General features: G+C 64.5%; 89 protein-coding genes, 2 tRNA genes, 3 rRNA genes and 3 pseudogenes (2 of these 97 cut by a window edge). 35 read left to right on the plus strand and 62 right to left on the minus strand.

What is annotated here, in order from left to right; translation table 11 throughout:
* Both LV28_RS42665 and LV28_RS42670 read left to right on the plus strand, forming a co-directional pair.
* Nucleotides 1-350 carry the final stretch of a carbohydrate kinase family protein gene (locus tag LV28_RS42665; RefSeq protein ID WP_023873308.1) on the plus strand. Its footprint begins 589 nt before the window's first position, so 350 of the gene's 939 nt are visible here — the last part of the coding sequence; the start codon falls outside the window, past its left edge; its stop codon occupies nt 348-350.
* Nucleotides 351-429: 79 nt separating this feature from the next.
* Entirely contained in the window at nt 430-1338 is a 909-nt protein-coding gene (locus LV28_RS42670; protein ID WP_038620203.1) for a LysR family transcriptional regulator, read from the plus strand.
* Nucleotides 1339-1423: 85 nt separating this feature from the next.
* Here the strand turns inward: LV28_RS42670 and LV28_RS42675 are convergent, their stop codons facing one another.
* Together LV28_RS42675 and LV28_RS42680 are read right to left on the minus strand one after the other, a co-directional pair.
* Nucleotides 1424-2530 (minus strand): SDR family oxidoreductase, encoded by a 1107-nt coding sequence (locus LV28_RS42675; protein WP_038620201.1) that lies wholly within the window; start codon nt 2528-2530, stop codon nt 1424-1426.
* A 46-nt stretch (nt 2531-2576) separates the two neighbouring features.
* Entirely contained in the window at nt 2577-3455 is an 879-nt protein-coding gene (locus LV28_RS42680) for a MipA/OmpV family protein (protein ID WP_048806541.1), read from the minus strand.
* A gap of 246 nt (nt 3456-3701) precedes the next feature.
* On the opposite strand from LV28_RS42680, the gene LV28_RS42685 reads away from it, so the two are divergent.
* The 6 genes from LV28_RS42685 to LV28_RS42710 all read left to right on the plus strand — a co-directional run bounded on the left by LV28_RS42685 (nt 3702) and on the right by LV28_RS42710 (nt 10468).
* Entirely contained in the window at nt 3702-4406 is a 705-nt protein-coding gene (locus tag LV28_RS42685) for a response regulator (RefSeq protein WP_023597280.1), read from the plus strand.
* A 3-nt stretch (nt 4407-4409) separates the two neighbouring features.
* Nucleotides 4410-5717, plus strand: coding sequence for an ATP-binding protein (locus LV28_RS42690; RefSeq protein WP_038620199.1), 1308 nt, complete (start codon nt 4410-4412; stop codon nt 5715-5717).
* A gap of 271 nt (nt 5718-5988) precedes the next feature.
* Nucleotides 5989-7125 carry a porin gene (locus LV28_RS42695; RefSeq protein WP_038622173.1) on the plus strand — a complete coding sequence of 379 codons (1137 nt, stop codon included), beginning with the start codon at nt 5989-5991 and terminating at the stop codon, nt 7123-7125.
* A complete protein-coding gene (locus LV28_RS42700; RefSeq protein WP_024788746.1) occupies nt 7125-7826 on the plus strand; it encodes an ABC transporter ATP-binding protein in 702 nt (233 codons plus the stop codon). The genes LV28_RS42695 and LV28_RS42700 overlap by 1 nt, the downstream gene beginning before the upstream one ends.
* A gap of 39 nt (nt 7827-7865) precedes the next feature.
* The gene (locus LV28_RS42705) at nt 7866-8804 is read left to right on the plus strand and encodes an ABC transporter substrate-binding protein (RefSeq protein WP_224785309.1); all 939 of its coding nucleotides are present in this window, start codon (nt 7866-7868) and stop codon (nt 8802-8804) included.
* Between the two features lie 2 nt (nt 8805-8806).
* Nucleotides 8807-10468: an ABC transporter permease gene (locus LV28_RS42710; RefSeq protein ID WP_038620197.1), complete on the plus strand. Its 1662-nt coding sequence runs from the start codon at nt 8807-8809 to the stop codon at nt 10466-10468.
* Here LV28_RS42710 and LV28_RS42715 read toward each other — a convergent pair.
* The 3 genes from LV28_RS42715 to sauS form a co-directional block, all read right to left on the minus strand.
* The gene (locus LV28_RS42715; RefSeq protein ID WP_023597286.1) at nt 10465-11868 is read right to left on the minus strand and encodes an MFS transporter; all 1404 of its coding nucleotides are present in this window, start codon (nt 11866-11868) and stop codon (nt 10465-10467) included. The two genes, LV28_RS42710 and LV28_RS42715, sit on opposite strands and share 4 nt — an antisense overlap.
* A gap of 98 nt (nt 11869-11966) precedes the next feature.
* The gene (locus LV28_RS42720; protein WP_025249697.1) at nt 11967-13670 is read right to left on the minus strand and encodes an AMP-binding protein; all 1704 of its coding nucleotides are present in this window, start codon (nt 13668-13670) and stop codon (nt 11967-11969) included.
* Complete coding sequence (gene sauS, locus LV28_RS42725) at nt 13667-15139, minus strand: acylating sulfoacetaldehyde dehydrogenase (RefSeq protein WP_038620195.1); 1473 nt, start codon at nt 15137-15139, stop codon at nt 13667-13669. The genes LV28_RS42720 and sauS overlap by 4 nt, the downstream gene beginning before the upstream one ends.
* Nucleotides 15140-15376: 237 nt before the next feature.
* Between sauS and LV28_RS42730 the strand changes: the two genes are divergently transcribed.
* Complete coding sequence (locus LV28_RS42730; protein WP_023597289.1) at nt 15377-16141, plus strand: IclR family transcriptional regulator; 765 nt, start codon at nt 15377-15379, stop codon at nt 16139-16141.
* A 43-nt stretch (nt 16142-16184) separates the two neighbouring features.
* On the opposite strand, the gene LV28_RS42735 is transcribed toward LV28_RS42730, so the two are convergent.
* The 6 genes from LV28_RS42735 to LV28_RS42760 all read right to left on the minus strand — a co-directional run bounded on the left by LV28_RS42735 (nt 16185) and on the right by LV28_RS42760 (nt 23371).
* Nucleotides 16185-17525 (minus strand): four-carbon acid sugar kinase family protein, encoded by a 1341-nt coding sequence (locus LV28_RS42735; RefSeq protein ID WP_038620193.1) that lies wholly within the window; start codon nt 17523-17525, stop codon nt 16185-16187.
* A gap of 41 nt (nt 17526-17566) precedes the next feature.
* Nucleotides 17567-18859 carry a ribulose-bisphosphate carboxylase large subunit family protein gene (locus LV28_RS42740; RefSeq protein WP_038620191.1) on the minus strand — a complete coding sequence of 431 codons (1293 nt, stop codon included), beginning with the start codon at nt 18857-18859 and terminating at the stop codon, nt 17567-17569.
* On the minus strand, nt 18856-19410 hold the full coding sequence (locus tag LV28_RS42745) for a VOC family protein (protein ID WP_023873294.1): 555 nt from the start codon (nt 19408-19410) through the stop codon (nt 18856-18858). The genes LV28_RS42740 and LV28_RS42745 overlap by 4 nt, the downstream gene beginning before the upstream one ends.
* A gap of 64 nt (nt 19411-19474) precedes the next feature.
* Nucleotides 19475-21382: a TRAP transporter large permease gene (locus LV28_RS42750; RefSeq protein WP_081255938.1), complete on the minus strand. Its 1908-nt coding sequence runs from the start codon at nt 21380-21382 to the stop codon at nt 19475-19477.
* A 1-nt stretch (nt 21383) separates the two neighbouring features.
* Nucleotides 21384-22445: a TRAP transporter substrate-binding protein gene (locus LV28_RS42755; RefSeq protein ID WP_023597294.1), complete on the minus strand. Its 1062-nt coding sequence runs from the start codon at nt 22443-22445 to the stop codon at nt 21384-21386.
* Nucleotides 22446-22555: 110 nt separating this feature from the next.
* Nucleotides 22556-23371 carry an SDR family NAD(P)-dependent oxidoreductase gene (locus LV28_RS42760; protein ID WP_023597295.1) on the minus strand — a complete coding sequence of 272 codons (816 nt, stop codon included), beginning with the start codon at nt 23369-23371 and terminating at the stop codon, nt 22556-22558.
* 199 nt (nt 23372-23570) lie between these two features.
* Between LV28_RS42760 and LV28_RS42765 the strand changes: the two genes are divergently transcribed.
* Complete coding sequence (locus LV28_RS42765) at nt 23571-24605, plus strand: LacI family DNA-binding transcriptional regulator (RefSeq protein ID WP_023597296.1); 1035 nt, start codon at nt 23571-23573, stop codon at nt 24603-24605.
* A gap of 95 nt (nt 24606-24700) precedes the next feature.
* On the opposite strand, the gene ahpF is transcribed toward LV28_RS42765, so the two are convergent.
* The 5 genes from ahpF to LV28_RS42790 all read right to left on the minus strand — a co-directional run bounded on the left by ahpF (nt 24701) and on the right by LV28_RS42790 (nt 29503).
* Nucleotides 24701-26293, minus strand: coding sequence for an alkyl hydroperoxide reductase subunit F (gene ahpF / locus LV28_RS42770; protein WP_038620189.1), 1593 nt, complete (start codon nt 26291-26293; stop codon nt 24701-24703).
* 196 nt (nt 26294-26489) lie between these two features.
* Nucleotides 26490-27053 (minus strand): alkyl hydroperoxide reductase subunit C, encoded by a 564-nt coding sequence (ahpC, locus tag LV28_RS42775; protein ID WP_023597298.1) that lies wholly within the window; start codon nt 27051-27053, stop codon nt 26490-26492.
* 145 nt (nt 27054-27198) lie between these two features.
* Nucleotides 27199-27870, minus strand: a complete 672-nt coding sequence (locus LV28_RS42780; protein ID WP_023597299.1) for a Vgb family protein — start codon at nt 27868-27870, stop codon at nt 27199-27201.
* Nucleotides 27871-27914: 44 nt separating this feature from the next.
* Complete coding sequence (locus LV28_RS42785) at nt 27915-29135, minus strand: hypothetical protein (protein ID WP_038620187.1); 1221 nt, start codon at nt 29133-29135, stop codon at nt 27915-27917.
* A 125-nt stretch (nt 29136-29260) separates the two neighbouring features.
* On the minus strand, nt 29261-29503 hold the full coding sequence (locus LV28_RS42790) for a hypothetical protein (RefSeq protein ID WP_023597301.1): 243 nt from the start codon (nt 29501-29503) through the stop codon (nt 29261-29263).
* A gap of 225 nt (nt 29504-29728) precedes the next feature.
* On the opposite strand from LV28_RS42790, the gene LV28_RS42795 reads away from it, so the two are divergent.
* Both LV28_RS42795 and LV28_RS42800 read left to right on the plus strand, forming a co-directional pair.
* On the plus strand, nt 29729-30157 hold the full coding sequence (locus LV28_RS42795) for a MarR family winged helix-turn-helix transcriptional regulator (protein WP_023597302.1): 429 nt from the start codon (nt 29729-29731) through the stop codon (nt 30155-30157).
* A gap of 52 nt (nt 30158-30209) precedes the next feature.
* Nucleotides 30210-31964, plus strand: a complete 1755-nt coding sequence (locus LV28_RS42800) for a chloride channel protein (protein WP_023597303.1) — start codon at nt 30210-30212, stop codon at nt 31962-31964.
* 242 nt (nt 31965-32206) lie between these two features.
* Here LV28_RS42800 and LV28_RS42805 read toward each other — a convergent pair whose 3' ends face one another.
* Both LV28_RS42805 and pobA read right to left on the minus strand, forming a co-directional pair.
* Nucleotides 32207-33583, minus strand: coding sequence for an MFS transporter (locus LV28_RS42805; RefSeq protein ID WP_038620185.1), 1377 nt, complete (start codon nt 33581-33583; stop codon nt 32207-32209).
* A gap of 285 nt (nt 33584-33868) precedes the next feature.
* On the minus strand, nt 33869-35047 hold the full coding sequence (pobA, locus tag LV28_RS42810; protein ID WP_038620183.1) for a 4-hydroxybenzoate 3-monooxygenase: 1179 nt from the start codon (nt 35045-35047) through the stop codon (nt 33869-33871).
* Between the two features lie 279 nt (nt 35048-35326).
* Here pobA and LV28_RS42815 point away from each other — a divergent pair, with 279 nt between their 5' ends.
* A complete protein-coding gene (locus LV28_RS42815; protein WP_048806846.1) occupies nt 35327-36256 on the plus strand; it encodes a helix-turn-helix domain-containing protein in 930 nt (309 codons plus the stop codon).
* A 52-nt stretch (nt 36257-36308) separates the two neighbouring features.
* Here the strand turns inward: LV28_RS42815 and pcaD are convergent, their stop codons facing one another.
* The 5 genes from pcaD to pcaH form a co-directional block, all read right to left on the minus strand.
* Complete coding sequence (pcaD, locus tag LV28_RS42820) at nt 36309-37130, minus strand: 3-oxoadipate enol-lactonase (protein ID WP_038620181.1); 822 nt, start codon at nt 37128-37130, stop codon at nt 36309-36311.
* A gap of 13 nt (nt 37131-37143) precedes the next feature.
* Nucleotides 37144-37569, minus strand: a complete 426-nt coding sequence (gene pcaC, locus LV28_RS42825) for a 4-carboxymuconolactone decarboxylase (protein WP_023597308.1) — start codon at nt 37567-37569, stop codon at nt 37144-37146.
* A complete protein-coding gene (locus LV28_RS42830) occupies nt 37566-38942 on the minus strand; it encodes a 3-carboxy-cis,cis-muconate cycloisomerase (protein ID WP_038620179.1) in 1377 nt (458 codons plus the stop codon). Before LV28_RS42830 ends, pcaC begins: the two co-directional genes overlap by 4 nt.
* A gap of 111 nt (nt 38943-39053) precedes the next feature.
* On the minus strand, nt 39054-39644 hold the full coding sequence (gene pcaG, locus LV28_RS42835) for a protocatechuate 3,4-dioxygenase subunit alpha (protein WP_023597310.1): 591 nt from the start codon (nt 39642-39644) through the stop codon (nt 39054-39056).
* 3 nt (nt 39645-39647) lie between these two features.
* Nucleotides 39648-40358 (minus strand): protocatechuate 3,4-dioxygenase subunit beta, encoded by a 711-nt coding sequence (gene pcaH, locus LV28_RS42840; protein WP_023597311.1) that lies wholly within the window; start codon nt 40356-40358, stop codon nt 39648-39650.
* 131 nt (nt 40359-40489) lie between these two features.
* Here pcaH and pcaQ point away from each other — a divergent pair, with 131 nt between their 5' ends.
* Complete coding sequence (gene pcaQ / locus LV28_RS42845; RefSeq protein ID WP_038620177.1) at nt 40490-41437, plus strand: pca operon transcription factor PcaQ; 948 nt, start codon at nt 40490-40492, stop codon at nt 41435-41437.
* 19 nt (nt 41438-41456) lie between these two features.
* On the opposite strand, the gene LV28_RS42850 is transcribed toward pcaQ, so the two are convergent.
* From LV28_RS42850 to LV28_RS42915, 14 genes are all read right to left on the minus strand, one after another.
* On the minus strand, nt 41457-42365 hold the full coding sequence (locus LV28_RS42850; RefSeq protein ID WP_023597313.1) for an amidohydrolase family protein: 909 nt from the start codon (nt 42363-42365) through the stop codon (nt 41457-41459).
* The gene (locus LV28_RS42855) at nt 42362-44110 is read right to left on the minus strand and encodes an acyl-CoA dehydrogenase family protein (RefSeq protein ID WP_038620175.1); all 1749 of its coding nucleotides are present in this window, start codon (nt 44108-44110) and stop codon (nt 42362-42364) included. The genes LV28_RS42850 and LV28_RS42855 overlap by 4 nt, the downstream gene beginning before the upstream one ends.
* A 1-nt stretch (nt 44111) precedes the next feature.
* Entirely contained in the window at nt 44112-45986 is a 1875-nt protein-coding gene (locus LV28_RS42860; RefSeq protein ID WP_038620173.1) for a feruloyl-CoA synthase, read from the minus strand.
* 83 nt (nt 45987-46069) lie between these two features.
* Nucleotides 46070-47521 (minus strand): aldehyde dehydrogenase, encoded by a 1452-nt coding sequence (locus LV28_RS42865; RefSeq protein ID WP_023873278.1) that lies wholly within the window; start codon nt 47519-47521, stop codon nt 46070-46072.
* A gap of 52 nt (nt 47522-47573) precedes the next feature.
* Entirely contained in the window at nt 47574-48404 is an 831-nt protein-coding gene (locus LV28_RS42870; RefSeq protein WP_038620170.1) for a p-hydroxycinnamoyl CoA hydratase/lyase, read from the minus strand.
* A gap of 140 nt (nt 48405-48544) precedes the next feature.
* Nucleotides 48545-49654 (minus strand): porin, encoded by a 1110-nt coding sequence (locus LV28_RS42875; RefSeq protein ID WP_115344632.1) that lies wholly within the window; start codon nt 49652-49654, stop codon nt 48545-48547.
* A gap of 237 nt (nt 49655-49891) precedes the next feature.
* Nucleotides 49892-51148: a 3-(3-hydroxy-phenyl)propionate transporter MhpT gene (gene mhpT, locus LV28_RS42880; protein WP_023597319.1), complete on the minus strand. Its 1257-nt coding sequence runs from the start codon at nt 51146-51148 to the stop codon at nt 49892-49894.
* Nucleotides 51149-51449: 301 nt separating this feature from the next.
* Nucleotides 51450-51977 carry a MarR family winged helix-turn-helix transcriptional regulator gene (locus tag LV28_RS42885; RefSeq protein WP_081214905.1) on the minus strand — a complete coding sequence of 176 codons (528 nt, stop codon included), beginning with the start codon at nt 51975-51977 and terminating at the stop codon, nt 51450-51452.
* Nucleotides 51978-52054: 77 nt separating this feature from the next.
* A complete protein-coding gene (locus LV28_RS42890; protein WP_023597321.1) occupies nt 52055-52420 on the minus strand; it encodes a response regulator in 366 nt (121 codons plus the stop codon).
* 46 nt (nt 52421-52466) lie between these two features.
* Nucleotides 52467-53111 carry a chemotaxis protein CheX gene (locus LV28_RS42895; RefSeq protein WP_052408634.1) on the minus strand — a complete coding sequence of 215 codons (645 nt, stop codon included), beginning with the start codon at nt 53109-53111 and terminating at the stop codon, nt 52467-52469.
* A gap of 40 nt (nt 53112-53151) precedes the next feature.
* Nucleotides 53152-53706, minus strand: coding sequence for a hypothetical protein (locus LV28_RS42900; protein WP_025249714.1), 555 nt, complete (start codon nt 53704-53706; stop codon nt 53152-53154).
* Nucleotides 53707-53732: 26 nt separating this feature from the next.
* The gene (locus LV28_RS42905) at nt 53733-54461 is read right to left on the minus strand and encodes a methyl-accepting chemotaxis protein (protein WP_038620167.1); all 729 of its coding nucleotides are present in this window, start codon (nt 54459-54461) and stop codon (nt 53733-53735) included.
* A gap of 89 nt (nt 54462-54550) precedes the next feature.
* Nucleotides 54551-56995: an MCP four helix bundle domain-containing protein gene (locus LV28_RS42910; protein ID WP_081326936.1), complete on the minus strand. Its 2445-nt coding sequence runs from the start codon at nt 56993-56995 to the stop codon at nt 54551-54553.
* Between the two features lie 311 nt (nt 56996-57306).
* Nucleotides 57307-61695 (minus strand): immunoglobulin-like domain-containing protein, encoded by a 4389-nt coding sequence (locus tag LV28_RS42915; protein ID WP_038620164.1) that lies wholly within the window; start codon nt 61693-61695, stop codon nt 57307-57309.
* Between LV28_RS42915 and LV28_RS42920 the strand changes: the two genes are divergently transcribed.
* Nucleotides 61694-64222 (plus strand): hypothetical protein, encoded by a 2529-nt coding sequence (locus LV28_RS42920; protein WP_147291612.1) that lies wholly within the window; start codon nt 61694-61696, stop codon nt 64220-64222. The genes LV28_RS42915 and LV28_RS42920 overlap by 2 nt on opposite strands.
* Before the next feature lie 147 nt (nt 64223-64369).
* On the opposite strand, the gene LV28_RS42925 is transcribed toward LV28_RS42920, so the two are convergent.
* The 9 genes and pseudogenes from LV28_RS42925 to LV28_RS42960 form a co-directional block, all read right to left on the minus strand.
* Entirely contained in the window at nt 64370-66634 is a 2265-nt protein-coding gene (locus LV28_RS42925) for an autotransporter outer membrane beta-barrel domain-containing protein (protein WP_048806540.1), read from the minus strand.
* A 173-nt stretch (nt 66635-66807) separates the two neighbouring features.
* Nucleotides 66808-67704: an autotransporter outer membrane beta-barrel domain-containing protein gene (locus LV28_RS48490; RefSeq protein ID WP_058371687.1), complete on the minus strand. Its 897-nt coding sequence runs from the start codon at nt 67702-67704 to the stop codon at nt 66808-66810.
* A 17-nt stretch (nt 67705-67721) separates the two neighbouring features.
* Complete coding sequence (locus tag LV28_RS48495) at nt 67722-69062, minus strand: pertactin-like passenger domain-containing protein (RefSeq protein WP_058371688.1); 1341 nt, start codon at nt 69060-69062, stop codon at nt 67722-67724.
* Nucleotides 69063-69460: 398 nt separating this feature from the next.
* Entirely contained in the window at nt 69461-71098 is a 1638-nt protein-coding gene (locus LV28_RS42935) for a gamma-glutamyltransferase family protein (RefSeq protein ID WP_038620158.1), read from the minus strand.
* 58 nt (nt 71099-71156) lie between these two features.
* Nucleotides 71157-72089 carry an ABC transporter permease gene (locus LV28_RS42940; protein ID WP_023873269.1) on the minus strand — a complete coding sequence of 311 codons (933 nt, stop codon included), beginning with the start codon at nt 72087-72089 and terminating at the stop codon, nt 71157-71159.
* A 26-nt stretch (nt 72090-72115) separates the two neighbouring features.
* A complete protein-coding gene (locus LV28_RS42945; protein ID WP_023597332.1) occupies nt 72116-73060 on the minus strand; it encodes an ABC transporter permease in 945 nt (314 codons plus the stop codon).
* A 10-nt stretch (nt 73061-73070) separates the two neighbouring features.
* Nucleotides 73071-74570: an ABC transporter substrate-binding protein gene (locus LV28_RS42950; RefSeq protein WP_023873267.1), complete on the minus strand. Its 1500-nt coding sequence runs from the start codon at nt 74568-74570 to the stop codon at nt 73071-73073.
* A gap of 53 nt (nt 74571-74623) precedes the next feature.
* A pseudogene (locus LV28_RS42955) lies at nt 74624-75729 on the minus strand (ABC transporter ATP-binding protein).
* Nucleotides 75726-76751, minus strand: coding sequence for an ABC transporter ATP-binding protein (locus LV28_RS42960; RefSeq protein ID WP_218026216.1), 1026 nt, complete (start codon nt 76749-76751; stop codon nt 75726-75728). The pseudogene LV28_RS42955 and the gene LV28_RS42960 overlap by 4 nt, the downstream one beginning before the upstream one ends.
* Before the next feature lie 127 nt (nt 76752-76878).
* Here LV28_RS42960 and LV28_RS42965 point away from each other — a divergent pair, with 127 nt between their 5' ends.
* Nucleotides 76879-77748, plus strand: a complete 870-nt coding sequence (locus tag LV28_RS42965; protein WP_038620152.1) for a LysR substrate-binding domain-containing protein — start codon at nt 76879-76881, stop codon at nt 77746-77748.
* 66 nt (nt 77749-77814) lie between these two features.
* On the opposite strand, the gene LV28_RS42970 is transcribed toward LV28_RS42965, so the two are convergent.
* Nucleotides 77815-79149, minus strand: a complete 1335-nt coding sequence (locus LV28_RS42970; protein WP_023597337.1) for an MFS transporter — start codon at nt 79147-79149, stop codon at nt 77815-77817.
* Between the two features lie 160 nt (nt 79150-79309).
* Here LV28_RS42970 and cyoA point away from each other — a divergent pair, with 160 nt between their 5' ends.
* The 5 genes from cyoA to LV28_RS42995 all read left to right on the plus strand — a co-directional run bounded on the left by cyoA (nt 79310) and on the right by LV28_RS42995 (nt 84327).
* Entirely contained in the window at nt 79310-80347 is a 1038-nt protein-coding gene (gene cyoA / locus LV28_RS42975) for a ubiquinol oxidase subunit II (protein WP_023597338.1), read from the plus strand.
* A 65-nt stretch (nt 80348-80412) separates the two neighbouring features.
* A complete protein-coding gene (cyoB, locus tag LV28_RS42980) occupies nt 80413-82404 on the plus strand; it encodes a cytochrome o ubiquinol oxidase subunit I (RefSeq protein ID WP_038620150.1) in 1992 nt (663 codons plus the stop codon).
* Nucleotides 82397-83065 carry a cytochrome o ubiquinol oxidase subunit III gene (gene cyoC / locus LV28_RS42985; protein ID WP_023597340.1) on the plus strand — a complete coding sequence of 223 codons (669 nt, stop codon included), beginning with the start codon at nt 82397-82399 and terminating at the stop codon, nt 83063-83065. The genes cyoB and cyoC overlap by 8 nt, the downstream gene beginning before the upstream one ends.
* Nucleotides 83062-83466: a cytochrome o ubiquinol oxidase subunit IV gene (gene cyoD / locus LV28_RS42990; RefSeq protein WP_023597341.1), complete on the plus strand. Its 405-nt coding sequence runs from the start codon at nt 83062-83064 to the stop codon at nt 83464-83466. Before cyoC ends, cyoD begins: the two co-directional genes overlap by 4 nt.
* Before the next feature lie 12 nt (nt 83467-83478).
* Nucleotides 83479-84327, plus strand: a complete 849-nt coding sequence (locus LV28_RS42995) for an SURF1 family protein (RefSeq protein WP_304363895.1) — start codon at nt 83479-83481, stop codon at nt 84325-84327.
* A gap of 1 nt (nt 84328) precedes the next feature.
* Here LV28_RS42995 and LV28_RS43000 read toward each other — a convergent pair whose 3' ends face one another.
* Nucleotides 84329-84559: a hypothetical protein gene (locus LV28_RS43000; protein ID WP_023873260.1), complete on the minus strand. Its 231-nt coding sequence runs from the start codon at nt 84557-84559 to the stop codon at nt 84329-84331.
* A gap of 12 nt (nt 84560-84571) precedes the next feature.
* On the opposite strand from LV28_RS43000, the gene LV28_RS43005 reads away from it, so the two are divergent.
* The 3 genes from LV28_RS43005 to LV28_RS43015 all read left to right on the plus strand — a co-directional run bounded on the left by LV28_RS43005 (nt 84572) and on the right by LV28_RS43015 (nt 88972).
* Complete coding sequence (locus LV28_RS43005) at nt 84572-85231, plus strand: M24 family metallopeptidase (protein ID WP_038620148.1); 660 nt, start codon at nt 84572-84574, stop codon at nt 85229-85231.
* Between the two features lie 578 nt (nt 85232-85809).
* Complete coding sequence (gene ggt, locus LV28_RS43010; RefSeq protein ID WP_369798656.1) at nt 85810-87432, plus strand: gamma-glutamyltransferase; 1623 nt, start codon at nt 85810-85812, stop codon at nt 87430-87432.
* A 394-nt stretch (nt 87433-87826) separates the two neighbouring features.
* Entirely contained in the window at nt 87827-88972 is a 1146-nt protein-coding gene (locus tag LV28_RS43015; protein WP_048806842.1) for a serine hydrolase, read from the plus strand.
* A 75-nt stretch (nt 88973-89047) separates the two neighbouring features.
* On the opposite strand, the gene LV28_RS43020 is transcribed toward LV28_RS43015, so the two are convergent.
* Nucleotides 89048-90562 (minus strand): MFS transporter, encoded by a 1515-nt coding sequence (locus tag LV28_RS43020; protein ID WP_048806539.1) that lies wholly within the window; start codon nt 90560-90562, stop codon nt 89048-89050.
* A 328-nt stretch (nt 90563-90890) separates the two neighbouring features.
* Here LV28_RS43020 and LV28_RS43025 point away from each other — a divergent pair, with 328 nt between their 5' ends.
* The 4 genes and pseudogenes from LV28_RS43025 (at nt 90891) to LV28_RS43040 (ending at nt 95395) form a co-directional block, all read left to right on the plus strand.
* Nucleotides 90891-92951, plus strand: coding sequence for an OPT family oligopeptide transporter (locus LV28_RS43025; protein WP_023873257.1), 2061 nt, complete (start codon nt 90891-90893; stop codon nt 92949-92951).
* A 523-nt stretch (nt 92952-93474) separates the two neighbouring features.
* Nucleotides 93475-94143: pseudogene (istA, locus tag LV28_RS43030) on the plus strand (IS21 family transposase); the annotation flags it as partial.
* A 65-nt stretch (nt 94144-94208) separates the two neighbouring features.
* Nucleotides 94209-94535, plus strand: a complete 327-nt coding sequence (locus LV28_RS49610) for an IS3 family transposase (protein ID WP_023597417.1) — start codon at nt 94209-94211, stop codon at nt 94533-94535.
* A complete protein-coding gene (locus LV28_RS43040; RefSeq protein WP_023597416.1) occupies nt 94532-95395 on the plus strand; it encodes an IS3 family transposase in 864 nt (287 codons plus the stop codon). Before LV28_RS49610 ends, LV28_RS43040 begins: the two co-directional genes overlap by 4 nt.
* A gap of 22 nt (nt 95396-95417) precedes the next feature.
* Here the strand turns inward: LV28_RS43040 and LV28_RS43045 are convergent.
* From LV28_RS43045 to LV28_RS43075, 7 genes and pseudogenes are all read right to left on the minus strand, one after another.
* Nucleotides 95418-95528: pseudogene (locus LV28_RS43045) on the minus strand (transposase); the annotation flags it as partial.
* A gap of 397 nt (nt 95529-95925) precedes the next feature.
* Nucleotides 95926-96038, minus strand: a 5S ribosomal RNA gene (gene rrf, locus LV28_RS43050).
* A 128-nt stretch (nt 96039-96166) separates the two neighbouring features.
* A 23S ribosomal RNA gene (locus tag LV28_RS43055) occupies nt 96167-99044 on the minus strand.
* Nucleotides 99045-99332: 288 nt separating this feature from the next.
* Nucleotides 99333-99408: transfer RNA gene (locus tag LV28_RS43060), tRNA-Ala, on the minus strand.
* A 48-nt stretch (nt 99409-99456) separates the two neighbouring features.
* Nucleotides 99457-99533 (minus strand) — tRNA-Ile (locus LV28_RS43065).
* Nucleotides 99534-99597: 64 nt separating this feature from the next.
* Nucleotides 99598-101130, minus strand: a 16S ribosomal RNA gene (locus tag LV28_RS43070).
* Together the 16S, 23S and 5S rRNA genes with 2 tRNA genes alongside form the textbook arrangement of a ribosomal RNA operon.
* 715 nt (nt 101131-101845) lie before the next feature.
* Nucleotides 101846-102526 (minus strand): response regulator transcription factor, encoded by a 681-nt coding sequence (locus tag LV28_RS43075; RefSeq protein WP_048806537.1) that lies wholly within the window; start codon nt 102524-102526, stop codon nt 101846-101848.
* Nucleotides 102527-102772: 246 nt separating this feature from the next.
* On the opposite strand from LV28_RS43075, the gene LV28_RS43080 reads away from it, so the two are divergent.
* The 4 genes from LV28_RS43080 to LV28_RS43095 are packed head-to-tail and all read left to right on the plus strand — an operon-like array spanning nt 102773 to nt 106090.
* Complete coding sequence (locus LV28_RS43080; RefSeq protein WP_023597352.1) at nt 102773-103459, plus strand: hydrolase; 687 nt, start codon at nt 102773-102775, stop codon at nt 103457-103459.
* A 13-nt stretch (nt 103460-103472) separates the two neighbouring features.
* On the plus strand, nt 103473-105332 hold the full coding sequence (locus tag LV28_RS43085; RefSeq protein ID WP_023873255.1) for an amidohydrolase: 1860 nt from the start codon (nt 103473-103475) through the stop codon (nt 105330-105332).
* A gap of 27 nt (nt 105333-105359) precedes the next feature.
* Nucleotides 105360-105809 (plus strand): DoxX family protein, encoded by a 450-nt coding sequence (locus LV28_RS43090; RefSeq protein ID WP_023597354.1) that lies wholly within the window; start codon nt 105360-105362, stop codon nt 105807-105809.
* Complete coding sequence (locus LV28_RS43095; protein WP_023597355.1) at nt 105809-106090, plus strand: XapX domain-containing protein; 282 nt, start codon at nt 105809-105811, stop codon at nt 106088-106090. The genes LV28_RS43090 and LV28_RS43095 overlap by 1 nt, the downstream gene beginning before the upstream one ends.
* 133 nt (nt 106091-106223) lie before the next feature.
* Here LV28_RS43095 and LV28_RS43100 read toward each other — a convergent pair whose 3' ends face one another.
* Both LV28_RS43100 and LV28_RS43105 read right to left on the minus strand, forming a co-directional pair.
* Nucleotides 106224-106679 carry a hypothetical protein gene (locus LV28_RS43100; protein WP_023597356.1) on the minus strand — a complete coding sequence of 152 codons (456 nt, stop codon included), beginning with the start codon at nt 106677-106679 and terminating at the stop codon, nt 106224-106226.
* A gap of 223 nt (nt 106680-106902) precedes the next feature.
* Nucleotides 106903-107700, minus strand: coding sequence for a hypothetical protein (locus LV28_RS43105; protein WP_038620147.1), 798 nt, complete (start codon nt 107698-107700; stop codon nt 106903-106905).
* Nucleotides 107701-108069: 369 nt separating this feature from the next.
* On the opposite strand from LV28_RS43105, the gene LV28_RS43110 reads away from it, so the two are divergent.
* The 3 genes from LV28_RS43110 (at nt 108070) to LV28_RS49025 (ending at nt 112082) form a co-directional block, all read left to right on the plus strand.
* Nucleotides 108070-109872: an NEL-type E3 ubiquitin ligase domain-containing protein gene (locus LV28_RS43110; protein ID WP_081326939.1), complete on the plus strand. Its 1803-nt coding sequence runs from the start codon at nt 108070-108072 to the stop codon at nt 109870-109872.
* A 16-nt stretch (nt 109873-109888) separates the two neighbouring features.
* Nucleotides 109889-111298 (plus strand): Ulp1 family isopeptidase, encoded by a 1410-nt coding sequence (locus LV28_RS43115; RefSeq protein WP_115344486.1) that lies wholly within the window; start codon nt 109889-109891, stop codon nt 111296-111298.
* 385 nt (nt 111299-111683) lie between these two features.
* Entirely contained in the window at nt 111684-112082 is a 399-nt protein-coding gene (locus LV28_RS49025; protein ID WP_058371689.1) for an ankyrin repeat domain-containing protein, read from the plus strand.
* 17 nt (nt 112083-112099) lie between these two features.
* On the opposite strand, the gene LV28_RS43125 is transcribed toward LV28_RS49025, so the two are convergent.
* The 4 genes from LV28_RS43125 to LV28_RS43140 form a co-directional block, all read right to left on the minus strand.
* Nucleotides 112100-112810 (minus strand): hypothetical protein, encoded by a 711-nt coding sequence (locus LV28_RS43125; protein ID WP_147291611.1) that lies wholly within the window; start codon nt 112808-112810, stop codon nt 112100-112102.
* A 290-nt stretch (nt 112811-113100) separates the two neighbouring features.
* Nucleotides 113101-113775 (minus strand): response regulator transcription factor, encoded by a 675-nt coding sequence (locus LV28_RS43130; protein WP_058371691.1) that lies wholly within the window; start codon nt 113773-113775, stop codon nt 113101-113103.
* Nucleotides 113776-113817: 42 nt separating this feature from the next.
* Nucleotides 113818-114210 carry a hypothetical protein gene (locus LV28_RS43135; RefSeq protein ID WP_038620143.1) on the minus strand — a complete coding sequence of 131 codons (393 nt, stop codon included), beginning with the start codon at nt 114208-114210 and terminating at the stop codon, nt 113818-113820.
* 18 nt (nt 114211-114228) lie between these two features.
* Nucleotides 114229-115343: the 3' portion of an inositol phosphate phosphatase SopB gene (locus LV28_RS43140; protein ID WP_038620142.1), read on the minus strand. The gene runs 670 nt beyond the window's last position; the window shows 1115 of its 1785 coding nt (coding positions 671-1785); its start codon lies beyond the right edge, outside the window; it ends in the stop codon at nt 114229-114231.

Below are 115343 nucleotides of genomic sequence, written 5' to 3' on the forward strand. Positions count from 1 at the left end.
GACTCTATCCCGGTCGAACCGACGAGGACGCCCTTGCCGACGTCAGGCACATCGCCCCGCAAGTCCGAATATTGCTCACCGACGGCGAGCGCGGCATGCGCCTGTTGCTGCCCGGGGCCGAGGCGATTGCCCAGCCCGCCTACCGCGTGGACGTGGCGGATACCGTCGGCGCGGGCGACGCCGCCATCGGTGCATGGCTCGCGAGCCTGTCCCGCGCACCGGACGCCGCGCTGGCCCACCATCTGCGCCGTGCCGCGGCCGCCGCCGCGCTCGCCTGCACGCGCACGGGCGCGCACGCCCCGGACTGGCATGCGGTCGAAGCACTGATTCACGCGGCTCCCCGGGCGTGATCCGCACGCCGCCCCTGATCATCCATCCAGATTGTGGCTATGATGACACCCAATCATCACCATTTCCGATGGATTTACCATGACGCCTGACCAATTGCTGACCTTTGCGACCGTGGCCGAACTGGGCAACATCAGCCATGCGGCTCAGGCGCTCCATCTCTCTCAACCGGCGGTGTCGGGCCAGTTGCGACTGTTGCAGGAGTCGTTCGGCGAGCCGCTTTACCGGCGTGACGGTCGGGGAATCCGGCTCACCGCCGTGGGGGAGCAGGTCGCGGTATACGCCAACAAATTGCGGCAGGACTACCGCCAGGCGCTCACGCTGCGCGACAGTCTGCGCGGCATGGAAACCGGCGCGCTGCGCATCGGCGCGAGCACCACGCCCGCGAGCTACCTGCTGCCGTATGTCATTGCGGCGTTTCACCAGCGCTATCCGGCCGTCGCGCTCCACATCGTCGACGGCAACACGAGCGAGATCGTGGCGCAACTCGACCGGCTGGACGTGGCGTTCATCGAGGGTGCGGTGCCGCCGGGCCTGTCGCCGGAGATCGCGGTGCGGCCTTGGCGCGACGACGAGATCGTCGCCATTGCGCGGGCCGATCATCCGCTGGCACGGCATCCCGAGGGCGCGTCGTTGCAAAGCATCGCCGAGTACCCGTTGATTCTGCGCGAACCGGGGTCCGGGGTGCGGGCGCTGGTGGCCAGGGCGTTCTCCGTGGCCGCGCTCACGCCGCGCGTCGCGTTGGAGCTGGCCGGCGTGGAAAGTATCAAGGAAGCCGTACGCGCGGGCATGGGCGTGGGATTCGTATCCGCGATGTCGATGCGCCACGAAGACGCGGCGCTCGCGGCGGTGCGTATCGACCCGCCACATGGGCTCAAGCGCCTGCTCACCGCACTCGTGCCGCACGCCGACGCATTGTCGCGCCCCACCGAGCGCTTCCTTGCCCAATGCTTCGCGGGCGACGACACCGATCCGGCGGCCTTGCGGTGACACGCGGGAGCGACCCCATCGTACGCCCCGCGGCACTCGTCGCAACGCCCACCGGACCGGCGCGTCAGGCCGGGCTCCTACGGCCTCATTTGAAATCCCACGCCATCTGCTCGGCAACCGGGGTCGCCTCCGACGAGCGCACGCACACCTCCAGGTAGTCCGTCACCGACGGCGGCGCCGGGGTGCCTTCGGCGAGCAGGCGCCGGTTGTCGAAGACATAGTCGAGCGCCGCGAAGGATCCGTAGCGGCGCAGCGCCTTGGCCATCAGACGGCTGTTGCCCTGCCCCAGCTCGCTCGCGAGCCGCGGCGCGAGGCGGTCGATCTCGTCCGCCCCGACATGACGGAAGCGCTCGCCCAACGGCGCGACGCCCCGCGCCATGGCCAGCGCCGCTTCGATCTCACGGATCGTGCGCGCGCCGCCCTCGCCCGCCGACACGTGATAAAGGTCGTGGCGCAGGTGCGGCAGGAAGGCCAGGTCGATCAGCGCATCGGCGCAGAAATCGACCGGCACCACGTCGAGCCGGTCGTCGAGACCGCAGGTGAACGCCCCCAGCAACTGCACCATCCGGAACATCCAGAAGATGCTGCCCGACGGTTCGCACCCCAGCCGTGTGTGCCCCACCACGATCGACGGACGCGCCACGACCAGCGGCAGCCCCGGCCATTCGCGTCGCAGGCGACGCTCGGCTTCGGCCTTGGAGGCCGTGTAAGGCACGACCTGCCGGTCGGCACACGGCAGATCGTGCGATTCACGCACGAGCCCCGAAAGGGCGTCGCCGCAGGCCATGGCGGTTCCCACATGCACGAAGCGTTCGAGCACCGGCGACGCTGCGACGGCACGCGCCAGCGCCAGCGTGCCGTTCACGTTGACGACGTCGAGCTTAGGGTGCGGCGAAAAGCTGGCGATCGCGCCCGCGTGGATCACATGAGTGACGCGACGCATCCGTGGGTCGTCATCGAACGACACCGGATTCGCCAGGTCGCCGCACACGATGTTCGCTTCGGTCAGCGCAAGCCGATGCACCGGCGCCACACGGAAGCGATCCATCGCGGCGCGAACCCGCGAGAGTCCGTCGCTGCCGGTGCGTGCGCGCACGAGCAGCAGCAATGACGGGCCGAACCCGTCCTTCAGGAGCTGGGCGACGACGGCGCCGCCCACGAAACCGGTGCTTCCGGTAACGAGAATTCGCATGGCTGTGGCCTCACAAAGGCTGGAAGGTCAGGAACGCGGCGCGTGCTCAGAACGTGTAGTTCAGCGTTGCGGCGGCCTGGTAATTGGTCTTGTTGAATACGATGGGGCTCTTCGACGCATTGCCGGTGTAGCGCATCACGCCGCCGGCCACGTTTGTGCTCCAGTGCCTGGTGAACTTGTGCGTCCAGCTCGCCGTGAGACTCACGCCGTACAGCCCGCCACCGGCCGAGTACTGCCGATAGCCGGAATTCAGGCTTTGCGTCGGCGTCACGCCGAAATAGGTCTGCGCGTACTTGCCGCTCGCGAAGTGTGCGGCGGCGCCCACGGCGATCGAGTCTGCCGCCGACCGGTACACATCGCCGTCCACCGAGAAGCGATAGACGTTGCCGCGATCGCGATTGGACAGCGGGACATCGGCCGCCACACTGACGACCGCAATGTCGCCAATGGCATAGCCGGCTTGAAGCGTGGTGAACACCGAGCCTTTGATGTCCCCCATGCCACGCAGCTTGTTCGAGCCCGAGTCCAGCCCCCTGGCGCGATCCTTGCGGCCGCCGTCATACGCCATCGCGGCCGACAGGAAGAAGCCCTTCGGGAGGGAGAGCCGATACCCCACGCCCCCCAGGCCGACGAAAACCCCATAAGGCGTTTGCAGCGCGAGATTCAGCGCCGGGGTCGCACGATACTCGTCGCTGCCCATGTAGCGAGGCGACACACCGACACCGCCGCCGATCGTGAACTCGTAACCGCTCTCGGGTGCTTGCGAGGGAAGACTCTGATCGGGCTGAATGCCACTGTAGCGCGCTGGCTCGACCGCACCCGCGAGCGGCACGATAACGCAAAGCAGCAGGCCGGCGCCCGTCAGGCGCGGCAGATGTCGGGAGGTGCGTGCGAGGCGGTTCTGGCAAACGTTACAGCTTTTCATGGGACTCCTACAAAAATTCGGGGGATTTCGTTCGTCTTCGGCGGGGGGGCCAACGAATGCCACGCATGTTAGGCGCGATGCATTGCCATGGCTGTTACCCGATTTAGGAGAGTTGTGAACAAGTGTTTTCAATTGTTCGCAGGTTTGAAACGCCCGCCCGGCGGGGCGGCGGGGCAGTAGAATGCGCCTCGCGGGAGTGCCGCCGACCCTTCGCGGCACAGCACAAACAGGAAAAGGAATACGGCCATGTACCGTGTCTTGTTGGTCGAGGACGATGCGCGCCTGGCCGCGCTCGTCACCGAATATCTGCACGCCTACCGCTTCGAGGTGATGGTCGTGTCCAACGGCGCGCGCGCGCTCGAGCGTTTTCGTGCGTTCTCACCCGACATCGTGGTGCTCGATCTGATGCTGCCGGGCTTGGACGGCATGGAAATCTGCCGGCAATTGCGTGCCGTGAGCAGCACGCCGATCCTGATCCTCACGGCCCGCGAAGACACGTACGACCAGGTCGCCGGGCTTGAAGTGGGTGCCGACGACTACGTCGTGAAGCCGGTCGAGCCGCGCCTGCTGCTCGCCCGGCTGCGCGCGCTGCTGCGCCGGGTCGTGCCACCGGCCGAACCCGAGATCGGGTCCGACGACGGCATCGCCTTCGGCCAGCTGCGCATCGTGCCGCGCGACCGCATGGTGTTCTGGCGCGGCGCTCCGGTGGAGCTCAAGTCAAACGAGTTCAGCCTGTTGCTGATTCTGGCGCGCGGCGCCGGCCGTGTCGTGACCCGCGACGAGATCCTCCAGCAATTGCGCGGCATCGAGTTCGACGGCATCGACCGTACGGTCGACGTCGGCATCTACCGGTTGCGCAAGCGCTTCGAGGACACCGACGGCGAGCCGCAGCGCATCAAGACCGTCTGGGGGCGCGGCTATCTGTTCAGTCCGTCGGCGTGGGAGAGCTGAGCCATGTTTCGCATTCTTTTGAAGCTCTATGCGCTCGTCGCGATATCGCTGGTCGCCACCATCCTCATCATCAACCATGCGTTCGGCTACATCTTCTATGACGTGCTCAACCAGGCGTCGCAAAAGCAGTTGGGCGCGTACGCATGGCTCGTCAATGAGCGGATCAAGGCCCTGCCGGAGTCGCAATGGCCGGCCTTCATCGCGCAGCTGGAAAGCCACGGCAACGACAAATTCGAGATCAAGCCGCTCACCGACGTCGCCCTGCCGCGCGAGTACGCCCGCCAGGATCTCGAGGCCGGCAAAGTCGTTGCGACTGCAACGGACGGCGATCACTTTGCCATGCGCCTGGGCACTTCCGACTGGGCGCTGACCTCGGCAAGCGGCACGAGCACGGACTGGAATCTTCGGACCATCAACTATCTGGCCTACGCCGTGCTCGCATTGCTCACGCTCACGGCCGTGCTGACCTGGGTGCGGTGGTACTGGAACGACATGCAGGCCCTGAATCGGGCGGCGAGCCTGTTTGGCGAAGGCGACTTCACCGCGCGCGCCCGCGTCTCGCGTTTTTCCAACCTGACGGCACTCGTGCGGGTGTTCAACACCATGGCCGATCGCATCGAACGTTCGATCAAGACGCAAAAGGACATGATCAATGCGGTGTCGCACGAATTGCGCACGCCCATCGCCCGACTGGACTTCGGACTCGAGATCCTGCAACAGCGCCGCCACGAACCCGACGCCAACGAGCGCATCAACGCGCTCAAGGGCGATATTCGCGAGCTTGACGAACTCGTCACGGAACTGCTCTCGCTCGCCCGCCTGGACCAGATCACGGCGCCTCCGGCGCGTCACGCGGTGTCGCTGCGCCTGATGTTCGACAGCCTGGCCGCAAATAGCACCGAGGTGCTCGCAGCCCGTTCCATTGCGCTCGATATCGCGGCCGAGCCCGGCGCGGACTGCGTCGAAGTCGAACCCAAGTTGCTCGCGCGTGCCGTGCAGAACCTGCTCAACAACGCCATGCGGCACACCACGCGGCGCATCGTTTGCGGCGCGAAGTCCTGCGACGGCGGCGACGTCATGATTTACGTGGACGATGATGGCGAAGGCGTGCCCGAGCCTGAGCGTGCACGCATCTTCGAACCGTTCCACCGCTTGGACAGCAGCCGCAATCGCGCCACCGGCGGCTTTGGCCTCGGGCTGGCGATCGTGCGGCGCATCGCCTTGTTACACGGGGGCAAGGTCGGTGTCGAGACCTCGCCGCTCGGCGGTGCGCGCTTCACCATCACACTGCCCGGTCCGGCGCCACTCTGATACGGCGCCTGCCCGGGCCTTCCCCGCGAACGCAACACCCGCGGCCGGCGATCGCATCGCCGGCCGCTTTCGTTACACGGTCCGCTTTGGCTGCGGTGGCTGCGGTGGCCGGGGTGCCCGGCGACGCCGGCCGCGTCGCCCGCGTCATGCACGCCGCGCACCTCGCGCAGGGAGAGCGCGTCGCACTTCGGACGACGACACATTGTCACGTCAGCGACATGTTGGCCGCTTACATTGGCGGCTCAATTTAATCCCAAAGAGGACCCTCATCATGAAACCCAGCTTCCGCATCGCGGCGGTGGGGTGCTGCCTGGCGTTCGCCGGCGGCCTGCCCCTGCCCGCTCTGGCCCAGTCTCACGTTCAGCTCTACGGGCTGATCGACTCGGGCGTCGAATTCCTCACCAACGCCGACAAGAACGCCGCCGGCAGCACCGTCAACCTCACCCGCTTCACCTCGGGCAACCTCGCCGGTTCGCGCTGGGGTATCAAGGGCGCCGAAGACCTCGGCGGCGGCAACAAGGCCTTTTTCCTGCTCGAGAACGGCTTCAACCTCGGCAACGGTCAATCGCTGCAAGGCGGTCGCGAGTTCGGCCGTCTGGCCTATGTCGGCCTGTCGAACCGGTCGTTTGGCGCTTTCACCATCGGCCGCCAGGGCGGCGTGTTCCTCGACTGGGTGAGCAAGTTCAACCCGCTCAACAACGCCGTGTACGCGATCAAGATGCAGGACACGGCGTTCTCCGACCGGCTGGACAACAGCCTGCGCTACACCGGCAAGTTCGGCGGCGTGGAGGCCATGGTCCAGTACTCGAAAGGCTACGACGACGTGAACTTCGGGTCGGCGAGCACCACGCCGGGCGACAATCGCCGCGCGCAGGTCGTCGACGCCGGGGTGCGCTACGCCAGCGGCGCGCTGTCCTTCGTGATCGCCTACGATCAGAAGAACGGTGGCGCCACGTCGCCCAACGCCGCCATGACCGCGAAGGTCGGCGGTTACGAAGGCAACATCGACCGTCGCATTGCCGTCGCCGCGAAATACGCGCTGCAAAGCGTCGACCTCTTCGTGGGCTACCGCTACCTGAATGCCAAGGCCATCCATCTGTCGGCACTGAACAAAAGTCCTGTCGAAGCGTCGAGCTACTACTGGCTGGGTTCGACGTGGCATGCCATGCCCGCGCTCGACCTGTCGGCAACGGCCATGTACCAGGACTTCTACGGCACGAACCGCGACCCGCTGTCGTTCCAGGTCAGCGCCGACTACCGCTTCTCGAAGCGCACCGACGCCTACGTGAACCTCGGCTATGTGGTCAACCGCAACGGCTCCGATCTCGGCCTGAACGGTTTCGGCAGCAACGTGGTCGCCGGCAAGCATCAGTTCGGCACCATGGCCGGCATCAAGCACACCTTCTGATGACAGGCGACACTCGCGCCCCGTCGGCGCACGGCGTGTCGGTGTCGATACGCGCGCTGCACCAGCGCTTCGGTGCAACGCGCGTCCTCGACAGCGTCGATCTCGAGGTCCCGGCCGGGACCACGACCGCGTTGCTCGGGCCTTCGGGCTGCGGCAAGAGCACGCTGCTCAGGCTGCTCGCCGGACTGCTCACGCCCACCGGCGGCGAAATCCGCTTCGACGACCAGGTCGTCGCGAGCGAACACGTGTGCCACGCGCCCGAGCGGCGCTCGCTCGGCATGGTCTTCCAGGACTACGCCCTGTGGCCGCACATGAACGTGGCCGCCAACGTCGCGTTCCCTCTCGAGATGCGTGGCGTGAAGCGCCACGAACGGGTCCATCGCGTCGAAGAGGCGCTCTCGCTCGTCGGGCTCGCCGGCCTGGGCACACGTCGACCGCAGGCGCTCTCCGGCGGACAGCAGCAGCGTGTGGCACTGGCGCGCGCCATCGTCTCGGCCCCCCGGTTGCTGCTTTTCGACGAACCGCTTTCCAACCTCGACCGCGATCTGCGCGCGCGCCTGTGCGCGGACATCGGCGCGCTGCTCTCGCGCCTGGGCACCACGGCCGTGTATGTGACGCACGACCGCGACGAAGCCGAGGCGCTGGCCGATCAGATCGTGATCCTCGCCCACGGGCGCGTTGACAAACGTATTACGAGGTAGCCCATAATGCTCCACCGCAAAATCATCGCGACACTTACCATGGCCTTTGCTGCAAGCGTCGGCGTGCAACATGCGCATGCATTGACCGTCTATACCGCCGGCCCCGGCAATCTCAGCAAGAAGCTCGCCGCGGGTTTCGAAAAGAAGACCGGCATCAAGGTCGACGTGTTTCAGGCCACCACCGGCAAGGTCATGGCCCGCATCGAAGCCGAGCAGGCCAATCCGCGAGCCGACGTGCTGATCTCGGCGTCGTGGGACACCGCGCAGGACCTCGAGGGGCGCGGCTGGCTCGCACCGTTCCAGAGCGTCAACGCCGCGCACGTGCCCGCCCCGTTCAAGACGTCGCACTACGTCGCGCAAGGGCTCTCGGCGCTCGGCATCGTGTGGAATGCAAAGTCCGGCACGCCGGAGCCGCACGACTGGCGCGACCTGACCCGACCCGCCTATCGTGACCGCGTGACCATGCCCGACCCTGCCCTCTCGGGCGCGTCGGCCGATCTGCTGCTCGGATTGCAGGCGCGTCTGGGCAGCGAGGCGTGGAAGCTCTTCGACGAACTCAGGCAGAACGGCATGGTCGTCTCCGGCCCGAACGCACAGGCGCTCAACCCGGTGCTGCAGGGCGCGAAGGCGGCCGTGTTCGGCGCGGTCGATTACGTCGCGTACGCGGCGGCGGCCAACGGCGAGGCGATCAAGGTGATCTTCCCGACCAGCGGCACCGTGATCGCGCCGCGGCCCATGATGATCCTCAACACGTCGAAGCGGCAAGGGGAGGCACGCCAGTTCATCGATTACGTGCTCTCGGAAGCCGGCCAGCAACTGGTGGCCGAAGCGTGGCTGATTCCCGCGCGCGAGGATATCGCCATCAAGCGCGCCTCGTTCAAGGATCTGCGCCTGCTGCCACAGGGGGAAGCGCAATCGTCGAGCGCCTCGCGCGCCGAAGTCCTGGCACGTTTCGCCAAACTCAACGGCCAGCACTGACGATGATCCCGTTTCGACGACTGCCCGCGGTGACGGTGGCCGCGCTCGCCGTGGTCGTGGCGTTGCCGGTCGCGTTCGTGCTGTTGCAGGCGATCTTTCCGCATCTGGCGACGGGTGCCTTCGACGCGCCGTTCGCGGCCGTGTGGCCGACGTTGTCCGACGCCGCCACCTGGCCGCTCGTGACCAATACGCTGCGCCTTGGCATGGCCGTGGCGCTTGGCACGGCGCTCGTGGGTGGCGCGCTGGGAGCGCTTCGCGGTCTGTTCCACGTGCCGGGCGCGCGTCTGTGGGACGTGTGCTTCCTGCTGCCGTTTCTCGTGCCGCCGTATCTCGCCGCACTCGGCTGGATGTTGCTGCTGCAAACCGGGGGATACGCCCAGCAACTCAGCGGGATCGACGCGGGCCGGTTCCTGTTCTCGCTGCCCGGCCTCGTCTTCGTCATGACGCTGAACATCTTCCCGGTGGTGTACTTCGCCGTGTCGCGCGCGTTTGCGACCACGGGGTCGCGTCTGGCCGACGTGGCGCGCGTGCACGGCGCGAGCGCCTGGCGTGCGTTCGCCAGGGTCACGCTGCCGCTTGCACTGCCCGCCTTTGCCGCCAGCCTGCTACTTGCATTCACCATGGCGATCGAGGAATTCGGCGCGCCCGCCGCGCTTGGCGCGCGTGCCGGCTTTTCCGTGCTGGTGACGTCCATCGAGGCCCGCTTCGCCGACTGGCCGATCGATCTGCCCGACGCCTCGGTCCTCTCGGTCGTGCTGGCCGCCATGGCGTTGCTCGCATTCGTCTTGCAACACCGGCTCGCGGCGGGCAAGGATTTCGAGACACAGACCGGCAAACCGGTCGCCTCGCCCGCGCGCACGCTCGGCCGCTGGCGATGGCCGGTGCTGCTTGGCTTCGGGTGCGTGGCCATGCTCGCCACGGCCGCGCCGCTCTTCTCGATCCTGGCCACGGCGTTCTCGGGCACGCTCTCGGGCGGATTGTCCGTCGCCAATCTCACGACATCGCATTTCGCCGCACTGCTTGCCCAGGGCGCGGAGGGCCTCGAAGCGCTGGCCACGAGCCTGTCCCTCGCGCTGGGCACGTCGCTCGTGACCGGCGTGCTGGGGTTTCTGTGCGCCTGGTGCGTGGTGAAGTCGACAATGCGCGCGCGCGTGCTGATCGACGCCCTGTCGCTGCTGCCGCATGCCCTGCCAGGCATCGTCGTCGGCGTCGGGTTGATACTCGCCTGGAACCTGCCCTTCTGGCCGGTCACGCCTTACAACACGTGGGGCATTCTGCTGCTGTCCTACAGTTGCCTGCTGCTGCCTTACCCGGTGCGCTACACCAGCGCGGCGCTGCGCCAGATGGCTGCGTCGCTCGAAGCCGCGGCGCGTGTGCATGGCGCGCCGTCGGGCGTCACGCTGCGACGCATTACCCTGCCACTGGTCATGCCGGCGCTCGGCGCATCGCTGATGATCGTGTTCGCCATTGCCTCGCGCGAACTGGTCACCTCGCTGCTGCTCGCGCCGAGCGGCGTGCAGACGGTCTCGATCTTCATATGGCGCCAGTTCGAACAGGGTTCCATCGGACAAGGCATGGCGATGGGCGTGGTCTCGATGGCCGTGAGCGGCACCTTGCTCATGCTGGCCTCCCGACTGGGAGGCCGGCGCCAGGGCCACGCCTAGCGGCGCCAGCGCAGGGGACGCCGCAGCGGATGCCGCTGCGGCCCGACCGGCGCCCACACCGGCGAGGCTCCCGCCATGCCGGCCGCCTCGGGGCGGTAGTCGTCGTCGGCCACCCGGTCCATCGCCTCGGCCTGCTCATCTTTTTCGACGGTCTTGCTCGTGTCGATGAACAGCGCAGCCACCACGCCCGCGCCCAGCAGGGCCGCCGAAATGGCGAACGGCACGTTGTAGCTGCCGCTCGTCTCGATCAGATAGCCGAACGCCACCGGCGAAATCATGCCCGCCAGCCCGAAGCCGGTGTTCATCATCCCGCCCGCCGTGCCGGCGTACTTGCCCGCGATGTCGAGCGGCAGCGTCCACAGGACAGGGTTGGTGATTTCAAGGAAGAAGAACGACGCGGAGAGCAGCAGCACCGCCACGAGCGGATCGGACACCATCGTCATGGGCAGCAGGAAGGCGAGCGATCCCCCCATGCCCACCACCAGCACCGAGACGCGCGCGAAGCGCAACCGGCCGGTCGCCTTGTACAGCTTGTCGGAGACTACCCCGCCCAGCGTATCGCCAATCACACCGGCGAGCAGCGGCAATGCCGTGAACAGCGCCAGTCGCTTGAGATCGAACCCCTGCGACTCTCGCAGATAGGAAGGCATCCAGGTCAGGTACACCCAGAGCAGCCAGCCGTAGCAGAAGTCGACGAACGTCACGAGCCACATGCGGCGGATGAGCTTGCGCCATGGCGTCGCGGCACGCTTGGCCCGCTCGCAGTCGCCCGTGCGATAGCCGATCTCGGTCACTTCCTCGGGCGTGATGCGACGATGCTGGTCGGGCGTGTTGGTGAACACCTTCATGTAGAGCAACGTCCACGCGAGGCTCACGACACCGAGCACGATGAACGCTTCGCGCCAGCCGAACGCCACCACGATGGCGAGCACCACCGGCGGCGTGATCGCGCCGCCCAGGCGCGCAAAGCTGTGCGTGATGCCCTGGGCGAAGCCGCGCTCGCCCACCGGCATCCAGTACGTAAAGGCGCGCGTGGCGGTCGGAAACGCCCCGCCTTCACCGATGCCGAGCACGAAGCGCAACACCACCAGCGTGAGGATGCTGCCGGCAAAGCCGGTCGCGAGCGTGGCCGCGCCCCAGATCAGCGAGAGCACCGTCAGCACCAGCTTCGGCCCGAAGCGATCGGCGAGCCACCCGCCGAAGATCTGCATGGCGGCATACGGATAGGCGAAGGCGGAAAACACAAGCCCGAGTTGCACCGTCGTGAGTCCCATCTCCTGGCGGATGAACGGGCCGGCGACGGCAATGTTGACACGATCGATGTACGAGATGAAATACATCAGGCACATGACCGCAAGAATGATGTGGCGCGTCTTCACGCGACCGGTACGCTTGTCCATGTTGTCTCCTATGTATTTACGTCGCACACGTCATGCGTCTGCGATCGTGTCCTGCCGGTGAAACCATGCCCGGCCGGCGGCCGGCGCACGTGGGGGCGCTAACGTTGCAACAGCTTCAGGCGCTGCACCTTGCCCGACGGTCCGCGAGGAAGATCCGTCACGAAGTGAAACGCCTTCGGCGTCTTGTAGCGCCCGAGCGTCTTCAGGCAGTGCTCGCGCAGCGCCGCCGCGTCGGGGGGCATGTACGCCACGCCATCCACGCTACCCGTGGCATCCGCGGTGTCGGAGCCGTCCGGGCCACCCGCGCCGCGCACCACCACGAAAGCGACGATCTCCTGCCCGTACGCGGCGTCGGGCACGCCAACCGCGGCCGCTTCGAGCACTCCCGGGTGGCGCAGCAGGGCCTCGTCGATCTCGCGCGGTGCGATGTTCTCGCCGCCCTTGATGATCAGCTCCTTCGCACGACCGGAGATGTAGAAGTAGCCGTCCTCGTCGCGATGCCCGAGGTCGCCCGTGCGCAACCAGCCATCGGCCGTGAAGGCGTCGGCGGTTTCGTCGGGCCGCTTGTAATAGCCGCGCATGACCTGGGCGCCGCGCAGGACGAGCTCGCCGGTCTCGCCGGGTTCGGTCTGGGAGCCATCGCGCCTCACGACCTTTGCCTCTGCACCCGACGGCAGGCCGATGCTGCCGATGCGGCGCCGCGAGGCATCGTAGGGGTTGCTGAATACAGGCGCCGCCGTCTCGGTCATGCCCATCGTCTCGATGATGCCGATGCCGAATCGCGCCTCGAATGCGCGATGGTGCTCGGCCGGCAGCGCTGCCGACGCACTGCGGCAGAATCGCAGGCCCGCCAGCACCGCGCGCTCAGGCGCCGGCGCTTCGAGCAGATACGCCACGATGGTCGGCACCACGTTGATCCACGAGCAGCGCGAAGTGCATACGTCGTGCCAGAAGGTGCGTGCCGAAAAGCGCGGCGCCATCACGACCGATCCACCGTGGAAAAGCGGCGTGAGCAGCGTGACGACCAGCCCGTTGATGTGATAGAGCGGCAGCGAAGCGAGCACGCGATCATCGTGGGTCAGGCGATGCTCCGCACTGATGAACGTTGCGTTGGTCAGCAGGTTGGCGTGTGTGAGCAACACCCCCTTCGGCACGCCCGTCGTGCCCGACGTGTACATGAGCAATGCCACGTCGCGCAGGTCGGGCGACGCGGGCGCGCGAGGCCCGTCGAGCACGGGGATCTCCGGGGACGCGCTGGCGTCCGGCGACGTGCAAACGAGCGCGACCGACCGCGTCATGCCCTGCGCGCGCGCCGCATCGAGCGCCGCCTGGACGGCCGGGAGCATCGCCTCGGACACGAAGACGAGGCGCGTGTCCGAATGCTCGACGATGTATTGCATCTGCGCCGGCTGACACAGCAGATTGATCGGATTGACGATCAGGCCGCTGTACATCGCCGCAAGAATCAAGCGAGCGGACTGGATACCGTTGCCCATACAGACCGACACGATATCGCCAGGCTGCAGCCCGGCTTGCGCGAAGCGGCGCGCGAGTTCGCGACAATCGTCACGCAGTTCGGCGAAAGTGAGCGCCGCGGCCACGTCGTCGGGGCGTGCGCCGCCCTCCGCCGCCGGAATCAGATACGGACGCGCGCCGAGCGCCGCCGCCCGCGCGTCGATCAGCTCACGCACGGTGGCCGCCGATGCCGTCAGCACATCGAGCGCCGGACCGTCGAGGTCATTGCACGGGGTCTGCCGCGCAATGGCGCCTGCCACCGGGGCCGGATTCATGGGGGCGTTCATCGTCCGTACCTCGCGAAATAGTCGGCCAGCAGATCGTCGGCCTCGGGCACCTGCGCGGCGATCGGGTACGCCACACGCGTGACGTTCAGGTACTGACGAAAGCCCAGGTTGTCGGTGAAGTTGTTTTTTCCCCATGTCCCGCAACCCATCGACAGCGAGAACGGCAGCCCGTTGTCGAAATTGCCGCCGGTGGCGAAGCAGTGCGCCTGGTTCACGATCACGCGCGCGACCGGCAACATCTGTCCCAAATGCACCGCCTGTGCCGGATCGGCGCCGTGCAGGCCCACGGAGTGACCCGCGCCCATGTACGCGTAGATACGCTCGACGAGCGCCACGGCATCGTTGAAATCGCGCGCCCGATACACGGTGAGCACCGGCGAGAGCTTCTCGCCGGAGAACGGATACGCCGGGCCGGTGCCGGTCTCCTCCACCATCAGGAACGACGGGCGTTGCGCGGCCACTGCGTCGAGCCCGGCGAGCTGCGCGATCACGTCGGCGGTCTTGGCCGTGCAGCGGCCACTGAGCTTGCCGTCGTGCCACATCGTCGCCTCGAGCGCGCGCTTTTGCGACGCATCGAGGAGCACGCCGCCTGCGGCACGTAGCGCGTCGAGCATGGCGTCGTACACGACAGTGTCGATCACCACGCTGTTTTCCGAGGAGCAGCTCGTGGCATTGTCGAAGGTCTTCGAGCGGGCGATCTTTTCGGCGGCGTCGCGCAGATCGGCGCTCGCCGAGACGATCGACGCCACATTGCCGGCGCCCACGCCGAAGGCGGGCGTGCCGCTCGTGTAGGCCATGCGCACGTTCGCCTGCGAACCGGTCGCGACCACGAGATCGGCCTGCCGCATCAGCGCCGCGGTAGCGGCCTTGGTCACAGGCTCGGGCAGCATCTGCACGAGGTCCGGCGACAGGCCCGCCTTTGCGAGTTCCGCGTGAATGAACCGCAGCAACAACGCACAGGCGCCATACCCCTTGGGCGAAGGAGCGACGATCACCGCATTGCCGCACTTGAGCGAATTGACGATCTTGTTCGCCGGCGTTGCGGCGGGATTGGTCGACGGCGTGATGGCGGCCACGACGCCGACCGGGCGAGCGATCTCGACGATCCCGCGCCGGGCGTCCTCGGCGATCACGCCATGCGTCTTGCGATCGTGCAGATCGCGCAACAAGCCGAGCGTCTTGCGAAAGTTCTTCTGGATCTTGTCGTCGACGTTGCCGAGTCCCGTGTCGTGCACGGCAAGCTCGGCGAGTTGCCGGTTGCGCGCCGGCGCCATGATCGCCCACGCGGCGGCCGCTGCGGCCGTATCGAGCGTCTGCTGCCCGCCCCGGGCGAAGTCGCGCTGCGCGGCGCGGGCGCGAGCGACGATCGCGCCCACCTGGGTCTCGATCTCGTCGGCGGCGGTGCCCGCCGGCGACGACGCATCGGCGTTCGACTGCGCGAGGGTCGCGCCGAAAGCCCGTGAATTCATGTGATGCCTCCTGGTTTTTTTATCGATTGAGCTCGCGTACTCAATCTAGCCAACCCGGCGGCGCCACAGGTCTCAAATTCCCGGACAAACCGGACACATCAGGAGGGTGTACAGGCTGTCCCGATATTCGGGACCGATAAAGTCCGCAAAAGTCATCAAACCGATGCAGAATCACAGGAAACAGCGCGCGCAACCACGACCCGGATCACGGCGCGGGCGTCGCGCAAAGGAGACGACATGACGGCATCGAACCAGTCGAACGCAGCCGCGGTGCGCGCGTTTCGGGTTCTCGAGACGCTCGCCGTGGCCGGTGGCCCGCTCTCGATGACAGACCTCGTGAACGCGCTGGGTCTGCCCAAACAGACCGTGCATCGCATCCTCACCCAGCTCAAGGACGCATGGCTGATCACCCGCAATGCGAGCGACCGTCGCTACGAGTGTTCGCCGCGCGTGCGCGCACTGGCGATCAACGTGTTGATGCAGACCGGCCCGGCGGCGGCGCGCCACGGACTGCTGCAACAGTTGGTCGCGAGCATTGGCGAGACCTGCAACCTCACCATGCTCTCGGGCAACGATGTGATCTACGTGGATCGGGTGGAGACGGAATGGCCGCTGCGCATGCACCTGCAGCCAGGCTCGCATGTCCCGCTGCACTGCTCCGCGAGCGGCAAGCTGTTGCTGAGCTTTCTTCCGAAAGAGCGGCGCGACCATCTGATCGACACGTTGCCGCTGCGCCGCTTCTCCGAGCGCACGTTCACCGACCGGACGGCACTGCGCACCGAACTCGAACGCACGCGACGTCGCAAGATGGGCATCAACGACCAGGAGCACTTGCAGGGCCTGATCGCGATTGCCGTGCCGGTCATGCTCAGCCGCAATCGCGCCTGCGCCGCCATCGCCGTGCAGGCGCCCATCGGCCGTCTTACGCTCGACGACCTGCTGGCCTTCGAGCCGGAGCTGCGCATCGCCGCGGAGGAGACCGCCAGGACGTTCCGGCACTGACCGCCCACCGGGGGGCCCGGCGGAACGTGCGAACGGTCGTCGTTCAGGTACCGCTCACCAAGCTTTCGAAGAGGTCTTCGCCGCCCATCTGCCCGCCCTTGAGCAGCACCTCCATGCCGTCTATCGCAGGCACGTCGCTGTGCAGCCGACACAGCGGGGCGCCTTGCGCCAGCGTGCCGGCGTAAGTCATGCCCCACGCGTCGAGCGCACGCATGCCGTGGCTCGACGTGTCGCCGCCCGCGATGGCCATGCGCGAGACTTCGGCGCCTTGCAATACTCGCCGCAGCAAATCCCCACCGGCACGCGCGAGCGCCAGCGCCGATACGCCGCTCGGCGAGGCGTGCGATGACGTCGACGCCTGCGAGACCTGCGATGCCTCCTGCGCTACCGTGCATGCCAGCGTGTGGTGACCCGCGCGCAGACGCCGCGACAGCTCGGCCGCCATCGCGTCGCGGTATCGTCCGTCGGACTCGACCAGTCGAGCCGCGTCGATACGACACACGTCGAACGAGCGGGCCGCACGCACCTGGGCCGCCGTGACGGGCGACAGACTGCCGGCGAGCACGAACACGGGACCGCGCGCCGGTGCCACACGCGTCGTCTCGGGCACCGCGCGCAACGCCATGGCACTCGCGAACGCCTCGGTCACGCTGCTCGGCCCGACCGTGAGCAACGCGGCACGCCGCGCCTGGCGCCAGAGCACCTCTCCGATGCGCGGCAGATCGGCGGGCACGGCCACGTCCCAGAGCACCGCGCGCGCGCCTTCCCGCCGTAACGCGTCCAGGCGTCCCGACAACGACTCGGCGGGCGTCGTCCAGGGCACGAGGCCGATGTCGGTGAGTCCCTGCGCGCCCAGATGCCGCCGCAGATCCGCCTCGTGCATCGGTGTCACCGGGTGCCGGCTCATGGTCGGATGGCGGTCGATACGGAACACTTCGCCGCCGGTGCCGGCCGCCGCGAAGAGATTGCCGAACAGACAGTACCGACCGAGGTTGGGCTGCCCGCCCAGCACGGCCGTCCATTCGCCCGGCATCGACGGCGCGAGCACTCGCACCGCCTCGCCGATGCTGCCCACGCCCGGCGCGCTGTCGAACGTCGAGCACGTCTTGTAGTGCAACACCGTGGGCTGCAAGCGACGTGCGAGCGCCGCGATCGGCGCCAGTTCCTCGCGCATGGCCTGTGGCGTGAGCGAGCGCGACACGCCTGCAATGCCGAGGCAGTCCAGACCGCGCAAGGCGTCGTCGGCCGCCATGGCTTCGAGCCTGGCCGAATCCGGCGGCGCGAGCAACAACAGGCTGCGCAGTCCCGCTCGGGCGGCCGTCGCCAGCGTGTCGGTGGCCCCGGTGAAGTCGTCGCCGTAGTACAGAAGGTGCGGGCGAAGCATCGTATCTGCCCTTGAAGTCATAAGTGTGTTGCGTGCGTGCTTCAGCGCCCGAAGAAGCGCATGGCGGCGGCGAGCGCGGGCGCATGGCGTGCCGCTTCATCGAGCGACTGCCCGGCGCGCATCGCCTGCCACGCGTCGCGCAGGCTCTGCACGCCGGCGCCCGCCCCGTCGGGATGCGCGAGAATGCCGCCTCCCGCCATGAAGAGCAGGTCGTCGCGCCCAAGCGCCTGCCAGGTCGCGGGCACCGTGCCGGCCCACTGACCGGAAGAAAAAGCGGGCATGACGCGATCGTCCGGGCCGTCGCCCGCATCGACGCAAAGCGGGGCATAGCAATCAAGCGCGGATTCGATGACCTCGTCATCGGGCTGCGCGAACTTGCCTTGCAGACCGTGCACGTGCATGTGATCCACGCCCGCGAGCCGCCAGAGCGCCTGATAGGCCTGGAAGCCGATGCCTAGCATCGGGTCGCGCGACATGGCGCCGTAGCCGTTCCGATGGCCGTGGATCGCCAGCGGCGTATGTCGACGCAGCGTCGTGACCGCCGAAAAGCCGCACCAGTTCAGACTGACCATCACGCAATTGCCTCCCTCGCGTTGCACGAGGTCGGCGTGACGCAGCATCTCTCCGGTCTCGTCCGTGATGTTGAAGGCCACCATCACCTGCTTGCCCGTGCGTTCGCGGTGCGCGCGCACTGCCGCCATGACCGCCGGCACGCGCTCGGCCAACGGCGCATGCACGGGGTTGGCGCACACCTCGTCATCCTTGATGAAGTCGACGCCCGCGTCGCACAGGCGCGAAACGAGCGCGGCCGTCTCGTCGGCGCGCATGCCGACGTTGGGCTTGAGGATCGTGCCGACGAGCGCACCCTGTGCCACGCCCGTGGCCCGGCGCGTGCCATCGATGCCGTAGCGCGGGAAATCGAATTGCCGACGATAGGCCGACGGCATCGCAACGCGCTCCAGGCGCATGCCCGTCACTTCCCCCAGGTCGTACAGGTTGCCCGCCAGCGTGGCGGCCAGCGTCGGCAGATTCGCCCCGACGTTGTCGCACGGAAACGCGATGCGCACCCGTGCGCGATGCCACGGTCCATTGCCCGCTCTCGGGTCCGTCGCGGCCAGACGATCGAGAAAGGCGTTCGGCAACGACGCGCGCGAGGCCTCGCCCACCCGCTCGACAGACTCGACCGTGGCGCGGGCACGGGCGCGCAACGCATCTGTCTCGCCCGCCACCCGGGTGAAGGTGCCGCAGGACTGCTCGCCGGCCATGACTTCGGCGACCTGCTCCGGGTCGAGCGGCGTCTCGATCAGGTATGTCGCACTCAGTGTCCGGTTCATAGCTTCGACAGATCGGGAAACTCACGCACCGGGTCGCTGCCATCCCACTGGGCGGCCGCCTCGCGAATCATCCTGAAGAGCGTGCCCTTCGGCCCCGCGACCTCGGACAATTCGATCGTGGTGCCCGGATGGCATCCCGCCTCCTCGCTGCGGTCCTCGAAATAGACGAAGCGTCCGTTTTCGCCCACCTCGCCGCTCATGCAAACCTCGAATCCGGCCGCACGCGCACGCGCGAGGTCCGCGTCGAAGTTCTCCGTCCAGTAGGCAACGTGCTGCGCGCCGCTGCGACCGGCATTGAGGAAGTCGCGATACATCGAGGGAACGTCGTTGCGAATCTGGAGCAGCTCGATCTGAAGGCCACCCGCGTTGGCGAGCGCCACCGCGTTGTGCGGTTCGAAGTGCGCCCCGCGATAGGTGTAGTTGCGGATCGGCACCCGGGGGTTGTAGTACCACGGCCCCACGCCGAGCACGCCGGACCAATAACGCATTGCCGCCTCGATGTCGGGCACGAGGTATGCCACCTGGCGAATCTCGCCAAAGAATCTGCTCATGGATCTTCCTGTCGTTCTATGTCATATGGCGACGCAAGACGCAAGACGTACGCCGCCGTCTTCGTTATCGAAGAAAACCTGTCGAGATCCAGGGGAACGCCGCCACCGCGATCAATCCGACGATCAGCGCCGCGAGATATCCCCAGATCGCGCGCATGCCCTTGGCGGGATCGACCCGCCCAATGGCGCAGGCCGCGTAGTACCCCACGCCGAACGGCGGCGCGAACAGTCCCAGCCCCATCGAGAGCACCACGATCATTGCGTAGTGAACTTCGTGGACCCCGACCGCCCGCGCGATCGGGAACATCAGCGGTCCGAACAGCACGATCGCCGGGATGCCCTCGAGCACGCTGCCGAGAATGACGAAAGCGACCACGGAGACGGCGATGAATCCCGCCCCGCCGCCTGGCACTCGTTCCATGGCTGCGGCAAGGTCCTGCGCGAACCCTGATTGCGTGAGGCCCCAGGCCATGCCGGTGGCCGCGCCGATGATGAAGATGATCGCGCCCGACAGGGCGGCCGTCTCGACGAGCATGGGCATCAGGCGACGTGCGTCGAACTGGCGATAGATCAGCAGGCCGGCCAGCACCGAGTACGCAATGCCGATGGTCGAGACCTCGGTGGCCGTCGCGATACCCTCGACGACCGCGGCGCGAATCACGAACGGCAGGGCCAACGCCGGCAAGGCGTAAGTGAAGGCCCGCAGCATTTCCTTGCGGTTCGCTTTCGCAACGCCGGACAGGTCTTCGCGGCGATAGCGCCACCACACCACGCAACACAGGGCGATGCCCAGTACCACGCCGGGCAGCAGGCCGCCGGTGAAGAGTGCCGAGATCGACACGCCCGTGACCGAACCGATGGTGATCAGTACGATCGAGGGGGGAATCGTTTCCGTCTGCGCCCCCGTCGTGGACAGCAGCGCCACGAGATCGCCCGGGTCGGCGCCGCGCTTCTTCATCTCGGGGAACAGCACCGGCGCGATCGCCGCCATGTCGGCCGCCTTCGAGCCGGAGATGCCGGACACCAGGTACATGCCACCGATGAGGACGTAGCTCAGACCGCCGCGCACGTGACCGAGCAAGCTCGCGAGAAAGCGCACCATCGCCCGCGCCATGCCGGTCATCTCGATGAGCAGGCCGAGAAAGACGAACAGCGGCACCGCGAGCAGGATCAGATGCGACATGCCCTCGTCCATCCGGCCGACCAGCACCACCAGTGGTGTGCGCGTCGTGAGGGCAAGAAAGCCGAACGTCGCCAGCGCGAACGAGAAAGCGATCGGCACGCCGGCGAACACGCACGCGCCCACGACCCCCGCGAAGAAGATGACGAGATTCCAGCGCCCGAGCGGTTCGAGCACGGGGCCGAGCAGCCAGAACGCGGCGCACACCGCCGCGACGACGGCGATGGCCTGCACGGCGCGCACCGGTGTCGCGGTGCGAAGCAGACGCACCCCGCCCGCGAGCATCATCAGCGCGACCCCCACGGGCAACGCCGCGGCGCGCCACGCGTTGCTGATCTCCATCGCCGGCGTGATTACGAACGCTTCCTCGGAGGCATACTCGTACGCCGGATGCGCGATGAACACGAGAAACGCCAGCGCGGCGGCGATCGCCAGCACGTCGAGAAACGCCCGCGTGGACGGCGACGCCTTGCCCACGAATGCGGTCATGCGCATGTGCTCGCCCCGGCGCAGTGCGACCACCGCGCCGAGCATCGACATCCAGAGAAACAGGATGCCGGCGAGCTCGTCGCTCCAGACGAGCGGTGCGTGAAAGACATATCGCGCCACCACGCCCGCGAGCATGACGACAATGTCGGCGAGAACGAGCAGCGCGGCCGGGATCTCCGTGAGCCAGCCGATGGCCCGGTCGATCGCGCTCACGACGCCGCGCCGGCCGACCGGACTCGCATCGGGCACCGGCGGCTGTGCGGAAGACACGCCATGCGGCGAATGCACGGGGCCGGGCGTCATGTCAGGCCACCTTGCCGGCCGTGGCTTCGAGCAACGCCCAGGCCTGAGCGCCGAACTTCTTCTGCCACTCCGCGTAATAGCCCGACTTCTGCAATTGCGCACGGAACGTCTCCGGCGGCGCCGCATTGAATGCCAGCCCCTTGCTCGAGAGCTCGCTCTGCAGCCCCGTGTTGAGCTTATAGACGTCCTCGCGCTGCTTGATGGCCGCCTCGTTGAACGCACGCGCCACGATCACCTTGAGATCGTCGGGCAGCGCGCGCCACGACCGGCCGTTGACCACGAGGTGATAGCCGTCCCAGCTGTGGTTCGTGAGCGCGCAGTATTTCTGCACTTCATACAGCTTCGCCGTCTGCACGATGGCCAACGGGTTCTCCTGCGCATCGACCACGCGTGTCTGCAGGGCGGAATAGACCTCGCTGAACTGCAGGCTCGTCGGCGAGGCTTGCAGCGACTTGAACAGCGAGATGCCCATCGGGCTGACCGGCACGCGGATCTTCATGCCGGAGAGGTCGGCCGCCGTGGCGATCGGCTTGTTGCCGGTGGTGATCTGACGGAAGCCGTTGTCCCACATCTTCTCGAACGTGTAGAGGCCTGTCTTGGCGAAGGCCTCGCGAATGCTGTTGCCGAGCGGGCCGTCGACCGCACGCCACACCTGATCGTAGTTCGAGAACGCAAAGCCGACCGCCGTGATCGCGCTGATGGGCGCGAGCGTCGCAATCACCATCGTGCCGGCGTTGAAGATGTCGATACCGCCGTTGCGCACCTGCGCAAGCATGTCGGTGTCGCCGCCCAGCTGGTTATTGGGGAACACGCGCAACTCCATGCGGCCGCGGCTTTCGGTGGCGATGCGCGCGGCCACCTCCTGCGCCCGTACGTTCAGCGGGTGGCTGACGGGCAGATTGTTGCCGTACTTGAAGACGAATTCCGGCGCGGCGGCGCGCGCCGATCGCGGCCATATGCTGGTCACGCCGGTCACGCCGGCCACACCCGCGACGCCCAATGCCGGCAAGGCGGAAAGGGCGCGCAATACGTTTCGTCGGCCCTGAGAAGTTGAGCTGGTCATCCGCATGTCTCCTGATATTGTGGTTATGGCGCAACCGTGCGAGCGGCGGAACACCGCGTCGGCACGACCCTCCGTGACACCCCGGCACACCGATGGCCGGGTGCGCCGTGTCAATTGCAGCGAACGTGCATGCCGCCGTCGACGAGCAGCTCCACACCGTTGATGTAGCGCGCCTCGTCCGAAGCCAGGAACACCGCCGCATGGGCAACGTCCCACCCATCGCCCATGCGTCCGGTCGGCGACAGGCGATGGCGAGCTTCCACCATCTCCTGCTCGCTCGCGTAGAAGCCCGAGATTTGCCGGTAGATGTGCGGCGTATCCATCACGCCGGGCAAAATGCAGTTCGCCCGGATGCCCTGCGATGCGTACTGGAGCGCCACGCTTTGGGTAAGGGAGTTGACGGCGCCCTTCGACGCCGCATAGGCACAGTAGGCGTAACCGGTCCAGCGCACACCGCCCAGCGCGCCGATATTGACGATGGCGCCGCTGCCCTGTGCCTGCATGCCCGGCAGCACCGCCTTGCAGGTCAGGAACATGCTCTTGACGTTGACCGCCATGACCCGGTCCCATACCGCCTCGGTGGTCTCCACCGGCCCGCCCTGCGAGGTGATGCCGACGTTGTTGTGCAGCACGTCGATCCGGCCATACGCCTCGACGGCGGCCGCCACGGTCTGACGGACCTGGTCCCAGCACGTGACGTCGGCCGCCAGCGCAATGGCGTCGTTGCCCTCCTCGGCGATGATCCGGCGGGTGACGTCGGCCGCCGCCGGATCCTGATCCACGGCCACGACCCTGGCGCCCTGCCGGGCGTACGCCACGGCGGCCGCCTTGCCATTGCCCCAGCCGTCGCCCGCCGATCCCGCGCCGAAGACCAGCGCGACCCGGCCCTCCAGTCTTCGCGACGCGCACGCTCCCGTTGCTGCCATGACCTTGTCTCCTGTGCTTATTCTGTCGTTGCTGCCGCCTGCCCGATACAAGTGCAACGCATCCGAGGTCGTACGATAGGGGCGGCCGCACCGATTCGCCAACCCGTTTTTTTGATGTGATTTGATGGGTTTTGATGAAGTATGCTGTGGGAAAACGCGCCGCGTCACGGCGCGGGACGATACGGGAGACAGGAAGACGATGCGACGCAACATGCCCAATCTGGCGGATATCGCGCGGCTGGCCGGGGTGTCCACGGCGACGGTCGACCGCGTGCTGCACCGACGCTCGGGCGTGCGGCAAACGACCGTGCAGCGGGTGCTGCATGCGGCGGGCGAACTCCGGTACTTGCCGGAGCCCGAGCTCGAGGCCGTGCGTGCCATGCCGCCCACGCAGGTGTTATTCGTGCTTCCCGGGCGCAGCAGCAAGTTCCTGCGCATGCTCGGCGAATGGGTGCAATGCTCGCAAACGCAGTGGGCACCGTACCACGTCAACTGTCGTGTGCAGTTCATCCAGGGGTTCGATCCCCAGGCGCTGGCCTCGACGTTGCTTCGGCGTGGACGGGAGTGTCACGGGGTGGCGTTCATGCCGCTGGAGCATCCGAGCGTTCGCGAGGCGGTGGGCGTGCTCGCCGACGCGGGCGTCGCCACCGTGACACTGGTGTCCGATCTGTCGCATTCGCGACGCATCGCCTACGTGGGACTGGACAACGGCTCGGCCGGCAGGACGGCCGCTTACCTCATCGCCCGCTTCGTGGGCCCCGAGCGCGCCGCAAAGGTCGCGCTCATCGCCGGTTCGCTGAGCTACAAGGCGCATGTCGAACGCGAGGCCGGTTTCCTGCAGTTGTTTGCCGAGCAATACCCGCACATGCAGGTCGTCGGCCTGCGCGAAGGCTACGACGACGAAGCGGTCAACTATCGTCAGGCGCGCGCGCTGCTCGAACAACATCCGGATCTCGCGGCGATCTACAACATCGGCGGTGGGGCGCAGGGCATCGGACAGGCGCTCAAGGCAACAGGCAAGCAGCACAAGGTCGTTTTCATCGGCCACGGGCTCACGCCCGACACCCGCGCATTGCTCATCGATGGCTCCATGGATGCCGTGATCACGCAAAGTCCGCAAAGCGCCATCATGAATTGCGTGCGCATCTTCGCCAATCTCCGTGAAAAACGAGAGCTCACGGCGGGCGTGGAAGCCAATCGCAGCCAGGTGATTTTTCGCGAGAACCTGCCATAGAAAAACGCCGTGCGCGAATCGCTCTCGCGATTGCGCCACACGGCGTTGTCTTGCGCAAACCCTAAGCAGGGAGCATGCCGAGACGTTGTCGGGCCTCAGGCGGCGACGGCCTCGCGCGGCGCCTGTGCGGCGTCGTCCTCCACCGAGCTGAGCATCAGGTGTTCGAAGGCGCCGAGCGATGCCTTGGCGCCCTCGCCCACGGCGATGACGATCTGCTTGAAAGGTACGGTCGTCACGTCGCCCGCCGCGAACACGCCGGGCACCGACGTCGCCCCCTTCGCATCGACCTCGATTTCGCCATGGCGCGACAGCGCCACGGTGCCCTTGAGCCACTCGGTGTTCGGTACCAGGCCGATCTGCACGAACACGCCTTCGAGCGCAATCGTCGACGTCTCACCCGAGACGCGATCGCGGTACACGAGCGCGTTGACCTTTTGCGTGTCGCCGACGATTTCGGTCGTCTGCGCGTTCGTGAGCACGCGCACGTTGGGCAGACTGCGCAGCTTGCGCTGGAGCACTTCGTCCGCACGCAGTTGCGCGCCGTACTCGATCAGCGTGACCTCGCTGACGATGCCCGCGAGATCGATGGCCGCCTCCACACCCGAATTGCCGCCACCCACGACCGCAACGCGCTTGCCCTTGAAGAGCGGACCGTCGCAATGCGGGCAGTACGCCACACCGCGATTGCGGTATTCGCGCTCGCCCGGCACGCCGATTTCCCGCCAGCGCGCGCCGGTGGCCAGCACCACCGCGCGCGCCTTGAGCACCGCGCCGCTGGCCAGGTGCACCTCGTGGATCTTCCCCGGGATCAGCGCTTCGGCGCGTTGCGTGTCGATGACGTCGACGTCGTACGTCTTGACGTGCTGCTCGAGCGCCACGGCGAACTTCGGGCCTTCGGTATGCGTCACCGAGACGAAGTTCTCGATGGCCATGGTGTCGAGCACCTGACCGCCGAATCGCTCCGCCACCACGCCCGTCGCGATGCCCTTGCGGGCCGCGTAGATCGCAGCGGCCGCGCCTGCCGGGCCACCGCCGACGATCAGCATGTCATAGACCGGCTTGTTTTCAAGCGCCTTCGCGGCGCGGGCCGTCGCGCCGGTGTCGAGCTTCGCGAGCAATTCCTTCACGCTGGTGCGGCCCTGCGTGAACGACTCGCCGTTGAGAAACACCGTCGGCACGGCCATTACCTGGCGCGCCTCGACTTCCCCCTGGAACAACGCGCCGTCGATCGTTACCTGCTGGATGCGCGGATTGATGAGCGCCATGACATTGAGCGCCTGCACGACTTCCGGGCAGTTCTGGCAAGACAGCGAGATATATGTCTCGAAGCGGAAGTCGCCGTCGAGCGCGCGAATCTGGGCGATGGTGTCATCGTCGAGCTTCACCGGGTGGCCGCCGACTTGCAGCAGCGCCAGCACGAGCGAGGTGAATTCGTGCCCCATCGGCAGTCCGGCGAAGCGAATACGCGGCGCCTCGCCCGGCGTGCCGATGGCGAACGACGGACGACGCTCCTGCGCGTCGTCGCGCGCCGCCACGCGGATCTGCGCGCTGAGCGGTGCGATCTCGTCGACCAGCGCCTTCATCTCGGCCGATTTCGGGCTGTCGTCGAGCCACACGGCGATCTCGATCGGCCGCGTGACTTTCTGAAGGTACGTTTGCAATTGGGCTTTGAGGTTCGCGTCCAACATGGCGTGTTTTCCGTCTCGATAGCGTGAATGGAATGAGCGAGGGTGAGCGAGATCCGCCGCGTCGGCCACATGGCTGGCGCAGGAAGCATCGGTAACTCGGAATTCGGGTGCCGGTGCGACGGGTTTAGGGGACCGACGCACCGGCGAGACGCCGCGACGTGACCGGCGCGGCGCTTGCTGCGGCCTTGCGCGGTACTTAGATCTTGCCGATCAGGTCGAGCGACGGGCTCAGCGTCTCGGCACCCGGCGTCCACTTCGCGGGGCAGACTTCGCCCGGGTGCGCGGCGATGTATTGCGCGGCCTGCACCTTGCGCAGCAGTTCCTTCGCATCGCGACCAATGCCGTTATCGTGGATTTCACACAGCTTGATCTGGCCTTCAGGGTTGATCACGAACGTGCCCCGCAGCGCCAGCCCTTCCTCTTCGATCAGCACGTCGAAATTGCGCGAGATGGCGAGCGTCGGGTCAGCCAGCATCGGGTACTGGATCTTGCCGATCGTGTCGGACGTGTCGTGCCAGGCCTTGTGCGTGAAGTGGGTGTCGGTCGAGACGCTGTAGATCTCGACGCCCAACTTCTTGAATTCGTCGTAATGGTCGGCCAGATCGCCCAGCTCGGTCGGGCACACGAACGTGAAGTCCGCCGGGTAGAACACCACCACCGACCACTTGCCCTTGAGGGTCTCGTCGGTCACGGTGATGAAGTCGCCATTTTGGTAGGCCTGGGCTTTGAACGGCTTGATCTGGGTGTTGATGATCGGCATATCGGTGTCTCTCTGACTGGGTGGAAAGTGTTGCCAGTATGCCGATAGCTATCGATTTATTGAAATTGATTATTAAAATCTATTCGATTGGGGCAGGCTATCGGGTCGATAGCCTGCCTTGCCAGACGCGCGGGCGGCGCGACGCTCAGCCCTTGGGGTAGCGCACGGCGCGCACCTTGCCGCTGAGTCCGCCGCCGCAGTAAAAGAGGCCCTGACCATCGTATTCGAGTCCGCTCACGCCAACGCCGTCGGGCATCTGCACGCGCGTCATCACTTCCCCGTCGGTCGGGTCGACCTGGCGCAGTTCGCTCTCGTCGTTCTCCCATGTGCCATGCCACAGCTCATCGCCCACCCAGGTCACGCCGGTGACGAAGCGATCCGACTCGATGGTCCGCAGCACGCGCCCGTCCTGCGGATCGATCTGCAGGATGCGGCGGTCGCGATACTGGCCCAGCCAGAGGCTGCCTTCGGCCCACGTGAGTCCCGAATTACTGCCACTGCCATGCGTGAGGGCGATCGAATGCACCACGCGCCCGGTGGACGGGTCGATCTTGTCGATGCGCGCTTCGGCAATCTGATAGAGATATTTGCCGTCGAATGCGGTGCCCGCATCGCTCGGTGCATCGAGCGTGCGCTGCACCTTGCCGCTGGCCGGGTCGAAGGCGAGCAGGGTCTCGCCGGTGGCTGCCCAGACCCGCGCGCCGTCGAAGGTCACGCCATGAATTCGGTCGAAGCCCGGAAATGGTCCGTACTCCGAGATGATGCTGGCATCGCTCGCTGCCGCTTCGCGGGGAATTCGTTGAGATTGGTGCTTCATGTCAGGCTCCGGTTGAGACGCCACGTTTGGCGTGCAGGTCCACTCTAGCCAAACGACCATCCGGCAGGGAGTAACAATATCGTCGCGAATTCGGTGAGCGGCGGCGCCATCCAGCGACGCGCCCGCGCGTGTCCCACGCAGCGCACCCGCCCTTGTGCCTGTAGCTCGCGGAGCGCGCGCTGCACCGTGCGCTGACTCGCGCCAAGGGCGAGCGCGAGCGCCGACGTCGACCAGGCGGCGCCATCGGCGAGCAACGCGATCAGCGACGCGCGCTCACCGTCGATGGGCGGCAACAGCACCGATACGCCGCTCGCGCCGGTCGTGCGCAGCGCAAAACCGGCCGGCGTCGCATCGATCTCGGCAATGCCTTTGAGCAACGCGCGCAGGCGGCCGATTTCCACCCGCAGGCGCGCACGGTGCGTGTCGTCGGGACGTTCCAGGCGGAACGCCTCGGCAATCAGCGCTTCACGCGCGACATCGCCCGGCCAGGCACGCGCCAGCGGCAACGCGAGCGCGAACAACACCGGCCGGCGCGCGAGCGGGCGCCACAGATTGCCAATGCCCACACCGCGGCGACAGGCGTCCACGACAAGCGAGTCGCCGTGCAACAGCGCGGCCACGCCGTCGAGATCCAGCGCGCTTTCGCGCCCGGCCGCCCAGCGCCGTGCCGCGGGGCGCGAGAGCACGTCGCGAAGGCTTTGCACCTCGGCCGAGAGCGCGGGCACGTCCGCGGCGACCGCGGCGCTCCGGGCATTCGCGAGCGCGCGGCGCGCGTCGGCAATGCGCAGCGTTCGTAGCGCAAGCTCCGCGACGCACAGCGCATGAACGGCGGCGTGGCGAGCGGGTACGTCCGGCGAAGCCGCACCCTGCAGTGCTTGCGCTGCTGCGTCGAGTTTGCCCAGCAACAACAGGCGCCGCGCGACGAGCAGTCGCGCGAGCATTGCGTTGGGAACATCGCCGTGGGCGTCGAGTGTGACGGCCGCCGCCTGCAGCGCTCGCGTCGTGCCGTCGAGGTCACGCGTCGCGAGCGCGACTTCGGCGTCGGCGACGACGCACCGCGCGCGCGCCAGGGCTTCGTGCGCACCGAACCGTCGCGCGGCACGCTTGAGCAATTCGCGCGCACGAGGATACTCGCCGAGCTGCGCCATCGCGATGCCACGCAGCGCGAGCGCCGGCGGGTCGTCACGAAGGGCAACGCGGCGCAGCGCGCCAAGCGGATCGCCCGCGGCCAACGCGCGGGCGGAAGCGGCGATGAGGGAGTCCATCGCGCGATCTTACCCTGCGCGCCAGGGCACGACGCGGCGCACGGCGCCGCGACCATCGGACTGCGTCGCGTGGACAAAGCGCGGCAAGAGATGCGCCGCACCCCGCAAGCGCGGGCGGCGAAAATTCAATGGGCAGGAGGCGAAGCGTCGTCGCGACAGTCGCCTCCCGAACAGGAAGACGGTGCACCACGTGCGCGCGATGCCGGCGCGGACGACGTGCCCTGGCGTCCGAACCCGATCTGCTGGAAAACACCACCACCCAGTTCGAAGCCGGTGGCGTAGTGATAGGCGGCAACGGTCGAGCCGAGTGCCACCGACAGCAACAACAACGTACCCGTACGCCAGCGGCGTCGGACCGTGGAAGCCATGTCTCCTCCCTGTCAGAGGTCGCCCCGCGCTCAGGACACCGTATCCGGTCGTTCAGCGTCTTGGCGGGGTTCGAGTTCCAGTCACTGCTGAGTCTCGTTTTTTCGCGATTCTGCACGCACGCCGCCCCGTTTGTCATCCCGGGTATCCCTAAGACGGCCGAATATATCGCGATATGATATATTTTTGGGTTTTCGGACTTATCCCCTTCTCTCGTCCTTCGATTTATGCCTTCTCAGAATCCACCGATCACCGCAGATGCCCTGACCAAGAGCGATTTCGAGGCGCTTTCCGAGTTTCGCTACCGTCTGCGACGCTTCCTGAATTTCAGCGAGACGGCCGCGCGCGAAGAAGGGATAACGCCGCAGCAATACCTTTTGCTACTGCATGTGAAAGGTATACCGGGGCGCGACTGGGCGTCCATCAGTGAACTGGCCGAGCGCCTGCAGGCGGTGCATCACAGCGTGGTGGCGCTCGTGGCGCGTTGCGAGAAGGCCGGGCTGGTCACGCGTCGCCAGAACGAGAGCGACCGTCGCGTGGTGGAGGTGCATCTCAGCGCCACGGGCGAGGCGTGCCTGGCAAACCTGGCCGCGCAGCACCGCAACGAGTTGAGCACGTTCGCGGACATCTTCCACATTCGTGGCGTTCATCTGTAATCCGGCATTTGTCATGGCATCCGTTCCCCATACGTCTTCGCACCACGCCCCGATGGCCGCACCCGAGCATGCTCGCGACTTTTCGCGCTCGCCCGGCCTGCCACGCCTCATTGCGCTGGCCGCCGTCATCGGCTTTTGCGGCGTGCCCGCCGCGTGGCTGTTGCTCAACCTGATTCAGGGCTTCACGAACCTTTTCTTCTACCAGACGCTGTCCTTCGCGCCGCGCTCCCCGGCCAATCACACGCTCGGTGCGGCAGTGATCGCGCTACCGGTGATCGGCGGGTTGATCGTGGGCGCCATGGCGCGCTTCGGCACCGACAAGATCCGCGGCCACGGCATTCCGGAAGCCATCGAAGCCATTCTGTTCGGCAAGAGCAAGATGTCGCCGCGCGTGGCCGTCCTCAAGCCGTTGTCGTCGGGCATCGTGATCGGCAGCGGCGGGCCGTTCGGCGCGGAAGGTCCAATCATCATGACGGGCGGCGCCCTGGGTTCGCTCATCGCGCAGCACTTTCACCTGAGCGCCGCCGAGCGCAAGACGCTGCTCGTCGCGGGCGCGACCGCCGGCATGACGGCGGTGTTCGGCACACCGGTCGCGGCCGTGCTGCTCGCCGTGGAACTGCTGCTGTTCGAATGGCGCCCGCGCAGTCTTCTGCCGGTCATCACGGCCTGCGCGGTCGCGGGCTTCGCCCGACCGCTGTTGCTCGACGCCGGCCCGCTCTTCCCGCTGACGACGCCGGCCGTCGCCCCGGTCGCGCTGCTCTCGTGCGTGATCGCCGGCGTTTGCGCGGGCATGCTGTCCGCCGGTATGTCGCGGGCGCTCTACGCCATCGAAGATGCTTTTCACAAACTGCCGGTGCACTGGATGTGGTGGCCGGCCATCGGCGGTCTCGCGGTCGGCATCGGCGGCTACTTCCAGCCGCGCGCGCTCGGCGTGGGATACGACGTGATCGCCGACCTGCTCAACGGCCACTTCTCGATGCATGCCGCGCTGGCCCTGCTGCTCGTGAAAGCCGTCATCTGGGCGATTGCGCTCGGCTCGTGCACTTCGGGCGGTGTCCTCGCGCCGTTGCTCATGATCGGCGCGGGGCTGGGCACGCTGCTCGCCCCGGTGCTACCCGGCGGCGACGTCTCGCTGTGGGCGCTCGTGTGCATGGCCGCAACGCTGGCCGGGGTGCTCGGCGCGCCGCTCACGGCGATCGTGTTCGCGCTGGGTCTCACGCACGACGCCAATGCCCTGCTGCCGCTGCTGCTGACCTGCGGCATCTCCTACGGCGTGACGATCTGGATCATGCCGCGCTCGATCATGACCGAGAAGATCGCGCGTCGCGGGCGCCACATTCACCGCGAGTACGGGGTCGACCCACTCGAACGCCTGCACGTGGGCGAGTTGATGACGCGCGAGCCGGAGTCGCTCGATGCGTCCCTGTCGATCGACGAGGCGGCTCGCACGGCGTTCGGCGCCGGACAGCGTCATCGCGCCTACCCGGTCGTCGACGCCGCGCACACCGTGCTGGGCATGGTGGATCGCCAGGCGCTCACACGCGCGCAAACGCAAGGGTTGCAAACGCTGGGGCAACTCTACGGGGTGAATCCGCCCCTCGTGGCATTGCCCTCGGAAACCGGGCGCATCGTCTCCGCGCGCTTCGCCGCGCATCATCTGGAGCGACTGCCGGTGGTGAGCGACGCCACATCGCGCAAGCTGATCGGCATCATCAGCCGCAGCGATCTCGTCAAGCCGGCCGAGCACTGGCGCTCCGAGGAAGAAGTGCGCGAGCGCATGATTCATCTCGGACGGCGACGCAACTGAACGCCGTTGCGCCGGCAGGCATCCGGTTCGTCACCCGCGGGACGCTCGACCCGAGCGCTTCGCGGCGTCTTCCTCTAAGCCGTGGGTGGATTCAAGGCGCGCAACCCGGCCGCCGCGATGGCTATGATCGACGCACCGGCAAGACGCTGAGCGCCGGCGAAAAAAAGGCGGCGCACCTGGCGCCGCGTTCGGTACTGCCACACGTAATGGGGGTTGGGCCGGGCGGAGGTCGCCGCCGACGGTCAGTGCATCGCCGCGGAATTGCGTGCGTCGGACGATGCCGCCGCGCTCACGCCGTTGGCACGTTCCCAGGCATTCTTGGCGAGCAGTGCGACGGTGGCGATCAGGGCCGGAATCGCGAGCAGCGAAAACGTCGAGGCGAAGCCCAGATGACGACGCATCAGTTCGGCGCCGAGCAACGCACCGGCGATGCCGCCGAAGCGCCCGATGCCCAGCATCCACGCCACGCCCGTGGCGCGGCCGTGCGTCGGGTAGAACATGGCCGCCAGCGACGGCATCGACGACTGTGCGCCGTTCATCGCCGTGCCAGCCAGGAAAATCAGCGCGACGAGCAGTCCGATATTGCCCATCGCCTGCCCCACCGCGTACACCAGCACGGCCGTGAGCGCGTAGCCGGCCGCCACCACCTTCTGCGCGTTGAACCGGTCCATGAACCAACCGGACAGAATCGTACCGATGCCGCCGCCCAGCGGGAAGAGCGCGGTGATCAGCGCCGCGCGCTCGATCGTGAAGCCGGCGTCCTTGAACAGAATCGGCATCCAGCTCGTGAGCAGATAGAAGATCACGAGCCCCATGAAGTAGGTGGCCCACAGCATCAGCGAACCGAAGCCGTATTGCTTCGAGAGCACGACACCGATGGCCGACCCGGCATGCTTCGGCGCCGCTTCGTTCACCGTGAACGCGCCCACATCGTCGAACGACTCCCCCGAAATGCGCGACAGAATGCGGCGCACGCGATCGATCGGCTTGCCCTGCACCACGAGGAACTTGACCGACTCCGGCAGGCAGAGCACCAGCAGGACCGACAGCACCAGCGGCAGCACGCCGCCGAGCACCAGCACACTGTGCCAGCCGAAATGCGGAATCAGCCACGAGGCGACGAAGCCGCCGACCGAGGCGCCGAGCGGGAACCCGCAGAACATCGTGTTGACGATCACCGCGCGGCGCGGTTGGGGCGCGTATTCGGAAATCAGCGTCACGGCGTTGGGCATGGCGGCGCCCAGCCCGAGCCCGGTCAGAAAGCGCAGCACCGTGAGCGTTTCGAGATCTTGCGCGAACGCCGTGGCAAGACTCGCCACGCCGAAGAAGACCACGGAGAGCACCAGCATCGTCTTGCGGCCGAGCCGGTCGGCGAGCGGCCCGGCGAAGATCGCCCCGCCCGCCAGGCCGAACAGCGCCGCCGAAAGCACCGGTCCGAGCGAGCCCTTGTCGATGTGCCACTGCTGCACGAGCGCCGGCGCAATGTAGCCGATGGCAGCGGTATCGAAGCCGTCGATGGCGACGATGAAGAAACACAGGATCAGCACCAGCCACTGATAGCCGGAAAAGCGTTGTGCGTTGATATAGGCGGGCACATCCACCGTGCGCGGTTGCGTCATGAAACTGTCTCCTGGGGGCGTGGCCGCCCCGCTTGTCATCCCATTATTGTTATTGGAATCCGGCGTCGCCCGTATGCGTGCCTTGGGTCGGGGGTGGCGCGCGTTGCCTGCCCGGCGGCGTCTCGAATTCCGACGCTACTGTACGACGTTCGACGGCTCCTCGAAATGATCTTTCGTCAGGCCATCCATAACAGGGGGTTATGGTCGGCGGCGCCGGTCGCGGCAGCTGCGGCGGTCGGGCAGCCGCCACACCCACAGCGCCAGCGCTTTATCGGCCTGCCGCGATCAGGCCAACGGCAATCCGACGTAGTTCTCGGCCAGCATGAGTGACGCCGCGCGCGAACTCACCACGTATTCCAGTTCGGCGCGTTGCATCTGCTGCTCGAAGGGCGTCGCGTCGTCGAGCCGGTGCAGCATGCGCGTCATCCAGTAGGAGAAGTGCTCAGCGCGCCAGATTCGCTTGAGCGCCGCCTCGGAGTATCCCCGCAACCCGGCCTCGCTGTCGCGATGGAAGAAATCGTCGAGCGCGCGGGCCAGACGCCAGACGTCGGCCACGGCGAGGTTCATGCCCTTCGCGCCCGTCGGCGGCACGATGTGTGCGGCGTCGCCGGCCAGGAACAGGCGGCCGTGCTGCATGGGCGTGGCGACAAAGCTGCGCATGGCGACCACGTTCTTCTGAAAGATCGGGCCTTCGGTGAGGCGCCAGCCGCCGGTCGTCTGCGTGCGCGTTTGCAGTTCGTGCCAGATGCGCTCGTCGGTCCAATCCTCGGCACGCTCGCTCGGGTCGCATTGAAAGTACATGCGCTGTACCGTGGGCGAGCGGGTGCTGATGAGCGCGAAGCCGCGTTCGTGCGCCGCGTAGATCAGTTCGTCCGACGACGGCGGCGCCTGCACCAGCACCCCGAACCACCCGAACGGATACACACGCTGGTACTCCTTGCGCACCGACGTGGGCATCGCGGGGCGGCACACGCCATGAAAGCCGTCGCAACCGGCAATGAAGTCGCACGTCAGGCGATGCGTCTGGCCGTTCGCCGTGAACTGCACGCTCGGCTGCGTGCTGTCGATGTCGTGTACGGACACGTCGGAGACGTCGAACAGCATCTCGCCATGCACCGCTTCGCGCGCCGCGATCAGGTCCTTGATGACTTCGTGTTGAGCGTAGACGGTGATCGCACGCCCCGTCAGTTCGGTGAGCGCAATACGATGACGCTCGCCGCCGAAGGCGAGCTCCACGCCATGGTGCACCGCGCCCTCGCGACGCATGCGCTCGCCGACGCCCGTTTCGTTGAGGATGTCCATCGTGCCCTGCTCCAGCACGCCGGCGCGAATCGTCGATTCGACCGCCTCGCGCGAGCGCGATTCGAGCACGACCGACGCAATGCCTTGCAGGTGAAGCAAATGGGAAAGCAGCAGACCGGCGGGACCGGCCCCCACGATGACGACGGGGTAATGAGTGCGCATGAGTTGTCTCCTGTAATGGCTACGTCCTCGTGCGGGTACCGCCTGGCGGGCAGGTCGCGGCATGAAATACGGCAAGCGTGCGGATTGCATTTCTTGGCTACCTTTCGCACGCTGCCTCCCCTTAGGACTGCGCGTAAACGAGCATTTCGAAAGCGGCTTTCATACCTTGTCACGAGGAGCGAATGCGTCATATCTTATGGAGCACGCGCGTCGCATTGAATGGATGAATCGACGACTTTCTTGTACTTTTTCGACAACTTCGTCCGAGGGAAAACCAGTATGTCAGGCGCGTCATCACGGCTGCGCGCGGCGCGCGAGACGATCCCCGAATTTTCGCTGTATGGCGAGATGGCGGAAACCGACAGTGCGGATTTCGTCCATATCGAATGGATCGAAACGCGCAGCCGACTCTATGACTGGCACATCGACACGCACCGGCATCTGGGGCTGTTTCAGGTACTCGCGATCTTCGAGGGCACGGTCGAAGCCAACGTCGACGAGTCCACCTGGGTCGTCGAGGGACCGGCCGTCATCACGGTGCACCCTTCGGCGGTGCACAACTTCCGCTTCTCGCGCGGCGCGCACGGCTTCGTGCTCACCATGGCACAGAGTGTGCCGTTCGACACGTCCATCGGTGCGGATGCCGACATGGCCGCGCTGCTGCGCAAGCCCTGGCTCTTCACGCTCGGCGACGCCCCCCAGACCCGCGATCGTCTCTACACCCTGCTCGGGTTGATCATGGACGAATTCTCGCGGCCGCAACTGGGGCACGGGGAAATGGTCGGATGGCTCACGCGTAGCGTGCTGCTGCTGCTCGCACGGCTGCATGCCCACCACGATTCGGCCACCCGCGCGGGGCGTACCGAACTGGATCTTTTCGCGCGCTTTCGCGCGCTCGTGGAAGCGCATTACACCGAAGCATGGGCCGTGCCCACGTATGCCGAACGACTGCACGTGACCGAGAGCAAGCTCAATCGGCTTTGCCGCCGCATCGCGGGCAAGTCGGCGTTCGATCTGGTGCAGGATCGCCTGATGCTCGAGGCCCGGCGCAAGCTCATCTACATCCCCGCGCCCGTCTCGCATGTGGCATACGAACTCGGATTTCAGGATCCGGCCTACTTCTGCCGCGTTTTCAAGCGGCATGTCGGCGTTACGCCGTCGACCTTCCGGCGCGACGCGCAACACGCCCATCTGGGCGACGAACCGTAAACTCCGGGGCGGGTTGGCGGGGCAACGCCGTCGCGCGCCCCGCCCCGCGCTCTCACGCCGTCATCGGCACGGCGCCGACCGGCGTCTTCCCCCGCAGGAAAGTCAGCAGCGCCTCGGTCACGGCGCTCGCGCATTCGATGTTCGACAGATGCGCGCCGGGCACGATGACCTGGCGTGCGCCGCGAATGCGCTCGACGATGGCCGTCGACATGACCGGCGGCGTGGCGAGATCGCCCTCACCGGTGACGACCAGCGTGGGCGCCTCGATCGCGGCAATCTCGTCGAGCTGGTTCATGTCGCGCACCGCGGCGCACGCCGCCGCATAGCCCGGCGCCGAGAGTGAGCGGAACATCGCCTTCATGCGCTCGACGAGCGCCGGTTCGCGCTGCGCGAACGCCGGCGTGAACCAGCGCGACACCACCGCATCGACGACGGCCGCCATGCCTTCGGATTGCACGGCACGAATGCGCGCGTTCCAGCCGTCCTCACCGCCGATGTGCGCGGACGAGCACACGATCGCCAGACGCGCCAGGCGATGCGGCGCATGAATGCCCAGCCACATGCCCGTCATCCCGCCCATCGACACGCCCGCCAGACTCGCGCGCCCGATCTCCAACGCATCGAGCAGCGCAAGCACGTCGCGGCCGAGCTGGCCGATCGTGTACGGACCCGGCGTCACCGACGATCCGCCGTGGCCGCGCGTGTCGTAACGAATCACCCGGAATTCCCGGGCGAGCGCGGGCACCTGCGGTGCCCACATGTCGAGTGTGGTGCCCAGCGAGTTCGACAGCACCAGCGCGGGTGCGCTCTCGTCGCCATCGATCGCCACACGCAGCGTGGCGCCGTCGACTTCGATCAAACGTTCCATCGTCATGCGGTCCGCCTCCTCAGCCCTGAGCGCCATCGCGCGCGCGCGTGGTCGAACCGGGGTTGGCGGCTTCCATCTCCGCGAAGACTTTCTCTGCGTCGTGGATCGCCTGGTTCGCCGCGGGCAGACCGCAATACAGCGCGGCATGCAGGAACAGTTCCTTCATCTCCTCCCGCGTCACACCGTTGTTGAAGGCGGCACGCACATGCATGCGAAATTCATCGCCGCGGTTGAGCGCGATGAGCAGCGAGAGGGTGACCATGCTGCGCATGTGGCGCGTGAGGCCCGGACGTGTCCACACGTCTCCCCACGCAAAGCGCGTAATGAAATTCTGGAAGTCGTCGTTGAAGTCGTTGATGTGGCTGAGCGAGCGGTCCACGTGCGCATCGCCGAGTACGGCGCGGCGCACCTGCATGCCGTTGTCGTAGCGTTCCTGATCGTTCATTGGGATTTCCTGGCGGAGAGGTTGAGCGCGAGCGCCGCATCGGCCAGCGCGAGCACGCGGCTCACGAACGTGTCTGCGGCGCCCAGATAATGTTGCGGATCGGTCAGACGTTCGAGCGTCTCGCCGGAAAGAGTGCTGGCGATCCCGGTGTCGTCGCGCAGCACGTCGAGCAGATGACGCTGCCGCGCGATGGCTTCGCGGCAGCAGGCCTCCACGCGGCGGTGCGCTTCGAGCCGGCCCATGGACTCGCCCAGCGCCATGGTCACGGCCTCGGCCATGATCAGCCCGCGCGTGATGTCCACGTTCTCGCGCATGCGCGCGGTGTCGACGGTCCAGTCCGCCACGAGCGTGCGTGCCGTCGCCAAGGCCCCACCGCACAACATCAGCAGTTCGGGCAATGCTTCCCATTCGGCGTGCCAGGTGCCAAGACCACGCTCATGGTCCTGCTGCATGGCGGAGAACAGCGTGGCGGCGAGTTGCGGCGTGCGCGCCGCGGCGGTGAGTATCGCCGCGCAGCCGACCGGGTTGCGTTTGTGCGGCATGGTGGACGAGCCGCCGCGTCCCGGTCCCGACGCCTCGGCGATCTCGCCGACTTCGGTCTGCGTGAGCATGGCCGTGTCGCGTGCGAACTTGCCGAGTGAGCCGGTGAGCGATGCGGCCCAGCTGCCCACGCGCACGATGCGGTCGCGCTGGCCGTGCCAGGGCGTCGCGGCGTTGCGCAGGCCGAGATGCCGGGCAAGCGCCGCGGCCACCGCCGGGCCATGCCCGCCGAGCGACGCCAGCGTACCCGCCGCACCGCCAAACTGCACACACAGGGCTTGCTCGCGCACCTCGGCCAATTCGGCCCGGGCGCGCAGCAACGCGTCGAGCGTGCCGGCGAGCTTGAGCCCGAACGTGATCGGCAAGGCATGCTGCAACCAGGTGCGTCCGATCATGACGGTGGCGCGGTGCTGCCGGACCTGCTCGGCCAGTTGCGCGACCAGGCCGTCGAGGTCGGCGCCGAGATCGTCGAGCGCGCCGCGCACTTGCAGCACGAGGCCGGTGTCGATGGCGTCCTGGCTGGTGGCCCCCCAGTGCACGAAGCGCGCGGCTTCGGCGTCGCGCGCGGCAACGAGGGCGGTGAGTTGCTTGACCAGGGGGATGGCTAGGTTGCCCGCGCGGGCCGCGGCATCGCGCAGCGCGGGCCAATCGAGGTCGCCGGCGCGCGCGGCGGCGGCAATCGGGGCGACGGCTGCGCCCGGAATTACTCCGGTTTCGGCTTCGGCGGCGGCAAGCGCCGCTTCGAAGTCGAGCATGCCCTGAAGCGTGGCGTCGCGCGAAAAACGCGCCGTCACGGCGGAGCCGCGCAGCAAGGAGTCAAGCAGTTCCGTCATCGGAGAATCGATGGTTGGTGCGTTGCAAAAATGCAGATACGACCTCGGGCCGCCGGCACCATCGTGCCGGCAGCCCGAGGCCGCGCCAGTTTCAGCCTTGCATGACCGACATCAGAGGTCGAGGAACACCGTCTCCTCGTCGCCCTGCATGCGGATGTCGAACCGGTACGACACACGGCCGCCGGTCACCTCGCGGCGGGCGATCAACGTGTGGCGCCGCTCGGCCGGCACCTGTTGCAGCACGGGGTCGGCCGCGTTGGCCGATGCCTCGTCGTCGAAATAGATACGCGTAAACAGATGATTGAGCAAGCCCCGCATCGTCAGGATCACGTCGATGCGCGGTGCCTCGCCCGGCGCGGCGGCGCCCGGCTTGACCGTCTCGATGACGAAGCGATTCTCCGCATCGGTGCCGGTGCCGCATCGGCCGGCGCCCGCAAAGCCGGTGCGCTCGATGTCTTCGGCGGTGCGCACGTAGTTGCCGTGCGCGTCGGCCTGCACCACTTCGATCAGGGCATCGTTGATCGGATTGCCGGCGCCGTCGTACACGCAGCCGATCAGGCGGATGCGCTCGCCCTCGGCGCGATCGCCGGCCACCACGGGCGTGAAGGCGCTCTTGAAGTCGTACAGGTACTGCTCCGGCGACAGGCCGTAGGCGAAATACGGGCCGACGGTCTGCGACGGCGTTTGCTGGTAATCGGACATGACTCAGGACTCCATCGGCGTTTGGTCGGCACCGCGCAGCACGATGTCGAATTCATAACCCAGCGCGTACTCGGGCTCCGTGATATCCATCGAGAAGCGCGCGATCAAACGGTCCCGGGCGTGCGCCGGCGTGGCCTGGAAGATCGGATCGTAGGCCAGCAGCGGGTCGCCCGGGAAATACATCTGCGTCACCAGACGGGTCGCGAAGTAATGGCCGAACACCGAAAAGTGAAGATGCTGCGGGCGCCATGCATTGTGGTGGTTCTTCCACGGGTAAGCGCCCGGCTTGATGGTCAGGAACCTGTAGCGGCCCTGCGCATCGGTCAGCGCGCGGCCGGCGCCGAGGAAGTTCGGGTCGAGCGGCGCGTCGTGCTGGTCCACCTTGTGCACGTAGCGGCCGCAGGCGTTGGCCTGCCACAGCTCCACGAGCGTGTTGGGGACCGGACGGCCACCCTCGTCGAGCACGCGGCCCGTGACGATCATCCGCTCGCCGAGGGGCTCGCCGTTGCGCACCGCATTACGCGTGAGATCACCGTCGAGCGCGCCGATGATGCCGTTGCCGTAGACCGGCGAGCGCAGATCGGCAAGGTTCTGCTTGACGGGGATGAGCAACTGCTTGGGACCGCGCAGCGCCGTGGACTTGTATCCGCTGTCGATGAGCCTGGGATGCGAATCCCAGTCGCGCGGGCGCAGGACGGTTGTCGTGTTCGACATGGTCTCACTCCATTTCGTGTTGTCTGTCCGGGCAGGCGTCGTGGTCTGTCACCGGTCGGTTTTCGACACTATATCCATAATCAAAGGATATATTTATTGACATTTTCTTAGGTTTTTCATAACTTTTGGGAATGGAAAGACACCTGCTCGATGGGCGCATCAAGCTGCGCCATTTGCAATGCCTGCTGGCCGTGGCGCAGCACGGCAGCCTTCAGCGCGCCGCCGAAGCCCTGTCCATCACGCAACCCGCCGTGAGCAAGACGATCGCCGAACTCGAGGGCCTGCTTGGCGTGCGTCTGTTCGAGCGCGGGCGCAACGGCGCCCGGCCCACCGCGCAGGCCGAGTTGTTCCTGCGGCATGCGGGGGCGAGCGTGAGCGCCCTGCGCCAGGGCATCGATGTGCTCTCGCGTGCCGTCGGCCAGACCGGCGGCGTGATCTCGCTTGCCGTGCTGCCCACGCTGGCCGCCGCCATGATGCCCTCCGTGCTCGAAACGTTCCGGCGGGAATGGCCCGGCATCGTGGTGCAGGTACACACCGGTGCGAACCAGCAATTGCTCACCCGGCTCAAGTCCGGCGAAATGACGCTCGCGCTGGGCCGGATGTCCGACCCCGAGGGCATGGCGGGGCTCACGTTCGAGCACCTTTGCGCCACGCCGTTGTGCGTGGTGGTGCGCCCGGCGCATCCGCTCGTGCAGCAGCGTCGAGTGTCGATGGCCGATCTCGCGGATCATCACGTGATCCTGCCACCGCATGGCACGATCCTGCGTCATACGGCCGACAGCTTCTTGCGAGCGCATGGCGTGGGCACGCTCGACGACTATTCCGAGTTGCTTTCGATGTCGCTCGCCCGTGCCATGACGTTGCGCGACGACGTGGTGTGGATCGCCTCCGAGATCACCGTGCAGGACGATCTCGCCGACGGCACGCTGTGCGCGCTGCCCTTCGCCACGAACGGGACCGAGGAATCCATCGGCATTCTGTGGCGCAACGACACCGTGCCGACCCCGCCGGAGCAGACGCTCATCAGCGCCATGCGCGAAGCGGCGCGGGTGCGCTACGGCGTGCCGGGGCTGCGCTGAAGCGCTCGCGCGCGAGCCCTCATCCATGGGACCCGGCCGCCGCGTGTCCGGGCGCCGAAAGCCCGAGCATGCGCACCGCGTTGTCCTTGAGCAGCAGCGGCCTGACCTCGTCGCGAAAGCCGGCGGTCTCGAAGTCGCGCAGCCAGCGATCCGGCGCGATGAGCGGAAAGTCGGAACCGAACAGCATCTTCTCGCGCAGCAGCGAGTTGGCATACTGGATCAGTTCCGGCGAGAAATACTTCGGCGACCAGCCCGACAGATCGATGTAGACGTTCGGCTTGTGCAGCGCGATCGACAAGGCCTGCGACTGCCACGGCCAGGACGGATGCGCGATCACGATGTTCATCTCGGGGAAGTCGGTCGCCACATCGTCCAGGTGGATTGGCTCGGAGAACTTGAGCCGCAACCCGCCCCCGCCCGGCATGCCGGATCCGATGCCGGAATGTCCGCTGTGAAACACGGCCGTGAGGCGATACTCCGCGATCAGCTCGTACATCGGGTACGCCATGCGGTCGTTGGCGAAAAACCCCTGCATGGTCGGATGGAACTTGAAGCCGCGCACGCCGAATTCCTCGACGAGCCGCCGCGCTTCGCGCACGCCCATGCGACCCTTGTGCGGATCGATGCTCGCGAACGCGATCATGATGTCCGCATTCTCCTGTGCAAAGCCCGCGATCTCTTCGTTCGGAATGCGGCGGCGCCCGATGTTCGCCTCGCAATCGACGGTAAACATCACGAAGCCGATGTTGCGCTCGCGGTAATGCTCGATCGTCTCGGGAATGGTGGGCCGACGGTTCTGCTTGAGCACGGTGCCGAAATACTTGTCGGCGGCATCGTCGAAGGCCTTGCCGAACAGGTCCGGCGGCTGGCAGCACGACACCTCGGCGTGCACGTGTGTATCGATGGCGACGAGTTTGTCGAGATTCATTCGGCCGTCTCCGGATCGAGGATCTGCGCCGCGACGATCGCCAGCGCCCGGCGCGTCTCTGGCAGTTCGAACTTCAGCCAATGGCGCGCGGCGCGACGCTTGCCGTCGTGCGCCGAGTGGCCGGATGCGGCCACCCGGTGCTCCGCGAGCGCTGCCTGCGCCCACAAGCCCGCCAGCGACAGCCCGTGAACCACGCGCATCATCTCGCCGGCCACACACAGCGCCGCGCGCGGCGAGGACTGTGTGAGAGCGACGATCTGCGGCAGCATCGTCACGCCTTCGTCGAGCACGGCCATGGCCGCGCCGAACCCGTCGAGACCGGGGAGCATGCGCGCCTCGGCAGCCTGCGCGCGCGCCCAGGCGAGCCATTGACGCAACACCGCGCCATCGTCGCGCGCGATCTTGCGCAGCATCAGGTCGATGGCCTGGATCTCGTTGGTGCCCTCGTAGATCATGGGAATACGGGCGTCGCGCAGGTACTGGGCAATGCCCGTCTCCTCGACATAGCCATAGCCGCCGAATACCTGCAACGCAGCGCTCGCCCCGTGGAAAGCCTGTTCGGTCGACATCGCCTTGACCACCGGCGTGAGCAGCGCCGCCAGCGCATCCGCCTGCGCGCGCGCCGGTGCCGTATCGGCGTGGTGCGACTCGTCGATGGCCAGCGCGGCGCGATACAACAGCAATCGTGCGCCCTCGACGGCCACGCGTTGCCCTTCGAGCAGGCGCCATACCGCCGGATGCCGGGCAATGGGGGCACCGGCCGGCGCGCCGGGCACGCGCGACTGCACCCGCTCGTTCGCGTGACGCTCGGCCATTTCGCATGCTTGCTGCGCCAGTCCAACGCCCGAAGCCCCGACATGAAGCCGCGCCGAATTCATCATCGCGAACATGGCTTCGAGTCCTCGATGCGGCTGGCCGACCAGATATCCGATCGCCCCCTCGAAGGCCATCGAGCATGTGGCGCTACCGCGAATGCCCATCTTGTGCTCGATGCCGGTGCAGTGCACGGCATTGCGCTCGCCGCCGGCCAGCACCTTGGGCACGAGGAACAGCGACAGACCGCCGCTTCCGGCCGGGGCTTGCGGCGTCCGGGCGAGCACAAGGTGCACGATGTTCGGCGTGAGATCCTGTTCGCCGCCGGAGATGAATATCTTCTCGCCGGTCACGCGCACCGTGCCCGACGCTTCGTCGAGCCATTCGGCGCGCGTGCGGATCTGGCCCAGATCGCTGCCCGCTCCCGGCTCGGTGAGGGCCATCGTCGCGAGCCAGTCTCCGCTCACCAACGGCCCAAGCCACGTCTCGCGCAGTGCCTCGCTACCGAAACGATGGACACACTCGTAGGCACCATGAAGGATGCCGGGATACATCGTCCAGGCGAGGTTGGCGCCCGCCGTGAGTTCCTGCACGGCCACTTGCGCGACCACCGGCAGGCCCTGCCCGCCAAGTGACGGATCGCACGGCAGCGACGGCCAGCCGGCATCGCGGTACTGGCGGTAGGCGTCGGCGAAGCCGGCGGGGGTTCGCACCTCGCCGTCGCGCCACGTGCAACCCTCCCGATCGCCCACGGCGTTCAGTGGCGCGAGTACCTCGCGCGCGAAGCGCGCCGCCTCGTCGACCACCTGCACCAACGTCGCCGTATCGAGCTCCCGGTAGGGCACCAGGCGCGTGAGCGCCTCGCCCACGCCGAGCTTGTCCAGCACGAACGCAATGTCGTGCGCCGCGCTTTGCAGTTTCGGTTCGTGCATGTCAGCGTCTCGCGGGCGCGAGGATGATGTGGGGCGTGCCCTCGTACGCCGCGTGCAATGCCTCGACCGCGGCCGCGCGATGATCCTGCACCGCGCGCTGGTTGATCGAGCCCTTGTCGGTCACTTCGCCGCGATCGAGCGACGGCGGCGTGTCGAGCAACATCAAGCGGGCCACGTAGGTGGCGCTGCCGCCCGCCGACGCGTTGAGCGTTGCCAGCAGTGTCGTGAAGGCGTCCCGCACGGGCGGCGCGGCGAGTACGTCGGCCAGCGGCGCATCGTTGGGCAGGCCGCTCAGGCGCCGGCAATCCTCCACGCGGGGAAAGATCATCAGGCCGATGTCATCGCGATTGATGCCGGTCACTACCGCGTCCTGGACGTAAGGCGCACCTTCCGAAATCACACGGGCGCGCAACGGACCGACGCTCACGAACGTGCCGGAACTGAGCTTGAAATCCTCGGTGATGCGTCCGTCGAATTGCAGGCCGATTTCCGGGTGCGCCGGGTCGACGAACGTCGCCGCGTCGCCGGTGCGGTAGTAGCCCTCTTCGTCGAATACCGGATCGGTGGATTCATGTCGCCAGTACCCGGCCATGACGTTCGGCCCGCGAAACCGCACTTCGAGCTTGCCGCCCACGGGGGCGAGCTTGACCTCGCAGCCCGGCGCCGGCAAGCCGATGTAGCCCGCGCGCATGATCGGCCCGGTCGTGAACATGCAGCTCGGCGACGTCTCGGTCATGCCCAGCCCCGACATGATGCGAATGCGCTCGCCGCAATGCTGCTCCGTCACGCGCTCCAGCCGGTCCCACGCCGCCTGCGACAGTCCCGCCCCGCCAAAGAAATACAGGTTCACCCGCGCGAAGAAGCGCTCGCGCAACACGGCGTCGCGCTCGAGGGCGATGGCGAGATCCTCCCATCCCTTCGGCACGTTGAAGTAGACGGTCGGCGAAATCTCGCGCAGGTTGCGCAGCGTCTCCTCGAACTTCCCGGCGACGGGCTTGCCGTCGTCGATGTAGAGCGTGCCGCCGTTGTACAGCGCGATACCGACGTTATGACTGCCGCCATAGGTGTGATTCCACGGCAGCCAGTCCACCAGCACCGGCGGGGCCTCGCCGAAGGTCGGGAAGGTTTGCAGCAGCATCTGCTGATTGCTGCACAGCATGCGCTGCGTGGTCGGCACCGCCTTCGGCGAACGCGTCGAGCCGGACGTAAAGAGGATCTTGGCCACGGTGTCGCCGTTGACCCGGGCATGCGCGGCGTCGATATCGCGCGGCACCGCCTCGAGCAGCGCGTCGAAAGCCAGCGTGCCGCCGTCACCGCACGCCGTGACGCGAATCACGTCCTCGCCCAGCACTGCGTCCATCGCCTTGCCGTAAGCGTTCGCATCGGTTACGTAGACGAGGCCCGGGCGCAGCACGCCCAGCGTGTGGCGCAGCTTGCCGAAGTCCGTCGACACGATGGAATACGCCGGCGAAATCGGCGCGAACGGCACGCCCGCATACATCGCGCCGAGGGCCAACTGAAAATGTTCGAGATCGTTGCCGGACAGGATCGCGATGGGACGCTGCGCCGACAATCCACGGTCGCGCAACGCCTGACCGATGGCGCGCGCGCGCAACAGCATCTGCGCGTATGTGATGCCGATCCACGCGCCGTCGGGACCGCGCCGTGCGATCAGCCACCGGTCAGGATGCCGGGCCGCGCCCGACACGAGCCGATCGGTCAATCGCTCGGGAAAGTCGCCCAGCGCTTCACGCGAGCGCAGATACCAGAACTCGCCGTCGCGACGCACCTCGACACCGGGATTGCCGATGCTGACCGGCCGATAGCGGTGCGCGGCGATGTCCGGGCTGGCCGCCGTGTTGTTGCCTTGGTTCAAAACACTGTCTCCTGCTTCGAACCCGCCGCGACGCGTTCTCGGTCGCGTTCGCCGGCGGGCACATCCTCATCCCTTCGGGAAGTTCAGATCGGGTAGTGGCGCGGGGTCGTCTGCACGGTGATCCAGCGCAGCTCCGTGAACTCGCCAATGGACGCCTTGCTGCCGAAGCGACCGTATCCGCTCGCCTTCACGCCGCCGAACGGCATCTGGGCTTCGTCGTGCACGGTCGGGCCGTTGATGTGACAGATGCCGGATTCGATGCGTCGCGCCAGTTGCAGCGCACGCGACACGTCGCGGCTGAAGATCGCCGCGGACAATCCGAACTCGCTGTCGTTGGCGAGCGCCACCGCTTCGTCGTCGCCCTGAACGCGTTGGATCGTGACCACCGGGCCGAACGACTCTTCGCGATACAGGCGCATTGCAGGTGTCACACCGTCGACGATGGTCGCCTGCATGATCGCCCCCTCGACGCGGCAGCCGAGCGGCAGCCGTGCGCCATGCTCACGGGCATCTTCGACAAGTGCCGCCACGCGCGACGCTGCCTGCGCGCTCACCATCGCGCCAAGCACGCTCTCGGGCGACGTCGGCGCGCCCGCGTGCAACGTTGCCGCCTTGGCGGTGAGCTTCTCGACGAAGGCGTCGGCCACGCGGGCGTCGACGATCACGCGCTCCGTCGACATGCAAATCTGCCCCTGGTTGAAGAACGCACCGAACGCAATGCCATCGACCGCGGCGTCCAGATCGGCATCGTCGAGCACCAGCACGGGCGCCTTGCCGCCCAGCTCCAGCAGCGCGGGCTTCAGATGCTCGGCCGCCACACGGGCGATGATGCGCCCCACATGCGTGGAGCCGGTGAAGTTCACGCGTCGCACGGCCGGATGCGCGATCAGGCGCGCCACGATCTCGCCGGCATCCTCGGGCGCATTCGTCACGACATTGACCACGCCGTCACCGAGGCCTGCCTCGTGCAGGCAGGCGCCGATCAGCGCGTGCACGCCGGGACATTGCTCCGACGCCTTGAGCACGACCGTGTTGCCACAAGCCAGCGGCATGGCCAGCGCGCGCGTCGCGAGAATGACCGGCGCATTCCAGGGCGCGATGCCCAGCACCACGCCGACCGGCGAGCGCACGGCCATCGCGAGACTGCCGGGCACGTCGCTTGGAATGACGCTGCCGTCGATCTGCGTGGTCATTGCGGCGGCTTCCCGCAGCATGTTGGCCGCCAGCATGACATTGAAGCCATACCAGTTGGCCATCGCCCCCGTCTCGGCTGCGCCGATGGCGATGAAGTCCGCCGCGCGGGCGTCCATGCGTTCGGCGGCCGCGAGCAGGCGCTGACGGCGTGCGGTCGGCGAGAGCGCCGCCCACGCCGGGAACGCCGCCTGCGCAGCGTCGGCGGCGGCATCGGCGTCGGCGAGCGTTGCCGCCGGCGCGCGCGACGCCACGGCGCCCGTCACCGGATCGATCCGCTCGAACGTCGCTCCCCCTTGCGCGCCGCGCCACTGGCCGCCAATCAGCATCTGTACGTCGTGCATCGCGTCATCCTCTCTCGTTCGTTGCGTCGCGTGAGTCGGTGTTCGCCCAGCTTCAGCGCTTGTAAGCCTGCAAGCCCGGCTTGATCGACTTGTCGTCGAGGAACTGCTTGAGCCCCTGCTCGCGACCGTGCTCCGGATCGCGCAGTTGCGCCTGATCGAGCTTGGCGTACAGGTAGTCTTCGCTCTGTTCCCACGTGAGTTCGCGCGCACGCTTGAAGCCATGCTTGGCCGCGCGCAACACCACCGGATTCTTCTCGAGCAGCTTGGCGGCCAGCGCCAGCGTGGTCTCGCGCAATTGGGCGAGCGGCACGCTCTGATTGACGAGGCCCATTTCCGCAGCCTGCACGCCGGTGAACGTGTCGCCAGTCATGATGTAGTGCAGCGCCCGACGATGGCCGACAGTATCCGCCATCGCCTTGCTCACCAGGTTGCCCGGCGGAATGCCCCAGTTGATCTCGGACAGGCCGAACACGGCCTCGTCGGCGGCAATCGCCAGATCGCACGCCACCAGCGGCGAGAAACCGCCGCCGAAGCACCACCCGTTGACCATGGCGATCGTGGGCTTCGAATACATGCGAAGACGACGCCACTGCCAGTCGGAGGCGTCGCGACGCACACGCTCCTGCACGATCTCCGGACCGCCGTCGATCTCGCGGAAGTACTCCTTCAGATCCATGCCCGCCGTCCACGCGGCGCCCGCGCCGGTGAGCACGACGACTTTCACGTCGGCGTCGAGTTCGATGGCGTCGAGCACCTGGTTCATCTCGGTGTTGAGCGTCGGGCTCATGGCGTTGCGCTTGTCCGGACGATTGAAGATCACCCAGCCAATACCGCCCTCGACTTTCACATCAACCGTTTTCCAGCGTCCTTCGTATGCATTCATTTTGCGAAATTCCCAAGTGTGCGGGGCAACCTGCGCCGCGCGCCGGGAGTGGCGCGCGGTGTTGCCGACACACACATTTAATATCAGGTAACCTTACATTGCAAGCACTGTGTTTTCAGTGGAAACCCTTAGCGCATTTTTCAGAACGTGTGACGCATGCCGAGCATCACCCCGGCTTGCCCTTCACCCGCGGGCGGCGTGGTACCGCCTCCGCCGCCGCTGACCGAGTAGGCCGCGTGCGCGCTGTTGAACAGATAGGCGGCCTGCGCATAGACGGCGGTGCGCACCGACAGCGAATACGTGGCGCGCAGCGTGGTCATCGTGCCGCGCGTGTTGTGATCGCTGTTGATGATGCGATAGACCTGGCCGTCCACGAGCCAGGCCGGGGTGATGTTGTATGCCGCGCCCAGGTAGAAGAGGTTCGAATGCGTGTTGACCGCAGGCGTCGAGACACGGCGGCCCAGCCAGCCGCCACCAACCTTGAAGGCGCCGTACTTGTAGTACGCGCCAAGGGTCGTGCGCGTGTCCTTGTCGCCGCTGCTGGCGAAGGCGACGGTCGGCTGTCCGTCGAAGAAGTTGGCCGCCGCGTTGGTGCCGCCGCGTTGCTCCTCGTACGACGCGGCCACGCCGAAGTTGCTGGCGTCGTACTTGAGCATCACCGACCAGTCGCGGCACTGCACGGACTGCCCCGGCACCTGTCCGGCGCACGTGCCCTGGCCGGGGGAGTTGCCCGTACCGCCCGAATCACGCCCGAAGGAATACCCCGCGCCGAAGCTCAGTCCCTGCCACGCCACCTGGTACGTGACCGAGTTGTCGGTCCGCGCGTTGGGAATGTACGCGTCGAACGACCCCATGCCGTAGATGTCCGGGCCGAGCACGTCGGAGCCCAGCAGCGCGTAGAACGTCATCGAGTACTGCCGCCCGAACGCGAGCGTGCCGTACGGGCCCTTCAGGCCCACGAAGGCCTGACGCCCGAACAACCGGCCGCCCTGCCCCTGGTCGCCGCCGCGCAGGTTGAAACCGCTCTCGAGCTGGAAGATCGCGGCAAGTCCGCCGCCAAGATCCTCGGTGCCGCGCAGGCCCCAGCGCGAGGGCAACTCGCCCGTCACGCCGGGCATGCGAAAGACGGCGCCATTGGCGCTTGCGTGAGAGACGTACTCGATGCCGGTGTCGACGATGCCGTACAGCGTGACGTTCGATTGCGCGTCGGCGATGCCGGGCGCGGCGAGTACGGTGGCGGCGCCCAGCATTGCGAGCGCGCGGGTGCGGAAGGGAATTGCCATGCGAGTCTCCAGATTATTGATGTCGTTATCGTTTAAACGGGGCAAAGCGGCGAAACAGGTGAGGCAAGTCAGGCGATGGAAAGCGTGTTGTGCCGAAAGCCCGCGGCGCATGCGGATGCGCCCGCGAGATACACAAGAAAAAACGCGACGGGGCAGCCGAAACGCCGTCCGTCGCGTGCAAGCGAGGCCAACCGGTGAAACGGTTCAGTCAGCCGCGCGGGGACGACGGATCAGCGTGAGCGCGGCCAGCGCGGCCACGATCGTCACCGGGATGCTCGCGCCGATCACGACGGCCGCGCTGCTTCCCACGGCCAGCAGCATGCCGGCGGCGAGCGGGCCCACGACCGAACCGATGCGGCCGATGGCCACCGCGGCGCCCACGCCGGTGCCACGCATTGCGGTCGGGTAGTAGGCCGCCGCGAGCGCATAGAGCACGGACTGCCCGCCGATGATGAACATGCCCGCGAAGAATGCCGCCGTGGCCAACACACCGAAGCCATGCGCGGCCGCCAGCCCGACGAGCGACGCGATCATGCCCAGATACATGCCACCGATCACGAGCGACATGCGCGCCCGATCCATCAGGTAGCCCAGTGCGAGCACGCCCACGGCGCTGCCCACATTGAAGAGGATCTGAACCCAGCCGATCTCACCGCGCGCCAGACCGCGCGAGCCCATGAGCGACGGCAACCAGTTGAGCAGGAAGTACAGCACGATCAGCGTGCAGAAGTAGGACAGCCAGAGTTGCACAGTCGACAGGCCGCGCCCCTCGGAGAACAGCACCGACATCATCGGCGCGGGCGTGACACGCTCGCCCTGTGCCGTTGCCGCCTTGAAGGCACGCGACTCGGGCAGGCACCAGGCCAGCAAGGGCAGGAGCAGCAGCGGGCCGACGCCGCCCACGTAGAAGATGTGGCGCCAATCGGCATCGCTCACGGCCAGCATGCCGATCGTGGCCGCGATGCCGCCGCCTAGCGGAATGCCGCAGTACATGATGCTCACCGCGGTGCCGCGCTTACGCGGCGCGACGGCTTCCGAGGACAGCGCGATCAGGTTCGGCATCGCCCCGCCAAGGCCAATGCCCGTGAGCACACGCACGATCACCAGCATCCAGAAATCCGACACGAACGCCGTGGCGATCGACAGCACGCCGAACAATGCCGCCGAGAGCATCAACACCCGTTTGCGGCCGATGCTGTCGGCCAGACGGCCGCCCACCATGGCGCCCGGCAGCAGCCCGAACGTGCCGGCCGAAAACGCGATGCCCATTTGCGCAACGCTCAGGCCGAACTCCTTCGACATGCCGCGCGCCGCCACGCCGACCGACTGCAGGTCGAGGCCTTCGAGCAACGCCACCGCGAAGCACAACGCCAGCGTCATGACGACCGGGCTGGTGCCGCTCGCCGTGCCGTCCGCGCCGATGGGCAACGCTCGCGCGCCGCCATCCCGATTCGATTCCATGGTGTCTCCTGTGATCTTCTTGATGGTCTTCGGTCACCGCCCGAGCTGGCGGCGCCTGATACGAAGCCCATCCACGCCGCAAGCGAAGCCCCAGGCGTGCACTGGCACGGATCATTTAATCAGGTAACCTGATATTAACGACGCGAGTGCGGTGCACACGACGATGCCGTTACACCCGGTTCGTCGCTTTCGTCTTGCCGTGTCGATGGAATTCGGTCGCACGCGTATGCGGCGACGGACTCCATTTAATATCAAGCTACCTGACAATACAAGCAATCGGCAGGTCGGGACAAACCCGGAGTCAGTCGCGCAGGTTGCGAACGAACAATTCGAGATGGCGCTGCACGGCGGCGGCGTCTTCGCGGCTCACGTCGGCGCGCATGCGCGCGTCGATGTCGCGGGCCACCGCCTCGCACTGGGCGAGCACGCGGCGGCCTTCGTCGGTCAGTTGCAGCAGCACGATACGCCCATGGTTGGGATCGGGCTCGCGCGTGATCCACTGGCGCGCCGCCATCACGCTCACGACCTCGTTGGCCGATTGCGGCGTGATGAACGAGCGCTGGGCGAGTTGTGCGTTCGAGAGCTTGCCGCGGGCGTCGAGCACCGACAGCGCGGTGAATTGCGCCAGTGTGAGGCCCAGCGGCGCGAGCGCCTCGGACATGTGGCGACGCAGCAGGCGGTCGAGACTGGCGATGACGTACGTCAGGCGCAGCTTCGAGCGGCGAGGCCGCGCTTCCGCGGTTCCCGTCGCCGCATCGACAGGTTCGTTGCCGGATTCGTGGGCGACGGGGTCGTGGGCGAGCTTCTTTTTCTGAGGGACGACGCTCATGATGGGTGGGCGAGAATACGCGAAAGGTCGCGCAGTGCGGAAAAGCCCACAGTGTAACGCCGTCGCCGCCCGGTTGGTCAGCCGGCCAGCTTGCGGAACGTCTCGAGCACCGCGTCGCCCTTGAACGGCTTGACGATCCAGCCCTTCACGCCGGCGGCCTTGCCGCGCTCCTTCATCGCCGGGCTGCTCTCGGTGGTGAGCATCACGACATTGACGGCGTGATTCGCCAGTTCGCCGCGAATCTTCTCGACCATCGTCAGGCCGTCCATGTTGGGCATGTTCACGTCGCTGATGATCAGTTTCACGCCCGGGCTCCCCCTGAGCTTCGCGAGGCCGTCCTTGCCGTCGACGGCCGTGTCCACGTCCAGTCCGTTCTTGCGCAGGAAACCGGCGACTTCGTCGCGCACGGTGCTCGAATCGTCGACCACGAGAATCTTCGACATGATGATGTCCTTTGTGTGTAAGAGATGAAGTTTCCGAGCCGGGATCTCAGAACAGTTCCAGCGCCCCGGTCTCGACGGGTGCGGCCGTCGCTGGCGTCGCTTCGCGGAACGCTTCGGGCGACCAGTTCAGGCTGAAGACGAAATGCTGATGCAGCGTGACAATTCGCGCATCGACCGGGTCGGCGACGCGATAGACGAAACACAGCTGGGGATTGTCGGTACCGAACGAGATGTACTTCTGTTTGTGATTGATGAGCAGCGGCACCTGCACCTGCGCGCGGTCGGCGGCCGACGCCTCGCCCAGATAGCGATTCTTGAACGCGCCCCAGATGAGATTGGTCATCTCGCCGAGCATGCCGTTGAGCTCGCGAAAGCCGGCCTGGCCTTCGCAGCGGCCCGTGTGCTCGAGCAGTTGCATGAACGGCACCTGCTCGGCCTGCATCATCATGTAGCCGCGGCACCAGGCGCTCTCGAGCGGAATCAGGCTGAAGACCTCGCCGAAGATGATGCGATCGCGCACCACGCTGGGCGACTCGCACGTGAGCGCGATGTCGTCGCCGAACAGGCCTCGAAACACGCCTTCGGTGATATCGATCATGCCGCGCACGAGCGCTTCGGGGTATTCGTGTTCGACGTTGTCGTCGAGAATCAGGAACTGGCTGACCGACTCTCGGGGGGTACTTCGGTTCATGGTCGTAATTTCCCAGCGCTTGACGGAGCGCGTTGCCGCTTCAAAACAATTCGAGTTCGCCGCTGCTGTCCTGCGTCTCGCTCACGTCCGCGTGAAAGTCCAGCGGCGCGTGCGCGCAGACGCACAGCGTGGCCGCGAGCCGCACGTCGCCATCGAGCGTGATCGCCCACGAGGCCAGATGATTCGGCCTGAGCTGCATGAGGTGCGGCACGCAGCGCCCGCTCAGCACGTAGGGTGTGGACATGCCCAGATCGGGGAAGTGTTCGAGCAACGCCTGGTTGATCGCACCGCAGCACAGGTTGCCGATCTCGAGGAACACTTCGCGAAACGGCTTGTCCTGATCGTCCCGTGAGAAGTAGGCGAGCGTGGCCTCGTCCTCGTCGAAATGCAGCACGAGCAGCATGCGAAAGCCGATGGACGAGATCGTGAGCACGACCACGTTGGCGTGCCGCGCCGCCAGATCGGCGCCGTGCGCGGACGTGTCGGAATTCAACGGCACGATCTCGCACGCGGCGTCGGGCGCGCGGGCGAGACGGGTGTGCACGGCCTTGTGCAGAATGCGTTCGAAACTGTCGCGAGCGTGAGCGCTGATCACAACGGAACCTGCCTGCTTGGGATTGACTAGTGAAGACGGGCGTGCAACTGCTGCGCCAGCGCCTCGACGCTCGACAGCGACGCCGCGATCATCTTGCCGCCGGCCTGAATATCCTGGAACGTCGCCGTGGTCGTCACGTCGTTACGGTGCAGACTGTCGCGGTAACTCTTGGACAGCTCCTCGGAGCGCGTGGCCAGTGCGCGCACTTCGCTCGCGACGATGCCGAAGCCGCGTCCCGCCGCGCCCGCGCGCGCCGCCTCGATGGACGCGTTGAGCGACACGATGAGCACGTGCCGCACGATCGACGCGAGTTCGTGATTCTTCGCGTGCATATCCTGGTTCTGCGTCATGAGCGAGATCATCTGCTCGTGCCAGCGCTCGAAGGTGGCGGCCAGTCCGCGCAGGCGGGCCGCCTCGCCGGCAATACGTTCGGCTTCGCCCTGCCACATCGCCTTGGCTTCGAGCACGGCGGCCTCGGACTTGCGCGCTGCCTGCAAATCCAGTTCGGCCTGCGCGAGCGCCGACTGGTGCGCCGCCATGGCGTCGTCGTGCGCCTGGCTCCTTTCGTCCCGGTCGACGACCGCCACGCGTTCGCGCTCGAGCGCCTGCGCCAGCGCTTCGTCGTGCGTTTTCGCCAGCGCGCGCCAGTGTGCGGTCGCCTGCGCCATGCGCCAACGGTGAACAACCAGAGCCACCATGCCCGCGCCCGCGATTCCCGCGAGGGCTCCCATCAACACCCATTGCACTGCTTGCATACTCACTTCGTCTCCGAAAGCGGCGTGGCGGCAGCGAACCGGCGGGGTCCGCGCCACCGTGCCCGTCGATGCGGTCCGTGGCGCCGGCGTCAGACCGTGCCGGGTTGCGGCATGTCGCCTCGCGATGCCGCCTCGCCAGCCGAGCGCACCGGCGCTGCGAGTACGTCCAGCGCCGGCAGGTCGATCGCATCGGCCGCGACACTGTTCAGGTCGAAGCCGTCAACGACGAGGTTGTCGGGCAGACATACGACCGTCTGGAACTGGCGGAACTCCGCCCCGTTGCGATCGTCCGTGAAGCGAAGTTCGATGCGTCCGTGCTCGCGACGCACGAAGTCCTGCACGGCGTCCATGCCCACGCCGCGCCCGGACACTTCGGTGACCTGCCCGGCCGTCGAGAATCCCGGCCGGAAAATGAACTGCGCGATCTGCTCGTCGCTGACGTATGTCTCGGATGTGATCCAGCCCCGTTGCACCGCGATGGCGCGAATGCGGTGCAGCGCCAGCCCGCGACCGTCGTCGGCGAGCGTGACCTGAAGCATGTTGTGGTCGAGGCCCACTTCGACATCGATGGTGCCCGCCGCCGGTTTGCCTTTCGCGCGCCGTTCCTCGGCGCTCTCCAGCCCGTGGTCCATCGAATTGCGCAGCAAGTGCATGAATACGTCGCGCAGGATGCGCACGGCGGGCGCGCGCAGGCGATAGCCGTTGTCGTCGATACGCACGACGGGGGCCGGCTTGCCCAGCTCGGCGGCAAGCGACGGCAGCGAATCGAGCACCCCGCCCAGCGCCTCGCCCACGCCCTCGGTGCCGAGCAGACGCAGCGTCTGGTGCACCGCGTCGCGCATGGCGACCAGCTGGTGCGGATCGTTCGGATCGGCCGCCTCCAGCATGCGCAGGCTGGCGCGGATATGCGCGCGGTCGACCACCATCGACTGCTCGTCGGCGGCACGGCCCGGGCCCTTGCGGCCAAGGCTCATCTCGTTGATCTGCGCATAGGTGTCGACCGCCTCGCGCACGCGTTCGAGTTCGCGCATCAGGCCGTCCTGATCCCACAGGCGCGCGACGTCGGGCTGGCGCAGTTCGTGATAGCGCTGCTCCGTCTCGTGCACGACGTTAGTCAGGTACTGGAGGTTGTACGTGCGCGCGTTGCCCTTGATGGTGTGCATGTTGCGGAACAGTTCCGCGATGGCCGCGCTGTCGGCCTGGGAATGCTTGCGGATGATGCGCTCGTTCTCGCGGATGAAGCCGGTCGAACTCTCGATGAAGTGATGGAACTTCTCCTGGCTCACGGCGAGAATCTCGCCGATCATCTCCAGACGCTGCTTCTGTTCGTTGGCTTCGGCCGCGAGCTCGCGCAGCTCGGTCACGTCGCGCACGCACAGCATCAGGCGCAGGATCGTGTCGTCCTCGTCGGTGATCGCCGACCATGTGAGATCGAGCTGCTTCACACGGCCGTCGGGCATGCGCTTGCCGATCTCGCCAACGAGCAGGTGTTCGTTGAACGCGAAGTTCATGGCGTCCTGCCCGATGCAGGCGTCGACAGCCGCTTCGACCTGCGAGAGCGCGTCCGCGCCCAGATCGCTGTCGCCGAAGACCAGATCCATCACGCCGCGACCGGCGATGTCCTGCGTCTCGAAGATCGCTTCGAGATAGGCGGAGTACTCACCATGAACCCTCGCGCCGTCGACGACCGTCAGAATGCCCTGCTGCATGTTCTGCAACATGGCCTGTATGTCGGCCGTCTTCTGCTTGAGCTGCGCGGAGCGTTCCTGAATCTTCTCGATCATGCCGTTGAAGGCCACGATCGAATGACCGATTTCGTCCATGCGGCCGACGGGCACGCGACGAGTGAAGTCCTGGCTGTTGGCGATCTCGCTCATCATGGCCTGCATGCGCGAGAGCGGACGCGTGATCTGCCGGTACAGCAGCGCGCCGATGGCGGTGAGCAGCAGGATCGCCAGCCCGGTCACGATGCCGATGGCGGTGGTGGTGGTCGAGAGCGTGTCGTTGAGGGTGGCGATGGCGGCGTCTTTCTGGCGGTTCTTCTCGACCCGGAGCGTATTGACCACGCCTTCGAGTTCGTCGCGGTACTGCGCCACCATCGCGAACAGGTACGCCTGCGCCATCTCCGTCTTTCCCGCCTGCTTGAGCTTCGCGGTGTCGTGGATGGCGTTGAAGTAGTTCTCCACGCTCTCGCGCGCCTGCGTGACGAGCCCCTTCTGGGCGTCGCTCGCGGCCCCGTCGGCCTGGCGGGCGAGCGAGCGGTCGATCTCGCCGCGCAGCGCCTTGAGTTTGTCGAGCGCCTGTTCGACAACGGTCTCGTCCGGTGCGTAGACCAACGTCATGGTCGCGATCTGTACCGCCTTGACCTGCGAGACGAGATCCGCGGAAGCGAGCGCGCTGGGCACCACGCCTTCCGTCACCTGCCGCACCTTCTGCGCACTGGCGCGGGTCTGGTACACCGCATAGCCGCCGATGATCGAGAGCGCGACGAATGTCAGGATCACCAATAGCGTAATTCGATGACGGATGGTCATTGCGTCATTTCCCCGGGTCGCACCGGCGCCCGGTGCCCCGCGTTATCTGACGCAGTCGCCCGGCCGCCGAATTTGTTTGTCGATGCTTCGTGCGCCGTGATTATTGCGGGTGATATGTGACGATTGGATGAATGAATGGAATGTTCATGGAACATCGTGAAAACGAAGTGGCGACCAAGCGACGCGCTCAGCAAAAAAAATGCCACGGCGAAACGCCGTGGCAAGCGAACGGTGATCTCTGAATGCCTGAGCATTGGACTAGCGGCATCCGCATTGCGCTTATGCTGACGTTCGCATATGTCCCTGCGCTTTCAACCATTCTTCGGGATCAGACAAAGCGCCTTGCTGAAGTTGCCACTCGGCGAGCCGTAGTGGTTGCAGAAAACACTGACGCCATATGTACCGAGCGCGTAACACCACCCCGCTCCGCAACTGCCTTGCTCACAAGTGTAGGCATAGTACCCGCCGTTGGCGGCCCACACCTTGGTGTACTCCACCAGCATTGACGCGATCTCGGTGGGGCCGATTCCGCGTCCACCCGGTAGCCCGGCGCGCCACGCAATCGCCTGCGCGGGCGTAATGCCGACCTTGTGATTGTCAACGGTCCCATAGACATTGCTGACTTCGACCTGATAGCTCGCGGTTGTTCCCTTGCTGTCACGAATCGTAATGGTTGCAGTACCATTGCCCTCGCCCACGACCCGCCCGGACTCGTTGACGGTCGCCACCGACGGCTTGCTCGACGAATAGGTGTAGGGCGGTACGCCTCCGGACGCCGCGCGCGTTTGCGAGTTGCCTGGAGGGTACGCCCCCGTGCGCGTCCAGAACGATTTGACCGAAAATCCGTCGAGCACCATCTTGTTCGGGTCTACCGTAATCGGCGGCACCACCTGCATCGTCACGCGAAGTGGCGGGAAGATGACGGCGTCCATGTCATCATCACCGCCGTCGAACGCCACCTTGAACTCGACGCGCAGTTCCGAGTCGTTCCTGAGCGCCGCCAGCCGCGCTCGCGGAATCGCCTGCGCAATACCCGCAGTGACCTCCTCTGCGCTCACTTCATGCCGGGTCAGCAGCACGATGACATCCGGCGTGCCGTTGGCAAGCGTGGCGTGACAGCGCAACCAGACCGTCTGTCCCTCAGCGATCAGCGGCCATGGCACAACGGTGACCTGCGCGTCTCCCGTGAAACTGTCCAGCTTCAACACACCACCTTGCGTCTGTGGAATCACCGGCGTGGGCAATTCGCCCTCTCCGAAGTCGTTGACTGTCAACTCCAGAATGCCGGACGCGTCGTAATTGCCATTTCGCGTCACCACGTAGTTGATCTTTACCGATCGCCCGACGTACGGAATCAGCATGTCTCCCGGCACGGGAATATCCACGCTGCCCGTCGTACTGCCCGGCACTTCGTCGAGAGCGTCGGCGCCGTCCCAAACCAGTTTGATCAGGTCGATGGCGCGCATGTCTTCATATGTCACGCGTACCGTCACACCTTTTTCCGCGTCGATCGGGTCGATTTCGTCGTTCGGTGCCTCCACCACTTCCGGCGCAGGCAACGTCAGGCTGTGCGCGAGCTTCAACGTGCGCTCGCGGAAGGTCACGGCATCGGCCTCGCTGTCGCTGCCGTCGAACGTGACTTTCACCTGAATGCGCAGGTCCGAACCATCGAGCAACTTCTCCAGATCCGAGCGCCGCAATACCCGGTCGAGTGGCTTGCCCACCTCTTCCTCGGTCACCTCATGTCCGAGCTCGAGCGAAATCGTCGTCGAATTTCCGGTGGACTGCGTGCCGAAGACTCGCCACCAGACGCGCTGCCCCACGGCCATCAACGGCCACGTCGGCACGCGCGCTGTTGCGTCCGCCGTGAAGTCCAACAGATTGAGCACGCCGCCGCGTTGCTCCACGACGGTCGGCAACGGCAGATTGCCGGGCAGGAAGTTGTTGATGGTGAGCTCGAGCGCTGGCGAGACGGTCTCGAAGCCGAGGCGGGTCACCGTGTACGACACCAGAATGGTTTCGCCCAGATGAAGCGCAATCTTTGCCGGCGGCACGACGATGTCGACCGATCCCGTCTCGCTGCCGGTGACGGTTGCGAACGACGAGTCAGCATCCCAAGTCAACTGGATCACGTCTTCCGCCTGCATGCCATCGTAACTGATGCGCACGGTGGCGCCTTGCCGCGCATCCACAGGCTTGAGCACGTTGTCGATTGCCTCGACCACCACTGGCGCCGTGAGCGTGGGCAGCTCGATGCCGACACGAAGGTGAAGCACTTCGGACGGCATCACGCGATTGCCACGCTTGATCGTATACCGCACCGGCACTTCGCGACCGAGCCAGGTGTCCACCTGCTCCTTTCGCATGAAGAACTCATAGTCCATCGGGCCGAGAATATCCAGCGTGTCGTGATACATCTCGGCGCCTTCGCCCCAGTACAGATCGATCGTGTCGCCAACGCGCATGCCCGTATGCCAGCGCACGATCGTGTTCGCGCCTCGCTCGTAGGCGTCCTCCGGCAGGTACTCGCCGTCGGCTTCGCGCACTTCCGGTGCGGGCCACACCACCGCCTTGCTCACCTCCAGTGTCAGATCCTCCGAGCGCGTTTCGACGCCGGCGACCTCCACGGTGTAGTTCACGGTGATGGTCAGGCCGTCGAGTTGCTCCACGGATTCATGCGGCACGTACAAGTACAGCGGCTGGCCCACCAGACCATCGGAGATCTGGACCCGCCGGGTCGCCTCGCCGACAGTGCCTTTGGCGAACCAGACCGTCACGATATCGTTGCGGGCCATGCCTTCGTATGGGTCAACTCTCACCGTGGCGTCGTCGAGCGTATGGTTTGGATCGAGCACGCCGTCGATCTGCTCCTCCACAATGGGGGCAGGCAACAGTGCTGAAATCGGCAGAACCACGAACGATTTAGGCAGCGACGTCTCTTCGCCGCCCGCTGCCCGCGTGACCCGATACAGTACGTTGACCGTATCGCCGCCATCCGCATTGGCTTCAATTACGCCACGCGGTACGGTAACCACAATGTCCCCTATCGCCTCGACAATCACCTCGCCCGTGGCCTGACCGCCTTCGGAAAGTCCCAGCCAGAACCAGTTCACCACATCGCCAGGTACCATCCCCGGCCATGCGGGAATTGTCACCTTCGAGCCATCGGGCACCAGCGCCGGGTCGAGCGCTCCGCCGACCTCGCCCTCCACGATCGGCGGCTCGAGGCTGGCAACCCCCAACACCGTCAGGGCCAGCGTCTTCGAGGTCCGCTGGCTGTTGCCCGACTCCACTATGTAGTGCACTTCGACACGGCCGCCCGCAATCGGCCCGATCTTGCTGTACGGCACGTCAAACTGCACCGGATCGGTGATATTTCCGGGCGTGATCTCATAGATGTCGGCGTGCGGTATCAGATCGCCGCCCGGCGTCCATCCGTTCCAGCGAAGTCGCACCAGATCGCCCACGCCGTAACCCGGCCATGGCTCGATCTCGACCGTCGCGCCATTGGGCACCGCCGCCGGATCGAGTTCGCCGTCGGCGGTGGCTTCGAGCACCTTCGGGGCGGGAAGCGATACGGCGGTGCCAACCAGCGTGAACGGCGCACGATAGGAACGCCCCTTGTACACCCCGGCGGTGCTGACCCGATAGAACACTGTTCCCTCGCCGGGAACGACCTGGCCGAGCGTTGCATTCGGCACGTCGAACATCATGACCGTGCCGCTCAGCGTCGCCGTCTGCGTGTGCTCGACTTCCAGTCCTTCGTATGATCTCCCCTGAAACACCAGGGACACGCCATCGCCCGACGCCATGTCGTGGTTCTTCATGACGACGACGGTCGCATCAGCACCGTCCAGTGCGTCGTAGTCCAGTTCGTTGTTGTCGTTCAACCCCGCCACGGCCGGGGCGTCGTAAATCGCGTCACCCACCTCGACGTCGATGAACGCCGATGGCGCACGTCCCGACCAGTTCTGTACCAGATCGACCAGTTCGTACGTCACCGCGACATCCTCGCCGGCGCCCGCCTCGTTGATCGTTGTTTCGGGCACCATGACCACCACCGGCTGGCCCACTTCCGGCTGTCCGATCGGGCCGTACACAACGCCTTTTGCACTTCCCCAGAGAACAGTCACCACGTCACCCGCCGTCATGTGCTCCCACACCGGGATTTCCACCGCCAGCCCCTCTGGCGGAACGGTTTCGATCGGGCCGGGTGGAAGAATGGCCTCGGCCAACGCCTCGTTGATGGGCCATGTCGACTGATCCGGGTCGTCTCCCCCCGGCACCGTGGTCTTGACGAGTACCTGCGCATGGGGCGACTCGATCGGAACCGGATCGGCGAACGACGAGATACGCTCGTACCAGACGTCGATCAAACCGTCGCCCACGCGAGACACGTCCGGCACCGGTGCCTGCAACGTGAAGACCGAATCGTTCGGGTTTTCGATCTGGATCGTATCGATCGGCAGGCCGGGCATTCCCCAGTAGAGCAGGAGCATGTCTCCGCGCAGGAAACCTCTCTTCCACGGCACCAGCACTTCCAGCTTGTCGTTGATATTGCTTTCCAGATCGTCTTTCCGAATACCCCCTTTTCGCGCCGCCGGCACGGTCGGCGCGTCCAGCTGGGCCGATTTGTCAATCGCCTCGTCGCTCTCCAGGGTGATGCCACTGCCTTCTGCGAACCTGTCGCGGATATTCATGACGGACCTCCTCATCTGCCGCACCACGGAACGCTCCGCGCGCCACAACGGCCGGGATACGTCAAATTCGCAGCAGGGCTTTCATCTCGCCACGGCGATCCTTGCCCGCCAACTGTCAACGTTGACAGGCCCCGCGCACGGCGAGGCTTTCCGGCACCTGACAACCTTGACAGTTTCTCGTCGGCATTTGCGGCGCCACACTCACCGGACGTTTCACCCCACCGCAAGGAGGTTCATCATGACCAGCAAAAGCATGACGTTGCTTCGCACCGATACCGCGCCGGCCCGGCTAAGCAGCCCGGTCAGCCGGGAAGAGGGGAAGAATTATCATCCGAACGTGGCCGTTATCGATCCCACTATCCTGGCCGACCGTCCGGCGGACTTTCCCGCTGACGCACCGCCATACAATCTGGTCAAGGCGTCGGCGGTGGGACCTGAGATCCGTTTCGAGGCAGCGTTTCTTGATCAAATGACGGTCGGCTGGAAATACGTCGTGTATTTCGACGGGGATACCGACGACGTCATCCGTGTGGTCACGGCAGAAGACCATGCCAAGCGATCCATTACGATCATCCTGCCTCCCGAACAGGCGTCAATGGAGGACGTTCACAATCTGCAGTACGTGGCAAGAAGCGAACTTGAAGACGAATGGAGTTTCCTCAGCCCGCCATCGCTGTTCACCATTGACACGCAGCGTCCCGGCGAGCCAAGGCCAGGAGAACTGGAATTCCCGGACGGCATCGAGCAGGACGGGCTGACGGATGCAAAGCTCACGGAGTTGGGCGACGTTCTGCGCGGCACCGTCCCGAGCTATGCCGAGCGCATGCACGGCGATACTCTGGTAGGCATACTGCGTCGGGAAGATGGCACGGAAGTCGGGCGCCTCCCACCGCATCAGATTCCCTACGGCGAAACCTACGATCCTCCCACCGAGCTTGTCTTTCCGCGCACGCTCATTGAGCAGGCCGGCGACGGAAAATTGCGTTTTTCTTATGAGATCACCGACCTGGCCGGCAATGTCAGCGCCGAATCCGATGTCGTGGTGATCGACGTCTTCCTGCGCCCGGGTATTGCCGATCTGATGCCACCGCTGGTGCCGGCGTATGATGACGACCCGCCGCCCGACGCCAAGCTGATCGACGAGGCGGACGCGCGCGCCCCCGTCGAAGTCGAGATTCCCGGTCACGCGGAAATTGAAACCGGCGATGAGATTGCCGTGCTCTGGGGCGGACGCGAACAAAACCGCGTGGTCTTCAATGGCGCCGACAGCACGCTGCCCGTCATCCTGTCGATCAGGGTGCCCTACGGCGAGGTACTCGCGGAATGGGCCGACGCGCCGCCGGACGCCGACGGCTATGCGAGAGTCCCGGTGAGTTACATCGTTTATCGGGCGGGGCGCGAAGCCGGCCGCCCGAAGACGCCGCATTCGGTGGTCGTCAACCTGGATCAGGGCGGCGGCGTCGATCCGGATCCGGATACGCCGTGGAACGATGCCCTGGGCCGGCCCGTCGTGCACCACTCGGGGTGGAGCACTGGGGAACGCGAAGACTTCATTCCCGACGCCTCGATCCAGGAAGACCACGAATTCATCGTGCCGTGGTTCCGGCGCGATATCGACGGCAACATCACCGGCGAAGACGCCTTTATCGCCGGTGACATCATCTACGCGGTCTACGATGGCGTGACCATCGAGCCGCGCTATACCGTGGGCGGTGACGACGTCAGCCAAAAAGTCGACCTCGTCATCTCCCTTCCATGGGCGGTTGTCAAGGCGCAGGGCAGCGGGCTGAAGCCCACGGTGTACCTGGTCACGCGCTATCTCAACCCGGAGCAGCGCGAGAATACCAGTGTGTCGCCGACCGCCGAGGTGGAAGTCGCCGACAGCGGCGACATTCCGGGCGGCGACGACGGTCTGTTCCCCGCTACGTTCCCGAACGGCAAGGTGATCTGGTCGAATGTTTCTCCGATCGGGCATGAGCCGATCGAGGTTCCCGCCTATGAAAACATGCGACTGGGGGACGTGATCCGCATTTTCGTCACAGCCGACTTCTATGATCCTGTCGATCAAACCTATGGGGCGCCGATCACCCGTGCCTACTTCGGCGGCGACAACGGCGAGAATCCGCACCCCGATTATCGGTTCGAGATTTCCCTGGCTCAAGAGAACATCGGAGAGCCGGTCCGGTTCGGTTGGCCGAAGGAGTTGATCGAGTGGGGCTACCCGTATGGCATGTGCCGCATCGATTACACCGTGACCCGTGCGGACGGCAGCCACAAAACATCCGCACCGACCGGTGCTGAAACGCGCATGGATACCAGTGCGAATTACCCGGGCCCGTATCCGTTCGGGGTCAGGCAAACGCACGTGACCTTGTCCGAGACAATGGCGCTTGCGAAGACGACACCGGACAAACGGCAGTCGATTCTCAATGCGTTTGTTCGGCAGTGGCTCATGAGCGCGGCACAGCGCCGCTCCTACCGGCAGCGTGAAAAGCAGGCGCTGGCCCTGGCAATGAAGCAGCGTTGAAGCACCCGAGCGCCCGACAAGGGAATACGAGGCAAAGAAAAGCGCCTGACAGTCGCGAGACTGTCAGGCGTTCCCTCCCTCGGGAGACCTTCCATCGGTCGCATCTGACACGACAGCCGGTCCATCCCGCTTTTCTCACAAAGACGCTCAGAAGCTGTAACGCACACCGACGTTCACGCCCCACGGCTTGTCCAGACGCTTGCCTATCGAGTAGCTGCCGTCGGCATAAGCCTGCAAACGCTGAGTCATTTGCGCGGCAATGCCCGCACCGACTTCGAAACGCGTGCCGGAGATATCGTTCTCCAGACGAATGTCGTTGATCGTGACCGAATTGCCACCAGCGAACTCATGCGTGACGGCCAGCTTCATATACGGCTGGAACGTGCCCTTCGACGTCTCGAACGTCTTGCCGACGTTGACGCCCAGCGTACCCAACAACGACATGGTGCGGCCCGAGCGGGCATGCATGCCGTTATCCAACGTGAAATCGGTGCCGCTCGCCCACAAGCCGGCGACCTGCGCGAACGGTTCGACGAACCAGCGATTCGACCACTCGATCGTGCGGCCGAACTCGGCCGACAAACCCACGCCGTGATTGGCGAAATCCGCCTTGCTTTGCGTGCCGTCGCTCATGCGAACGTCAAGTTCATTGCCGAAACGGTTGTACTTCAGCACGCCGTCGAAGTAGTAGCCCTGCTTGCCAAGCCATGTGGCATACGCCCCCGCCGTGTGGCTCTCGACAGTTCCCCGGGAGCCGGAATTGAAATTGAGACGGCTCGTACTCGTGCCGAGCATGCCGCCCACCAGCCAATAGCCGTGATCGCCGCGCATGACGACCGCATCGGCGCCGGCGATCACCCCCCACTGGTCCTGCGAGTAGCCGCGGCCCAGTGCCGGGCGGGCGTTATAGCGTGAACCGAACGTGCGGGCCCATGCGCCCCCCTGCTCGCCAGCGCCCATGCGCGCCTCACCGAGTCGAGTGCGAAGCGCGCTGTGCTCACCGAGCCACACGGTAGACAGCGCGTTATGAATGCCGAGCACCGTGTCGGCGCCCGACGAGATCTCTTCGTTGCGCTCGAGGTACCACGACTGCTCCCCGCCGGCTTCTCCGCCCTGCTTGAGCGAGTAGGTGTACACACCGGCGTCGACCTTGTCGCCCACGAGCGAGAACGTCGCGTCGCCGCCGGCCTGCTCGACGAGCAACTGCGTATCCACCCCGCCCTCCTTCCCCGAGTTGGTGACGTGCAATCGGTGGGCGCCGGTGGCGTCGGTAACGTTGAGCCGGTCGGCTTCGCCGATCGCCAGATCGGCCTGCATGCCGAAAGTGCCGTTTCCCGTGAGCTCGCCAATGTCGAGCGTATGCCAGTCGCCCGACGACGCGGTGCCGTGAATGTCAATCATGCCACCACTGTCCATGGCGACCTTTGCCACATGGTTGTCTCCCGTGAGCGACCATTTCCCACCGGTATTCAACTTCAGCGAATCAACATTGACGAGAGCGCCGGTAATCGATGCCTGGTTTTGCAGCGTCAGTTGCATCTCGCCCTCGCCGCTGCCCACGATATTGCCCGTCAGTTGCGTGTTATCGACGGTGATGTCCGACGCGAGATCGCCAACAGCTTCGATCAGATTGCCGTTGGCCCCGGTGATCGATGTGCCGTTGGCAATGACGAGCGTTGCCAACGACTGCACGCCCTCGGGGTCCTCCTGACCGGGCTGTCGCTGAATCAGGATGCCTGCGCCTTCGGTGCCGGTGACAGCGACCCCATCGAGCACGGCGCCCACGCGTGGGGCCGTCCCTGCGCGGCTCGTGGACAGCCACAAACCGTGACTTCCGGTGAGCGAGCCGCCACTGGCCGTGAGCTCTCCGCCGAGATTCATGACGCCCGCGTTGAATCCGGCTTCCTCGCCGCTTCCGGACGTCACATCGGTATCGTTCAACACCAGCGTGGCTCCGCCGCCCATATTGACACCGAACGCATAGCCGCTAATCGTGCTATTGCTCACCGTTGCCGTGGACACGCCGTTGTTCGCCCCCATTCGGCCCATGGCCAGCCCCGTGCCCAGCGCGCTCGAGATCCGGGAGTTGGCGATCGTTGCATGCCCCTGCCGCAGCGCGACTGCCGTCTGGTTGCCCGTAGCCTCGATGGTGGCACCGTCGGCAATGAGGCGGGAGTCGGACTCGATGACGACTGTTTTGGCCGCCGCCCCCGGGTTCAGGATCAATCGGCCGCGATTACGCACCGTCCAGGATTCGTTCGGATCGCCCGGTGCGTCGACGATTGCCTCACCGTTGTCGATCAGCGCGGCCTGCGCCGGCGCAACCAAACAGGCAAGGAGCAGCGCAACCCCTTGAGTGATAAGCCGCGGCGCGTGCGGGGCGGCAGCCTGCCGCAGAGAAGTGATACGCATGGTGGTCGTTTTCGAAAGGTTTGGAAACGACCGCAAGCGTAGGACAAACGCTTATGAATTCTGCATATTCACACAACAAAACACCAATATTCACTGAAATTCATTAATTTTCCTCCAACTTCCAGGCTTTCCGTCTTTCACTCCCCGATTCACCGGTAGCGCTGTCATCACACTCAGAAGGTATAGCGCAGACCCAGCTGCACGCCCCACGGCTGGTCGATCTTGTGTCCGACACTCGATTCCACTTCAGAATAGATTTGCAGATGCTTCCGAATCTGTCCCACCAGACCGGCGCCAAACTCGAATCGGGTGCCCGACAGGTCGTTGTTGAAATTGATGCCATTGACCGTGATCCGGTTGCTCTTGACGAACTCCTGCACCAGCGCCACCTTCAGGTACGGCTGGAGGATTCCCCCGCCGGTCAACGCGATGCTCTTGCCGAAGGCGGCGCCAACGCGCGCCTGTACCGAACCCGTGTGTGCGGTGTTCGATTGCATGCCGTTGGTCAGCGTGAAATCGTCGCCTCCGACCCGCAACAGTGCGAGGTGCACGTAAGGCTCGACAAACCAGTTGTCGGCAAGCGTCAGATGCCGTCCGAACTCGGCCGTCATGCCGACACTGTTCTCGCCAAAGCTGCCATGCGCGCCCGTGCCGTCGTCCATGATCACATTGGCGTCGTTGGAAAAATGGTTGTACCGAAGCACTGTCTCGAAGTAATAGCCCTGTGCACCCAGCCAGGTGCCATAGAGCCCCGCCGTGAAGCTGTTCACGCCCCCAGTGGACCCGCCGTCGATTCGCAGCGTGCCATGCCCTGTGCCGAGCAATGCGCCAACGAGCCAGGTGCCGCCCCAGGCCTGCCCCACGACACCGTCGATGCCGCCCATCACGCCGTATTGCGTGAGCCGATAGTCCACACCGGAGACGGGCGTGCCGTGAAAGCGCTTGCCATACGTGCGCACCCACACACCGCTATTGCCCTGATCTCCAATCCGGATGTCGCCGAGGCGGCTGCGCAGGATCGCCTGCTCCGCCCCCCAGACGACCGGCGCGATCCCGGACAGGCCAATCACGGTCTGCGCACCCGGCGTCAGATCGGGCCCCCGGGATCGCCCGGGTCATGCGGGTCAGTGGCCAGCACCCAATTGTTGCCGTCCTGCCGCAGGTCGTACCGATAAACGCCGGCATCGACGGTGTGTCCAACGAGCGAGAAAGCGGCGTCGCCACCGCCTGTGGTCACCACCGTCAGCGGCGTCAGATCGCTGGGCTCCGCCCCACTGTTCGCGATATGCAACTGGTAACTCCCCGTCGCATTGCCCGTCACCGCCAACAAGTCTCCCGCATGGGTGGCGATATTGGTGTTCATCTTGAATGTGCCGCTTCCCGACAGGGTGCCTGCCGTCAGCGTGCGGAACGTTCCCGTACCCGCCGCTGTGCCGGAGATGTCGATCGTGCCGCCGCTCATCGTGACAGTGGGAACACTGTTGTTGCCGGCCATGATCCATTGCGCCCCGGAGTTCACGGCGAGCGACGTGAGGTTGACCAGATTGCCGGTAATCGACGCATTGTTCTGCAACGTGAGATTGACCACCGCAGTGCCATCGCCCGTCACGTTGCCTGTGAGTTGCGAATTGTCGACGGTCACAGCCGAGGTCATTCCGCCCACGGCCTTGATCACATTTGCGTCGGCCCCGGAGATGGTCGTGCCCCCGCCAATGACGAGGGTAGCGTTTCCGGCCGTCAGCCCCGGCTGTGGCTCGATCAGAATGCCGGATCCGCTGGTACCGACGATCCGGGTGCCGTTGAGCGTCGTCGTCGAAGACGTCCCGCCGCTACCGGTGCTGATCCAGAAGCCGTTCGCGCCCGTGCTCGAACCGCCATTCATCGAGACGGTGGAGTCGAAGTTGACGACGCCGGCGTTAAATCCCGCAACCGTTCCCGCGCCCGCACTCAAGGTCGTGCCGTTGAGCGTCAGAACGCCTCGCGAACTGACCTGCGCCCCGAAGGCAAACCCGGAAATCGTGCTGTTGTTGACCGTGGCCGTCGGCACGGTCGTGTCGGCGCCCTGGGAGCCGAGCGACAGACCGCTGCCGACGGTGCTGCTGATGCTGGAATTGTTGATGGTGGCAGTCGAATTGAGCAGCCGCACGCCGGGATTGGTTCCTGTCGATGTAGCCACGGTCGCGCCGTTGAGGATCACGCTCGCCCCCGAATTCGCGGCAATGAAGTTGGTCGCCGCACCGGGCTCCACTGTCAGAATCCCCCGGTTGAGGACCGACCAGCTTTCCGCCGGGTCGCCTGGGGCAGACACTGTTGTCGCGGTGTTGTCGACAACCCCGGCATGCACTTGCGCCGCAAGGCACGCAGCCAGCGCGGCGACCGCGCTGGCAACCTGATGACGCGAAGGCGTCCATGGCATTGGCGTTTTCATACGGTCTCTCCTGAGCAAGCGGTGCAAACCACCGAGCGACACGACAGGGCCGCAGACATGGCACTTGGCCATGATGACCGGATCGCCCCCTCGAACAGCGATGTCGTCCCGATGCCGAAGGACGCCTCCGCCAATCCCGCCGCGACGTAAAAAACCGCGTGCAATTAACGGGTTGCGGAACTTTTATTACGTAACGTTATGCGCAGCCGCGACGCACTACACCTGTCAACGTTGACAGGTGTGGCATGGGCATATCTGTGGAAAAGTCGAGGCGCCGCCGTCGCGGCGAGTGCGACGGCAGGCAGGGTCGGTCATCCGGGCAGCTTTGGGCGAATCACGCCGTTTGCGTGTTTCGAGGACATCGCGCCCTCCAGCCCGACGGGCGCGCTGCCGCCCGCTCAGTAGCCCGCGGCCAGGCCGTCGCGACGAGTGTCACTCGCGGCCACGTAGCCGCGCTCCGGATCGTTGCGATCCAGACGCCAGATGTACTGGCCCGAGCCGAAGTCCATATAAGGATCGTCAATGGACTTGAGCTTGTGGCCCAGCGCCACGAGCCCCGCCACGGTCTCACGATCCATGGTCGACTCGATGTCGACCGTGAAGTCGCGGTTGACCTTCCAGCGCGGAGCGTCGCACGCCGCCTGCGGGTTCTGGCCGTAGTCCAGCATGCGCACGACCGATTGCAGATGGCCCTGCGGCTGCATGTCTCCCCCCATCACCCCGAAGCTCATCACCGCCTCATGCCTGCCGTCGACCTTCTGTGTGAGGAACGCCGGGATGATCGTGTGGAATGGGCGCTTGCCGCCTTCGACCACGTTGACGGACTTCGGATCCATCGAGAACCCGCAGCCGCGGTTTTGCAACGCGATGCCCAGATCGGGCACCACGACGCCCGAACCGAAGCCCATGTAGTTCGACTGGATGAAGCTCACCATCATGCCCTGCTCGTCGGCCGCCGTCAGGTAGATCGTGCCGCCCGACCTCGGCATGCCGAAGTCGAAGTGCGTGGCCTTGTCAGGGTCGATGAGCCGCGCACGCTCGGTGAGGTATCCATCGTCGAGCATCTGCTCCGGCGTGACTTCCATCGAGCGCGGGTCAGCCACGTACCTGTAGAGATCGGCGAACGCCAGCTTCATCGCTTCGATCTGCAAATGCTGGGAATGCACGCGATCGACGGCGAGACTCGACACGTCGAACTTGTCGAGGATGCCCAGTGCGATCAGTGCCGCGATGCCCTGACCGTTCGGCGGGATTTCGTGCACGGTGTAGCCGCGATAATCCTTCTCGATGGGCTTGACCCAGTCCGCGCGGTAGTTGCGCAGGTCGTCAGTCGTCATGGCGCCGCCGTGCTCGGCCGACCAGGCGGCGATGCGCTCGGCGATCTGGCCTTCGTAATACGCACGGGGGCCGTCCTTCGCCAGCATGCGCAGCGTGCGCGCATGGCCCGGCATGCGAATCATCTCGCTGGTGATCGGCGCGCGGCCGTTGGGCATGAACGTCTGGGCGTAACCCGGCTGGTCCCTGAGCTCAGGCACGGCCGCCGCCCACTTGCGCGCGACAATGTGCGCGAGCGCGTGCCCCCGCTCGGCAATCTCGATGGCCGGCGCCATCAGGTCGCCGAACGGCAGCTTGCCGAATTTCGCATGCAGGGCTTCCCACCCGGCGATCACGCCCGGCACCGTGACGGTGTCGAGACCGCGCACCGGTTGCTTCGCAATGCCGTGCTGCTCGCCGTACTTCTTACGGAAGTAGTCGACGTTCCAGGCTGCGGGCGCCACGCCCGACGCGTTCAGGCCGTGAACCTGCTTGCCATCCCACACCAGCGCGAAGCAATCACCGCCCAGGCCATTGGAGACCGGTTCCACGATGGTCATGCATGCCGCGGCCGCGATCGCGGCGTCGACGGCATTGCCGCCCTGCCACAGGATACGCAGGCCGGCCTGCGCCGCGAGCGGGTGCGACGTCGACACAATGTTGCGGGCGAACACCGGCATGCGCGGCGTCGGATATGGGTTTTGCCAGTTGAATTGCGTCATGGGACTGACTCTCGACCTCTGTCTCGAATGGTTGGAATAAGGGTACCGAATGCATCACTCACGACTGCTCGCGCGGATCCAGTGCGTCGCGCAGCCCGTCACCCAGCAGGTTGAAACCAAGTACCGTCAGGAAAATGGCGATACCGGGGAAAATCGACATCCAGGGCGCCTGCTCGACGAAGTCCTTGGCCGTGTTGAGCATGGAGCCCCACGACGGCAGCGGCGGCAATTGCCCCAGCCCGAGAAACGACAGACTGGCTTCGGCGATGATCGCCGTGGCCACCGTCAGACTCGCCTGCACGATGATCGGCGGCAGCACGTTGGGCAGGATGTAGCGCACGATGATGCGCGCATCCGTGAGCCCGATCGCGCGCGCGCCTTCGACATACTCCTCGGCCTTCACGCTCAGCGCCTGGGCCCGCGCGAGACGCACGAATCGCGGCATGGCCGAGACACCGATGGCGATCATGGCATTCGTGAGACTCGCCCCGAGAAATGCCGCCATCGCAATGGCAAGAATCAGGAAAGGGATCGACAGCAGGGCGTCCGCCAGGCGCGAGATGATGGCATCGACCCAGCGCCCGAAGTAGCCCGCCAGCAAGCCCAGCGGCACGCCCACGAGCACCGCGATGCCGACCGACACCACGCCGGCGGCGAGCGACGCCCGCGCGCCGAAGATCATGCGCGCCAGCACGTCGCGCCCCAGTTCGTCGGTGCCGAACCAGTGAAGCGCGCTCGGCGCCTGACGCACCGTCATGAAACTCGTGGCGATCGGATCGTACGGCGAGAGCCAGGGCGCGAACAGCGCCACGAAAACGGCAAACACCACGATGAGCGCGCCGGCCACCGCCGCCCGGTTGCGCGCGAACTTGCGCAGCCCGCGGTAGCGCCGCCGCGGCAGTCGCTCGGAGGCGGCGGCTGCCGGTGCGCGCGCCGCACCCGGAGTCGGCGAGGCCTGTGAGGAGGATGAGGTCGTGGGCAATGCGGCCATGTTCGGTGGGCGTTCGTTCGGTAGTCTCAGGCGCGACGCAGGCGCGGGTTGAGCAGGACATAGAGCACGTCGGCGAGCAGGTTCAGCACGATGAAGCTCACGGCGGTGACCAGTACCACGCCCTGCACCACCGCATAGTCGCGGTTGAACACGGCGTCGACCACCAGTTTGCCGAAGCCCGGAATCGTGAATACCTGCTCCGTGAGCACCGCTCCCGCCAACAATTCGCCGAAGAGCAGCGCCAGCACCGTGACGATCGGAATCAGTGCGTTGCGCAATGCATGCTTGAGCACCACGGTGCCGCGCAGCAAACCCTTGGCACGTGCCGTGCGGATATAGTCGGTGCGCAGCACGCCGAGCATGGCGCTGCGGGTATGGCGCATGAGCTGCGCACCGAGCGCGGCGCCGAGCACGAACGCCGGCATCACCATTGTCTTGAGGCTCATCCAGAGATCCTCGCCCGGCGGCACGTAGCCCGACGACGGCAACAACTGCCAGCGTACCGAAACGAGGAATATCAGCAGGATGCCGAGCCAGAAGTTCGGAATGGACATGCCCGAGAGCGCCAGCACGTTCGCGCCATAGTCGATCGCGCTCCCGCGATTGGCCGCCGAAAGGATGCCCAGCGGAATGCCGATGCCAATGGCGATCACCAGACCGAACAGCGCCAGTTGCAGCGTGACGGGCAACTTCTGCGCGATGAGCGTGGTCACCGGCTCGCCGGTGCGCAGCGAGGTGCCGAGATCGCCGCGCATGACGTCGCGCATCCACAACGCATACTGGGTGGGCAACGGCTTGTCGAGGTGATACTTCTCGCGCAGCGCGGCAATGACCTGCGGGTTCTGGTCCTCGCCGGCCATCGCGAGCACGGGATCGCCGGGCAGCATCTTCTGCAGCCCGAAGATCATCATCGAGACGATGATCAGCGTGGGAATGGCTACCAGCGCGCGATGAACGACGAGGCGCAGCATGACGGCTCCCTTACTTCACGCTCACGCCGCGCAGGCGAATCAGCCCGTCGGGGTATGGCACGAACCCCTGCACCTTCTTGCTGAGCACGTACGGCCACGGTTGCACGTACAGGTACAGGATGGGATCTTCGTCGGACAGAATCTTGTTGGCCGCGTCGTAGATGGGCTTGCGCTCGGCCACGGTCGATTTCACGCGCCCCTCGTTGAGCAGCTTGTCGACCTCGGCATTGCAATACTGACCGTAGTTCAGGTTGCCCTTGCAGGTCACGAACTGGTGCAGGTTGCCATCCGGGTCGACACGGCCGGACCAGCCGTTGTAGAGCACGTCGAAGTCGCCGCGATGCGCCGCGTCGAGCGCCGCCGCATAGTCCATCGGGCGCAGCTTGAGCTGGATGCCCGCCTCGGCCAGCATGGCCTGCAGCATCTGCGCCATCTGATTGGCGACCGTGTTGTTGCCGAAACTCAGCGTCACGTCGATCTTGTCGAAGCCGGCCGACTTGAGCAGCGCCTTCGCCTTCGCCACGTCGCGTTTGGTCGTCTTGATGGCGGTGTCGTAGTACTGGCCCGAGCGCGGCAACGCCTGATTCGCGGGCGTGAAGATGCCGCCGCCGATCACCTGGTTGATCGCGTCGCGGTCGATGGCAAGGTCGAACGCCTGACGCACCCGCTTGTCGCGCAACGCCTTGGGGGCGTTGGCCGCCACGTTGAACGTCAATCCGTAGTAGCCCAAACCGTCGATGGACACGAAGTTCAGATTCGCATCGCGCTTGACCGATTTGACGTCGGACGGCGCAAGACGCTCGAGCATGTCGAGCGAGCCGGAACGCACGTTGGCCAGCCGCACGGTCGTATCGGGAATCGGCAGGTAGATGACCTTCTGGATGGGATACTTGTCCGCCTCCCAGAACCCCGCGAATTTTTCCAGGACCACACGATCGTTCTGCACGCGCTGCACGAACTTGTACGGCCCGGAACAGACCGGGTGCGATTGCACGGCCGCGTCGTCGGCGAGGGTCTTGGGCGCGAGCATCATGCCCGCGCGATCGGACAGCGTGGCGAGCAGCGCGGAATCGGGTGCCTTGAGCACGATGTTGACCGTGTGGTCGTCCACCGCGTCGACACGATCGATCGACGACAGCTCGCTCTTCCGGTTGCTGGCCGGCAAGCTGCGCGCGCGATCGAGGTTCGCTTTGACGGCCTTGGCGTCGAACGGTTCGCCGTCGTGGAACTTCACGCCCTGGCGCAATTTGAAGGTCCACGTCTTGCCGTCCGCGCTCACGCTCCACGAGGTGGCCAGCATCGGCACGAACTTCAGATCCGTGCCGATGTCGACCAGCGAGCTGCACAACGAGCGCAGCACCATGCGGTCGACGACCTGCGAACTGCGCGCCGGATCGAGCGAACCGATGTCTTCCTGCAGGCCGATGCGAAGCGTCGACTGAGCCATCGCCGAAGCGGTGCCGGTCGCGAGAAGCGCCGCCAACGCCATATCGAGCAGAACATTGCGCATGCGTGAGACCCCTTTGTCAGTAACGGTGTTGTTGATGTGTGGAAAAGCCATGCTCATGCCGGAACCGACGTGCCCGGCCGATTCCCCGCATCGATCTGCGCCTGGCGCGCCCGGTACAGCGCGAGACGCACGCCCAGTTTGTCGCTCGGCGCCACTGCGCGGGCCGGGCTCGCACCCGCGTTCTGGATCTCGCGCCAGAAATGGCAGGCGACCTGTCGTCCGTCGGGCAGCACTTCGTCGATCGGGCGCTGTTCGCGGCACGCCGCGCGCGCATGCGGGCAGCGTGGATGAAAGCGACAACCCGGCGGCGGTGCGGTCGGACTCGGCAGCTCACCGCCCAACGGCGCGCGCTCGCGTCGCATGTGCGGACGGCTGGCCGGAATCGCCTGCAACAGGGCCTGCGTGTAGGGGTGCAGCGGGTTGTCGAACAGCGCGTCGGCGCTGGCCAGCTCGACGATTTCCCCAAGGTACATCACGGCGACACGGTCGCTCATGTGACGAATCACCGCGAGATCGTGCGCGACCATGATCAGCGTCAGGCCGAAGTCGTGCTTCAACCGCTCCAGCAAGTTGATGACCTGCGCCTGTACGGAGACGTCGAGGGCCGAGACAGGCTCGTCGCCAACGATCACGCGCGGCTCACCCGCCAGCGCCCGGGCGATGCCGATGCGCTGACGCTGGCCTCCCGAGAATTCGTGCGGGTAGCGCTGTGCGTAGTCAGGCTGCAGGCCGACGGTGCGCAACAGTTCGGCCACGCGCTCGTCGCGCGCACGGCCACGTGCCAGACCGTGCAGCGCGATGGGCTCGCCGATCAGCCCCCCACGGTCATGCTCGGATTGAGCGACGCGAACGGGTCCTGGAAGATGATCTGCAACTCGCGCCGCAGCCTGCGCATCGCGCCCGCCCCCAGCGTCATGAGGTCCTCGCCCTGGTAGCGAACCTCACCGCGTGTGGCGTCGAGCAGGCGGAGCAGCAATCGCCCGAGCGTGGATTTGCCGCATCCCGACTCGCCGACGATGGCGAATGTCTCGCCCGCCTGAACGCTGAATGACACGCCGTTCACGGCGTACACCGTGGGAGCGCGGGAAAAGCCGACGCGGTGACCGCCAAAGTGCCGGGTCAGGTCGCGCGCTTCGAGCAATGCGGGAGACGCGTTCATGCAACAACCTCTTCCCTCGGGGTGGACGGGGGGATGAGCGCTTCGACGGGCGCGAGCCAGCACGCCACCCGATGCGAACCCGACAGCGTCCGCTCGACGGGGGCCTCGCGCGTGCAACGCGCTTCGGCAAACGGGCAGCGCGGCGCGAAACGGCAGCCCGCCGGCATGCGCTCGGGGGGCGGCACCGCCCCGCGAATCGTCGCCAGGGTGCCTTCCCGCTTGCCGATGGACGGAATCGCCCCCATCAACCCAATCGTGTAAGGATGCTGCGGGTCGTCGAATATCTCGTCGACCGTGCCGTACTCGACGATGCGCCCGGCGTACATGACAGCGACGTCGTCGGCCACTTCCGCGACCACGCCCAGGTCGTGCGTGATCAGCACGACGGCAGTCCCGGTTTCGCGCTGCAACGTCTGGATGAGCGTGAGCACCTGCGCCTGAATGGTCACGTCGAGCGCGGTGGTCGGCTCGTCGGCGATGAGCAGCGCCGGACGGTTGGCGAGCGCCATGGCGATCATCACGCGCTGGCGCATGCCGCCGGAGAGTTCGTGCGGATAGTTATCGAGCCGTGTCTCGGGCGCGGGAATGCGCACCCGCTTGAGCATTTCGAGCGCCTCGGCGCGTGCGGCACGCCTGTCCAGTCCGCGATGGCGGCGAATTCCCTCTTCGATCTGATGACCGATGGTGAACGCCGGATTGAGCGAGGTCATCGGCTCCTGAAAGATCATCGCGAGACGATTGCCGCGCAGATCGGCAAAGTCGCGCTCGCGCAACGCGAGCAGATCCTGGCCCTCGAACATGGCGCGGCCAGCCACCAGGTTCGCCGGCGGGCTGGGCAACAGCCCCATGAGCGCGAGCGACGTCACGCTCTTGCCACACCCCGATTCGCCGACGATACACAGCGTCTTGCCGGGGTGCACGGCGAACGAAACACCGTCGATCAAATTGGGCGCGTCGGGCGCCTGGCTGAACTTCAGCGACAGTCCGGCGACTTCGAGCACCGGTCCGGCGTTGGCGGGCATGGTCATGGGCGCGGGAAAAAGGTGGCGATCCGGTCATGAGGAATGTGCATGACACGATTATGTCTCCCGCGCAGTCACAGGAAATATTAATATTTCTTTTTCACGCGTAAGTTATTTTTAAGTCCCGATGCTCACGTTGCGCATGTTGAAAACCTTCCGGCTGGTCGCGCAGACCGGCTCGTTTGCCGCGGCCGCCGAGCGCGCCGCGCTCACGCAGGCGGCCGTGAGCCTGCAGATGCGCGGCCTCGAGGACGCCGTCGGCCAGCGTCTGTTCGACCGGCGCGGCCGCCAGATCACGCTGACCCGGCAAGGGCGCGAGTTGTTTCCACGTGTCGAACAGATTCTCGCGCTCACAGCCGACCTGACCGCCACGCCTATCGACGCCATGCAGGGACCGGTGACCATCGGCGCGGTGGTCTCGGTCATCGGTGCGCTGTCGCTGGTGGTCGCCGAGCTGAAAACGGCGCACCCGCAACTCGACGTAAGGCTCACCTCGGCCCGCTCGGATGAACTGACGGATCTGGTGGAGCAGGGCGAAGTGGACATTGCGGCCGTGGTCGCGCGAGCGGACGACGCGCGCGCCGAAGGTCTCGTGTGGACGCCCCTCTATACCGAGCCGATGGCGATGGTGGTCAATCGCGACGTCGCGCAGACGGATCCGCAGCACATTCTCGACACGCACGCCTTTCTGCGTTTCGACCGGCGCGTGCGCACCGGCATGGTGGTCGAGCAGGCACTGCGCTCGGCAAAGCTCACCGTCATGGAGTACCTGGAGCTCAACTCCATCGAAACAATCGTCGCGCTCGTGCGCAAGAACGTCGGTGTGTCGGTGCTGCCGCTGTTGCATCGCGGCGACTGGCAATCCGACCCGCTGCTGCGCATCGTGCCGATCGCCGATCCGCCCTTGCTGCGCACCGTTGGCATGATTCACCGCGCGCACGACGCGCGCACCCACAACATCACCACCGCGATCGTTCGCATGCTGCACGACGTCTAGCGGGAAATGCGACAACGGCGCGAACGATGTCGCGCCGTTGGCAAAGGACCGCAGTCGGGCTTCGATTCAGTCGCGTGTCTCGAGCGCCTTGTTGATGCGCAGCGCAAGCAGCGTGCAGACGGCGCCCGAGAGCAGGTAGCCGCTCACCGCGATCAGCCCGAATTCGGACGAGAGCCCCAGTGCGACGAGCGGCGCGAATGCGGCGCCGAACAGCCAGGCGAAGTCTGTCGTGAGCGCCGCGCCCGTGTAACGGAAGCGCTGCTCGAAGTTCGACGTCACCGTGCCCGCCGCCTGCCCGTAAGACAAGCCGAGGAGGCCGAAGCCCACCAGAATGAAGATGTCCTGCCGGGTCGAACCGCCGCCCATGAGGAACGGCGCGAACAGCGCGAAGATTCCGATCAGGATCGCGAACAGGCCCAGCGTGGTGCGCCGTCCGATCCGGTCAGCGATGCGCCCGGAAAGCACGGTGCAGACGATGGCGATCCCCGCACCGCACAGCTGCACGATCAGCACACTGTCCAGATCCTGCGTGTTCTGTAGCGAGATCCACGACAGCGGAAACACCGTGACCAGGTGAAACAGCGCGTAGCTCGCGAGCGCGGCAAACGCGCCAAGAAAGATGTTGTACCCCTGCGAGCGCACCATCTCCCGCGTGCTGATCGGCTCCAGCTGCCCTTCCTCCAGCATCTCGGTGTATTCGTGCGTGACCACCAGGCGCAACCGGGCGAACAGGGCCACCACGTTCACGGCGAACGCCACGTAGAACGGATAGCGCCAGCCCCAGGTGAGAAAGTCGTCGGACTCGAGACTCCAATGCAGGAACAGGAACAGCGCGCCCGCGATGATGAAGCCGATCGGCGCGCCCAACTGCCCCATCATCGAATACCAGCCGCGCCGCTGCGGCGGCGCATTCATCGCCAGCAGCGACGGCAAACCGTCCCACGAACCACCGAAGCCGATGCCCTGCAGCAGGCGGAAGAACGCAAGCAGCCAGATCGAGCGCTCGCCCAGCACCGAGTAACCGGGCAGGAACGCCATGCCGGCGGTGGCCGTACCCAGCACGAAAAGCGCCGCCGTGAGCTTCACGCTGCGCCCCCAGCGACGCTGCACGGTCATGAACAACGCCGTGCCGAATGGGCGAGAGATGAAAGCGAACGAGAAGATCGCGAACGCGTACAGCAGTCCGTGCAGATCGTCGGCGAACGGGAAGAAAACGTGGGGAAATACGAGGACGGCGGCAATGCCGAACACAAAGAAATCGAAATACTCGGAGGCGCGTCCGACAACCACGCCAACCGCGATTTCCTCGGGCGCAATGCGGGACTTGCTCCCGTGATCGTGCGCCGTGGTCGCGATGGGTACGCCCGGGGGCGTCGGCGATTGATGAGCACTGCTTGACATTATCGGACCCCCTTCGGATCGGGATGACGATGGCATACTCGCGCCAGAAAAGCATCGCAGGTATCGCCCGTCCCCGCCATAGGGTTTACCCTAAATTGATGCATCTGGGAGGGGAGTCCATGATGGGTACGGTCTGAGGCTACGGTTCATCGATCGCAGCATGACTTCCCCCAAGTTCCTTCGCGGGGTATTTTTACTCCCCGCCGCCGCACTGCTGTCCGGTTGCAATACCGTATTGATGTCGCCTTCGGGCGATCTTGCGGTAAGGCAGCGGGACATCATCATCGTTTCCACCATTCTGATGTTGCTGATCATCGTACCGGTGATCGTGCTGACATTGCTCTTCGCGTGGCGATACCGGGCGTCGAACAAGGCGGCGGTCTACACGCCCGAATGGGACCACTCGACTCTGCTCGAGCTGCTGATCTGGGCCGCGCCACTGCTCATCATCATCGCGCTGGGCGCCCTCACCTGGGTGAGCACGCACAAGCTCGATCCGTACCGCCCGCTCGAGCGCATCGACGCCAGGCGGGAGATCCCTCCCGACACCCGGCCACTGACCGTGCAGGTCGTGGCGATGGACTGGAAGTGGCTATTCTTCTACCCCGACCAGGGCATTGCGACGGTCAATGAACTCGCGGCCCCCGTCGACCGGCCGATCCGCTTCGAGATCACGTCGACGACGATGATGAATTCGTTCTTCGTGCCGGCGCTCGCCGGACAGGTCTACGCCATGCCCGGCATGGAAACCAAGCTGCATGCGGTCATCAACAAGGCCGGCGTCTATGACGGCTTCTCAGCGAACTACAGCGGCGCGGGCTTCTCCGGCATGCGCTTCAAGTTCCACGGCCTGTCGCCGGAGGCCTTCGATGCGTGGGTCCAGCAGGTCAAGACCAAGGGCGACAACCTCACGCGCGAGAAGTACGAGGCGCTCACCAGGCCAAGCGAGTGGGTGCCCGTGCATTACTACGGCGACGTGGCGCCCAATCTCTACGACGCCATCCTGAACCGCTGCGTGCAGACCGGGCAAACGTGTCTGAAAGACATGATGGATCAGCCCAACCATCAGCACGCGAGCCGTGCGGGGCGCACCGGCCCGACGCAGGCAATGCTTGCCGACGCCATGTGCACCGCGCAGAACACCATGCAGTTCGCGGCGCGGACCGGCCTCGCCCCCGGCGCGGCACTCACCCGGTGACGCGCACTGCGCCCAACCCTCGACAATGATGCGCCTTGCGCGCGAATGATCCCAGGTTCGAGCTTATGGACATCGTCAAGCTGATCTTCGGCCGCCTCACGATCGAGGCGATCCCGTACCACGAACCCATCCTGCTCGCCACGTTTGCAGGGGTGGCGCTCGGCGGCATCGTCGTGGTGGGCGCCATCACCTACTTCAGGCTGTGGGGCTATCTGTGGCGCGAGTGGTTCACCAGCATCGACCACAAGCGTATCGGCGTGATGTACGTGGTCCTGGGCATCGTGATGCTGCTGCGCGGCTTCGCCGACGCCGCGATGATGCGCCTGCAACAGGCGATCTCGTTCGGCGACAACATGGGCTATCTGCCGCCGCACCACTACGATCAGATCTTCACCGCGCACGGCGTGATCATGATCTTCTTCGTGGCCATGCCGCTCGTGACCGGACTCATGAACTTCGTGGTGCCACTACAGATCGGCGCGCGCGACGTGGCCTTCCCGTTCCTCAACAACTTCAGCTTCTGGATGACCGTGAGCGGCGCGGTGCTGGTCATGATGTCGCTCTTCGTCGGCGAGTTCGCCCGCACCGGCTGGCTCGCGTATCCACCGCTGTCGGGGATTCTGCAGAGCCCGGATGTCGGGGTGGATTACTACATATGGGCGTTGCAGATCGCGGGGGTCGGCACCCTGCTCTCGGGCATCAACCTGCTGGTGACCATCGTGAAGATGCGCGCACCCGGCATGACGATGATGCGCATGCCCGTCTTCACCTGGACGTCGCTATGCACCAACGTGCTGATCGTGGCGGCTTTCCCGGTGCTCACCGCCGTGCTGGCGCTGCTCGCGCTCGATCGCTACGCCGGCACCAACTTCTTCACGAACGATCTCGGCGGCAACGCCATGATGTACGTGAACCTCATCTGGATCTGGGGCCACCCCGAGGTCTACATTCTCGTGCTGCCCGTGTTCGGCGTGTTCTCGGAAGTCGTGGCCACGTTCTCGGGCAAGCGTCTGTTCGGGTATGCGTCGATGGTGTACGCCACGGTCGTGATCACGGTGCTGTCCTACCTCGTGTGGCTGCACCACTTCTTCACGATGGGCTCCGGGGCCAGCGTGAACTCGTTCTTCGGCATCACGACGATGATCATCTCGATACCGACCGGGGCGAAGATCTTCAACTGGCTGTTCACCATGTACCGCGGCCGGATCCGCTTCGAAGTGCCCATGCTCTGGACCGTCGGCTTCATGGTGACGTTCGTGATCGGGGGCATGACCGGCGTGCTGCTGGCCGTGCCGCCCGCCGACTTCTCGCTGCACAACGGTCTGTTCCTGATCGCGCACTTCCACAACGTGATCATCGGCGGCGTGATCTTCGGCATCATGGCGGCCATTACCTACTGGTTCCCGAAGGCGTTCGGCTACCGGCTCGATCCGTTCTGGGGCAAGTGCTCGTTCTGGTTCTGGTTCATCGGCTTCTATGTCGCCTTCATGCCGCTATACCTGCTCGGCCTGATGGGCGTGACGCGCCGCGTGAGTCACTTCGACGACATGTCGCTGCAAATCTGGTTCCAGATCGCCGCGGTGGGGGCGCTGCTCATCGCGATCGGTATTGGTTGCTTCATCATCCAGCTGGTCGTGAGCTTCCTGCGCCGCGACCAGTTGCGCGACGACACCGGCGATCCATGGCACGGCCGTACGCTCGAATGGTCGACCTCGTCGCCGCCGCCGGTCTACAACTTCGCCTTCACCCCGCTCGTGCATGACAACGACGCCTGGTGGCAGATGAAGCAACAAGGCTTCAAGCGGCCGATGGACGGCTTCATTCCGATCCATATGCCGAAGAACACCTCGGCCGGCATCTTCCTTGCCGGGCTGGCCACGGTGTGCGGGTTCGGACTCATCTGGCACATGTGGCTGGTGGTGATCGTGGCATTCGTCGCCTTGCTGGCGGTCGCCATCGGTCACACGTTCAACTATCACCGCGACTACTACATCCCGGCCGATCAGGTCGAACACACGGAGGCAGCGCGCACGCGACTGCTCGCCCAGCATGTCTGATACGACCGCAACCTTCCCGGCAGGCGGCGCCCCGCTCGGCGCCCACACGCCGGCGCCGCCGCGCGACGGCGAGCTGAAGTTCATGATGACGAGCGACTACCACCCGCCCAATGGGACGCTGCTCGGCTTCTGGGTCTACCTGATGAGCGACTGTCTCGTGTTCGCCTGCCTCTTCGCGGCGTATGGCGTGCTCGGTCGCAACTACGCGGGCGGACCGACCGGCGCCGAGCTGTTCGAGTTGCCGCTGGTCGCCCTGAACACGACGTTCCTGCTGCTCTCGTCGATCACCTACGGCTTTGCCATGCTCGAGATGCAGAAGCGCCGCCAGGGCGCCACGCTCGGGTGGCTGGCGATCACCGGCTTGCTCGGCGCGGCGTTCCTCTCGCTCGAACTCTACGAGTTCGCCAACCTCATTCACGAAGGCGCGGGGCCGTGGCGCAGCGCGTTCCTGTCGTCGTTCTTCACGCTGGTGGGCACGCACGGGCTGCACGTAACGTTCGGCATCATCTGGCTCATCACCCTCATGGTGCAGGTCGGCAAGCACGGCCTCACCGCGCCCAACCGCCGCCGCCTGATGTGCCTGTCGATGTTCTGGCACTTTCTCGACGTCGTGTGGATCGGCGTCTTCACCTTTGTCTATCTCATGGGAGTGCTGCCGTGAGCGCGCACGATTCGACCCTGCACGACGCCGACGGTCATGGTCACGACCACGACCACGATCACGAGGAAGGCCCGCACAGCACCCTGCGCGGCTACGCCACGGGCTTCATCCTGTCGATCATTCTCACCGCGATACCATTCTGGTTCGTGATGGGCGGTGTGTTCGAGAAATCGAGCACGACGGCGATCATGATCCTGTTCCTGGGCGCGATTCAGATCGTCGTGCACATGATTTACTTCCTGCACATGAACGGCAGGTCGGAGGGCGGCTGGAACCTGCTCTCACTGATTTTCACGATCGTGCTCGTGGTCATTACCCTTTCCGGGTCGCTCTGGGTCATGTATCACCTGAACCAGAACATGATGCCGGGTATGATGCAGGATACGAAGAACCTTCCCTGAACGGCATTTCCCTTGAGCAGCAATCGACTTCACGATTCGGGGGACGCACAGCGTCCCCCGCGCACTTCCGGTGCGCCCTCCCGCCCCTCCCCCTTCCGGCTGGTCATTCTCGGCGTGATCACGCTGGCCCTGGTGGGTGTCTTCACCTCGCTCGGCACCTGGCAGTTGCATCGTCGGGCGTGGAAGCTCGATCTGATCGAGCGCGTGAATTCGCGTGTGCACGCGCCGGCCACGCCCGCACCGACACGCACGCAATGGCCGGGCGTCAACGCGGCTGGCGACGAGTACCGGCATGTCTCGCTGCGCGGCACTTACGCGTTCGACAAGGACACGCTGGTGCAGGCGGTCACCGACCTGGGCGGCGGATATTGGGTACTCACCCCACTGCGCACGGCCGATGGCAGCGAGGTGCTGATCAACCGCGGCTTCGTGCCGCCGGGCTGGAAGGAGGCCGTGCCGCCCACGCCCGCCGGCGAGGTCGTGGTCACCGGCCGGCTCCGCATGCCCGAGACGGGCGGCGGCTTTCTGCGCAAGAACGTGCCGTCGGAGAATCTCTGGTATTCGCGGGATGTTGCTGCCATCGCCGCCGCTCGCGGTCTCGCGGCCGCCGACGTCGCGCCCTACTTCGTCGACGCAGACGGTAAGCCTGGCGCAAGCGCGGCAGGCAACGCCGTGCGCGGCGACGCCGAAGCCATGACCGGGACGGCGGCGGTACGCGATTATCCCGTCGGCGGCCTGACCGTGGTGCAGTTCCCGAACAATCACATGAGCTATCTGCTGACGTGGTACGCGCTGGCCATCATGTCGGCGGTGGCGGGATGGTTCGTCATTCGCCTCGAACTGCGCAAGCGCGCCGATTGAATCACGCGGCGATGGCGGCAATCCGGGTTGCGATCTGCAGCAGCCGCGCATCGTCGAGCGCGGCGTAGCCCACCACCAGCGCCGACGCCGACGCCGCGAGCGACGAGCGCGTGAATTCCCGCAATCCTTCCACGAACACGCCCGCTTCGCGCAGCGCGGCCACGAGCGCCGCCTCGTCCACCTGTGGTGGCAGCCAGAGAACGAAATGGAAGCCCGCGTGCTCGCCATTCAATGGAGAAATTCGATGGAGTTGGCACAACGAGAAGCGGTCGGGGCAAAGTACAGCGCCGCCGCCATGCGGCGCGCGCAGGCGCTGACCTGGGAAGCGACCGAGAAGATCGCGGCGCTCATCAAACCCGGCATGCGCGAATCGGAAGCGATCGCCGCCGGCAAGGCGCTGCTCGGCACACTGGGCATGGACCGCATCTGGCATCCCGTACTGATCCGCTTCGGCGAGAATACGCTGCGCACCTTCAGCGAGCGCAGCGACGTCGACCCGGTGCTCGGAGACGACGACATCTACTTCATCGACATCGGCGTGGTGTTCGGCGCGCACGAAGGCGACTGCGGCTTTACCCGCACGACAGGCACCGATCCGGAAATGCAGCGTTGCGCCCGCGACGCGCGGCGTCTGTTCGATGTCGTGCACGCCCATTGGCGCGAGCACGGCGTGAGCGGCCAGGCCCTGTACCAGTTCGCGAAAACGCAGGCCGAGGCGATGGGCTGGGTGCTCAACCTCGACATCAGGGGCCATCGCGTGAGCGACTTTCCCCACGCCATCTACAAGGGCGGCAAGCTCGGCGACCTGGCGGACACCCCGAACGGCGGTCTGTGGATCCTCGAGATCCAGATTGCCCACCCGACGCGCCCTTTCGGCGCGTTCTACGAAGACTTGCTCGTCTGACCCCAGGCGTGGCGGATGCACAACGGGCCCGCATAGGACGCCGAGGCTTTTCCGACTTTTCCGAACTTTTGCCCACGTCTTGCCGGGCGATTCTCCCAGTTTCATCGCAGATGTTCGCGGCCGACATCTGACCCTTTATCGCGCTCCGCCAGCACCGGCGCGGGAGTGGCCCCATTGAGACGAATTGTCCAGTGCGGCGCGAAACCTCGTTGCGGCCCGCCGTCAGGACTTTCGTTGCATCTTTCCCCAATTACCCATTTTGCGTTACCGTTCGTTAGTCGACGGAACGCTCACGCGCGGCGGCATGGCAACGGAGACGTCGCCGGCGTCCCTCTCTCGGGGATGCGGGCGAGTTGCCTGTCACGCATCGTCCGTCGTCGGCGCAGTGGAAATGGAAGTGGTGGTTTGTGGTTGTTAGCCGTTCCTCTCGTTCATCTCGCCCATCTCGCTCAGACAAGAACCATAGAAAGACGATGAAAAATCCAACCTTCACCAAAGCGCTCTTCGCCACAGCCCTGAGCTGTGCGCTGTTCAACGTTCACGCGGCATCGCAGGCGCCGGTCGGCGCCGAGAACGGCATGGTCGTGACGGCCCAGCATCTCGCCTCGAAAGTCGGCGTCGACGTGCTCAAAGCCGGCGGCAACGCCGTCGATGCCGCCGTTGCGGTGGGCTACGCCCTGGCCGTGGTGTATCCGGCCGCGGGCAACCTCGGCGGCGGCGGTTTCATGACGATCCAGCTCGCCGACGGCCGCAAGACCTTCCTCGACTTCCGCGAGAAGGCGCCGCTCGCTGCCACCGCGAACATGTATCTCGACAAGGACGGCAACGTCATCAAGGGCGCCTCGACCACCGGCTATCTGGCCGTGGGTGTGCCGGGCACCGTGTCGGGCATGGAATATGCGCGTGAGAAATACGGCACGAAAACGCGCCAGCAACTGATCGCGCCGGCCCTTACGCTCGCCGAAAAGGGTTTCGTGCTCGAACAGGGCGATGCGGACATGCTCTGGACATCGACCAAGGATTTCGAAAAGGATCGCGCCAACTCGGGCGCCATCTTCCTGAACAAGGGCCAGCCGTTTCAGCCCGGCGAGCGACTCGTGCAAAAGGATCTCGCGCGTACGCTCAAGCTGATCAGCGCCAAGGGCACTGACGGATTCTACAAGGGAGAAGTCGCCGACAAGCTCGTCGCGTCGATGAAGGCCGGCGGCGGCATCATCACGCAGGCCGACCTCGATCAGTACAAGACGCGCGAACTGGCACCGGTCGAGTGCGACTATCGCGGCTATCACGTGGTCTCGGCGCCGCCCCCGAGCTCCGGCGGCGTGGTGATCTGCGAGATCATGAACATTCTCGAAGGCTACCCGATGAAGGACCTCGGCTTTCACTCGGCCCAGAGCGTGCACTACACCATCGAGGCCATGCGTCATGCGTATGTCGACCGCAACAGCTATCTGGGTGACCCGGATTTCGTGAACAATCCGATCGCCCATCTGCTCGACAAGAACTACGCCGCCAAGATTCGCGCGGCCATCGACCCGCACAAGGCCGGCATCTCGCAAGAGATCAAGCCAGGGGTGCCGCCGCACGAAGGCAGCAATACCACGCACTACTCCATCATCGACAAGGACGGCAATGCCGTGTCGGTCACCTACACGCTCAACGACTGGTTCGGCGCGAAGGTCATGGCCAACGGCACCGGCGTGTTGCTCAACGACGAGATGGACGACTTCACCGCGAAGGTGGGCGTGCCGAACCTGTACGGTCTGATCCAGGGTGAAGCGAACGCGATCGGGCCGGGCCGCCGTCCGCTGTCGTCAATGAGCCCGACCATCGTCACGAAGGACGGCAAGCCGGTCATGGTCGTGGGAACCCCGGGCGGCAGCCGCATCATTACCGCCACGCTGCTGACGATGCTCAATGTCATCGATTACGGCATGACGCTTCAGGAGGCCGTCGACGCACCGCGCTTCCACCAGCAGTGGATGCCGGAGGCGACCAACATCGAAGCGTTCGCGCTGAGCCCCGACACGCAGAAGATTCTGGAGAGCTGGGGACAGAAGTTCGCGGGCCCGCAACCGGCCAACCACGTGGCCGCGATTCTCGTCGGCGCGCCGTCACTCGGCGGCAAGCCTGTCGGCAAGAACCGCTACTACGGCGCGAATGACCCGCGTCGCAACACAGGACTGGCCCTCGGCTATTGAGAGTGCGGTGCGATCCGGGCAACGTCCGGATCCGACAGGACGCCAGGGCCGCGCTCGCGGCCCTGCTTTTTTGCCGACGCCGTCATGACGTCGCTGCACGGGTTGGCCGGATGACCAGGCTCGCTGGCCGAATCACGACAGCCGACGCGCCTCGCGATGGTCGAGCGTTGCTGACTTCGTATACCGAAGCGCCCACTTTTGTAACTTTTTGTAATACACCACCGAGAAATTCAGGAACTCCACGCGAGCGGGCCGTCCAACAGGTTTCCCCGTGTATTGCGCCCGCGTCCTGCGCGACGGTTCTCCGCCGTGCGCAGCCGTGTTTCTCTGCATGCACGCGTCGCCCGTCACCCTCTCACTACGGAACCGCGTGAAGATGTCCGCCTTGTGGTACCTGCCGCTCAGCCCCGACCTGCCCCGTCTCTACCGCCTGCCGCCGCGCACGATCGCGCTCGCCCGCTTCATGCTCTTCGGCGTGATACTGCTCATTGCGGGTCTGCCGGTGAGCGACGCGCTCGCCGCGAGCACCCACACCACAAGTACAGGCAAGCGGCGGAACGATGCGGTCAAGCAGAAGAGCACCGCCAAGGCGAGCGCGAAATCGGCCCATCGGAAAACGGCGACCGCGAGCCACTCGCGCAAGCGTGCGACGCGTCATGCGAAGGCGATGCCGGCGCGCAAAGGGCATCAGGCGCGCAGGCACGCGAAGTCACCGCGCCACGCGAAGGCGGCGAACGCGGCAAAGGTCAGTGCAAAACCCCGACTGCTCGCGCGTTGCGGCTTCACGCCGGCGTCGAGAAAACGCCTGTTTTCGCGCGCGGTCTACATCGTCGACGAAAAGACGCACACGCCGCTCTTCGCAAAGAATGCGGACCAGGTACGGCCCATCGCTTCACTCTCGAAGCTGATGACGGCCGTGGTGTGGCTCGATAGCGGCCCGTCGATGCGCACGCCGCTCACAGTCACCCAAGCCGATCTCGATACCCTCAAATTCACGCGCTCGCGCCTGCTCGTGGGTTCGACGCTGTCGCGTGCGGACATGCTGCACATCTCGTTGATGGCCTCGGAGAATCGCGCCGCGGCGGCACTGAGCCGCGATTACCCGGGCGGACGACCGGCATTCATCGCCGCGATGAACGCCAAGGCCCGCGCATTGAACATGCCCAACACGCGCTTCGAGAATTCGACGGGCCTGTCGCCCCGCAATGTGTCCACCGCGCGCGAACTCGCGCGACTCGTGCGTGCCTCGAATCGCTATGCGCTCATCCGCCGGTACTCGATCGACCATCAGCAACGCGTGCGTACCGGCAAGGGGCAGTTGCAATACGTCAACACCAACCGGCTGGTCCGCTACGGCAAGGTACACGCCAGCGTCCAGAAGACGGGCTTCATCAATGAATCGGGGCACAACATGGTGATGCGGGTCATGGTGCACAAGCAGCGCCCCGTGATCGTGACGATGCTCGGCAGCGATACCCCTGAAGGCTCGCGACTCGATGGCGTACGTATCGCGCATTGGTTGTCGTGTTCGCTGCGCTAGGCGTTGCCCGATGCCTGGTCCTGAACGACGCGGGAGATGCCAGTATCGGCATTTCCCGCGCCATCGTATCGCCGGCTAACGCACCCGCGCATGCCACCGGCCCCACACGGCCGTAGCGAACAGCAACAACGCGCCAGCGCCGATCACGGCGTCGAAGCCCTGATTGAACGCCGCGTTGGCCAGCGCCGTGAGCGCGTTGGCCGTGGGTGCCGGCAAATGTTCGGCGACGAGCAGCGCTTCGTCGAGACTGTCACGCACAGCATCCGGCAGCCCCGCCGCTTGCGGCACATCCATCGCACGACCGTAGACGAATGTCAGCAGGCTGCCCATGAACGTAACGCCGAGCGCGCCGCCGAGCTCGTACGACACCTCTTCGACGGATGCCGCCATGCCGGCGCGCTCGGGCGGCGCGCTCTGCATGATGGTGCTCGACGCCGCCGTCATCGTCGCACCGACCCCAAGCCCCAGCATCGCGAGCGACGTGATCGACAACGCCAGCCCCATGTCACGCACGACCAGATAGCCTGCCATGCCGGCCGCCGACATCAGCAAGGCAATCGGCAGAAGACGCGTGCTGCCCAGACGCGGCAGCACGCGCCCGGCGATCGGGCCCGCCACGAATGCCGCCAGCGAGAGCGGCATATTGGCCCAGCCGGCCTCGAGCGGCGAGTAGCCGAGCACCAGTTGCAAGCGCTGACTGAAGACAAGTTGCATGCCGATCAGGGCGGCCGCGGCCATCGATGCCGCCGCGACGGCACCCGCAAAGGCCGGATTGCGAAACAACGTGAAGTCGAGCAGCGGCTGCGCGCTGCGCCGCTGACGGTGCACGAACGCCCAGAGGAACATCGCACCTACCGCCAGCGCAACGGCCACCGCGAGCCATTCGGGCGAGGGCTTACCCGCGCTCTTGATCGCGTACGTCACCCCGATCAGGCCCGCCATGAAGAGCAGCGAGCCGACCCCATCCCACGGCCGCGTGGACGTCGCTCGCCCTTTGGGAATCAGCCACCATGCCAGCGGGATCGCCACGAGCACGATCGGCACGTTGATCAGGAAGACCGATCCCCACCAGAAGTGCTCGAGCAATGCGCCCCCGACGATCGGACCGAACGCCGCACCTCCCGAAGCCACCGACGCCCAGATGCCGATGGCGAGCGCCTGCTCGTGGGTATCGGTAAACGTGAGGCGGATGAGCGAGAGCGTGGCGGGCATCATCATGGCCGCCCCCACGCCGAGCACCCCACGGGCGACGATCAGGCTGCCTGCCTCGGGCGCGAACGCCGCGGCAAGCGACGCTGCGCCGAATACGGCGAGCCCCGCAAGGAAGAGGCGCTTGTGGCCAAGCCGATCGCCAAGCGTGCCCATGCCGAGCAGCAGGCCCGACACGACAAGCGCGTAGGCATTGACGATCCACAGCTTCGCGGACGCCGTTGCCGCAAGATCATGGGTCAGACGCGGTAACGCCGTGTACAGCACCGTCATGTCGATCACGATGAGCAGCAACGCCACCGACACAACGGCCAGCACCAGCCAGCGGCGGGCGCCGGTCATCCCGGTCACGGGTTTCGGCAAAGTTTGAAGGCTGGCCATCGGAATGCTCCTGTTGTCGCACATGGGTTCTGGATTTCGCCTCCCCCGGGAACGGCATGGTTTGCCTGAATTAGGGGAAAACCCGCATGATCCATCAATAAACCGATTGATAAAAGTTGGAACCCATCTAGTGAACAGATGAGTCAGAATGACCTCGGCAGAAATGTCTCGTAGACGCTATTAGTGAGAAGACGACGCGCGAAATTTGCATCGGAAAATGCGAGTTGAACGCGCGTTCTACGGTGTTCAACAGGAGTGGCGATGCACCACGGAGGCGCATACAATTTGCGCCACTTTCCCATTGGGCGAAAATCCCCCCTATTCGTACATGGCATCCCATCCGACCCGAATTCCCGACGACGTCTCTCTTCCGGAGCTGACGGTACGCGGCATGATTCTCGGCGCGCTGATCACCGTGGTGTTCACCGCTTCCAATGTCTACCTTGGCCTGAAAGTCGGGCTCACGTTCTCTTCTTCGATTCCGGCCGCCGTCATTTCGATGGCCGTGCTGCGGGCGCTTCGCGGGGGGAACATCCTCGAGAACAACATGGTGCAGACGCAGGCGTCTGCGGCCGGCACGCTCTCGTCGATCATCTTCGTGCTTCCCGGCTTGCTGATGATCGGCCACTGGCAGGGCTTTCCCTTCGGTCTGACGCTCGCGATCTGCGCGTCCGGCGGCATTCTCGGCGTGCTGTTCACCATTCCCTTGCGCCGTGCCATGGTGGTCGACAGCGAGTTGCCTTATCCGGAAGGCGTGGCCGCGGCGGAAATTCTTCGCGTCGGCAGCGAGGGAGACGGCGTGTCGTCGGCTGAAGGGAAGTCGCCTGGCGAGGCGTCGAGCGGCGTGCGCGAAATTGCGTTCGGCGGTGTGGTCTCGGCATTGTTCGCATTCGCCACGACCGGCCTGAAGGTGCTCGGCGAGAGCATCACCGCATGGGTACCGGCGGGAGCGGCCGTCTTCCGTCTCACGACCGGATTCTCGTTGGCGCTTATCGGCGCGGGGTATCTCATCGGTATCGTGTCGGGCCTGGCGATTCTGCTCGGCATCGTGCTGAGCTGGGGAATTGCGGTGCCAGTGCTCACGACGATTACGCCCAATGCGGACGGTCAGGCGATCGCCGCATTTGCCAACGGGCTTTGGCAGCACAAGGTACGATTCATCGGCGCCGGGACCATCGGCGTGGCCGCCATCTGGACGCTCATCACGCTCGCCAAACCAATGGTCGACGGGGTGAAGACGTCGTTCGCGGCGCTGGGACAGTCGCGCGGCGCCCAAGGCAAGGCGGTGACACTCGCGCGCACTGAGCAGGATCTGTCGCCTTACTGGGTGATCGGACTGACACTCCTTTGCGTGGCGGTCTGGGTCGTGACGTTCGGCATCTTTCTCGCGGACGCGCCATTGTCGTTCGGCGGCATTGCGACGCTGGTGATTTGCAGCGTGGTGTTTGCCGTGGTGTTCGGTTTTCTCGTGGCGGCGGCGTGCGGGTATATGGCGGGACTCGTGGGGTCGTCGGCCAGCCCGATTTCGGGCATCGGCATCGTCGCGGTGGTGCTCGTATCGCTGCTTATCCTGAGCGTCAGCCAGGCCAGCGGGCTGCTTGACGCCAGTGGTGGCGGCAAGCTCGGAATTGCGCTCGCGCTGTTCACGACGTCAGCCGTCATCGCGATTGCCACGATTTCGAACGACAACCTGCAGGATCTGAAGACGGGTTGGCTCGTTGGCGCGACCCCGTGGCGTCAGCAGGTGGCATTGCTCGTTGGCTGCGTGGTCGGAGCGGCAGTGATTCCGCCAGTGTTGAATCTGCTGTACAACGCGTATGGATTCATGGATGCACTGCCGCGTCCGGGTATGGACCCGTCGCAGGCATTGTCGGCCCCGCAGGCGATTCTGATGACGGCGATCGCGAAAGGCATCTTCACGCATCAGCTTGACTGGTCGATGCTCGGCATCGGCGCGCTGCTCGGTGTGGCGCTCATCGCGATCGACGCGGCGCTGGCCAAGCGCGGTGGCGTCGCACGTGTGCCGGTCATTGCCGTCGGTATCGGAATCTATCTACCGCCGACGGTAGGCTCCGTACTCGTCATCGGCGCCGTGCTTGGCTGGATCGCACATCGTGTGCTCAGATCGCGTGCGCAAGCCCAGGGGAAGGATTTCGCCCCATTCGCCGAAGCAGCGGAACGGCGCGGCGTGCTGCTGGCGTCGGGCCTGATCGTCGGTGAAAGCCTGGTCGGCGTTGCGATGGCCATGGTGGTCGGCTTCACCGGCTCCGACGCCCCGCTCGCCATCGTCGGCAACGGTTTCGCCCCAACGGCGGAATGGCTGGCGTTGATCGTCTTCTCCGGGATCTGCATCGTGATCGTGCGTCGCGTGCTGGCTACGGGTCGTTAAGCCGACGTTGTCGCGAAATGTTTCTGCTGGCATTTTTGGGGTGCCTGTGTTTTCCTGAGGTAGGTCAGGTCAGCAGGACTGGTTGCGCCCGAATAAGTTGACTATGTTGTTTGTCGCGCCGTGATCTGCTTCAGTTTCGGTCTGAGTCGCCGTCTCATGGACGTACACCTCAACCGGGGGCGTCGGCTCGTGACATCCCATGCGGGCTAATCGGTCGTGTGGTCGTGTGGACGTGTGGACGTGTGGACGTGTGGCAGCAGCGGCAAGCCCGGATCGACGCCTATCCGGTCATCCGGGCAAACGGGTTCACGCAAAGGGATACTTGCGTCGTTTGGCTGCGAACCTGACCTGACGGATATTTTCGTACCACTGGTGTCTAGAGATTCACGGCCCCGGTGTTTGAACCACATTCGCTGACCCGACGGAATTCGGCGGGGGTTAGGTGTTAGCGCCGATGTAAAACTGACCCACCCGCCGAAGTGAATCTGACCCACCTGGGAGAGGATGGCGGCTTTTGCCGCCGATGCTGACTCAGGAGCAAGCAGTGGAAATCAAGGTATTGGCAAGGCGCGGAGCGCCGGTGCGGGAGATAGCGAGGCAGATGGGTGTCTCGCGGAACACGGTCCGACGATATCTGCGCGACCAGAAGGCTAGCCGGTATAAGGGGCGAGAGCCTCGGCCAACCAAACTGGACCCGTTCAAAGCGTACCTGCTTGGGCGAATCGAGGCGGCGCGGCCGCACTGGATTCCGGCAACGGTGTTGCTGCGCGAGTTGCGGGAAGAAGGCTACGACGGCGGTATCAGCCAACTCAAGGTGTTCCTCGCGCCATACAGGGACGCGGAGCCGGAACCGGTCGTGCGCTTCGAGACGCCGCCAGGCCGACAGATGCAAGCCGACTTCACCACGATCCGACGCGGCAGGTCGCCGTTGCTGGCGCTGGTCGCCACGCTGGGCTACAGCCGGGCGACGTACGTGCGTTTCACGAGCGGCGAGGATGCCACGACGTTGTGCCAGTGTCTGCGAGAAGCCTTCGTCTACTTCGGCGGCACGCCCGAGCATGTGCTGTTCGATAACGCCAAGTCGGTCATCGTCGAACGCGATGCTTACGGCGACGGTCATCATCGCTGGAACGGCGAGATGTTGGCGCTGGCGGAAACGTATGGATTTACGCCGAAGGTATGCAGGCCGTACTGACCATGCCTCGATTTCGCGTACAGCAGGAATTTTGTTAATTTCCTGTTTGTACGGAGGATTGCATGTCAGAGAAGTCAGTGCCGAAAAGGCAATACACGAACGAGTTCAAGGTTGAGGCCATCAGGCTTGCCGAAACAGTCGGGCAGCATGAAGCGGCGCGCAGGCTCGGGGTGCCAGTGGCAACGTTAGGGAACTGGAGTCGGCGTAGCCGCAGTTTCGAAGGCGGTATCGAGACGAGTGGTCGTGACGTGAGCGCTGCACGTGTTACGCGCCCGATCAGCGAGTTGGAGGCAGAGAACAGCCGGCTGCGCAAGGAACTCGCCAGCGCAAAACTGGATATTGAAATTCTCTCAAAAGCGACGGCGTACTTCGCGAAGGGGTCGCGGTGAAGTACGCCTGGATCGACGATCACCGCGACCAGTACAGTATCACCCGTCTATGCCAGATTCTGGGCGTTTCACGCAGCGGATATTGCCAGTGGCGCGTTCGCCCACCCAGCGCGAGGGCGCAAGCGAACGCGGCCCTGGATGTGGAAGTCGCGGCGATCCACCGCAAGCATCGTGGCACCTATGGCCGCTCCCGCATCGTGCGTCAATTGCGAGCCCAGGGTCGCACGGCGAGCGAGGAGCGTGTGCGACGTAGCTTGCGACGTCAGGACTTGCGCCCGGTCTACAGGCGTGCCTATCGGGTCACGACGGACTCGGCGCACAGCCTGCCCGTAGCGCCGAACCTGCTCGATCGTCGTTTCAACGGATGGCAGCCTGATCGTGCCTGGGTTAGCGACATCACGTTTGTCAGGACCGGCGAAGGCTGGCTGTATCTCGCAGCGATACTCGATCTGGCGAGCCGACGCGTAGTGGGCTGGTCAATGTCCGAACGCATCGACGCCGAGCTTGTTTGCCAGGCACTGCGCAGCGCGTGCTGGCAACGCAAACCGGCGCCAGGACTGCTGTTACATTCCGACAGAGGGGCCCAGTATGCAAGCCGGGCGTACCAAAAGCTGGCTGCCGGATTCAAGGCAACGATCTCCATGAGCCGTCGTGCCAATGCGTGGGACAACGCCCCTATGGAAAGCTTCTTTAAGACCCTGAAAGTCGAGAGAATCTATGAGGTCCACTACGAAACTCGAGCGCAGGCTCGTTTGGATATCGTCGACTGGATCGAGGGCTATTACAATCGAGAGCGTTTGCACACCTCGATAGGATTTCTTACCCCTGTCGACTACGAGGCCGCGTTGATCGCAGCATGATCTACTGTACGTGGAAACGAGGCAGGGTCACTTCGCTCACGCCGTGGCGCTTGGCCACCTCAGGCACCGTGTCCCGATCCGCTTCACGCAGTATCCGCACAATCTGTTCGTCGCTGTACCGGTTCTTTTTCATGCCAACTCCTCATCTGAGCTGAGGAGCCATTATCCCTAGATCTGATTGGTACGAAATTTTCAGGACAGGTCAAACCCGTCTCCATGCGAACCCGGGCCGACTCGTCTTCGACTGAATTGGAAATCCCGAAGCAAATCGATCCATCGCAGTGGCCGATTCGGGACTGAGGCCGTTGCGCCTTCCAAGGCGTTACCGCTCGAGCAGATCAAGGGGTTCCAGCGGTCGCTTTCCCTATCGGAGAAGACATCCGACACGTCCATGCCGAAAGTCGCGCCCGTCTCCCGATCCCGCCTGCGAACTCGCTCAAGCTCGACTTCGCCGCAGGCATTCGGGGCACAAATCGCGGATGTAAAGCAAAAACCCCTTGCTACTGTGTAGCAAGGGGTTTTTAAGGGGAGCCTGACGATTACCTACTTTCACACGGGTATCCGCACTATCATCGGCGTGGAGTCGTTTCACGGTCCTGTTCGGGATGGGAAGGGGTGGTTCCAACTCGCTATGGTCATCAGGCATAACTTGTATGTTCTGCTGCACGGTGTGTGCAACAAAACCAATTCGGAAGAAGCGTAGTACAACAATGTTGGGTTGCGAGTGTATCGGCACAGCGATACTCACACCAGGAAAAACACACTGGTTATAGGATCAAGCCTCACGGGCAATTAGTATCAGTTAGCTTAACGCATTACTGCGCTTCCACACCTGACCTATCAACGTCCTGGTCTTGAACGACCCTTAAGGGGAATCGAGTTCCCAGGGAAGTCTCATCTTAAGGCGAGTTTCCCGCTTAGATGCTTTCAGCGGTTATCTCTTCCGAACATAGCTACCCGGCGATGCCACTGGCGTGACAACCGGTACACCAGAGGTTCGTCCACTCCGGTCCTCTCGTACTAGGAGCAGCCCCCTTCAAACTTCCAACGCCCACGGCAGATAGGGACCAAACTGTCTCACGACGTTTTAAACCCAGCTCACGTACCTCTTTAAATGGCGAACAGCCATACCCTTGGGACCGGCTACAGCCCCAGGATGAGATGAGCCGACATCGAGGTGCCAAACACCGCCGTCGATATGAACTCTTGGGCGGTATCAGCCTGTTATCCCCAGAGTACCTTTTATCCGTTGAGCGATGGCCCTTCCATACAGAACCACCGGATCACTATGACCTGCTTTCGCACCTGCTCGACTTGTCAGTCTCGCAGTTAAGCACGCTTTTGCCATTGCACTATCAGCACGATTTCCGACCGTACCTAGCGTACCTTCGTACTCCTCCGTTACACTTTGGGAGGAGACCGCCCCAGTCAAACTGCCTACCATGCACTGTCCCCGATCCGGATTACGGACCTAGGTTAGAACCTCAAACAAGCCAGGGTGGTATTTCAAGGACGGCTCCACAGAAACTAGCGTTCCTGCTTCAAAGCCTCCCACCTATCCTACACAGACCGGTTCAAAGTCCAATGCAAAGCTACAGTAAAGGTTCATGGGGTCTTTCCGTCTAGCCGCGGGTAGATTGCATCATCACAAACACTTCAACTTCGCTGAGTCTCGGGAGGAGACAGTGTGGCCATCGTTACGCCATTCGTGCAGGTCGGAACTTACCCGACAAGGAATTTCGCTACCTTAGGACCGTTATAGTTACGGCCGCCGTTTACCGGGACTTCAATCAAGAGCTTGCACCCCATCATTTAATCTTCCGGCACCGGGCAGGCGTCACACCCTATACGTCCACTTTCGTGTTTGCAGAGTGCTGTGTTTTTATTAAACAGTCGCAGCCACCAGTTTATTGCAACCCCTTCACCCTCCTGGCGCAGGCCAGTCAAGCTACAAGGGCGTACCTTATCCCGAAGTTACGGTACCAATTTGCCGAGTTCCTTCTCCCGAGTTCTCTCAAGCGCCTTAGAATACTCATCTCGCCCACCTGTGTCGGTTTGCGGTACGGTCTCGTATGACTGAAGCTTAGAGGCTTTTCTTGGAACCACTTCCAATTGCTTCGCGAACAAGTTCGCTCGCCCCACAGCCTTGAATTACGCGCCCGGATTTGCCTAAGCGCCTTCTCCACTGCAGGGACCGGGACTTCCAACACCCGGACAACCTTCCGCGATCCGTCCCCCCATCGCATCATACGACGGTGCAGGAATATTAACCTGCTTCCCATCAGCTACGCATCTCTGCCTCGCCTTAGGGGCCGACTCACCCTACGCCGATGAACGTTGCGTAGGAAACCTTGGGCTTACGGCGAGGGGGCCTTTCACCCCCTTTATCGCTACTCATGTCAGCATTCGCACTTCTGATACCTCCAGCAACCTTTACAAGTCACCTTCACAGGCTTACAGAACGCTCTCCTACCATGCGAGCAAGCTCGCATCCGCAGCTTCGGTATATTGCTTAGCCCCGTTACATCTTCCGCGCAGGACGACTCGATCAGTGAGCTATTACGCTTTCTTTAAAGGGTGGCTGCTTCTAAGCCAACCTCCTGACTGTTTTAGCCTTCCCACTTCGTTTCCCACTTAGCAATATTTAGGGACCTTAGCTGGCGGTCTGGGTTGTTTCCCTCTTGACACCGGACGTTAGCACCCGATGTCTGTCTCCCGTGATTGCACTCTTCGGTATTCGGAGTTTGCTATGGCGAGGTAATCCGCAATGGACCCCTCAACCATGACAGTGCTCTACCCCCGAAGGTGATACACGAGGCACTACCTAAATAGTTTTCGGAGAGAACCAGCTATTTCCAAGTTTGTTTAGCCTTTCACCCCTATCCACAGCTCATCCCCTAACTTTTCAACGTTAGTGGGTTCGGTCCTCCAGTACGTGTTACCGCACCTTCAACCTGGCCATGGATAGATCACTTGGTTTCGGGTCTACACCCAGCGACTGAACGCCCTATTCGGACTCGCTTTCGCTACGCCTTCCCTATTCGGTTAAGCTCGCCACTGAATGTAAGTCGCTGACCCATTATACAAAAGGTACGCCGTCACCCCTTTCGAGGCTCCGACTGTTTGTATGCATGCGGTTTCAGGATCTATTTCACTCCCCTCCCGGGGTTCTTTTCGCCTTTCCCTCACGGTACTGGTTCACTATCGGTCGATTACGAGTATTTAGCCTTGGAGGATGGTCCCCCCATCTTCAGACAGGATTTCACGTGTCCCGCCCTACTTTTCTCAAGCTTAGTTCCACACCAGGGTTTTCTCATACGGGGCTATCACCCACTATGGCCGGACTTTCCATTCCGTTTTGATAACACCGGTGCTAAATCTTGAAGGCTGGTCCCATTTCGCTCGCCACTACTTTGGGAATCTCGGTTGATTTCTTTTCCTGCAGCTACTTAGATGTTTCAGTTCGCCGCGTTCGCTTCACTGGACCTATGTATTCAGTCCAGGATGACCTAAAAGGCCGGGTTTCCCCATTCGGACATTTGTGGATCAATGCTTATTTGCCAGCTCCCCACAACTTTTCGCAGGCTATCGCGTCCTTCATCGCCTGTAATCGCCAAGGCATCCACCACATGCACTTATTCGCTTGACCCTATAACGAGTGCGTCTCTCGACACATCCTTCATAGGTTGAGTTTTCGCGTTGTGCCGTATTCCAAGTCATCTTTCGATCACTTAAATACTGGTTGATACAATCACAACCCGTACAATTTCCACGCGCCATCTCTAACGCGCTTCCGTTGTACTACTTCTTCTTCCAAATTGTTAAAGAACAAATACTGCATGACATTGCTGTCATTCAAAAACGTTCACGTGGATTTACTACAGAGTTACTGCAGACGTAAAACACTTTTGACTGACATCGATGTGATCTAAGGTTTTGGTGGAGGCAGACGGGATCGAACCGACGACCCCCTGCTTGCAAAGCAGGTGCTCTCCCAGCTGAGCTATGCCCCCCTATCAAGCCTCATTTACCAGCCGACTTGGTCAGGCGGTGGTTAAGCTTGGTGGGTCTGGAAGGACTTGAACCTTCGACCCCCGCCTTATCAAGACGGTGCTCTAACCACCTGAGCTACAGACCCGACTTAGATCTACGCAGTCAACAACCGATAAGCGTGAACACTCAACTTCCAGTGCATGCTCTAGAAAGGAGGTGATCCAGCCGCAGGTTCCCCTACGGCTACCTTGTTACGACTTCACCCCAGTCATGAATCCTGCCGTGGTAAGCGCCCTCCTTACGGTTAGGCTACCTACTTCTGGCAAAACCCACTCCCATGGTGTGACGGGCGGTGTGTACAAGACCCGGGAACGTATTCACCGCGACATGCTGATCCGCGATTACTAGCGATTCCAGCTTCACGCAGTCGAGTTGCAGACTGCGATCCGGACTACGATCGGTTTTCTGGGGTTAGCTCCACCTCGCGGTTTGGCAGCCCTCTGTACCGACCATTGTATGACGTGTGAAGCCCTACCCATAAGGGCCATGAGGACTTGACGTCATCCCCACCTTCCTCCGGTTTGTCACCGGCAGTCTCCTTAGAGTGCTCTTGCGTAGCAACTAAGGACAAGGGTTGCGCTCGTTGCGGGACTTAACCCAACATCTCACGACACGAGCTGACGACAGCCATGCAGCACCTGTGTTACGGTTCTCTTTCGAGCACTCCCACCTCTCAGCAGGATTCCGTACATGTCAAGGGTAGGTAAGGTTTTTCGCGTTGCATCGAATTAATCCACATCATCCACCGCTTGTGCGGGTCCCCGTCAATTCCTTTGAGTTTTAATCTTGCGACCGTACTCCCCAGGCGGTCAACTTCACGCGTTAGCTACGTTACTAAGGAAATGAATCCCCAACAACTAGTTGACATCGTTTAGGGCGTGGACTACCAGGGTATCTAATCCTGTTTGCTCCCCACGCTTTCGTGCATGAGCGTCAGTATTGGCCCAGGGGGCTGCCTTCGCCATCGGTATTCCTCCACATCTCTACGCATTTCACTGCTACACGTGGAATTCTACCCCCCTCTGCCATACTCTAGCCTTGCAGTCACGAATGCAGTTCCCAGGTTAAGCCCGGGGATTTCACATCCGTCTTACAAAACCGCCTGCGCACGCTTTACGCCCAGTAATTCCGATTAACGCTTGCACCCTACGTATTACCGCGGCTGCTGGCACGTAGTTAGCCGGTGCTTATTCTTCCGGTACCGTCATCCCCCCGAGGTATTAACCCAGAGGATTTCTTTCCGGACAAAAGTGCTTTACAACCCGAAGGCCTTCTTCACACACGCGGCATTGCTGGATCAGGCTTTCGCCCATTGTCCAAAATTCCCCACTGCTGCCTCCCGTAGGAGTCTGGGCCGTGTCTCAGTCCCAGTGTGGCTGGTCGTCCTCTCAGACCAGCTACAGATCGTCGCCTTGGTGAGCTTTTACCCCACCAACTAGCTAATCTGACATCGGCCGCTCTTGTAGCGCGAGGCCCGAAGGTCCCCCGCTTTCCTCCTCAGAGCGTATGCGGTATTAATCCGGCTTTCGCCGAGCTATCCCCCACTACAAGGTACGTTCCGATGTATTACTCACCCGTTCGCCACTCGCCACCAGGTGCAAGCACCCGTGCTGCCGTTCGACTTGCATGTGTAAGGCATGCCGCCAGCGTTCAATCTGAGCCAGGATCAAACTCTTCAGTTTAAACCTGTTACTGTTTTCGGTTTTTCGCGATAAATCGCTAGAACCGGTCGCTCTCAAAGTATGCTGACAAGTTAATTACTTAACTTACCTATTACTATGTGAGCCTCAATAAATTTAAAGCTAATCTGCCGAAGCAGACGCACCATTCATCGAGTGCCCACACTTATCGGTTGTTCAATTTTTAAAGATCAATCGCATCGCACTTCGCTTCGTCGCCAACTTACCGCGCCGTCGCTTCGTTTTCTGCGTCGCTGCATCAGCAGCAGAGAAGTGAGATTATGTCGCAGCTTCTCGTCGTCGTCAACAGTTTTTTTCGCTTTCTTCGCTCGCCGCCGTAGCGACTCGCCTGCTCGAAAACCACTAACCACCGGGCTTTCCAGCCCGTCGCCCCAACCGCTTCGCCGCTTTCGCTGCGTCGCCGTCGTTGCGAGAGACGAGATATTAGTCACGTTCGCCCAACCGCGCAAGCCCTTTGTGAAACTATTTTTACGGAGCGGGTGCGTTTCTCTTCGCCTCGGCCCCTCCTCGTCCTTCAGAAGTCGGCAACGGGACGCCGTGAGCGCCTGCGGCCTCATATATATATAGAGAGAGAAGCCGAAGAGGGGAGACATCGCAATTGGCATAACGCAACGCGACGTTCAGCGCCGCTCTCGTCACTTCACGCACCAGAGGCCCTCCCCACCCCCGCCGAATCCTGGGCGGCGACGGCAACGCCTCAGGCTGGCTCGCGACGATGCCGTCCGATTCCTCCGTGATACAACGCAGGGGACGTCATGCCAAGTTTGTGGGCCATGATGACGAGATCGGCGAACGAGCGCGCTTCCATCTTGCGCATCGCATTGCCGCGGTGAATCTTCACTGTGACTTCGCTGATCCCTAGCTCGTCGGCGATGTGCTTGTTCATCCGCCCGGCTGCCACGAGCGCCATCACCTCGCGCTCCCGTTGCGAGAGTCGCTGCGCGCGCTCGGCAACATCACCACTGACCTTCTCGATCGCCAGTCGCTGACGGTCTCGAGCCAGGCCCGCCCCGACCGCGTCGAGCAATCCGCCCTCGGTCAGCGGCGGCGTAAGAAAGTCGACCGCCCCGGCCTTCATGCCCGACACACTCATTGTCACGTCCGCATGACTGGCGACGAGCACCACCGGAATCGGATCGCGCAATGCCGCAAGCTCGTGCTGGAACGCCAACCCGCCGCCAGGCACATCGAGATCGGCCGACAACACAAGACACGCCGGACCTGTGGCCCGCGCGTGCGCGAGAAACGCAGCGGCGCTCTCGAAGCCCAGTATCGCCAGGCCCGCCGACGCGAGTTGCGCGCAAAGCGTATCGTTGCGCGTCCGGTCGCTATCAACGACATAGACGCTCGGGGAATCGCAGTCCGAAAGCCGGTTCATGCAGGGCGGCAGAGTCAAGGGGAATGCTGCTGAGTATACGTTAGTCACGTGCTTCTTAAACGAATCAAAAAGCACGAACGTGCTGCCGATTTCGGTGGATAACCGGCCGTGAAGCCCCGTCGGCAAAGGCGCCGGTCGTGCTAATACGAAGAGACGATGGAAGCTGTCACATCGGCGGCATACGCTCTCGGATGGTCGTGTGCGGTGCCGTTACGACCCATTCCAGCCTTCCCTCCGGAGTCTTCCATGTCGAATCCCAAGCTCGAAGTCCTTACCCCCCAGAACTGCCAGCTCATCTTCATCGACCATCAACCGCAGATGGCATTCGGTGTTCAGTCGATGGATCGCCAGGCGCTCAAGAACAACACCGTCGGGCTGGCCAAGGCTGCCCGCATCTTTAATATTCCGACGACGATCACCACGGTGGAAACCGAATCGTTTTCGGGTTTCACGTATCCCGAACTGCTCGACGTCTTCCCGAACCAGAAGCTGCTCGAGCGCACCTCGATGAACTCGTGGGACGACCAGAAAGTGCGCGACGCGCTCGCCGCCAATGGTCGCAAGAAGGTGGTGGTCTCGGGCCTGTGGACCGAAGTGTGCAACACGACCTTCGCGCTGTGCGCGATGCTCGAGGGGGGCTACGAGATCTACATGGTGGCCGACGCCTCGGGCGGCACCTCGCGTGAAGCCCACGACTACGCCATGCAGCGCATGGTCCAGGCCGGCGTGGTGCCTGTGACGTGGCAGCAGGTCCTGCTTGAGTGGCAGCGCGACTGGGCGCATCGCGACACGTACGATGCCGTGATGAAGCTCGTGAAGGAGCACTCCGGCGCGTATGGCATGGGCGTGGACTATGCCTATACGATGGTGCACAAGGCGCCGCAGCGCACCGAAACGCCGCACGAAGCCATCGCCGCGGTTCCCGCTCGCTGACAGGAGTCCAGCCATGCCCGCCCCCACGCCCGATCTCATTCTGGTCAACGGCAAGTTCTCCACGCTCGACCGTGCCAATCCGCAGGCCGACGCCGTCGCCATTGCCGGCGGCACGTTCACCGCGGTCGGCACGCGCGAAGACGTGATGCGACTGGCCAGCGCCGATACGCCGATCATTGACCTGCAGGGCCGCCGCGTCATCCCCGGCCTGATCGACAGCCACATGCACATCATTCGCGGTGGCCTCAACTACAACATGGAGTTGCGCTGGGACGGCGTACGCTCGCTGGCCGACGCCATGCGCATGTTGAAGGATCAGGTCGACCGGACGCCGGCGCCGCAATGGGTCCGGGTGGTGGGCGGCTTTACCGAACATCAGTTCGTCGAGAAGCGGCTGCCGACCATCGACGAACTGAACGCCGTCGCGCCGGACACGCCGGTGTTCATCCTCCACCTGTACGACCGCGCGATCCTCAACGGCGCGGCGCTGCGCACGGTGGGCTATACCAAGGACACTCCCAACCCGCCGGGCGGGGAGATCGTGCGGGATGCGTCGGGCAACCCGACCGGGCTGCTGCTTGCCAAGCCCAATGCGACCATCCTGTACGCCACGCTAGCGAAGGGTCCGAAGCTGCCGCCGGAGTATCAGAAGAACTCCACGCGCCACTTCATGCGCGAAGTCAACCGGCTTGGCGTGACCGGCGTCATCGATGCGGGCGGCGGATTCCAGAACTACCCCGAGGATTACGAGATCATCGAGGCCCTTCACCGGGAAGATCAGTTGACGGTGCGTCTCGCGTACAACCTTTTCACACAGAAGCCCAAGGCGGAGCTCGCCGACTTCAGCAGTTGGGTGAAGCAGGTGAGCCCGGGCCAGGGGGACGACCTGTACCGTCACAACGGTGCGGGCGAGATGCTGGTGTATACCGCGGCCGACTTCGAGGATTTCCGCGTGGAGCGTCCCGAAATGCCGCCGTCGATGGAGGACGATCTGGAGCCGGTGGTACGCCTGCTCGCGGAGAATCGCTGGCCATGGCGCCTGCATGCGACCTACGACCAGACCATCTCTCGCGCGCTGGACGTCTACGAGAAGGTTGCGAAAGACGTGCCATTCGACGGCCTGCACTGGTTCTTCGATCACGCCGAGACGATCAGCGATCGCAACATCGACCGGATCGCGGCACTTGGCGGCGGGATCGCCGTGCAGCATCGCATGGCATACCAGGGCGAATACTTCGTGGAGCGTTACGGCGCACGGGCGGCCGAGGCAACGCCGCCGATCCGCCGCATGCTCGAGCGGGGCGTGAAGGTAGGCGCGGGCACGGATGCCACGCGCGTCGCCTCGTACAACCCATGGGTATCGCTCTACTGGCTGGTCACGGGCAAGACGGTCGGGGGATTGCGCATGTACGCGCCGCACAACCTGCTCGATCGCGACGAGGCACTGCGCCTCTGGACCGAGGCCAACACGTGGTTCTCGTCGGAAGTGGGCAAGAAGGGGCAGATCAAGATCGGGCAACTGGCCGATCTCGCCGTGCTCTCGGCCGACTACTTCAGCGTTCCCGAAGACGATATCCAGGACATCACGTCGGTGCTCACGATACTGGGTGGCAAGGTCGTATACGGCGATGGCGACTTCAGCCGTCATGCGCCTGCACTCCCCCCGGCGATGCCGGACTGGTCGCCGGCGCGGCACGGCGTGGGCTATCAGCCGCGCGGGCCGCAAGCGCTCAATGTCAGCGTGCGCTGTGGCTGCGCGAGTTCCTGCGGCGTGCACGGTCACGCGCATGCGAAGGCCTGGGGTGCCAACGTACCGGCGTCGGACGAGAGCGGCTTCTGGGGCGCCCTCGGCTGCTCCTGCTGGGCCTTCTGATTCCACCGACGTCATCCGAGGTGTGTCATGGCCACATTGCAACCGTCTTCCGATCCTTCGCCGCCCGTGGCGCGCGGCGCTCTCTCGCTGCCGGGCTGGGTCAGCTGGCTGGCGCTGTTGCTGCTGTGCAGCGCCTATCTACAGGGCGGCATCGACAAGGCGCTGGATTTTCGCGGCGCCATCGCCGAGATGCAGCACTTCGGCCTGTCGCCTGCCGCGCCGATGGCGGTCGCGGTCATCGTGCTCGAGATCGGTGCGTCGCTGATGATCCTGACAGGCAAGGGGCGATGGCTGGGTGCGTTGGCGCTGGCGGCCTTCACGCTGGCGGCGACATTCCTTGCCAATCGTTTCTGGGATGCACCGCCCGAGGCGCGCCAGATGATTGCCAACGGATTCTTCGAGCATCTCGGATTGGTCGGCGGCTTCATTGCCGTGGCCTGGTACGACCTCGGCATCCACGCTTCGCGGAGATCCTGATGAAGCTCTATCTCGTTTCGCTCGCCGTCGGTATTCTCGTCGGCGTCATTTACGGTGGCCTCGGTGTACGCTCGCCGGCGCCGCCCGCCGTCGCGCTGATTGGCCTGCTCGGCATGCTCATCGGCGAGCAGGTGGTGCCGCCGGTGAAGCGTTTGCTCGCGGGCGAGCCTGTCAATCTCGTGTGGTTCCATCGCGAATGCGTGCCGAAGATCACCGGCCTGCCGGCCCCCGTGGCGAAGACGCCGACACAAGACGGCAAATCGGAGACGCCGCAGGCTTGAGGCTGCGGCGTCTCCGGAAGTTACCGAGGGCCGAACGTTTCGGTGTAAAAGGGCAATGGGAGACCGCCGGGCGACCGCCGGGTGGGTGCTGAATGGCCGATTGGTGGTCGGTCAATGCCCCATCGACACCGGATCAACGCCCGATCTCATACTCCCGCAGCAGGCGGCAAACACGCCCCTTGTCGACCTCCGGGATGCGGTCCATGCCCACGTACGGCCAGAACTCCTCGACGGCGGCGCGACCTTCGACGCCGTCGGCGAGCAGGCAACCGAGCGCGTCCGCGCGCCGGCGCTCCGGCAACAGATCGAGCGAAAGCACCAACGCGTCCATTACGCGCTGCTTACGGCTGCCTTTGAAAAAGCGCTCGCCCACGTCGTGGACGAAGCGCGACCACATTCCGGAGGGCGCGCCATTGCCGGCGGCCGCGCTCCACTGATCGCGCAGGACCCGATCGCGCCGCAATGGCTCTCTGAAGAAGGCGAAGTCGTCGGCAGGCCCGCGATCGGCCGGCGACTGCGCGTGGCACACCGATACGTCGGGCGGCGCGGATACGGTGCGGGTCATGGTTGGCGTGAGTGGCTGCATCATCAATCTCCTCAGGTGATGGGAGATCGCATCCTGCCATCCCGGCGTCCCCGTGCTTTGCCAACGCATCGGCGGGCTTGTCATTCCGGCAATACGTCGATCGACAGCCACCTGTCATCCCGAACCGGCATCACCGCCATCGGCCCGAAATTGCCCTTCCGATGCCACATCGCCCCGCCGCCTTGCACGAAGACGGCGCGGCAACAACCTGCTTAAGCCGACGCGTTCACGACAATTCGTCAAAGCGTATGCTCAACCCTATCTTTCTTGCGGCAGCGCGCACATCCCGCTTTGCCCTCGACGCGACGACGACCGAGCCCGGGGCCGCCTCGGCAATCGCCTTGATGTGAATGCCCTTGATATCCTGTGAAAGGCATCGGCCCAACGCAAGCGTCCGAGCCCCCATGTAGAGGCCGCTCAAGGTGACAAGATGTCGCAACGACATCCCCGGCTCGCCGAATTCCAGCCTCACCTCCTCTAGCCGGTGCGGTGTTCCGTCAAGCTTCAGGCAACGGGTACCGGATGCACTGCACGTCAATTCAAGCGTTTTGAGCGCTGCCAACGGCGTCAGGAGATCCACTGGCACAGACGCGGGATGGTCGAAACGTAGATGGAATGCCATTCCCAGACCGGTAAGCCTGGCCCCCGCGATATCAGACCGAAGAAACTGAAAGACCCTGTCATTGAGCAAGGCGGCACTCGACGCGTCGTCCTGACATTCCTCCCACTTCAGGCCGCGAATCACGACGCAATCGCAATCGTCGAGCCCAACTTGCTGAAACACGTCCAACACCGCCATCGCTAGCGCATCGTCCAGTCCACCGACATGAGCACCAAGCTGCCGGATACGATCTTCACGCACCCGGTGCGCCAGCACCGCCTTGAATTCGGCCGGTCTATCGCAATGAATCCGTGCCAGCTCACGAACCAGCGCAGCGCAGGACGTGAGCGATTCGGCTCTGACATGCCTGAACACCACCTCGGATATGGCGACACTGCCGAAGACGCCGTGCCAAAGCCTCATGTCGAAGGGTTCGGTTGCACGCGAATCTCCGGATCGGCGGCCTCGACGCGGAACAACGAGCGAGGCCGCCCGACCCGCTACGCGTTGCATGATTGCAGGGAGCCCCGCGGACGTACCTCCGGCTCCCAAACGCCATGCCCCCAGCTCCCCGGGGAAGCGAATTCGTATCGTCATCTCGGGCCTCGCGGTTCACGGAACAGACAGTGTGTAACCCAAGTGCCCCTTATGGTTCTCTCACACGACGACCGCCACGATATTACCGCGGCTTCGCGACCGCTCCGTAAGCCCCGGCGGCCATCAGACACGCACGACAGGAACGAATGTTTCGCTGGATGTTACTAAAGCGTTATCAGAATTCCTCTTTGCCCTATGAAACTGCCTTCCTTTATCAAGTTTCCATGTTGCGGCACACGAAAACGGTCATCGCGCGGTGTCGAGACCCACGCTGTCCGCAATGAAATCGAGATGGTTCCGTTGGGTCGATCGGCTTCACGCCGCGCAGCCACCATGCAGGCCGGGGGCAGCGGCGCCGCACCGCTGAACAATCGCACCAATGTCGTGGCACCGCCGTTATCGCGAATTCAAGTCCCCCTTAGCGAGGGGCAAATGGCTGCGCTTGAACAATGGGCCAACGCGGAGACCGGTCTGCCCGGTGAAAAGCGCAAGGAGGCTGCGGGCATCATCGCCACCTGTGCAAAAACGCTCGCACTCAAGCTCGACCTCTCTCAGCTCGGGCTCACGGAGCTTCCGCCGGATATCGGGCTGTATTGCCCCCAGATCAAGGAGCTCCTGCTTGCCGGCAATCGGCTGGACCGACTTCCCGAGTCAATGCGGCATTGCCGATTGCTCACACACGTCGACATCTCGATGAACCGGCTTTACCTGGTGCCGGACGCCATCAGTACCTGGCCAAACCTGACATTCCTCAACCTTGAGGGAAATCGCCTCGTTACACTCCCTGACGAGGTGTTCTCACATCCCCGACTCGCGGAACTGAAGGTGAACCATACTCGGCTGCGAACACTTCCCGACAGCATGCCTACGGGCAGCCCACTGCGCCATATCGACCTGCGCGGCATGGAGATACGCCCATTGCACGGCGCCATCTCCAATCTCTCCCCGGAATGCGAGGTACTGCTGAGTTCATCGCAGTACGCGCCGGGCGATATCGAGGCGGTGATGGCCATGAACGCACCGCGCTTCGATTTTTGCGCCGACGCTTCGCTCGACGAATCTGTTCCCGGTTCGGATGTCCGCGAGGAGGTATTTGGTTGGTATGCCGGGCGTGACATTCGCCTGTGGTCGGAAATCTCGACAGACGCCCATGCCGATACGCTGGCCAATTTCCTGGATGTGCTCCACCATGTCGCGGAATTCCGGCATCCCGATTCGCGAAACCGCCTCGAAGCCCGCGTCGAACGGGTACTGCGAAGCTTCGAACGCGCTTCGGATGCGTTGCGCGCAACGTTATACCGCATCATCGACGAAGGGCTGACCTCGTGTGAAGACAACGTCGCGGTTGCACTCCAACAGGTCGAGATGGCATTGGTCGAGCAGGACGCGATTTCGGGGAACATCAGTGTTTCCGAACTGATACGTCTGGCCAAACAAAACTTCCGTGAGGAAGCGCTTACCAAGCTCCTCGTGGGGCATGAGCAGGCGAACGGAGGCGTCGATGACGCGAGCGCGAGCCACGGGTTCGCCGATCAGGTTTCCGTCTATCTTGTCTATCGCCGTGCCCTGCAAGCCAAAGGCATCGAGTTCGCGGGAGGAACGGAGATGGTGATTCACTCCAGACTCGCCGGCGAGATCGATGGTGCACTCGGCGAGGACATCGATCAGGCCTACGCCACACTCATGTCGCTTGAAGACGGCAGCGAAATGCAAGCCCACGTTGCGCAGTATGCGCCCCTGCAAGGCTACGTCCGCAGCCGGAATCCCGTGGCTTTTGCAGAGGTGGAAGCCGAATATGCCAAGCGGGCCGACATACTGAATGCGGCAAACGACATGCTGACAAGCGGGGAATCGGTGCGCCGGTGGAACGCGCTTAGCGACGAACGCAATAAAGCCCTGTCCGAGTTACACCACCGCCTTCTCGACGAATTGCTGCGCTCGCCCGATTCGCTTCCCACTTCGCGCGGCGGTCCCATCCCTTCCCCTATCTCCGCCTGACCTGAGGACCTGAATCATGGTTGCCGCGACTTCCGCTTCCCCACTGCTGCGCCCGACATCTGGGAAACCATCCGTTTCTACGCAACAAACGCCGCGAGAAGCCGCCATGCATAGGCTGCTCGAGGGACTGAGCCATTCGAACCATCAAACCGCGACGATGGCGGCGCGTGAGCACATCACGTGGTTGGGCGACGCCAACGTCAGCGATCAGGTGGGTCATTGGGAGGAATCACTTCCGGTGCTGCTTAACGGCATGCTTCGGGGCGACAAATGCAGCGAATACATTTGCAAGGCACTGATGCGCGTTGCACTTGACAACGAATCGCTGCGTCCGGTGATCGAACAATACGCCCACGAGTTCACCCATTGTCTGATCGCCAACCGGGATCTCAGTGACGACGGCTATGTGCCGACGCCGGCCCCGCCAACGACCGAGACGCTTGCCGATGTCATCAATGAATTCCGCTTCACCAATGCGCCTGAGATTCTGTATCTGGCCGGTTCCCATGCCCAAAAAAAAGGCGACTTGCGAGAAGAGGCACGGATTCACCTGGCGCTGGCTCGGGACACCAACGCATGGGCGCTGACGGACGTCACCCCGTACAACTTTCGCGATGAGGCGCCTGAAGCACAGGAACCGAAACTTTTGACCTGGGCGGACAAGGAACAAAGCCATTTCCTTTGGAACGAAACCCGTCTCGTGACGTTCAATGAGATCGGCCCATATCTGAGCAGGCGAGGCTTTCATGGAAGCAGTACCAGCCGACGCGACGCTATCGCACTCCAGATCAGCGGTCCAACCAATGTTGGAGAAGCCGCCCAAAGTGCGGACGTATCGCAGAAGTCACTAATAAAGGCCATCAAGTCGGCAGGCTTTGACGTTGGGGCGGCAGACGTCTATACCTGCGATCGCGTGCCTGACCTGTCCTTTGTACCGATTAACCTTCAAGAACACTGGTCGCTTCTGATCATTCAACGGGATGGCGCACATGCCGTGGTGTTCGACTCGAACCTGTGCGATGCGCATGCCCTGGCGTTCGATACGGGGACGCCGGAAGCCGCTGGCGCTCGGAACGCGATACCCGAGGGATCCTCTGCCGGCAGCCAGCCTCTTGTCCCCAAATCACCTAATCCCAAACGCCAGGCGGCGTATGACGCACTGTTCGGCTCGTTAATAAAACTTGGCGTGAAGCAAACGCGGCTGACTGGCGGAGCGTTGCAGCGGGACACGCCTAACGCCTGCGGGGTCCTGATGGCGGCTGCCGCCTTGGAACTGTCCAACACGAGCGCTCAAACCTGGATCACGGCGCTGGATCTGTACATTGAAACCCTCTCGCGAAGGACAGCACAAACGGCAACGCATGATATCCAGCGACGACGTGGTGAGTTGCTCGCCGACGCCCTCGACGCCCTACGGGGTCTCTGACATGAAAGTGTCGCGCCGATGCCCGCCTCTTCCGGTGCCACGCGACGCGTATGGAGCCGATCCCACACAGCCTGACGCAGTGAGCGCTGCGCCCGACGGCCGCCGCTACGCGTCTCTGCCGGAGATTGCCGAAGCGCCTCGCGCGCTCAATGCCTGGCGCCACCGAGACAGGGCAGCCGATCTGACACCGCCCCCGTTTCGACCGGTTACCGATACGCAATCGTGGCGTCCCTCCCCTCCACGCCTGGGACCATTGCTGGAATTGATGCTACGTGAGGCCGTGGATGAAGGACTGCTGTCGTTGATTCGATCATTGCAACCGCCCCAACCGATGAAGCGAAGGGCGCGACGGGCCGTGGGGATTTCGGATTCACGGCGATCGGGCATGGCGTTCGACGACGTCTCAACGGCGTCGTCATGGGCGTCCGGCCCCTATGACGTCAATCCCTTGCCAAGTGCCTCCCGGATGGTGCCGTCGCGCACGCCGGGGAAGCTCACACCGCTCCATCTCGCCTGTACCGACGCTCAGGTGATGGATCGGCTGATAGCGCGGGGCGCGGATGTCATGGCATCGACTGACGACGGCCTCACACCGCTTCACCTCGCGGCGTGCACGTCCAATCTCGGATGCGTGCAACTATTGATCAGGGCAGGCGCCAGTCCGTGGGCCCGCGATGCACGTGGCTACACGCCGCTCGACTATGCAGCGCGCAAGGGCGCTGACGACGTCTGCCACGTGTTGCGCGCGGCACAGGCGGCTGCCCGCCGAACGCCCCGCGACTGACCACCGGATCGACGGGCTCAAGCGGGCACGGCGAGCCGCTCACACTCACGCATGCGTTCGGCATGAAGCCGATGTGCCCGCGCGTCCAGTCGATCGAGCAATTGTTGAATCCGCTCGCCGCGCTCGGACAACGCGAGTGCGCGCAGCCATAATCCCTGAATTTCAGGCTGCGTCATCGTACGCTCGAGATACCAGCCATCGATGGCCCGACAGATTGGCAACGCGCGAGGGTTGGCGCAGGCTTCCACCACTGCGTTGGTCAGCGATTCCGCGAATGGAATGCGCATGAGCGTAACGTCGCGCGTTGCCATGGTGATATGCAGGATCGCGTGAATCCCCACACTGCGCAAGACCTCCGAGCGACGTTGAATCGCGTTGAGATGTTCGTGCCACCGTCTGCGCCTCGACGCCAGACGATTCGAACGGATAAGCATTTGCCGGATGAGTGTGGCCTGCACCGCGCGAAGGATTTGTACCAGCAGAACCTGGCGGCACTTTTCGCGCGCTGCGCGACGGTCGCGGCGTAGCGGCTCGAATACCGCCATCACGCCGTTCAGCCACCATGATCTGCAAGGCTCCAGCGGCATGCCGTGCGAAGCGAGCATCGCTTCAATACCGGCACGCATCGCCAACAGGTCTTGCCAGGATGCGCTGCCCAGCGTTTGCAAGACGTTCGCCTTCACGGCGTGAAACACCTGGCCGTTATTGCCACACTCGCGCAGTTGCATGCGGACCATCACGTCGAGAGCCGTCCGGCACGCATCCTGGCCATTGCCCCGACCCGACTCCGGAATGGCCGTTGCTTCCCGCAACATGTGCGTCAGAAATACGCGGACGGCCGCGCGGACGTTTCGAGAATGCAGTTGCGAGCGCCCGGCCGATCTCGCGCAACGGGTGTCGCCCTGGGTCTTGATGAACACCGGCATAAGGGCCGTATGTCCTGCCGCCCGGCCGCCGGCGCACCGCTTCTTCCCGGGCGAGATCAGCATCTTCCATCGCCAGCCTTCCACGAGCCGGCTCATGAAACGCGGCCGATCGGGTGAGCGGCGCCGAACCGGTGCGCCGCCTGGCGTACCGAGGCAGCTCGCGTCCGATTCGACACGGCGAGCAGCCGCAGCATCGCAGAGACGTGCATCTTTATCGAGGTTTCCGAGGTTGACAGTCGCGTGGCAATCTCACTGAAGCGAAGGCCTTCGCCGACGAGCGCCAGCACTTCCGCCTGACGCGGCGTGAGAAGCGCCATGCCGCATTCAGCGCACAGTGCCCCGCGATCGGCGGGGGGAGCATCCCAGTCTCCGGCCGAGATGCACCGCTCTCCGGCAAGCACCCGCCGTAGCGTGTCAATGAAGACGCTGCCGTTCGACGATTGATGAATCACGGCTGCGGCGCCGCAAGCGAAGGCATCGTCGACATCCGCTTGACGGCACGTCGAACACATGACAACGATCGGAACGTCAGGGCGCTCCGCCGCAATGCGGCGGAGCAACTCGGCCCCTTCGATCCCGGGCATGTGGTAGTCAGTGACGATGACGTCGATGCTTGCAATGCGGCTCATGAGAATCAACGCCTGGACCGACGTCGGCATCAGGAGTAGCCGTGCGTGCGGCATGCGTTCGCGAATCACGGCGGCGAACGCCTCACGGACCATGGCGTGATCGTCCAACAAGAGTATCGTCTTCATGGAATCGAGCATTTCCGGGTTGATCGGTACCAGAGGCCCCTCCACGGCCCCATCTCAGCCGTCGGCGCTCAATTCGTCCTGCCAGCACGTTTCGACGAAATTGCGAAATGTCAGTCCGACATTCACGCCACGCTCGGCAGACATGATGCGCATATCCAGGCGAATCCCTGCTACGGCCAGCGTATCGTCGACGTCGATGATTTCGACGTCGTGCGACGGCATATGAACGCTGGCCAGCGTCAGGAGCTTCGATACGCCCTCCGCAGGCGGCATCACCAACGGTGCCCGAATCTCGATGAGTTCGTACTCGGGCTCGCTGAGTATCAAGGCGGTGCCGCAGCTCAGGAACAACTGCATTTCCTCGTCTTCGGCTTCGTCTGGCCAATAGTCCGCCGATTCCGCTTCGTAAATTCCCTGAGCGACTTCGTGGAATGCCGAACTGAACATTGATTCCCCCCTTTTTTGTTAGTCGTGAAGTGCGCGCGCCAGTCCATCTTCCTCGCCACCGGCGCCAGTTCGCTTGGCATTGGAAGCGGCGAAGGGCCCGCCCGAGTTGATCATCAGTCCCATGGCGCCGGTATTGCTCTTTGTAATCTCCAGCGTGCCGCTCTCGAGTTGCGTCGTCCGCAACACGTTCTGTTGGTGCGGGGTGAGCACCGCATTGGGCTTGGGTGCGTCGCCCTTCTTCATGCGCTCAAGCATGATGGCCGACTTGACCTCGACGTCACACTGCCCGGTGCGGTCCTTCCCGCTCTTGCAGTTGAAGGCCGGCACCGCACCGATCCGATAGGCGAGCTCCTGCAACCGGGACGCCAGCTTGTAGGGGTCACCGCCGTCCTGGTGATGCAGCTTGTTATCCACAATCTCCCGGATCTCCCGGCGCAGCGTGATGACCCGATCGAAGTGCTCGCTCTGCGGATTGCTTCGCAAAAAGTCCTGTGTCCACCCCATCAGCGTACCGAGCGACGCGTCGTTGATGCGGTCGGACGTATCCCATCCACCGATAAGCCCTTGCAAGCTTGACGGTCCGAGAAAAGCGAACGAGTTCACCCCGACGCTGAATGGGAGGATCTCCACCTTGACGCGGATGGGCGAGTCACCAAAACCCTGCACGAAGATGTATCCGTTCTTCTGAGACGCTTGATTGATCTCCTGCCAGGCATCCACTTGCGTCTTGAGATATGCGGCCTCCTTGGTTGCAATACGTGACGGGCTCATGAGCGATGTCGACGTCATGCGCAATACCGGCACCTTTCCGGCTTTTGCCGCTGCGACCAGGTCCGGCCGCAGATCCAGCGCCGCTTTGATCGTTTCGCCCGCCCGCACGTGCGACGCGTGTTTGCGTCCCGCGGCGTCCTTGATGTCGGCACCGATCGTCGCAGAGCGCACACCGGCGAAGAGTTCCTTGCCATCGTTGTCGACCAGACGGGTCTGCATCAGGTTGACGGCGTGATCGTTCCGGTCGCGCTCGGACGAGCAAATGCCGTTGACGCCGGACGCCTGATAGCCGCCCTTGAGCGGTGTGAGATGCGCCGCAGGCGTTTGCACGGAAGTAAATGTGCCGTCATCGAAGTTGAGCG

The organism is Pandoraea pnomenusa (assembly GCF_000767615.3).
Classification (GTDB): domain Bacteria; phylum Pseudomonadota; class Gammaproteobacteria; order Burkholderiales; family Burkholderiaceae; genus Pandoraea; species Pandoraea pnomenusa.

Bases quoted from the DNA above. Each gene is read 5' to 3' on its own strand.
- LV28_RS43020 (WP_048806539.1), bottom strand. From the start codon at position 90,562: ATGGCCAGCCTTCAAACTTTGCCGAAACCCGTGACCGGGATGACCGGC.
- LV28_RS42920 (WP_147291612.1), top strand. From the start codon at position 61,694: ATGACGGACCTCCTCATCTGCCGCACCACGGAACGCTCCGCGCGCCAC.
- cyoC (WP_023597340.1), top strand. From the start codon at position 82,397: ATGTCTGATACGACCGCAACCTTCCCGGCAGGCGGCGCCCCGCTCGGC.
- pcaQ (WP_038620177.1), top strand. From the start codon at position 40,490: ATGGAAAGACACCTGCTCGATGGGCGCATCAAGCTGCGCCATTTGCAA.
- LV28_RS42760 (WP_023597295.1), bottom strand. From the start codon at position 23,371: ATGGCAGCAACGGGAGCGTGCGCGTCGCGAAGACTGGAGGGCCGGGTC.
- LV28_RS43090 (WP_023597354.1), top strand. From the start codon at position 105,360: ATGGCCACATTGCAACCGTCTTCCGATCCTTCGCCGCCCGTGGCGCGC.
- LV28_RS42670 (WP_038620203.1), top strand. From the start codon at position 430: ATGACGCCTGACCAATTGCTGACCTTTGCGACCGTGGCCGAACTGGGC.
- mhpT (WP_023597319.1), bottom strand. From the start codon at position 51,148: ATGGAATCGAATCGGGATGGCGGCGCGCGAGCGTTGCCCATCGGCGCG.
- pcaG (WP_023597310.1), bottom strand. From the start codon at position 39,644: ATGTCCGATTACCAGCAAACGCCGTCGCAGACCGTCGGCCCGTATTTC.
- LV28_RS42805 (WP_038620185.1), bottom strand. From the start codon at position 33,583: ATGACGCAACCGCGCACGGTGGATGTGCCCGCCTATATCAACGCACAA.
- LV28_RS42940 (WP_023873269.1), bottom strand. From the start codon at position 72,089: ATGGCCGCATTGCCCACGACCTCATCCTCCTCACAGGCCTCGCCGACT.
- LV28_RS42695 (WP_038622173.1), top strand. From the start codon at position 5,989: ATGAAACCCAGCTTCCGCATCGCGGCGGTGGGGTGCTGCCTGGCGTTC.
- LV28_RS42730 (WP_023597289.1), top strand. From the start codon at position 15,377: ATGACGGCATCGAACCAGTCGAACGCAGCCGCGGTGCGCGCGTTTCGG.
- ggt (WP_369798656.1), top strand. From the start codon at position 85,810: ATGGTCGTGACGGCCCAGCATCTCGCCTCGAAAGTCGGCGTCGACGTG.
- LV28_RS43125 (WP_147291611.1), bottom strand. From the start codon at position 112,810: ATGCAACTGCGCGAGTGTGGCAATAACGGCCAGGTGTTTCACGCCGTG.
- LV28_RS43085 (WP_023873255.1), top strand. From the start codon at position 103,473: ATGCCCGCCCCCACGCCCGATCTCATTCTGGTCAACGGCAAGTTCTCC.
- LV28_RS42790 (WP_023597301.1), bottom strand. From the start codon at position 29,503: ATGGCTTCCACGGTCCGACGCCGCTGGCGTACGGGTACGTTGTTGTTG.
- LV28_RS42850 (WP_023597313.1), bottom strand. From the start codon at position 42,365: ATGAATCTCGACAAACTCGTCGCCATCGATACACACGTGCACGCCGAG.
- pobA (WP_038620183.1), bottom strand. From the start codon at position 35,047: ATGCGCACTCATTACCCCGTCGTCATCGTGGGGGCCGGTCCCGCCGGT.
- LV28_RS42905 (WP_038620167.1), bottom strand. From the start codon at position 54,461: ATGCAAGCAGTGCAATGGGTGTTGATGGGAGCCCTCGCGGGAATCGCG.
- LV28_RS42935 (WP_038620158.1), bottom strand. From the start codon at position 71,098: ATGACGCAATTCAACTGGCAAAACCCATATCCGACGCCGCGCATGCCG.
- LV28_RS42925 (WP_048806540.1), bottom strand. From the start codon at position 66,634: ATGCGTATCACTTCTCTGCGGCAGGCTGCCGCCCCGCACGCGCCGCGG.
- LV28_RS43100 (WP_023597356.1), bottom strand. From the start codon at position 106,679: ATGATGCAGCCACTCACGCCAACCATGACCCGCACCGTATCCGCGCCG.
- LV28_RS42815 (WP_048806846.1), top strand. From the start codon at position 35,327: ATGTCAGGCGCGTCATCACGGCTGCGCGCGGCGCGCGAGACGATCCCC.
- sauS (WP_038620195.1), bottom strand. From the start codon at position 15,139: ATGAATTCACGGGCTTTCGGCGCGACCCTCGCGCAGTCGAACGCCGAT.
- LV28_RS43105 (WP_038620147.1), bottom strand. From the start codon at position 107,700: ATGAGGCTTTGGCACGGCGTCTTCGGCAGTGTCGCCATATCCGAGGTG.
- pcaH (WP_023597311.1), bottom strand. From the start codon at position 40,358: ATGTCGAACACGACAACCGTCCTGCGCCCGCGCGACTGGGATTCGCAT.
- LV28_RS43115 (WP_115344486.1), top strand. From the start codon at position 109,889: ATGGTTGCCGCGACTTCCGCTTCCCCACTGCTGCGCCCGACATCTGGG.
- LV28_RS43075 (WP_048806537.1), bottom strand. From the start codon at position 102,526: ATGAACCGGCTTTCGGACTGCGATTCCCCGAGCGTCTATGTCGTTGAT.
- LV28_RS43095 (WP_023597355.1), top strand. From the start codon at position 105,809: ATGAAGCTCTATCTCGTTTCGCTCGCCGTCGGTATTCTCGTCGGCGTC.
- LV28_RS42950 (WP_023873267.1), bottom strand. From the start codon at position 74,570: ATGCGCAATGTTCTGCTCGATATGGCGTTGGCGGCGCTTCTCGCGACC.
- pcaC (WP_023597308.1), bottom strand. From the start codon at position 37,569: ATGAACGATCAGGAACGCTACGACAACGGCATGCAGGTGCGCCGCGCC.
- LV28_RS49025 (WP_058371689.1), top strand. From the start codon at position 111,684: ATGGCGTTCGACGACGTCTCAACGGCGTCGTCATGGGCGTCCGGCCCC.
- LV28_RS42875 (WP_115344632.1), bottom strand. From the start codon at position 49,654: ATGCTGGGCGCCGCCACCGTACTCGCCGCGCCCGGCATCGCCGACGCG.
- LV28_RS42700 (WP_024788746.1), top strand. From the start codon at position 7,125: ATGACAGGCGACACTCGCGCCCCGTCGGCGCACGGCGTGTCGGTGTCG.
- LV28_RS42720 (WP_025249697.1), bottom strand. From the start codon at position 13,670: ATGAACGCCCCCATGAATCCGGCCCCGGTGGCAGGCGCCATTGCGCGG.
- LV28_RS42680 (WP_048806541.1), bottom strand. From the start codon at position 3,455: ATGAAAAGCTGTAACGTTTGCCAGAACCGCCTCGCACGCACCTCCCGA.
- LV28_RS42885 (WP_081214905.1), bottom strand. From the start codon at position 51,977: ATGAGCGTCGTCCCTCAGAAAAAGAAGCTCGCCCACGACCCCGTCGCC.
- pcaD (WP_038620181.1), bottom strand. From the start codon at position 37,130: ATGACGATGGAACGTTTGATCGAAGTCGACGGCGCCACGCTGCGTGTG.
- LV28_RS42895 (WP_052408634.1), bottom strand. From the start codon at position 53,111: ATGAACCGAAGTACCCCCCGAGAGTCGGTCAGCCAGTTCCTGATTCTC.
- LV28_RS42800 (WP_023597303.1), top strand. From the start codon at position 30,210: ATGGCCGCACCCGAGCATGCTCGCGACTTTTCGCGCTCGCCCGGCCTG.
- LV28_RS42945 (WP_023597332.1), bottom strand. From the start codon at position 73,060: ATGCTGCGCCTCGTCGTTCATCGCGCGCTGGTAGCCATTCCCACGCTG.
- LV28_RS42755 (WP_023597294.1), bottom strand. From the start codon at position 22,445: ATGACCAGCTCAACTTCTCAGGGCCGACGAAACGTATTGCGCGCCCTT.
- LV28_RS43130 (WP_058371691.1), bottom strand. From the start codon at position 113,775: ATGCTCGATTCCATGAAGACGATACTCTTGTTGGACGATCACGCCATG.
- ahpC (WP_023597298.1), bottom strand. From the start codon at position 27,053: ATGCCGATCATCAACACCCAGATCAAGCCGTTCAAAGCCCAGGCCTAC.
- LV28_RS42910 (WP_081326936.1), bottom strand. From the start codon at position 56,995: ATGACCATCCGTCATCGAATTACGCTATTGGTGATCCTGACATTCGTC.
- LV28_RS42970 (WP_023597337.1), bottom strand. From the start codon at position 79,149: ATGTCAAGCAGTGCTCATCAATCGCCGACGCCCCCGGGCGTACCCATC.
- LV28_RS42685 (WP_023597280.1), top strand. From the start codon at position 3,702: ATGTACCGTGTCTTGTTGGTCGAGGACGATGCGCGCCTGGCCGCGCTC.
- LV28_RS42855 (WP_038620175.1), bottom strand. From the start codon at position 44,110: ATGCACGAACCGAAACTGCAAAGCGCGGCGCACGACATTGCGTTCGTG.
- LV28_RS42915 (WP_038620164.1), bottom strand. From the start codon at position 61,695: ATGAATATCCGCGACAGGTTCGCAGAAGGCAGTGGCATCACCCTGGAG.
- LV28_RS42740 (WP_038620191.1), bottom strand. From the start codon at position 18,859: ATGAACCGGACACTGAGTGCGACATACCTGATCGAGACGCCGCTCGAC.
- LV28_RS42705 (WP_224785309.1), top strand. From the start codon at position 7,866: ATGGCCTTTGCTGCAAGCGTCGGCGTGCAACATGCGCATGCATTGACC.
- LV28_RS42675 (WP_038620201.1), bottom strand. From the start codon at position 2,530: ATGCGAATTCTCGTTACCGGAAGCACCGGTTTCGTGGGCGGCGCCGTC.
- LV28_RS43025 (WP_023873257.1), top strand. From the start codon at position 90,891: ATGGCATCCCATCCGACCCGAATTCCCGACGACGTCTCTCTTCCGGAG.
- LV28_RS42965 (WP_038620152.1), top strand. From the start codon at position 76,879: ATGCTCACGTTGCGCATGTTGAAAACCTTCCGGCTGGTCGCGCAGACC.
- LV28_RS42735 (WP_038620193.1), bottom strand. From the start codon at position 17,525: ATGCTTCGCCCGCACCTTCTGTACTACGGCGACGACTTCACCGGGGCC.
- LV28_RS42710 (WP_038620197.1), top strand. From the start codon at position 8,807: ATGATCCCGTTTCGACGACTGCCCGCGGTGACGGTGGCCGCGCTCGCC.
- LV28_RS42960 (WP_218026216.1), bottom strand. From the start codon at position 76,751: ATGCCCGCCAACGCCGGACCGGTGCTCGAAGTCGCCGGACTGTCGCTG.
- LV28_RS42780 (WP_023597299.1), bottom strand. From the start codon at position 27,870: ATGAAGCACCAATCTCAACGAATTCCCCGCGAAGCGGCAGCGAGCGAT.
- LV28_RS42795 (WP_023597302.1), top strand. From the start codon at position 29,729: ATGCCTTCTCAGAATCCACCGATCACCGCAGATGCCCTGACCAAGAGC.
- LV28_RS42745 (WP_023873294.1), bottom strand. From the start codon at position 19,410: ATGAGCAGATTCTTTGGCGAGATTCGCCAGGTGGCATACCTCGTGCCC.
- LV28_RS42690 (WP_038620199.1), top strand. From the start codon at position 4,410: ATGTTTCGCATTCTTTTGAAGCTCTATGCGCTCGTCGCGATATCGCTG.
- LV28_RS42715 (WP_023597286.1), bottom strand. From the start codon at position 11,868: ATGGACAAGCGTACCGGTCGCGTGAAGACGCGCCACATCATTCTTGCG.
- LV28_RS42890 (WP_023597321.1), bottom strand. From the start codon at position 52,420: ATGTCGAAGATTCTCGTGGTCGACGATTCGAGCACCGTGCGCGACGAA.
- LV28_RS49610 (WP_023597417.1), top strand. From the start codon at position 94,209: ATGTCAGAGAAGTCAGTGCCGAAAAGGCAATACACGAACGAGTTCAAG.
- ahpF (WP_038620189.1), bottom strand. From the start codon at position 26,293: ATGTTGGACGCGAACCTCAAAGCCCAATTGCAAACGTACCTTCAGAAA.
- LV28_RS42830 (WP_038620179.1), bottom strand. From the start codon at position 38,942: ATGACGGAACTGCTTGACTCCTTGCTGCGCGGCTCCGCCGTGACGGCG.
- LV28_RS42750 (WP_081255938.1), bottom strand. From the start codon at position 21,382: ATGACGCCCGGCCCCGTGCATTCGCCGCATGGCGTGTCTTCCGCACAG.
- LV28_RS43080 (WP_023597352.1), top strand. From the start codon at position 102,773: ATGTCGAATCCCAAGCTCGAAGTCCTTACCCCCCAGAACTGCCAGCTC.
- cyoA (WP_023597338.1), top strand. From the start codon at position 79,310: ATGACTTCCCCCAAGTTCCTTCGCGGGGTATTTTTACTCCCCGCCGCC.
- LV28_RS43110 (WP_081326939.1), top strand. From the start codon at position 108,070: ATGAAACTGCCTTCCTTTATCAAGTTTCCATGTTGCGGCACACGAAAA.
- LV28_RS43005 (WP_038620148.1), top strand. From the start codon at position 84,572: ATGGAGTTGGCACAACGAGAAGCGGTCGGGGCAAAGTACAGCGCCGCC.
- LV28_RS42865 (WP_023873278.1), bottom strand. From the start codon at position 47,521: ATGCACGACGTACAGATGCTGATTGGCGGCCAGTGGCGCGGCGCGCAA.
- LV28_RS43135 (WP_038620143.1), bottom strand. From the start codon at position 114,210: ATGTTCAGTTCGGCATTCCACGAAGTCGCTCAGGGAATTTACGAAGCG.
- cyoB (WP_038620150.1), top strand. From the start codon at position 80,413: ATGGACATCGTCAAGCTGATCTTCGGCCGCCTCACGATCGAGGCGATC.
- LV28_RS42870 (WP_038620170.1), bottom strand. From the start codon at position 48,404: ATGAATGCATACGAAGGACGCTGGAAAACGGTTGATGTGAAAGTCGAG.
- LV28_RS42785 (WP_038620187.1), bottom strand. From the start codon at position 29,135: ATGGACTCCCTCATCGCCGCTTCCGCCCGCGCGTTGGCCGCGGGCGAT.
- LV28_RS48495 (WP_058371688.1), bottom strand. From the start codon at position 69,062: ATGAAAACGCCAATGCCATGGACGCCTTCGCGTCATCAGGTTGCCAGC.
- LV28_RS42765 (WP_023597296.1), top strand. From the start codon at position 23,571: ATGCGACGCAACATGCCCAATCTGGCGGATATCGCGCGGCTGGCCGGG.